The 112,874-nt window shown below is 70.0% G+C and carries 103 protein-coding genes, 2 tRNA genes, 2 pseudogenes and 1 riboswitch (1 of these 108 running past the window's edge); of the genes and pseudogenes, 65 read left to right on the top strand and 42 right to left on the bottom strand.

Translation table 11 applies throughout. The annotated features are described in order from the left end of the window. The first annotated feature begins 31 nt into the window (after positions 1–31). Positions 32–637 carry a TetR/AcrR family transcriptional regulator gene (locus OG322_RS23580; RefSeq protein ID WP_123471374.1) on the top strand — a complete coding sequence of 202 codons (606 nt, stop codon included), beginning with the start codon at positions 32–34 and terminating at the stop codon, positions 635–637. Between the two features lie 305 nt (positions 638–942). Here OG322_RS23580 and OG322_RS23585 read toward each other — a convergent pair whose 3' ends face one another. Further along, positions 943–1,740, bottom strand: a complete 798-nt coding sequence (locus OG322_RS23585; RefSeq protein WP_329306881.1) for an SDR family NAD(P)-dependent oxidoreductase — start codon at positions 1,738–1,740, stop codon at positions 943–945. A gap of 52 nt (positions 1,741–1,792) precedes the next feature. After that, positions 1,793–2,098, bottom strand: coding sequence for a hypothetical protein (locus tag OG322_RS23590; protein WP_329306882.1), 306 nt, complete (start codon positions 2,096–2,098; stop codon positions 1,793–1,795). 138 nt (positions 2,099–2,236) lie between these two features. Here OG322_RS23590 and OG322_RS23595 point away from each other — a divergent pair, with 138 nt between their 5' ends. Beyond that, on the top strand, positions 2,237–2,704 hold the full coding sequence (locus OG322_RS23595; protein WP_123471372.1) for a MarR family winged helix-turn-helix transcriptional regulator: 468 nt from the start codon (positions 2,237–2,239) through the stop codon (positions 2,702–2,704). 309 nt (positions 2,705–3,013) lie between these two features. Here the strand turns inward: OG322_RS23595 and OG322_RS23600 are convergent, their stop codons facing one another. Then, the gene (locus tag OG322_RS23600) at positions 3,014–4,720 is read right to left on the bottom strand and encodes a tetratricopeptide repeat protein (RefSeq protein WP_329306883.1); all 1,707 of its coding nucleotides are present in this window, start codon (positions 4,718–4,720) and stop codon (positions 3,014–3,016) included. 97 nt (positions 4,721–4,817) lie between these two features. On the opposite strand from OG322_RS23600, the gene OG322_RS23605 reads away from it, so the two are divergent. Beyond that, a complete protein-coding gene (locus tag OG322_RS23605) occupies positions 4,818–6,185 on the top strand; it encodes an FAD-binding oxidoreductase (protein WP_124284125.1) in 1,368 nt (455 codons plus the stop codon). A gap of 92 nt (positions 6,186–6,277) precedes the next feature. Here OG322_RS23605 and OG322_RS23610 read toward each other — a convergent pair whose 3' ends face one another. Further along, positions 6,278–6,754, bottom strand: a complete 477-nt coding sequence (locus OG322_RS23610; protein ID WP_123471370.1) for an SsgA family sporulation/cell division regulator — start codon at positions 6,752–6,754, stop codon at positions 6,278–6,280. Positions 6,755–7,162: 408 nt separating this feature from the next. Between OG322_RS23610 and OG322_RS23615 the strand changes: the two genes are divergently transcribed. Continuing rightward, a complete protein-coding gene (locus OG322_RS23615; RefSeq protein ID WP_329306884.1) occupies positions 7,163–8,875 on the top strand; it encodes an RDD family protein in 1,713 nt (570 codons plus the stop codon). Positions 8,876–9,046: 171 nt separating this feature from the next. Beyond that, positions 9,047–9,733: an RDD family protein gene (locus OG322_RS23620; RefSeq protein ID WP_266411896.1), complete on the top strand. Its 687-nt coding sequence runs from the start codon at positions 9,047–9,049 to the stop codon at positions 9,731–9,733. A 66-nt stretch (positions 9,734–9,799) separates the two neighbouring features. On the opposite strand, the gene OG322_RS23625 is transcribed toward OG322_RS23620, so the two are convergent. Beyond that, complete coding sequence (locus OG322_RS23625) at positions 9,800–10,126, bottom strand: hypothetical protein (RefSeq protein WP_123471367.1); 327 nt, start codon at positions 10,124–10,126, stop codon at positions 9,800–9,802. Between the two features lie 370 nt (positions 10,127–10,496). Here OG322_RS23625 and OG322_RS23630 point away from each other — a divergent pair, with 370 nt between their 5' ends. Then, the gene (locus OG322_RS23630; RefSeq protein WP_206432318.1) at positions 10,497–12,896 is read left to right on the top strand and encodes an immune inhibitor A domain-containing protein; all 2,400 of its coding nucleotides are present in this window, start codon (positions 10,497–10,499) and stop codon (positions 12,894–12,896) included. Positions 12,897–13,020: 124 nt separating this feature from the next. Further along, the gene (locus OG322_RS23635; RefSeq protein WP_206432317.1) at positions 13,021–13,353 is read left to right on the top strand and encodes a hypothetical protein; all 333 of its coding nucleotides are present in this window, start codon (positions 13,021–13,023) and stop codon (positions 13,351–13,353) included. A gap of 13 nt (positions 13,354–13,366) precedes the next feature. On the opposite strand, the gene OG322_RS23640 is transcribed toward OG322_RS23635, so the two are convergent. Both OG322_RS23640 and OG322_RS23645 read right to left on the bottom strand, forming a co-directional pair. Next, entirely contained in the window at positions 13,367–13,951 is a 585-nt protein-coding gene (locus OG322_RS23640) for an isochorismatase family protein (RefSeq protein WP_123471365.1), read from the bottom strand. 181 nt (positions 13,952–14,132) lie between these two features. Further along, the gene (locus OG322_RS23645) at positions 14,133–15,461 is read right to left on the bottom strand and encodes a nicotinate phosphoribosyltransferase (protein ID WP_123471364.1); all 1,329 of its coding nucleotides are present in this window, start codon (positions 15,459–15,461) and stop codon (positions 14,133–14,135) included. A gap of 111 nt (positions 15,462–15,572) precedes the next feature. On the opposite strand from OG322_RS23645, the gene clpS reads away from it, so the two are divergent. The 8 genes from clpS to OG322_RS23685 all read left to right on the top strand — a co-directional run bounded on the left by clpS (position 15,573) and on the right by OG322_RS23685 (position 21,481). Next, the gene (clpS, locus tag OG322_RS23650; RefSeq protein ID WP_123471363.1) at positions 15,573–15,878 is read left to right on the top strand and encodes an ATP-dependent Clp protease adapter ClpS; all 306 of its coding nucleotides are present in this window, start codon (positions 15,573–15,575) and stop codon (positions 15,876–15,878) included. Between the two features lie 40 nt (positions 15,879–15,918). Continuing rightward, positions 15,919–16,503, top strand: coding sequence for a DUF2017 domain-containing protein (locus tag OG322_RS23655; protein WP_123471362.1), 585 nt, complete (start codon positions 15,919–15,921; stop codon positions 16,501–16,503). A 317-nt stretch (positions 16,504–16,820) separates the two neighbouring features. Further along, positions 16,821–18,254, top strand: a complete 1,434-nt coding sequence (locus tag OG322_RS23660; RefSeq protein WP_124284121.1) for an amino acid permease — start codon at positions 16,821–16,823, stop codon at positions 18,252–18,254. Between the two features lie 124 nt (positions 18,255–18,378). Next, complete coding sequence (locus tag OG322_RS23665) at positions 18,379–18,810, top strand: Mov34/MPN/PAD-1 family protein (RefSeq protein ID WP_123471360.1); 432 nt, start codon at positions 18,379–18,381, stop codon at positions 18,808–18,810. 132 nt (positions 18,811–18,942) lie between these two features. Further along, complete coding sequence (locus OG322_RS23670; RefSeq protein WP_260147624.1) at positions 18,943–19,068, top strand: putative leader peptide; 126 nt, start codon at positions 18,943–18,945, stop codon at positions 19,066–19,068. Between the two features lie 123 nt (positions 19,069–19,191). Next, the gene (locus OG322_RS23675) at positions 19,192–19,470 is read left to right on the top strand and encodes a MoaD family protein (RefSeq protein WP_123471358.1); all 279 of its coding nucleotides are present in this window, start codon (positions 19,192–19,194) and stop codon (positions 19,468–19,470) included. Then, positions 19,470–20,420: a PLP-dependent cysteine synthase family protein gene (locus OG322_RS23680; RefSeq protein WP_123471357.1), complete on the top strand. Its 951-nt coding sequence runs from the start codon at positions 19,470–19,472 to the stop codon at positions 20,418–20,420. The genes OG322_RS23675 and OG322_RS23680 overlap by 1 nt, the downstream gene beginning before the upstream one ends. A gap of 308 nt (positions 20,421–20,728) precedes the next feature. Beyond that, entirely contained in the window at positions 20,729–21,481 is a 753-nt protein-coding gene (locus tag OG322_RS23685) for an MBL fold metallo-hydrolase (RefSeq protein WP_123471355.1), read from the top strand. A gap of 79 nt (positions 21,482–21,560) precedes the next feature. On the opposite strand, the gene OG322_RS23690 is transcribed toward OG322_RS23685, so the two are convergent. Together OG322_RS23690 and OG322_RS23695 are read right to left on the bottom strand one after the other, a co-directional pair. Next, a complete protein-coding gene (locus tag OG322_RS23690) occupies positions 21,561–22,826 on the bottom strand; it encodes a PTS transporter subunit EIIC (protein WP_123471354.1) in 1,266 nt (421 codons plus the stop codon). A 262-nt stretch (positions 22,827–23,088) separates the two neighbouring features. Next, a complete protein-coding gene (locus OG322_RS23695) occupies positions 23,089–24,399 on the bottom strand; it encodes a PTS transporter subunit EIIC (RefSeq protein WP_123471353.1) in 1,311 nt (436 codons plus the stop codon). Positions 24,400–24,621: 222 nt separating this feature from the next. Between OG322_RS23695 and OG322_RS23700 the strand changes: the two genes are divergently transcribed. From OG322_RS23700 to rdgB, 4 genes are all read left to right on the top strand, one after another. Next, complete coding sequence (locus tag OG322_RS23700) at positions 24,622–24,855, top strand: glucose PTS transporter subunit EIIB (protein ID WP_019886687.1); 234 nt, start codon at positions 24,622–24,624, stop codon at positions 24,853–24,855. A 143-nt stretch (positions 24,856–24,998) separates the two neighbouring features. Next, a complete protein-coding gene (gene rph, locus OG322_RS23705) occupies positions 24,999–25,736 on the top strand; it encodes a ribonuclease PH (RefSeq protein ID WP_123471352.1) in 738 nt (245 codons plus the stop codon). 112 nt (positions 25,737–25,848) lie between these two features. Then, positions 25,849–26,241: a hypothetical protein gene (locus tag OG322_RS23710; protein WP_123471351.1), complete on the top strand. Its 393-nt coding sequence runs from the start codon at positions 25,849–25,851 to the stop codon at positions 26,239–26,241. A gap of 32 nt (positions 26,242–26,273) precedes the next feature. Beyond that, entirely contained in the window at positions 26,274–26,876 is a 603-nt protein-coding gene (rdgB, locus tag OG322_RS23715) for an RdgB/HAM1 family non-canonical purine NTP pyrophosphatase (RefSeq protein WP_124284119.1), read from the top strand. A gap of 60 nt (positions 26,877–26,936) precedes the next feature. Here rdgB and OG322_RS23720 read toward each other — a convergent pair. The 4 genes and pseudogenes from OG322_RS23720 to bcp all read right to left on the bottom strand — a co-directional run bounded on the left by OG322_RS23720 (position 26,937) and on the right by bcp (position 29,627). Next, positions 26,937–27,020, bottom strand: a tRNA-Leu gene (locus tag OG322_RS23720). Between the two features lie 55 nt (positions 27,021–27,075). Continuing rightward, positions 27,076–27,400, bottom strand: a pseudogene (locus tag OG322_RS23725) (HNH endonuclease signature motif containing protein); the annotation flags it as partial. A 133-nt stretch (positions 27,401–27,533) separates the two neighbouring features. Beyond that, entirely contained in the window at positions 27,534–29,030 is a 1,497-nt protein-coding gene (gene proP / locus OG322_RS23730) for a glycine betaine/L-proline transporter ProP (protein WP_329306885.1), read from the bottom strand. 129 nt (positions 29,031–29,159) lie between these two features. After that, positions 29,160–29,627 (bottom strand): thioredoxin-dependent thiol peroxidase, encoded by a 468-nt coding sequence (bcp, locus tag OG322_RS23735; RefSeq protein WP_123471348.1) that lies wholly within the window; start codon positions 29,625–29,627, stop codon positions 29,160–29,162. A gap of 127 nt (positions 29,628–29,754) precedes the next feature. Between bcp and OG322_RS23740 the strand changes: the two genes are divergently transcribed. From OG322_RS23740 to OG322_RS23750, 3 genes are all read left to right on the top strand, one after another. Next, entirely contained in the window at positions 29,755–30,075 is a 321-nt protein-coding gene (locus OG322_RS23740; RefSeq protein ID WP_123471347.1) for a DUF3618 domain-containing protein, read from the top strand. 66 nt (positions 30,076–30,141) lie between these two features. Then, a complete protein-coding gene (locus tag OG322_RS23745; RefSeq protein WP_123471346.1) occupies positions 30,142–30,480 on the top strand; it encodes a GroES family chaperonin in 339 nt (112 codons plus the stop codon). Between the two features lie 62 nt (positions 30,481–30,542). Further along, positions 30,543–30,607, top strand: a riboswitch (guanidine-III (ykkC-III) riboswitch). 37 nt (positions 30,608–30,644) lie between these two features. After that, positions 30,645–30,965, top strand: a complete 321-nt coding sequence (locus OG322_RS23750) for a DMT family transporter (protein ID WP_123471345.1) — start codon at positions 30,645–30,647, stop codon at positions 30,963–30,965. A 46-nt stretch (positions 30,966–31,011) separates the two neighbouring features. Here OG322_RS23750 and OG322_RS23755 read toward each other — a convergent pair whose 3' ends face one another. Then, complete coding sequence (locus OG322_RS23755; RefSeq protein WP_329306886.1) at positions 31,012–33,501, bottom strand: transglycosylase domain-containing protein; 2,490 nt, start codon at positions 33,499–33,501, stop codon at positions 31,012–31,014. A 172-nt stretch (positions 33,502–33,673) separates the two neighbouring features. On the opposite strand from OG322_RS23755, the gene OG322_RS23760 reads away from it, so the two are divergent. From OG322_RS23760 to OG322_RS23775, 4 genes are read left to right on the top strand one after another with little or no spacing between them, the layout of a single operon-like run. Beyond that, complete coding sequence (locus tag OG322_RS23760) at positions 33,674–34,474, top strand: ABC transporter permease (RefSeq protein ID WP_123471343.1); 801 nt, start codon at positions 33,674–33,676, stop codon at positions 34,472–34,474. Next, positions 34,467–35,336 (top strand): ABC transporter permease, encoded by an 870-nt coding sequence (locus tag OG322_RS23765; RefSeq protein ID WP_329306887.1) that lies wholly within the window; start codon positions 34,467–34,469, stop codon positions 35,334–35,336. Before OG322_RS23760 ends, OG322_RS23765 begins: the two co-directional genes overlap by 8 nt. 29 nt (positions 35,337–35,365) lie before the next feature. Next, positions 35,366–36,400, top strand: a complete 1,035-nt coding sequence (locus tag OG322_RS23770; RefSeq protein WP_123471553.1) for an ABC transporter ATP-binding protein — start codon at positions 35,366–35,368, stop codon at positions 36,398–36,400. 31 nt (positions 36,401–36,431) lie between these two features. After that, the gene (locus OG322_RS23775) at positions 36,432–37,097 is read left to right on the top strand and encodes a DUF1707 SHOCT-like domain-containing protein (RefSeq protein ID WP_185095746.1); all 666 of its coding nucleotides are present in this window, start codon (positions 36,432–36,434) and stop codon (positions 37,095–37,097) included. A gap of 28 nt (positions 37,098–37,125) precedes the next feature. Here the strand turns inward: OG322_RS23775 and OG322_RS23780 are convergent, their stop codons facing one another. Then, on the bottom strand, positions 37,126–38,370 hold the full coding sequence (locus OG322_RS23780) for an SGNH/GDSL hydrolase family protein (RefSeq protein ID WP_329306888.1): 1,245 nt from the start codon (positions 38,368–38,370) through the stop codon (positions 37,126–37,128). Between the two features lie 144 nt (positions 38,371–38,514). On the opposite strand from OG322_RS23780, the gene OG322_RS23785 reads away from it, so the two are divergent. Further along, positions 38,515–39,897 (top strand): DUF445 domain-containing protein, encoded by a 1,383-nt coding sequence (locus tag OG322_RS23785; protein WP_329306889.1) that lies wholly within the window; start codon positions 38,515–38,517, stop codon positions 39,895–39,897. A gap of 58 nt (positions 39,898–39,955) precedes the next feature. On the opposite strand, the gene OG322_RS23790 is transcribed toward OG322_RS23785, so the two are convergent. Further along, positions 39,956–40,258 (bottom strand): hypothetical protein, encoded by a 303-nt coding sequence (locus OG322_RS23790; RefSeq protein WP_123471339.1) that lies wholly within the window; start codon positions 40,256–40,258, stop codon positions 39,956–39,958. Positions 40,259–40,433: 175 nt separating this feature from the next. Between OG322_RS23790 and OG322_RS23795 the strand changes: the two genes are divergently transcribed. The 3 genes from OG322_RS23795 to OG322_RS23805 are packed head-to-tail and all read left to right on the top strand — an operon-like array spanning position 40,434 to position 43,080. Further along, entirely contained in the window at positions 40,434–41,945 is a 1,512-nt protein-coding gene (locus OG322_RS23795; protein WP_123471338.1) for an MFS transporter, read from the top strand. Further along, a complete protein-coding gene (locus OG322_RS23800) occupies positions 41,942–42,520 on the top strand; it encodes a TetR/AcrR family transcriptional regulator (protein WP_124284115.1) in 579 nt (192 codons plus the stop codon). The genes OG322_RS23795 and OG322_RS23800 overlap by 4 nt, the downstream gene beginning before the upstream one ends. A gap of 44 nt (positions 42,521–42,564) precedes the next feature. Then, the gene (locus OG322_RS23805) at positions 42,565–43,080 is read left to right on the top strand and encodes a hypothetical protein (RefSeq protein WP_329306890.1); all 516 of its coding nucleotides are present in this window, start codon (positions 42,565–42,567) and stop codon (positions 43,078–43,080) included. Positions 43,081–43,114: 34 nt separating this feature from the next. Here OG322_RS23805 and def read toward each other — a convergent pair whose 3' ends face one another. Beyond that, positions 43,115–43,774, bottom strand: a complete 660-nt coding sequence (def, locus tag OG322_RS23810; RefSeq protein WP_123471336.1) for a peptide deformylase — start codon at positions 43,772–43,774, stop codon at positions 43,115–43,117. A 97-nt stretch (positions 43,775–43,871) separates the two neighbouring features. Here def and OG322_RS23815 point away from each other — a divergent pair, with 97 nt between their 5' ends. Next, positions 43,872–44,459 carry an ArsR/SmtB family transcription factor gene (locus OG322_RS23815; protein ID WP_329306891.1) on the top strand — a complete coding sequence of 196 codons (588 nt, stop codon included), beginning with the start codon at positions 43,872–43,874 and terminating at the stop codon, positions 44,457–44,459. Positions 44,460–44,513: 54 nt separating this feature from the next. Here OG322_RS23815 and OG322_RS23820 read toward each other — a convergent pair whose 3' ends face one another. Then, positions 44,514–45,002 (bottom strand): GNAT family N-acetyltransferase, encoded by a 489-nt coding sequence (locus OG322_RS23820; RefSeq protein ID WP_207314822.1) that lies wholly within the window; start codon positions 45,000–45,002, stop codon positions 44,514–44,516. Positions 45,003–45,188: 186 nt separating this feature from the next. Then, positions 45,189–45,536 (bottom strand): hypothetical protein, encoded by a 348-nt coding sequence (locus tag OG322_RS23825; RefSeq protein WP_123471333.1) that lies wholly within the window; start codon positions 45,534–45,536, stop codon positions 45,189–45,191. Between the two features lie 311 nt (positions 45,537–45,847). On the opposite strand from OG322_RS23825, the gene OG322_RS23830 reads away from it, so the two are divergent. Together OG322_RS23830 and OG322_RS23835 are read left to right on the top strand one after the other, a co-directional pair. After that, complete coding sequence (locus OG322_RS23830; RefSeq protein ID WP_123471549.1) at positions 45,848–46,783, top strand: acetamidase/formamidase family protein; 936 nt, start codon at positions 45,848–45,850, stop codon at positions 46,781–46,783. 55 nt (positions 46,784–46,838) lie between these two features. Then, the gene (locus OG322_RS23835) at positions 46,839–47,420 is read left to right on the top strand and encodes a GNAT family N-acetyltransferase (protein WP_123471332.1); all 582 of its coding nucleotides are present in this window, start codon (positions 46,839–46,841) and stop codon (positions 47,418–47,420) included. 79 nt (positions 47,421–47,499) lie between these two features. On the opposite strand, the gene OG322_RS23840 is transcribed toward OG322_RS23835, so the two are convergent. After that, on the bottom strand, positions 47,500–48,249 hold the full coding sequence (locus tag OG322_RS23840) for a DUF1838 family protein (protein WP_124284111.1): 750 nt from the start codon (positions 48,247–48,249) through the stop codon (positions 47,500–47,502). Between the two features lie 186 nt (positions 48,250–48,435). Here OG322_RS23840 and OG322_RS23845 point away from each other — a divergent pair, with 186 nt between their 5' ends. Beyond that, on the top strand, positions 48,436–49,053 hold the full coding sequence (locus OG322_RS23845; RefSeq protein ID WP_124284110.1) for a hypothetical protein: 618 nt from the start codon (positions 48,436–48,438) through the stop codon (positions 49,051–49,053). A 34-nt stretch (positions 49,054–49,087) separates the two neighbouring features. Here OG322_RS23845 and OG322_RS23850 read toward each other — a convergent pair whose 3' ends face one another. After that, on the bottom strand, positions 49,088–50,107 hold the full coding sequence (locus OG322_RS23850) for a MarR family transcriptional regulator (RefSeq protein ID WP_329306892.1): 1,020 nt from the start codon (positions 50,105–50,107) through the stop codon (positions 49,088–49,090). A 477-nt stretch (positions 50,108–50,584) separates the two neighbouring features. Here OG322_RS23850 and OG322_RS23855 point away from each other — a divergent pair, with 477 nt between their 5' ends. Further along, positions 50,585–51,205: a dihydrofolate reductase family protein gene (locus OG322_RS23855; protein ID WP_123471547.1), complete on the top strand. Its 621-nt coding sequence runs from the start codon at positions 50,585–50,587 to the stop codon at positions 51,203–51,205. A 55-nt stretch (positions 51,206–51,260) separates the two neighbouring features. Here OG322_RS23855 and OG322_RS23860 read toward each other — a convergent pair whose 3' ends face one another. From OG322_RS23860 to OG322_RS23870, 3 genes are all read right to left on the bottom strand, one after another. After that, positions 51,261–51,461, bottom strand: a complete 201-nt coding sequence (locus OG322_RS23860) for a hypothetical protein (protein ID WP_329306893.1) — start codon at positions 51,459–51,461, stop codon at positions 51,261–51,263. Positions 51,462–51,508: 47 nt separating this feature from the next. Then, complete coding sequence (locus OG322_RS23865; RefSeq protein ID WP_123471328.1) at positions 51,509–51,952, bottom strand: HIT family protein; 444 nt, start codon at positions 51,950–51,952, stop codon at positions 51,509–51,511. Positions 51,953–52,102: 150 nt separating this feature from the next. Next, the gene (locus OG322_RS23870; RefSeq protein WP_329306894.1) at positions 52,103–53,815 is read right to left on the bottom strand and encodes a cellulase family glycosylhydrolase; all 1,713 of its coding nucleotides are present in this window, start codon (positions 53,813–53,815) and stop codon (positions 52,103–52,105) included. 378 nt (positions 53,816–54,193) lie between these two features. Here OG322_RS23870 and OG322_RS23875 point away from each other — a divergent pair, with 378 nt between their 5' ends. From OG322_RS23875 to OG322_RS23890, 4 genes are all read left to right on the top strand, one after another. Further along, positions 54,194–54,763, top strand: a complete 570-nt coding sequence (locus tag OG322_RS23875; RefSeq protein WP_185095724.1) for an SMI1/KNR4 family protein — start codon at positions 54,194–54,196, stop codon at positions 54,761–54,763. 400 nt (positions 54,764–55,163) lie between these two features. Next, positions 55,164–56,705, top strand: a complete 1,542-nt coding sequence (locus tag OG322_RS23880) for a hypothetical protein (protein ID WP_329306895.1) — start codon at positions 55,164–55,166, stop codon at positions 56,703–56,705. A gap of 75 nt (positions 56,706–56,780) precedes the next feature. After that, on the top strand, positions 56,781–58,016 hold the full coding sequence (locus OG322_RS23885; protein WP_266411912.1) for an ATP-binding protein: 1,236 nt from the start codon (positions 56,781–56,783) through the stop codon (positions 58,014–58,016). Beyond that, on the top strand, positions 58,013–59,137 hold the full coding sequence (locus tag OG322_RS23890; RefSeq protein ID WP_329306896.1) for a tetratricopeptide repeat protein: 1,125 nt from the start codon (positions 58,013–58,015) through the stop codon (positions 59,135–59,137). Before OG322_RS23885 ends, OG322_RS23890 begins: the two co-directional genes overlap by 4 nt. A gap of 480 nt (positions 59,138–59,617) precedes the next feature. Here OG322_RS23890 and OG322_RS23895 read toward each other — a convergent pair whose 3' ends face one another. After that, entirely contained in the window at positions 59,618–59,809 is a 192-nt protein-coding gene (locus tag OG322_RS23895; RefSeq protein ID WP_266411915.1) for a DUF397 domain-containing protein, read from the bottom strand. Next, entirely contained in the window at positions 59,806–60,654 is an 849-nt protein-coding gene (locus OG322_RS23900; protein ID WP_329307761.1) for a helix-turn-helix domain-containing protein, read from the bottom strand. Before OG322_RS23900 ends, OG322_RS23895 begins: the two co-directional genes overlap by 4 nt. 203 nt (positions 60,655–60,857) lie before the next feature. Between OG322_RS23900 and OG322_RS23905 the strand changes: the two genes are divergently transcribed. Beyond that, entirely contained in the window at positions 60,858–61,496 is a 639-nt protein-coding gene (locus OG322_RS23905) for an ATP-binding protein (protein WP_329306897.1), read from the top strand. Between the two features lie 8 nt (positions 61,497–61,504). Here the strand turns inward: OG322_RS23905 and drmB are convergent, their stop codons facing one another. The 5 genes from drmB to OG322_RS23930 form a co-directional block, all read right to left on the bottom strand. Further along, positions 61,505–63,370 carry a DUF1998 domain-containing protein gene (gene drmB / locus OG322_RS23910; protein WP_266411919.1) on the bottom strand — a complete coding sequence of 622 codons (1,866 nt, stop codon included), beginning with the start codon at positions 63,368–63,370 and terminating at the stop codon, positions 61,505–61,507. 3 nt (positions 63,371–63,373) lie between these two features. After that, positions 63,374–66,625, bottom strand: a complete 3,252-nt coding sequence (locus OG322_RS23915; RefSeq protein ID WP_266411921.1) for a helicase-related protein — start codon at positions 66,623–66,625, stop codon at positions 63,374–63,376. Then, entirely contained in the window at positions 66,622–68,535 is a 1,914-nt protein-coding gene (locus OG322_RS23920) for a UvrD-helicase domain-containing protein (RefSeq protein ID WP_266411922.1), read from the bottom strand. The genes OG322_RS23915 and OG322_RS23920 overlap by 4 nt, the downstream gene beginning before the upstream one ends. Next, positions 68,532–73,331: a DEAD/DEAH box helicase gene (locus OG322_RS23925; protein ID WP_266411924.1), complete on the bottom strand. Its 4,800-nt coding sequence runs from the start codon at positions 73,329–73,331 to the stop codon at positions 68,532–68,534. Before OG322_RS23925 ends, OG322_RS23920 begins: the two co-directional genes overlap by 4 nt. A gap of 121 nt (positions 73,332–73,452) precedes the next feature. Beyond that, a complete protein-coding gene (locus OG322_RS23930) occupies positions 73,453–73,830 on the bottom strand; it encodes a hypothetical protein (RefSeq protein WP_266411926.1) in 378 nt (125 codons plus the stop codon). A gap of 322 nt (positions 73,831–74,152) precedes the next feature. Here OG322_RS23930 and OG322_RS23935 point away from each other — a divergent pair, with 322 nt between their 5' ends. Genes OG322_RS23935 through OG322_RS23945 form a run of 3 tightly spaced genes read left to right on the top strand, consistent with a single transcriptional unit; the run spans position 74,153 to position 78,110 of the window. Further along, positions 74,153–76,234 (top strand): helix-turn-helix domain-containing protein, encoded by a 2,082-nt coding sequence (locus tag OG322_RS23935; protein WP_329306898.1) that lies wholly within the window; start codon positions 74,153–74,155, stop codon positions 76,232–76,234. Beyond that, the gene (locus OG322_RS23940; protein ID WP_329306899.1) at positions 76,231–77,208 is read left to right on the top strand and encodes a hypothetical protein; all 978 of its coding nucleotides are present in this window, start codon (positions 76,231–76,233) and stop codon (positions 77,206–77,208) included. The genes OG322_RS23935 and OG322_RS23940 overlap by 4 nt, the downstream gene beginning before the upstream one ends. Next, on the top strand, positions 77,205–78,110 hold the full coding sequence (locus tag OG322_RS23945; protein WP_329306900.1) for a DUF6339 family protein: 906 nt from the start codon (positions 77,205–77,207) through the stop codon (positions 78,108–78,110). The genes OG322_RS23940 and OG322_RS23945 overlap by 4 nt, the downstream gene beginning before the upstream one ends. Before the next feature lie 38 nt (positions 78,111–78,148). On the opposite strand, the gene OG322_RS23950 is transcribed toward OG322_RS23945, so the two are convergent. The 5 genes from OG322_RS23950 to OG322_RS23970 form a co-directional block, all read right to left on the bottom strand. After that, positions 78,149–79,387 (bottom strand): DNA cytosine methyltransferase, encoded by a 1,239-nt coding sequence (locus OG322_RS23950; protein ID WP_329306901.1) that lies wholly within the window; start codon positions 79,385–79,387, stop codon positions 78,149–78,151. Positions 79,388–79,453: 66 nt separating this feature from the next. Continuing rightward, positions 79,454–80,401 carry a DNA cytosine methyltransferase gene (locus OG322_RS23955; protein WP_266413189.1) on the bottom strand — a complete coding sequence of 316 codons (948 nt, stop codon included), beginning with the start codon at positions 80,399–80,401 and terminating at the stop codon, positions 79,454–79,456. Between the two features lie 5 nt (positions 80,402–80,406). Beyond that, complete coding sequence (locus OG322_RS23960) at positions 80,407–80,859, bottom strand: very short patch repair endonuclease (protein WP_266411932.1); 453 nt, start codon at positions 80,857–80,859, stop codon at positions 80,407–80,409. A 144-nt stretch (positions 80,860–81,003) separates the two neighbouring features. Next, positions 81,004–81,516 (bottom strand): GNAT family N-acetyltransferase, encoded by a 513-nt coding sequence (locus OG322_RS23965; RefSeq protein ID WP_329306902.1) that lies wholly within the window; start codon positions 81,514–81,516, stop codon positions 81,004–81,006. A 75-nt stretch (positions 81,517–81,591) separates the two neighbouring features. Further along, positions 81,592–82,596: an SEC-C domain-containing protein gene (locus OG322_RS23970; protein ID WP_123471543.1), complete on the bottom strand. Its 1,005-nt coding sequence runs from the start codon at positions 82,594–82,596 to the stop codon at positions 81,592–81,594. A 78-nt stretch (positions 82,597–82,674) separates the two neighbouring features. Between OG322_RS23970 and OG322_RS23975 the strand changes: the two genes are divergently transcribed. From OG322_RS23975 to OG322_RS23985, 3 genes are all read left to right on the top strand, one after another. Then, positions 82,675–83,469 carry a class E sortase gene (locus OG322_RS23975; RefSeq protein ID WP_123471313.1) on the top strand — a complete coding sequence of 265 codons (795 nt, stop codon included), beginning with the start codon at positions 82,675–82,677 and terminating at the stop codon, positions 83,467–83,469. 95 nt (positions 83,470–83,564) lie between these two features. Further along, positions 83,565–83,723, top strand: a complete 159-nt coding sequence (locus OG322_RS23980) for a DUF3311 domain-containing protein (RefSeq protein ID WP_123471541.1) — start codon at positions 83,565–83,567, stop codon at positions 83,721–83,723. Beyond that, positions 83,720–85,240, top strand: a complete 1,521-nt coding sequence (locus OG322_RS23985; protein ID WP_124284102.1) for a sodium:solute symporter family protein — start codon at positions 83,720–83,722, stop codon at positions 85,238–85,240. The genes OG322_RS23980 and OG322_RS23985 overlap by 4 nt, the downstream gene beginning before the upstream one ends. An 82-nt stretch (positions 85,241–85,322) precedes the next feature. Here OG322_RS23985 and OG322_RS23990 read toward each other — a convergent pair. Next, a pseudogene (locus OG322_RS23990) lies at positions 85,323–85,712 on the bottom strand (MFS transporter); the annotation flags it as partial. A gap of 406 nt (positions 85,713–86,118) precedes the next feature. On the opposite strand from OG322_RS23990, the gene OG322_RS24000 reads away from it, so the two are divergent. The 3 genes from OG322_RS24000 (at position 86,119) to OG322_RS24010 (ending at position 88,349) form a co-directional block, all read left to right on the top strand. Continuing rightward, entirely contained in the window at positions 86,119–86,454 is a 336-nt protein-coding gene (locus tag OG322_RS24000) for a DUF6412 domain-containing protein (RefSeq protein WP_123471310.1), read from the top strand. Positions 86,455–86,581: 127 nt separating this feature from the next. Next, entirely contained in the window at positions 86,582–87,352 is a 771-nt protein-coding gene (locus OG322_RS24005; protein ID WP_123471309.1) for a YidC/Oxa1 family membrane protein insertase, read from the top strand. A gap of 136 nt (positions 87,353–87,488) precedes the next feature. Then, complete coding sequence (locus OG322_RS24010) at positions 87,489–88,349, top strand: fumarylacetoacetate hydrolase family protein (RefSeq protein ID WP_123471308.1); 861 nt, start codon at positions 87,489–87,491, stop codon at positions 88,347–88,349. Between the two features lie 294 nt (positions 88,350–88,643). Here OG322_RS24010 and OG322_RS24015 read toward each other — a convergent pair whose 3' ends face one another. Next, positions 88,644–89,123, bottom strand: a complete 480-nt coding sequence (locus OG322_RS24015) for a heme-degrading domain-containing protein (protein ID WP_123471307.1) — start codon at positions 89,121–89,123, stop codon at positions 88,644–88,646. Next, complete coding sequence (locus OG322_RS24020) at positions 89,120–90,283, bottom strand: Gfo/Idh/MocA family oxidoreductase (protein ID WP_266411935.1); 1,164 nt, start codon at positions 90,281–90,283, stop codon at positions 89,120–89,122. The genes OG322_RS24015 and OG322_RS24020 overlap by 4 nt, the downstream gene beginning before the upstream one ends. A gap of 56 nt (positions 90,284–90,339) precedes the next feature. Here OG322_RS24020 and OG322_RS24025 point away from each other — a divergent pair, with 56 nt between their 5' ends. From OG322_RS24025 to OG322_RS24090, 14 genes are all read left to right on the top strand, one after another. Beyond that, positions 90,340–91,485 carry an ROK family transcriptional regulator gene (locus tag OG322_RS24025; RefSeq protein WP_123471305.1) on the top strand — a complete coding sequence of 382 codons (1,146 nt, stop codon included), beginning with the start codon at positions 90,340–90,342 and terminating at the stop codon, positions 91,483–91,485. 241 nt (positions 91,486–91,726) lie between these two features. Next, positions 91,727–92,899, top strand: a complete 1,173-nt coding sequence (locus OG322_RS24030) for a hypothetical protein (protein ID WP_123471304.1) — start codon at positions 91,727–91,729, stop codon at positions 92,897–92,899. Positions 92,900–92,961: 62 nt separating this feature from the next. Further along, positions 92,962–93,726, top strand: a complete 765-nt coding sequence (locus OG322_RS24035) for a GntR family transcriptional regulator (protein WP_123471539.1) — start codon at positions 92,962–92,964, stop codon at positions 93,724–93,726. Between the two features lie 141 nt (positions 93,727–93,867). Further along, positions 93,868–94,992 carry a TIGR03364 family FAD-dependent oxidoreductase gene (locus OG322_RS24040; protein WP_124284100.1) on the top strand — a complete coding sequence of 375 codons (1,125 nt, stop codon included), beginning with the start codon at positions 93,868–93,870 and terminating at the stop codon, positions 94,990–94,992. Further along, positions 94,989–95,696 (top strand): phosphonatase-like hydrolase, encoded by a 708-nt coding sequence (locus tag OG322_RS24045; protein ID WP_266411939.1) that lies wholly within the window; start codon positions 94,989–94,991, stop codon positions 95,694–95,696. The genes OG322_RS24040 and OG322_RS24045 overlap by 4 nt, the downstream gene beginning before the upstream one ends. Then, positions 95,693–96,778: an ABC transporter ATP-binding protein gene (locus tag OG322_RS24050; RefSeq protein ID WP_123471302.1), complete on the top strand. Its 1,086-nt coding sequence runs from the start codon at positions 95,693–95,695 to the stop codon at positions 96,776–96,778. The genes OG322_RS24045 and OG322_RS24050 overlap by 4 nt, the downstream gene beginning before the upstream one ends. After that, positions 96,771–97,661: a 2-aminoethylphosphonate ABC transporter permease subunit gene (locus tag OG322_RS24055; protein ID WP_329306903.1), complete on the top strand. Its 891-nt coding sequence runs from the start codon at positions 96,771–96,773 to the stop codon at positions 97,659–97,661. The genes OG322_RS24050 and OG322_RS24055 overlap by 8 nt, the downstream gene beginning before the upstream one ends. Then, positions 97,648–98,445: an ABC transporter permease gene (locus OG322_RS24060; RefSeq protein ID WP_123471300.1), complete on the top strand. Its 798-nt coding sequence runs from the start codon at positions 97,648–97,650 to the stop codon at positions 98,443–98,445. The genes OG322_RS24055 and OG322_RS24060 overlap by 14 nt, the downstream gene beginning before the upstream one ends. Before the next feature lie 72 nt (positions 98,446–98,517). After that, the gene (locus tag OG322_RS24065; protein WP_123471299.1) at positions 98,518–99,579 is read left to right on the top strand and encodes a 2-aminoethylphosphonate ABC transporter substrate-binding protein; all 1,062 of its coding nucleotides are present in this window, start codon (positions 98,518–98,520) and stop codon (positions 99,577–99,579) included. A gap of 182 nt (positions 99,580–99,761) precedes the next feature. Beyond that, the gene (locus tag OG322_RS24070) at positions 99,762–101,228 is read left to right on the top strand and encodes an alkaline phosphatase family protein (RefSeq protein ID WP_329307762.1); all 1,467 of its coding nucleotides are present in this window, start codon (positions 99,762–99,764) and stop codon (positions 101,226–101,228) included. A gap of 302 nt (positions 101,229–101,530) precedes the next feature. Beyond that, positions 101,531–102,319, top strand: coding sequence for an HAD-IIA family hydrolase (locus OG322_RS24075; protein WP_123471298.1), 789 nt, complete (start codon positions 101,531–101,533; stop codon positions 102,317–102,319). 129 nt (positions 102,320–102,448) lie between these two features. Continuing rightward, positions 102,449–103,009, top strand: coding sequence for a hypothetical protein (locus OG322_RS24080; protein ID WP_266411940.1), 561 nt, complete (start codon positions 102,449–102,451; stop codon positions 103,007–103,009). A gap of 1 nt (position 103,010) precedes the next feature. Next, positions 103,011–103,685, top strand: a complete 675-nt coding sequence (locus OG322_RS24085) for a class F sortase (RefSeq protein WP_123471296.1) — start codon at positions 103,011–103,013, stop codon at positions 103,683–103,685. A gap of 354 nt (positions 103,686–104,039) precedes the next feature. After that, positions 104,040–105,077: a glycoside hydrolase family 6 protein gene (locus tag OG322_RS24090; RefSeq protein WP_123471533.1), complete on the top strand. Its 1,038-nt coding sequence runs from the start codon at positions 104,040–104,042 to the stop codon at positions 105,075–105,077. Positions 105,078–105,132: 55 nt separating this feature from the next. Here the strand turns inward: OG322_RS24090 and OG322_RS24095 are convergent, their stop codons facing one another. The 3 genes from OG322_RS24095 to OG322_RS24105 form a co-directional block, all read right to left on the bottom strand. Continuing rightward, the gene (locus OG322_RS24095; RefSeq protein WP_123471295.1) at positions 105,133–107,067 is read right to left on the bottom strand and encodes a kelch motif-containing protein; all 1,935 of its coding nucleotides are present in this window, start codon (positions 107,065–107,067) and stop codon (positions 105,133–105,135) included. Beyond that, positions 107,064–108,977, bottom strand: a complete 1,914-nt coding sequence (locus OG322_RS24100) for a glycosyltransferase family 2 protein (protein WP_123471294.1) — start codon at positions 108,975–108,977, stop codon at positions 107,064–107,066. Before OG322_RS24100 ends, OG322_RS24095 begins: the two co-directional genes overlap by 4 nt. A gap of 547 nt (positions 108,978–109,524) precedes the next feature. Beyond that, positions 109,525–109,598, bottom strand: a tRNA-Lys gene (locus OG322_RS24105). A gap of 183 nt (positions 109,599–109,781) precedes the next feature. Here OG322_RS24105 and OG322_RS24110 point away from each other — a divergent pair. After that, the gene (locus OG322_RS24110) at positions 109,782–111,158 is read left to right on the top strand and encodes a peptidoglycan-binding protein (RefSeq protein ID WP_329306904.1); all 1,377 of its coding nucleotides are present in this window, start codon (positions 109,782–109,784) and stop codon (positions 111,156–111,158) included. Between the two features lie 25 nt (positions 111,159–111,183). Then, on the top strand, positions 111,184–112,874 hold the 5' portion of the coding sequence (locus OG322_RS24115) for an SPFH domain-containing protein (RefSeq protein ID WP_329306905.1). The gene runs 58 nt beyond the window's last position; 1,691 of the gene's 1,749 nt are visible here — the first part of the coding sequence; the start codon lies at positions 111,184–111,186; its stop codon lies off the right edge, out of view.

Here is a 112,874-nt window from a genome sequence, read left to right on the forward strand (position 1 = left end):
GATACACGTTCGTATCTGATAGTGTCAAGGCGTGACCGTGCCACCCGGACGCCGTGAGCGCAAGAAGGCTGCGACCCGCCAGAAGATCGCCGACACGGCCCTCCGGCTCTTTTTGGAACGCGGGTACGAGGCGGTGGGAATCCGTGACGTAGCCGCTGAGGCCGACGTGGCCGTCACCACGCTCTTCTCCCACTTCGCCTCGAAAGAGTCCCTGGTGTTCGAGCAGGACGATGACTTCGAGCAACGCCTCACGCAGGCGGTCACCGGCCGGGCGCCGCACGAGCCGCTCATCCCCGCGCTGCGCCGCGAGATCCAGGCCCTGGTCCGACACTGCACGGCGGACAGCGCCGCCCCGATCTGGCGCATGATCGACGAATCTCCCGCCCTGCGGGAGTACGAGGAGTCGATGTGGCTGCGCCACGCGGAGTCGCTGGCAACGGCCATCGCCGCCGATCCCGGCCTGTCGCAGACCACAACGGCGAGCCGGGCGATCGCGAGGTTCGTGATCGACGCCTACTCACTGGCCCGAGAGGCGCCCAGTCCGGACGCCGCGTTGGACGAGATCTTCCGGATGATCGAGGCGGCCTGGGCTGTCACCTGCCCCTCCGGGAACTCCACCGGCACGGCCGGACCGTGATCAGGACTCGACCCCGCCCGGCGCTCACTCATCCGGGAAGCCGTCGCCAGGGCACGGCTTCATGTGTGCGTACGGGCAGTCGAAGTCCATTCCCCGGCCGTACTTGACCGGCTCCTGAACGACGTTCCACTCCGCAGCGGCACCCCGGACGCGGACGACGAAGTCGCCGTACTCCACACCGGCGTCCGGCGTCCGGCGACGGTCGTCCGCCGTCCGAAGTGCTCGTGAACCCGCGGGCCGACCTGACCCGGGCCGCGTCCCCGCCGGGCGGCCCGTCAGCTTCCCGGCCCTGCTCCGCGGAGGCGCTACGCGGGGAGCATGGCGCGGCGTCCGGGCGCGGCGGAGGACTGCGCGGTCATGCCTCCGTCCACCACGAGGAGCTGTCCGGTGAGGTAGCGGGACTCGTCGGAGGCGAGGAAGACCATGGTGTGGCCGATGTCCTCGGGGGAGCCGAGGTAGGGGAGGGCGTTGCCCCGCTTGAGGCTGTCGACCACTTCCTGGGGGAGGTTGTTCTCCAGGGCGGGGGTCATCACCGCGCCGGGGGCGATGGCGTTGCAGCGGATGTTCTGCGGCCCGTACTGGGTGGCGACGGACTTGGTGATGCTGACCACCGCGGCCTTGACGGCGCCGTAGGACGTTTGCAGGACATCGCCGACGAGTGCGGCCACGGAGGCGGTGTTGATGATCGAGCCGCCACCGGCGCGGATCATGTGGGGAATCGCGTGCCGGGAGCCGAGGAGGGTGCTGCGCACGTTGAGGGCGACGGCGCGGTCGAATTCGTCCATGTCCATCCGGAGCACGTCGAGGTCGGTGCGCGGGTTGGTGCCGCCGACGTGGTTGCACAGGACGTGCAGGGCCCCGTACTCGTTCACCGTGGCGCTGATCATTTCGGCGATGGAGTCCTCTTCGAGGACGTTCACGGTGAGGGGCAGTGCCTCGCCGCCCGCGGCGGTGATGAGGCCGGCCGTCTCGTTGGCGGCCTCGGTGTCGTAGTCGGCGACGACGACGCGGGCGCCCTCCTTGCTCATGAGTGCGGCGGCGGCGCGGCCGATGCCGCTTCCGGCTCCGGTGATGACGGCTACTTTCTCGTGCAGGCGGTTCATGTTCGTCTTCCTTTGAGTGTGCTTGCGGTGCGTACGGAGCGTCTCGGTGAGGTCAGTCCCCGACAGCTGCCGACGACTTGGTGGACGCGGACGCGGACGCGGACGCGGACTCGGGTGCGGTGTCTCCGGGGGCGACGGCGCGGATGCGCGGGATCGCGAGGGCGAGCAGGAGGCCGACGGCCGCGGCGAGTATCGCGACGACGTAGGTCATGCGGAATCCGTGCTCCGTCGGTATCCGGGAGGCGCCCGGACTCATGGTCATGTTCGCGAGGATCGCCGCCATGACCGCGCTGGCGGTGGAGGTGCCGACGGAGCGCATGAGCGCGTTGACCCCGTTGGCGGACGCGGTCTCGGTCACGGCGACGGTGTGCGCTATGCATCTCTAGTTCAAAGTACACATGATGTGCATTGTGCACAAATTGGTTCGAGTGGCCGGGGCGAGTGGCGGCGGGCATGCGCGATGATGAGGTGAGGCGTTGCTACGGAGGGCAGGACCATGGATGAGGACGAGCGTCGGCTGCGCGATCTCGAACGGGAGCTGACCCTCCTGTCCCGCCATTTCGTCGCCTCGCGCGGTCCTCGCATCGGCCAGAGCCTTGAGCGCTCCGCCTACGTGCTGCTCACCCGCCTGGAGGCCGGTGGGCCGCTCACCCTCAAGGAGCTGGCGCACACGTTCCACGTGGACGTCTCCACCATCAACCGCCAGGTCAGCCCCATGCTGCGGAACGGCCTGGTGGAACGCCTCCCGGATCCCGACGGTGGTATGGCGCGCAAGTACCGGCCCACCGCTCTGGGGCTGGAACGGCTGAAAGCCGACCGGGAGATCAGCCTCGAAGGTGCCACGCGTCTCATCGAGGCGACGGGGTGGGCCGACGGGACGACCGACCGGTTCCTGGCCCTGCTGGTCGAGCTCAACGCGGGCATCGAGCAGCTTGAAGGGCTGGGCGGGACACGCGCGCGGTAGGGCGGTGGTCCGCCCGCACTGACGGGGTGAACCAGCGGCTCGGCGCCGTGGGGCGTAAGGGCGTCGGCGCGACCGAACCTCCTCCGGACGCGTTCGGGGATGAACGCATGGAGGCGGAGCCCGCACACGAAACCCCGGTGGCGCGCCGCAGCGGCCGTGCGCGGGTTGGGATTCGGGTTCGGCCGAGGCGGCGCTGGTGCGGGCGCAGTTGAAGCTGGGGACCGTGACGCGGAAGTCGGTGCCCGACCGCAAGCCGGACACCGTCATCAATCGTCCGCGCCGCCCCGGCCGGGGCGGCTTCCCCGGCCGTCAGCGGTCCGACGACGGTCCCGCGGCGGACGGCGCGGCCGGGGACGCCGCCGGCGGGCCCGCCGCTCCCTGCTTCGGGGGTGTGGGGGAAGGGGTGGGTGTCTGTGGCGGGGCGGTCGGTGACGGTTCCGCTTCCCGCTGCGGCTCCGGCGCCTGCGGGGTCTGCGGCGGCGCCGGCTCCGGGGCCGGCCGGTTGTCCAGCGGTCTGTCCGCCGGGGCCGGGGGCAGCCCCATGGTGTCCAGGGCCTCCTGCGCCCGCGGGGCGTCCAGCGGCGAGAACTGCGGGTTGGTGCGCAGCGCCTCCTCCAGATGGCGGCGGGCCGGACCGAGGTCGTTCAACGCGTGCTGGACCATGCCCAGGTGGTACGCGTACGCCGCGTTCCGGCCGCCCGAGTCGACCGCCTTCTGCGCGTACTCCAGGGCCGAGTCCGAGTCGCCCGAGCGGTGCAGCGCCCAGCCCAGCGCATCGGCCACCGCCGCGCTGTGGTGCCCGCGGCCCCACTCCGCCCGGAGCTGCTCCACCGCCGCGTTCGCGTCGCCGTGGGCGGCCTCGAAGCGGCCGAGGAGCAGGGCGTCGTCCACGCCCTGGGCCCCGGCCCCGGTCAGCGCCCTGCGCAGCCGCGTGTACTGGTTGACGGAGTCGCCGTCCAGGCCGAGCGACTCGTACAACTCGCCCAGTTCCAGCATGTATTCGGGCCGAGGGGACTTGGCCAGCGCTGCCCGGTAGTCCCGCTGGGCCTCATCGGTGCGGCCGAGGGCCGCCAGCGCACGCGCCCGGCCCGCGAGGGAGGCGTGGTGGGCGCGGTCGGTGCGCAGCGCGGCACCGTACTGGGCCACGGCCTCCTGGGGCTCGCCCCGCTCCCAGGCGAGCTCGCCCAGCCGGAAGAGGCAGGCCGCCTTCTCCGCGGGCGTCCGCGCCCGGTTCGCTGCGTCCTGCGCGGTGGCGAGCGCGTCCTCGCGCCAGCCCCGGTCGCGGTACATCTGCGCCGTCAGGCCCAGCGACGGGACACCCGCCCGCAGCGCCGCGTACCGCTCCACCGCCGTGGTCGCCGACTTGAGGTCGCCCAGGCCGTTGTACGCGTCGATCAGCTCCGGGTACACCGTCCACTGCTTCGGCAGCCGGGCCCGTACCGTCTCGCCCCACTTCTTCGCCGTCACGAAGTCGTTCCGGGCGTTGGCGAGCGAGGCGAGCCCCACCCAGGCCGCCTCGTTCCCCCGGTCACCCGGCTGCACGTCCAGCGACCGCTTCAGTGCCTTCTCGGCCCGGGTGTAGTACGCCGGGTCCGCGGCCCGCCGCCCCCATTCCACGTACGCCGACCCCAGCACCGCCCACGACTGCGCGTCCGACGGATGGGTGCCCACCCACGCCTGCCGGTCCCCCATGAGCGCCGTCAGATCGGAGAGCGAGGCGGGGGAGCCGGCCGCCGTCGCCATCATCGCCCGCGACACCGGACCGGACACGGGCGGCGCCGCGTCCTTGTCCTCGTCGGGCACGGCGACCACCGCACCCGTCACCAGCACCGCACCCGCCACCATGCCGAACGCGGCCCTGCGCAGGGTCGTGCGCAGCGATGCGGGGGGCGGCTCGGCCAGGGACGCGTGGTACGGCGGCAGGGCCGGAGGGGATTCACGGGGCGGGGCGTAGGCGGTGTCGGTGGAGTGGTCCGGCCCGGGGGCCGCCGGGGGCTGCTGCGGAGTGACGTCCATGCCGATCACTCTGCGTCAGTATGAAGATCGCACCGCGTCTTGGGATGGCTGGCGCATACGGGTTCACACCAATGGGCCCGGGTGTCAGTCTTGGATCATGGACGATCTTCTCGAACTACTGCGTGCGGGGCTTCCGGCCGAGGCTCTGATCACGGACCCGGACATCACCGCCTCCTATGCCAACGACATGGCGAGCTTCTGCGACGCGGGCATCCCGGCCGTCGTCGCACTCCCACGCACCGTCGAGCAGGTCCAGCACATCATGCGCACCGCCACGGCGCTGCGCGTCCCGGTCGTCCCGCAGGGTGCCCGCACGGGCCTGTCGGGCGCGGCCAACGCCTCCGACGGCTGCATCGTGCTCTCCCTGATCAAGATGGACCGCATCCTGGAGATCAGCCCCGTCGACCGGATCGCCGTGGTGGAGCCGGGCGTCATCAACGCGGTGCTCTCCCGCGCGGTCAACGAGCACGGGCTGTACTACCCGCCGGACCCCTCCAGCTGGGAGATGTGCACCATCGGCGGCAACATCGGGACCGCCTCCGGCGGCCTGTGCTGCGTCAAGTACGGGGTCACCGCCGAATACGTCCTCGGCCTCGACGTCGTCCTCGCGGACGGACGCCTCCTCAGCACCGGCCGCCGCACCGCGAAGGGCGTCGCCGGATACGACCTCACCCGGCTCCTCGTCGGGTCCGAGGGCAGCCTCGGGATCGTCGTCAAGGCCGTGCTCGCGCTCAAGCCGCAGCCGCCCCGGCAGCTCGTCCTGGCCGCCGAGTTCCCCAGCGCGGCCAGTGCCTGCGACGCGATCTGCGCGATCATGGAGCGGGGGCACACTCCGTCACTCCTCGAACTGATGGACCGTACGACAGTCCGCGCCGTCAACAACATGGCGAACATGGGCCTCCCCGACTCCACCGAGGCGCTCCTGCTGGCCGCCTTCGACACGCCGGACCCCACAGCCGATCTGGCCGCCGTCGCCGAGCTGTGCACGGCCGCCGGCGCCACCGAGGTCGTGCCGGCGGAGGACGCGGCCGAGTCCGAAATGCTGCTCCAGGCCCGGCGGATGTCGCTCACCGCCCTGGAGACCGTGAAGCCCGCCACGATGATCGACGACGTGTGCGTACCGCGCTCCAAGCTCGGCGCCATGCTGGAGGGCACCGCGGCCGTCGCCGAGAAGTACGACCTCACCATCGGCGTCTGCGCCCACGCCGGCGACGGCAACACCCACCCCGTCGTCTGCTTCGACCACACCGACGCCGACGAGTCCCGGCGGGCCCGCGAGTCCTTCGACGAGATCATGGCGCTCGGCCTCGAACTCGGCGGCACGATCACCGGCGAGCACGGCGTGGGCGTGCTGAAGAAGGAGTGGCTCGCCCGGGAGCTCGGCGAGGTCAGCGTGGAACTGCACCGGGGCATCAAGCAGGCCTTCGACCCGCTGGGGCTGCTCAACCCGGGCAAGGTGTTCTGACCGTGGCGGGCCGCTTCGATCTCGCCGGCCACTTCGGCCTCGCAGGACGCTCAGGCCTCGCAGGACGTGCCTGACGCCGCCACCCCGCCCGCTCAACTCTCCCCGTCCTGCGACTCGTCCGACGGCCACGGATCGCTCATCCACAGGTCGTCGGCCGGCAGCGGCGCCAGCAGCTCGGCGAGGCCCTCGTCGATGCCGAGCCGTTCGGACTCCGTGCCCGGCGGAACCACCCGCAGCGTCCGTTCCACCCAGGCGGCCACCGCGGCGGACGGCACCTCCAGCAGGGCGTTGCCGTCGGGCGAGGTCAGCGCCACGCAGATGATGCCGCGCCCGTCGATCTTGGTGGGCCAGATCCGCACGTCCCCGTGCCCGCACGGCCGGAACACGCCCTCCACCAGCAGATCGCGGGCGAACGTCCAGTGCACGGGGGCGTCCGAGCCGATGTGGAAGGTGATGTGCACGGCGTACGGGTCCCGGGTGCGATACGTCAGCCGGGCGGGCACCGGGATGCTGCGCTCGGGCGACAGGACCAGCTTGAGCTCCAGCTCGCGTTCCACGACGGTGTGCATGAGGCGTCCTTTCGAGGCCTGTGAGCCGGTCCCGCGACCGGCCTTCACAGGGAGAGAGCGCCCTCCCCGTCATCCATTACGCGACTTCGGGGAAAAAAGTTTGGCGTGACCGGAAAGTGGCCCAAACTCCCGGACCGGCCCGGGGGCAGGCGGGTGTCTGATAGATGTGGACCCTTGTATGGGGACCGACCGGCAATTGGGTGGTGGGTGAAGGAGCGGGTCCGGGTGCAGCTGCGAGGCGAAGGACTGAGCCAGATGGGTCCCCCTGCTCGAGCGAAGTCGAGAGCGTGGGGGAGGAGCCCCGGTGAAGGACGCCAACGCCGCGGCCGCGCGTGCCCGGCCCCGTGACGCCGCCCCCCCCCAACTGCCGATCGGTCCAAGGCCTCGAAGAGATACGGGACCACGGTGATGAGCGCCCCAACCCCGGCACCCGGTGACGAAAGCCCCCGCGAGGGGTACTACCCCGACCCGTCCATTCCCGGATACGTCCGGTACTGGAACGGCGCTTCGTGGGTGCCCGGTACGAGCAGGCCCGCCCCGCAGAGCGGGGAGGCGACGCCCTCGGCACCCGCCCCGGAGGCGGCCGCACCGCGACAGCCCGGCCCCGCCCCGGTGGACGAGACCGGTCCAGTCTTCTTCGACGAGGAGCCGCAGGACGACGGACGGCCCGAACCGTCGCACGCCTGGCAGGCCGACGTCTCCCGGCAGAACGGCTTCGGCGGTGAGCGCGACCGCCGGGTCTCCTGGGGCGGCGGACAGCCCGCACAACAGGGCGGGCAGCCGGGGCCGAGCCCCGATCCGCGTACGCCCGCGGCCGGTCTCCCGGCAGGCGACCCGCCCGTGGACCGCTCCCCGGCGGTTCGTTCCTCCGGCGACCGTTTGCCGGCCGTCCGCCCCGGCGCCGACCTCGCTCCGGTGGACCCGCGCCGGCCCGTGCGGCAGGACCCCACCGGCGGCGCGCTGCCGGGCATGAGGGACGGCGCCGCTGACGGGGCCGAGAACACCGTCGCCATCCGGGTCGCCCGCCACGGGCGCGCCGGCGGCGGCGACCGCGACGCGGGGAGTCCGCCCGTCGACGGCACGGTCTCGATCCGCGCCGCGGGCCACGGCCGCAGGCCACCGGTCCCGCGCGACGCCGAACAGCAGCCCGCCGAACAGCCGCCCGCCGACGGCACGATGACGATGCGCGCGACCGGCCCCGCCGTCGCCCCGGCCGCCCCGCAGGCATCCGGGCCCGCCGCACCGGCCCCGTCCCGGGCCTCCGCGCCCGCTCCGGGCCCCGCGCGGCAGAACCCGGCCGCCCAGGACCCGGCCCGGCTCAACGGCCCGCTCACGCGCGGCCCCGGCGCCGCCGCCTCCTGGGCCCAGCAGACCCCGCAGCAGCCCCGGCCGGAGCAGGCCGCCCTGCCGCAGGTGCCCGCGCAGCAACAACGGCCCGCGTTTCCCCAGCAATCCCAGGCGCCCCAGCTGTCCCAGACACCGCATCAGCCCCAGCTGTCCCAGACACCGCATCAGCCCCAGCAGTCCCAAACTCCGCATCAGCCCCAGCAGCCCCATGCGCCTCAGCCCGACCAGCCGGTCGTGCCCTGGAAGCCCCCGGTCAACGACCACTTCCAGCAGCTCGCGGCGGCCCGGGCGGCCGCCCGTCCGGCCGCCCTCGGCAAGCGGTTCGCCGCCCGGCTCATCGACACCGCCGTGCTGGCCACGCTCGTCGGCGCCATCGCCGTCCCCCTCGCGACGCAGGCCGCGGACCACATCAACGAGAAGATCGACGCGGCCAGGCTGTCCGGCGAGACGGTCACCGTCTGGCTGCTGGACTCCACCACGGCCGGCCTGACCGCCGCGGTCCTCGTCGCGTTCCTGGTGCTGGGCGTCCTCCTGGAGGCGCTGCCGACCGCGAAGTGGGGCCGTACGCTCGGAAAGAAGCTCTGCGGACTCGACGTACGGGACATCGAGTCCGGCTCGGCGCCCGCCTTCGGCGCCGCGCTGCGCCGCTGGCTGGTCTACGGCGTGCTGGGCGTCCTGGTGATCGGGGTGGCCAACGTGCTGTGGTGCCTGATCGACCGGCCGTGGCGCCAGTGCTGGCACGACAAGGCGGCCCGCACCTTCGTGGCCGGCTGAGACCGGCCGGCACGGGGGCCGCCGGAGCGGCTCGGTGAGAAGGGCCCGATGCGCCCCGCAGCCGACCCGCACGGCTGACGGCTCTTCGGGTGAGGGCCGTCGGGCGGTTTCTGTTCCCCCGAAAGCACCTGAGCCGTTGCGGGCGCCCGTGCGGCGGGGTGCACTGCCCCCATGAGCAACGATCAGCCGACGTCCGGTCAGCCGCCCGAGGACGACCCGTTCCTCAAGAAGCCGCACGAGCCCCGGCCGCCGCCGTCGGGCTCGCCCTACGACAGCGCGCCGCCGCCTCCGCCGTACGACCCCGGCCCCTACGGCGGAGGCCAGTTCGGCGCTGCGGATCCGCTGGCGGGCATGCCGCCGCTCGCCGAGCCCGGCAAGCGCATCCTGGCCCGGCTGATCGACTTCCTGATCATCTCGATCCCGCTGTACCTGATCTCGCTGCCCTGGGGCGGCGTGTTGGACATGTCGAACAACAACAACAACACCAACAACGGCAACGACAACGTCGGCGACCTCTTCGCCCAGACGTACAGCGGTCACCAACTGGTCTGGTCGCTGATCGGCCTGGTGGTCTACGTCGGCTACGACACGTACTTCACGCACAAGGACGGCCGCACCCTCGGCAAGCGGCTGCTGAAGCTGCGGGTCGCGATGCTCAACGACGGCAGTGTGCCGGACACCGGCAGTTCGTTCCTGCGGGCCGTGGTGCTGTGGCTTCCGGCGCTGCTCTGCTGCCCGTGCCTGTGGTGGCTGATCAACATCGTGCTGATGTTCACGGACAAGCCGTACCGGCAGGGCCTGCAGGACAAGGCGGCCAAGACGGTGGTGGTGACCACCAACATTCAGAGCGCGGTCTGAGAGCGGCGCGGCTCGTTCGGACCGGGCCGGGAGGGCGTGTCGGCACTCTCCCGGCTCCGCCGGGCGTCAGCGCCGCAGTGAGTGCTCGCCCACCCGCGCGGACGTGCGTGCGGCCGGGATCGTGCCCTGTACGTGGCCCAGGGCGTGGCCCCCGGGCCCGGCGCCGGAGCGGGCCTCCTGGTGTGCGGACGCCGCGGCCTCCTCCGTCGCCGTCCTCCGGCGCGGCGGAGCGGGCACGGTGACGGCCACCAGCAGGCCGAGCGCGAGCCCGGCCGCAGCGATCACGGCGATGCCGAGGTCCGAACTCGTACGGGACAGCAGCAGCATGGCGAGGGTCGAGAAGACAACGGTGACCGAACCGTAGGAGAGCTGTGCAGCAGTAGGACGCGGCATGGCGTTATCCGTCCTCGGGACGTCGGATGGGCGGTCTCTCAACACGGGTCGCACTGTCAGGCGACTCTACGACGGTGGATGCCCTGGCGGAACGGGTAGTAAGCATGACCTAACCCACAGTGCCGGAGCATGGGGGGCGCACGGAGTCATTCTCCGCGCCGATCAAGGCCTTCGGCGCGCCGGTTGGGTGCGGAGCAGTCGTCCGGATAGCGGAAATGTGCTCCTGCATAGTGCACTTGGTCTGTTCAAGTCAAGGTCTGTCTTTTCTCACGTAACTCCGGTCGAATGTCGTCACTTGTGACGCGTTTCCGCGCGCGGCCCCTTCACACTTCCAGGCCGCGGCCGCGGGCGCCGGGGAGGACTGCATCACGTGATCATTAAGAGACGGGCGCTTCGCACCGGGGCGGTTGTCGTGGCCATGGCCGCGACCGCCGCCACCGCATCCGCCTTCGCCACCGCTCAGGCTGATGACAAGGCGTCAGGCACCGCTGCCTCCGCCGTCGACCGCCGGGACCCGGGGTCGGCCGAGGGCAACGCGCACAACCTGGAAGGCCCGTTCAGCAAGCAGCAGGACGCTCAGCGTCAGGCCGCTATGGAACAGGTCATATCCGGCGACAAGAAGGTGTCCAAGCGCGGCGGCTCCAATGTCGTCAAGCTCGACGACAAGAAGTACGTCGAGCTCGGCCGCGAGAAGACGGACAAGATCTTCACCATCCTGGTGGAGTTCGGCGACAAGGTCGACAGCACGACCACGTACGACCCGGACGGCGAAGGCCCCAAGCCTCCCGTCCCGAAGTACGGCGGCGTACCGGGACCGGCGCACAACAAGATAGCCAAGCCGGACCCCAAGAAGGACAACAGCACCGCCTGGCAGGCCGATTACAACCAGGCCCACTTCCAGGACCTGTACTTCGGCAAGGGCGCCGGCAAGGACTCGCTCAAGACGTACTACGAGAAGACGTCCTCCGGACGCTACTCGGTGGACGGCGAGGTCTCCGACTGGGTCAAGGTCCCGTACAACGAGGCCCGCTACGGCTCGAACTACTGCGGTGCGAGCAACTGCGCCAACGCCTGGGACATGGTCAAGGACGGCGTGAACGCCTGGGCCGCGGACCAGAAGGCCAAGGGCCGTACGCCGGAGCAGATCAAGGCCGATCTCGCCAAGTACGACCAGTGGGACCGCTACGACTACGACAACGACGGCAACTTCAACGAGCCGGACGGCTACATCGACCACTTCCAGGTCGTGCACGCCGGCGAGGACGAGTCGGCCGGCGGCGGCGTCGAGGGCACCAACGCCATCTGGGCGCACCGCTGGTACGCCTACGGCACGGACGCCGGCGCGACCGGCCCGGCCGGCAACAAGGCCGGCGGCACCCAGATCGGTGACTCCGGCATCTGGGTCGGCGACTACACCGCGCAGCCCGAGAACGGTGGCCTGGGCGTCTTCGCCCACGAGTACGGCCACGACCTCGGTCTGCCGGACCTCTACGACACCACCAACACCGCTGAGAACTCGGTCGGTTTCTGGTCCCTGATGTCGGCGGGCTCCTGGCTCGGCACCGGTAAGAACAGCATCGGTGACCTGCCCGGTGACATGACCGCCTGGGACAAGCTCCAGCTGGGCTGGCTCAACTACGCCGAGGCCAAGGCCGCGACGAAGTCCACCCACAAGCTGGGCGTGTCCGAGTACAACACCAAGGACAAGCAGGCGCTCGTCGTCACGCTGCCCGACAAGGAAGTCACCACCGCCGTCACGGCGCCCGCCGAGGGCGGCAAGCAGTGGTGGAGCGACATGGGTGACAACCTCAACAACACCCTGTCCCGCCCGGTCGACCTCACCGGTAAGTCCAAGGCCTCCCTCGACCTCGCCGGCTGGTGGGACATCGAGAAGGACTACGACTACCTCTACACCGAGGTCTCCGACAACGGCGGCACCAGCTGGACCGCGCTCGACGGCACCGCCGACGGCAAGGCGATCCCGCGCGACGCCAGTGACAAGCCGGCCCTGACCGACGTCTCCGGCAAGTACCAGAAGCTCTCGTACTCGCTCGACGCCTACGCGGGCAAGAAGATCGACATCCGCTTCCGCTACGCCACCGACGGCGGCGCGGGCGGTATCGGCTTCGCGGCCGACACCATCGCGGTCAACGCCGACGGTGCCGCGCTCTTCACGGACAACGCCGAGGGCGACGACAACGGCTGGACCGCCAAGGGCTTCTCGCGGGTCGGCAAGTCGTTCACCAAGGACTACCCGCAGTACTACCTCGCGGAGAACCGCCAGTACGTCAGCTACGACCAGACCCTCAAGGTCGGCCCGTACAACTTCGGCTTCTCCAACACCCGTCCGGACTGGGTCGAGCACTACCCGTACCAGAACGGTCTGCTCGTCTGGCTCTGGGACACCTCCCAGAAGGACAACAACGTCTCGGTCCACCCGGGCCAGGGCCTGATCCTGCCGGTCGACGCGCACGCCAAGCCGCTGAAGTGGGCGGACGGCACGGTCATCCGCAACAAGATCCAGCCCTTCGACGCTCCGTTCAGCTGGTACCCCACCGACGGCTTCACGCTCCACAACGGTGACGTGGCCACGAAGATCAAGCCGCAGCTCGGCGTGCCGGTCTTCGATGACCACAAGGGAACCTACTGGTACAAGGAGAACAAGACCGGAAGCGTGCAGGTCGCTGACACCAACACCAGGATCTCGATCATCAGCGAGCCGCTCAGCGGCTCCACGATGACCGTCCAGGTTGGCGCCTCGCACAAGTAAGCCGGTATCACCGCAGGTCAGAACATGATCGGCCGTCGCCCTCTAGCGGGCGGCGGCCGATCGTGTTTAGGTGCCTCTTGTTCCGTTTCTTATTGACACGACGTCTCACGGGGGAGCGCGGAGTATGGCAGGCGGAGGATTCAGCAAGTTGCCGAACGGCAGTGTGGTCGTCGCGATCACGCTGCCGAGTCCGGCGCAGGGCGTGGGACCGGACACCCCGGTCCGCGTCCTGGTGCACGCGGCCAACCGGGCCCGCGCACTGACCCGGCTGCGCAATCTGGGGCTGCGGGCCGTCTATCTCCGCGGCAACGCCGAGCCGCCCACCCCGGACGAGATCACCGCCGTCCTGCACCATCCGGACGGCGTGCTCTGGCGCGCGAGACCCGAGCGGGCCCAGGAGCTCTGGCACCCGATCCGGGCGCTCCTGAGGCCCGCCCTGCCGGCCCGGCGGAGCTGACCCGGCCCTCCGGCTACACCACGGGCTTGCCGGCGAGCACCACGCCCGCCTCCCGGAGCTCCGTCAGCGCCCGGTCCGTGGTCGCCTCGGAGACGCCCGCGGTCAGATCGAGCAGTACGTGCGTGGCGAAGCCCTCACGGACCGCGTCCAGCGCGGTGGCCCGGACGCAGTGGTCGGTGGCGATGCCGACCACGTCGACCGCGGTCACCCCGCGGTCGCGCAGCCACTCGGCCAGCCCCACACCGTTCTCGTCCAGGCCCTCGAAGCCGCTGTACGCCGCGGCGTACGCGCCCTTGTCGAAGACGGTGTCGATCGCCCCGGAGGCGACCGCGGGCGCGAAATTGGGGTGGAAGCCCACCCCTTCCGTACCGGCCACGCAGTGCGGCGGCCAGGAGTGCTCGAAGTCCGGCGCCGACGAGAAGTGGCTGCCTGGGTCGATGTGGTGATCACGGGTGGCCACCACGTGCCGGTAGCCGGGCTGGGCCTCGCCGATCAGGTCCGTGATGGCGGCGGCGACGTCGGCACCCCCCGCCACCGCGAGGCTCCCGCCCTCACAGAAGTCGTTCTGAACGTCCACGACGATCAAGGCGCGGTGCATGGCGGGTGTCCTTCGGTGGGGGAGGGAACAGCGGAACGGCGGTTACGGGGGTGACAACGAGCCTAGAGACTCGAACCGGCCTTAGGGAGAGGCCTGCGCATTCGGGACGGCCGGGAAATTTCGAGCCCGTCCGGAGATCGGGGGCAAAACGGCCGCGGACCGCCTCCGGCCCCCGCCACCCTCACACGTACTCCGTGGGAATCACCGGCTCGCCCCGCGACAGCTGCATCGCGGACATCGGCAGCCCCGCCCGCGAAGCGATGTGCCGCTCCCGGGCCGCGTCCAGCGGCTCCCGCGCGACCACCTCGCCGGCCCTGACCAGCTCCGCCAGCAGCTGCCGGCCGGCCAGCTCCGGCGGCACCGGACCGGTCCCGATCACCTCCGCCTCGGCCACCCCGTCCTCGTCCAGCCGGCGCGCCGCCCACTTGCGGCCGCCGATGGAGGTCTTCGCGCCCAGCGACTTCTTCGCCACCGGCCGCAGCGGGTCCGCCGGATCGGCGGAGACGGCCCGCGCCACCAGCTTGTAGACCATCGAGCACGTGGGCTGCCCGCTGCCGGTCACCAGCTGCGTGCCCACCCCGTACGCGTCCACCGGGGCCGCGGCCAGCGAGGCGATGGCGTACTCGTCCAGGTCCGAGGTCACCACGATCTTCGTGCCCGTCGCGCCCAGCTCGTCGAGCTGCTGGCGCACCCGGTGCGCGACCAGCAGCAGGTCACCGGAGTCGATCCGGACCGCCCCCAGCCCGGTCCCGGCGACCTCGACCGCCGTCCGGACCGCCGCCGTCACGTCGTACGTGTCGACCAGCAGCGTCGTGTCGCGCCCCAGCGAGTCGACCTGGGCCCGGAACGCGTCGCGCTCGGAGTCGTGCAGCAGGGTGAAGGCGTGGGCGCTCGTGCCGACCGTCGGGATGTTGTAGCGGAAGCCCGCGGCCAGGTCGGAGGTGGTGTCGAAACCGCCGATGTACGCGGCACGGGCCGAGGCCACCGCCGACAGCTCATGGGTGCGCCGTGCACCCATCTCGATCAGCCCGCGCCCGCCCGCCGCCGACGACATCCGCGAGGCCGCGGCGGCGATCGCCGAGTCGTGGTTGAGGATCGACAGGATCACCGTCTCCAGCAGCACGCACTCGGCGAAGGAGCCCTCGACCCGCAGGATCGGCGAGCCGGGGAAGTACACCTCGCCCTCCGGGTAGCCCCAGATGTCCCCGCTGAAGCGGTAATCGGCCAGATAGTCGAGCGTCGGCCCGTCGACGACGTTCTGGTCGCGCAGGAAGGCGAGCATCTCGTCGTCGAAGTGGAAGTTCTCGACCGCGTCCAGAACCCGCCCGATGCCCGCGACGACGCCGTAGCGCCGCCCCTCGGGCAGCCGACGGGTGAACGCCTCGAAAACCGAGCGCCGGCCGGCGGTGCCGGCCTTCAGCGCGGCCTGCACCATCGTGAGCTCGTACTGGTCGGTGAAGAGCGCTGTCGAGGGCACACCGACCCGTCGCCCAAGGTCCGCAGAGTTCATGCCGGGGATGCTACCCCTATTTCGTCAGAGTGACGAGATGGGGGTGTCGCGCCCGGCGCGGTGCCGGGGTCGTTTGTGCGATGCCCCCTCACGAGTGGCAGCATGGGGTAGGTGAGCGTCGCCCCCGTAGAGATCGAACGTCCCGAATCGGCCGAGGAGAACCTCGTTGTCCCCGAGCCCGACGTCCCCTGGGTGACGCTGGTCCACAACGACCCCGTCAACCTCATGAGCTATGTGACCTATGTCTTCCAGGCCTACTTCGGCTACTCCAAGGACAAGGCCCGCAAGCTCATGCTCGACGTCCATCAGAAGGGCCGCGCCGTCGTCTCCAGCGGAAGCCGCGAAGAGATGGAACGCGACGTCCAGGCGATGCACGGCTACGGGCTGTGGGCCACACTCACCCAGGACCGCAACTAGCACCCCACCCGCCCCGCCCGACCACCATCGGAGAGAACCCATGGCCGGCCACTTCGAGGCCACCCCCGGCGGCGGCGCGGCCGTCGCGCTCGACGAGGTGGAGATCGCGATCCTGCGCTCCCTCGCCGTCCAGCTGCTGGAGCTCATCGGCCCCGGCGACGAACCCGCCGAGGGCGAGGACCCGCTCGCCGCGCTCTTCGCCGAGGGCCCCAGCGAACCGCCCACCGACCCCGCCCTGGCCCGGCTCTTCCCCGAGGCCTACGGCGACACCGACGGCGAACTGCGCGCCGCTTCCGCCGAGTTCCGCCGCTTCACCGAGAACGACCTGCGCACCCGTAAACGCGACGACGCCCTCGTCGTCGTGCGCACCCTCGACGCGCTCGTTCCCGCCGGGGACGGCGGTGCCGTGCTCGGGCTCACCGCCGAGGAATGCCGCAGCTGGCTCGGGTCCCTCAACGACCTGCGGCTGACCATCGGCGCCCGGCTGGAGGTCTCCGACGAGGACGGCGGCGAGGAAGGCTCGCTCTACCGGCTCCCCGATACTGATCCGCGCAAACCCATGGTCATGGCCTATCTCTGGCTGGGCGCACTCCAGGAAACGCTCATCGAAACCCTGATGCCGTAACGCGACACAGATGCCGGGCCACTCCGTGTTCGCTCAAAGGACGCTCAAATCCAAATAACGATCACGTCACCTGATCGGCCTTCTTTGCAGTGAGCTGGACACCGTTGTCCGCTTTTTCCTGTGGCGTGCGCCACATAATGTCCGGTGGATCACCGATGTGCCCGTGGTAAATCTTCACGACCACTCGGGGACGCCACCCCTGTTCCCGAGGGCGCTATCGGCCGGTAACCACCGGCGGCACTCCATCCATATCCGGGGGGATCGGGACCTGATCCGCAGCCGCAAGGCGCGGATCGGCGTGGAGAAAGGCGCACCACATGACATCGCCGAAGGTCGACAAGGGACAGGAAGAACCGCAGGCCGCAGCCGCGGACGGCACCTCGGCCGAGGGCTACCAGCGCGCCCTCGGGGCACGGCAGATCCAGATGATCGCGATCGGCGGGGCCATCGGCACCGGCCTTTTCCTCGGCGCCGGCAAGGCCATCGCCAAGGCCGGCCCCAGCCTCATCCTGGCCTATGCCATCGCGGGCCTGGTGATCTTCTTCATCATGCGGGCCCTGGGTGAACTCCTCATGTACCGACCGGTGTCGGGCTCCTTCTCGGAGTACGCCCGCGAATTCATCGGGCCCTTCGCCGGCTTTGTCACCGGCTGGACGTACTGGCTGTTCTGGGTTGTCACCGGAATCACCGAAGTCACCGCAGCGGCCCAGTACATGACGTTCTGGTTCGACATTCCGCAATGGGTTTCCGCACTGATCTTCACAATCATTCTGTACGGCGTGAACCTGATCTCCGTGAAGCTCTTCGGTGAACTCGAATTCTGGTTCTCGATGGTCAAGGTCACCGCCATCGTCGGCATGATCCTCATCTGCGCCGGAATCCTCACCCTCGGCTTCTCCGACGCCGGCGACTCCGCGTCCGTCACCCACCTCTGGGCCGACGGCGGCTTCTTCCCGCACGGCATCACGGGCACCCTGATGACCCTGCAGATCGTGATGTTCGCCTTCCTCGCCGTCGAGCTCGTCGGCGTCACCGCGGGCGAGTCCAAGGACCCGAAGAGCGTCCTGCCCAAGGCGATCAACACCGTGCCGTGGCGCATCGCCGTCTTCTACGTCGGCGCCCTCGTCATGATCCTCTCGGTGGTCCCCTGGACCGAGTTCCAGCCGGGCATCTCGCCCTTCGTCGCCGCCTTCCAGAAGATGGGCCTCGGTCTCGGCGCGGGCATCGTCAACTTCGTCGTCCTGACCGCGGCGCTCTCCTCCTGCAACTCCGGCATGTACTCCACCGGCCGAATGCTGCGCGACCTCGCGCTCAACGGACAGGGCCCGAAGGTCTTCACCCGGCTGACCAGGAGCGGCACCCCGCTCGTCGGCACCACCGTCTCGGCCGCCCTCATGCTCGTCGGCGTCTGGATCAACTACCAATGGCCCGGCGACGCCTTCACCTACGTCGTCTCCTTCGCCACCATCTCCGGCATGTGGGCCTGGATCATGATCCTCGTCAGCCAGATCCGCTACCGTCGGCTGGCCGACCGCGGCGTCCTTGCGCAATCCGGCTTCCGAGCCCCCGGCGCCCCGTACACCAGCATCTTCTCCCTCGCCTTCATCGGCATGGTCATCGTGATGATGGGCATCGACAAGGACGCCAGGATCTCGCTGTACTGCGCGCCGCTGTGGGCCCTGATCCTCGGCGTCTCGTACCTGGTCCTCAAGGCCCGCAACCCCGGGAACAAGGCCTTCGCCGGCCGCTGAGACCACCGGAATTTCCCCGGACGGGCAGCCGCCCCGGCAGCCGCCCCAAGGGACGCGTCCACGATGCGGGCCCCCGCGTACCACTCCTCGGTACGCGGGGGCCCGTCGTCCTATCCTGGGCGCCATGCTGACCATCACCCAGGCGCTGTACGACCAGATCGTCGCGCACTCCCGCGCCGACCACCCCGACGAGGCGTGCGGCGTGGTCGCCGGGCCGGCCGGAACCGGCCGCGCCGAACGCTTCATCCCCATGCTCAACGCGGCCCGCTCTCCCACGTTCTACGAATTCGACTCGGCCGACCTCCTCAAGCTCTACCGCGACATGGACGACCGCGACGAGGAACCGGTGATCGTCTACCACTCGCACACGGCGACCGAGGCCTATCCCTCCCGCACCGACGTCACGTACGCCAACGAACCCGGCGCCCACTACGTCCTCGTATCGACCGCCGACGCCGACGGCGCTGGACCCTTCCAGTTCCGCTCGTACCGCATCGTGGACGGCGAGATCACCGAGGAGGAGATCGAGGTCGTCGACGCCTGCAGCGCCGTCTGACCCCGCCACCGGCATCCCGCTGCACGGCCGGACAGGGCCGCCGACCCGGCCCTGTCCGCCTGTCGAACGCCAACCATCCGCCAGGTGAGATCACATTCCAGATTCCGGACCGGGAATCGATACGATGAGCGCATGGTTCTCCATGACGTGAGCGACAAGACGCCGGGCATGCTGCTCGTGGCGCGCCTGCACGTCGATCTGTGCCGGCTCTCCAGCGCGATCTGTACGAACCACCGGACCGCCGGCCGCGAAGCCTGAGCCGGGCCGAGGCCCGGCGCCGCCCGGCCGGGCGCCACCCACACACGTACCACCCCCGCGCGGGGGCAGAGCCGCGCGTCCCACGCCCACCGCCACCACTCCGCTTCGACAGGAGCCCACGCCATGGCCATCGAGGTCCGCATCCCGACCATCCTCCGCACCTACACCGACGGCGCCAAGGCTGTCGAGGCCGAAGGAGAGACCCTCGCCGACCTCTTCGAGGACCTGGAGACCCGCCACACCGGCATCCGTGAGCGCATCGTCGACGGCACCGAGCTCCGCCGCTTCGTGAACGTGTACCTCAACGACGAGGACGTCCGCTTCCTCGACGGCATCTCCACCAAGCTCAGCGACGGCGACAGCATCACCATCCTCCCGGCCGTCGCCGGCGGCATGAACTGATGCGCTACGACAGCCCGCTCGCCGCAGTGGGCAACACCCCGCTCGTCCGCCTGCCGCGGCTGTCACCGTCGAACGACGTCCGCATCTGGGCCAAGCTGGAGGACCGCAACCCCACCGGCTCGATCAAGGACCGCCCCGCGCTCCACATGGTCGAGCAGGCGGAGAAGGACGGCAGGCTCACCCCCGGCTGCACCATCCTCGAACCCACCAGCGGCAACACCGGCATCTCGCTCGCCATGGCGGCCACGCTCAAGGGCTACCGCATCGTCTGCGTCATGCCCGAGAACACCTCGCAGGAGCGGCGCGACCTGCTCACCATGTGGGGCGCCGAGATCATCTCCTCCCCGGCGGCCGGCGGCTCCAACACCGCCGTCCGCGTCGCCAAGGAGCTGTCGGCGCAGCATCCCGACTGGGTGATGCTCTACCAGTACGGCAACCCGGACAACGCGGGTGCCCACTACGCCACCACCGGCCCGGAGATCCTCGCCGACCTCCCCTCGATCACCCACTTCGTGGCGGGCCTCGGCACCACGGGCACGCTCATGGGTGTCGGCCGCTATCTGCGCGAGCACGTCGAGGGCATCAAGATCGTCGCCGCCGAGCCGCGCTACGACGACCTGGTCTACGGCCTGCGCAACCTCGACGAGGGCTTCGTCCCCGAGCTCTACGACGCCTCGGTCCTCACCACCCGCTTCTCCGTCGGCTCAGCCGACGCCGTCACCCGCACCCGCGAACTCCTCCAGCAGGAGGGCATCTTCGCGGGCGTCTCCACCGGCGCCGCGCTGCACGCCGCGATCGGCGTGGGCAACAAGGCGGTCAAGGCCGGCGAGCCGGCCGACATCGTCTTCGTCGTCGCCGACGGCGGCTGGAAGTACCTGTCGACGGGCGTCTACACAGCCCCCACGACAGAAGCGGCCATCGAAACGCTCCAGGGCCAGCTCTGGGCCTAGCGGCTCGCGCCGCACCTCACCCGGACGCCGGGGACTCGGACCACGCAGGTCCGGGCCCCGGCGTCCGCCGTGTCCGGGGGTGCTGCCCCCGGACCCCCGCTCCTCAATCGCCGGAGGGGCTTGTTCCGGTACCCCACCCTCCCCCCGGCACGGCACCCCTTCCATCGAACCGGTGACAGCACAGGTGAGTTCCCCCACAACGGCACGCTCCGGAGGAGCGACCGGCTCTGTCGCGCCTTACGCTCGACAAACCGCTCCACGAACCGCACGAGCCCTCCCCGCTCCCACGTCTCGGAGGTTCACGCTCCATGAAGCTCACCGTCGTCGGATGCTCCGGCTCGTTCCCGTCCGCGGGATCGGCATGCTCGAGCTACCTCGTAGAGGCCGACGGCTTCAGGCTGCTCCTCGACATGGGCAACGGCGCCCTCGGCGAGCTGCAGCGCCACGTCGGTCTGTACGACCTCGACGCCATCTTCCTCAGCCACCTGCATGCCGATCACTGCATCGACATGTGCGCGTACTTCGTCGTCCGCTACTACCCGCACGACGGCGGACGCCCGGCCCCCATCCCGGTCTACGGCCCCGACGGCACGGAGCAGCGGCTCACCACCGCCCACGCCGACACCCCGTCCGAGCACGCGATGGGCGAGGTCTTCGACTTCCACACGCTGAAGGCCGGCTCGTTCGAGATCGGCCCCTTCTCGGTCCGTACGGAGAAGCTCCGCCACCCGGTCGAAACGTTCGGCATCCGCATCGAGCACGGTGGCCGCTCGCTCACGTACTCGGGCGACACCGGCGCCTGCGAGGCCCTGGACGAGCTGGCCGAGGGCGCCGACCTCTTCCTCTGCGAGGCGTCGTTCGTCCACGGCAAGGAGGACATCCCGGACCTCCACCTCAACGGCCGCGAGGCAGGCGAGCTCGCCGCCCGCGCCCAGGTGGGACGCCTGGTCCTCACCCACATCCCGCCGTGGACCGATGCCGGCCGCAACCTGTCCGACGCCCGCGAGGTCTTCGACGGCCCGACGGAGCTGGCGGTCCCGGGCGCGGTCTACGAGATCTGACGACGCCCGGTACGCACGACGGAGCCCTCACCTTCCGCCGGGAAGGTGAGGGCTCCGTCGTGCGTACGGAAGGACCGGACTACTTGGCCTCGGCCTTGGCGAGCTCAGCCAGCTCCTCGTCGGACTCACGGCCCGGCGTCGGCAGGTTGAACTTGGTGATCGCGAAGCGGAAGACCACGTAGTAGATCACCGCGAAGCAGAGTCCCACCAGAACCAGCAGCCACGGCTTCGTCGCGATGCCGAGGTTCAGGAAGAAGTCGACCGCACCGGCGGAGAAGCCGAAGCCGTCCTTCATCCCGAGCGCCCAGGTCAGGGCCATCGAGACACCCGTGAGCACCGCGTGGATCGCGTACAGCACCGGGGCGATGAACATGAAGGTGAACTCGATCGGCTCGGTCACACCGGTCACGAACGCGGTGGCGGCGAGCGAGAACATCATGCCGCCGACGACCTTGCGGCGCTCCGGACGGGCGCAGTGGACGATCGCCAGGCAGGCCGCCGGGAGGGCGAACATCATGATCGGGAAGAAGCCGGTCATGAACTGTCCGGCCTGCGGGTCGCCGGCCAGGAAGCGGGCGATGTCGCCGTGGGAGCCCTGGTAGTCACCGGCCTGGAACCACGGGAAAGAGTTCAGCAGGTGGTGCATGCCGATCGGGATCAGCGCACGGTTGGCGACACCGAAGATGCCCGCGCCGACCGCGCCGGAACCGACCAGCCACTCGCCGAAGTTGTGCAGCAGGGTGCCGAGCACCGGCCAGATCAGACCGAAGATGATGCCGATGACCAGACCCGCGAAGGCGGAGAGGATCGGGACCAGGCGGCGGCCGCTGAAGAAGCCCGCCCAGTCGGGCAGCTTCGTCCGGTAGAACTTCTGGTACAGCAGGGCCACGACTATGCCCATCACGACGCCGCCGAGCACACCGGCGTCGACCGGCGCGTCACTCATGACGACCTTGCCGTCCACGACCCCGGCCACCTGCGGCAGGTTGCTGTCGGTGAACGTGGCGAGCACCTTCTGGAAGACCAGGTAACCGGTGACCGCGGCGAGCGCGGTCGAGCCGTCCGACTTCTTGGCGAAGCCGATCGCGATGCCCACGGCGAACAGCAGCGCCATGTTGTCCAGAATGGCGCCGCCGCCCGCGGCCATGTAGCCCGCGAGCTTCGTGATGAAGGTCGGGAAGGACTCGCGGCCGAGCATGTCGGGGTTGCCGAGACGCACCAGCAGTGCGGCGGCGGGCAGCACCGCGACCGGCAGCATGAGGCTGCGGCCGATGCGCTGCATGACCGCCATCGCGCCGGCGCCCCTCTTTTTGGTGACCGCGGGTGCGGTGCCAACCGTGGACATCAACTTCCTCCATTGGGCAAGGCGCCGCCCTGGCCAATGCGGGGACGGGAGACGACGACTCGAGAAACGCGGCAGAAATGCCGCGTGGTCTGGACCACTCAGTGGTGTAGACCAGTTGTAGCACGGTGAGGGTTAGATAAGGAACCTGCAATTTCCGACTACTTTGCAGTAGCCATCACCCACGCACGGTGACATCCCGAAGGCCCCCGGACCGAGTGGTCCGAGGGCCTTGGCAGAACGGGGCCGCGGCCCTGCCCAGCGGCTACTTCGTGAGGTTTTTCTCGATCTCCTCCTCCACCTCGTCGGGCTCCCGCCCCGGCGTCTGGAGGTTGAACCTGGTGATAGCGAACCGGAAGATCACGTAGTACACCGCGGCGAATCCCAGGCCGATCGGGATGATCAGCCATGGTTTGGTGGCCAGACTCCAGTTGATGACGTAGTCGATCAGGCCTGCCGAGAAGCTGAAGCCGTCCTTCACCCCGAACGCCCACGTGAGCGCCATCGACACACCCGTGAGTACCGCGTGGATCGCGTAGAGCAAGGGCGCGACGAACAGGAACGAGTACTCGATCGGCTCCGTGATTCCCGTCACGAACGACGTCAGACCGACCGACAGCATCATGCCGCCGACCGCCTTGCGGCGATGCGGCTTCGCACAGTGATAGATCGCCAGCGCCGCCGCCGGCAGAGCGAACATCATGACCGGGAAGAAGCCCGTGGTGAACTGACCGGCCGTCGGGTCGCCCGCCAGGAACCGGTTGATGTCACCGTGCACGACCGTCCCGTCCGGCTTGGTGAAATCGCCGAACTGGAACCAGACGAACGTGTTCAGGAACTGATGCATACCGATCACCAGCAGGGCGCGGTTGGCCACACCGAAGATGCCCGACCCCAGCCAGTCCAGGTCCACCAGCCACTTCGAGAAGCTCGTCAGACCGTCACCGATCGGCTGCCACACCCACGCGCACAGCGCCGCGAACAGCAGGGCGACGAACGCCATGATGATCGGGACGAGCCGCCGGCCGTTGAAGAAGCCCAGCCAGTCCACCAGCTTGACCCGGTGGTACCGCTGCCAGAACCAGGCCGACATCAGACCCATCACGATGCCGCCGAACACCCCCGGGTTCTGGTACGCGGCCGCCGTCACCTGCGCGTCGTCCGTGACACACGTACCGAACCAGGTCCCGCCCGACACGAACGTCGAACCGCCCGCGCAGTCCACCGGAAAGGCGTGCAGCACCGCGTAATAGACGAGGAAACCCGTCACCGCCGCCAGCGCCGTCGAACCGTCCGACTTCTTCGCCATGCCGATCGCGACACCGACACAGAACAACAGCGGAAGACCGAGCCCCGAGTCGAGCAGCGCGCCACCGGCAGCCGCGAACACCTTGGCGAGATTGTTCCAGCCCAGACCTTCGTCACCGAAGACGTCCGGCTGGCCGAGCCGGTTGAGGATGCCCGCCGCCGGCAGCACGGCGATCGGGAGCTGAAGGCTGCGCCCCATCTTCTGGAGGCCCTGGAACAGGCCGTTCCACCATCGCTTCTGTGGGATCGCTGCGCTGCTGGAGCTCATCGGCATCCTCCCGGAACAAGCCATGGCTGGGGGTCGTTGCAAACTGGTGTAGACCAGTTGCGGTACGGTGCGGAGCCCGCCCGGAAGACAAGGCACCGGTGATCGTCATCATTGGCGATGGCTCGACTGCTCGCTCGCGAAGTTGGGCCAACCGTGCGTTACCGTGACGAAACGGACCCATGGTGGGCCGTCACATGTACGTGAAGAACCAGGGAGAAGGCCATGGCCAGCAAGGCTGAGAAGATCGTCGCCGGGCTCGGCGGAATCGACAACATCGAAGAGGTCGAAGGCTGCATCACCCGCCTCCGCACCGAGGTCATCGACCCGAGCAAGGTCGACGAAGCCGCGCTCAAGGCCGCCGGCGCCCACGGCGTCGTCAAGATGGGCACCGCGATCCAGGTCGTCATCGGCACCGACGCGGACCCCATCGCCGCCGACATCGAAGACATGATGTGACCCACCGCTGAACCCGTACGGGCCCACCGGCCCGACACCCCGCAGGCCCCGCCCCCACCAGGACGGGGCCTGCGGCGCACCCGGCGGCAAGCACACCCGCGCACCGCAACGACCCGCTCCCCGCACCCGATAAAGTCGACGCCATGTCTCGTATCGACGGCCGCACCCACGACCAGCTCCGCCCCGTCACCATCGAACGCGGATGGAGCAAGCACGCCGAAGGATCCGTACTCATCTCCTTCGGCGACACCAAAGTCTTCTGCACCGCCTCCGTCACCGAAGGCGTCCCGCGCTGGCGCAAGGGCAGCGGCGAAGGCTGGGTCACCGCCGAGTACTCCATGCTGCCCCGCTCCACCAACACCCGCGGCGACCGCGAATCCGTACGCGGCAGGATCGGCGGCCGCACCCACGAGATCAGCCGCCTCATCGGCCGCTCGCTGCGCGCCGTCATCGACTACAAGGCCCTCGGCGAGAACACCGTCGTCCTGGACTGCGACGTCCTCCAGGCCGACGGCGGCACCCGCACCGCCGCCATCACCGGCGCCTATGTCGCCCTCGCCGACGCCGTCACCTGGGCCCAGGGCAAGAAGATCATCAAGCCCGGCCGCAAGCCGCTGACCGGCACCGTCTCCGCCATCAGCGTCGGCATCGTCGACGGCACCCCCCTCCTCGACCTCTGCTACGAGGAGGACGTCCGCGCCGAGACCGACATGAACGTCGTCTGCACAGGCGACGGCCGCTTCGTCGAGGTCCAGGGAACCGCCGAGGCCGAGCCGTTCGACCGCAAGGAACTCAACGCCCTCCTGGACCTCGCCGCCGCAGGCTGCGTCGACCTCACCGCCTTCCAGAACGACGCCCTCAGCCGCGCACTCGGCGAGTAGGGCCGGGTAAAGAAGCAACCAAGTACCCACTCCACAGCGTCGATACGAGTACGGGCGCACGGGTCGAACCGTGCGCCCGTCCGTGTATCCGCACCCGGGGAGGGACCACACCATGGCCGCGCGACACCGACGCCACCGCACCGCACTGGCCATCACCACCGCACTGCTGACCGCCACCGCGGCGGCCGGCTGCGGCGCCATCGACAAGGCGATCGGCTGCGTGCAGACCGCCGACGCCATCGCCACCAGCGTGGACAACCTCCAGCAGGCCGTCACGGACGCCTCGAACGACCCCAGCCAGGCCTCCGAAGCCCTCGACGACATCGAGAAGGAACTCGGCGACCTCGGCGACAAGACCGACAACGCCGACCTCGGCAAGGCCGTCGACGACCTCCGGGACGGCGTCGGCAACGTCCGCGACTCCATCGACAAGGGCGACGACACCCCCGACATCACCCCGGTCACCGACGCGGCCAAGGAGATCGGCAAGGTCTGCACCCCGTAATCCCCGGTGGCGCCTGCGGCGATAATCGACCCATGACCCGCCTCATCCTCGCCACCCGCAACGCCGGGAAGATCACCGAACTCCACGCGATCCTCGCCGACGCAGGCCTCACCCACGAACTCGTCGGCGCGGACGCGTACCCCGAGATCCCCGACGTCAAGGAAACCGGCGTCACCTTCGCCGAGAACGCCCTGCTCAAGGCCCACGCCCTCGCCCGGGCGACCGGCCACCCCGCCATCGCCGACGACTCCGGCCTCTGCGTCGACGTACTCGGCGGCGCCCCCGGCATCTTCTCGGCCCGCTGGGCCGGCACCCACGGCGACGACCAGGCCAACCTGGACCTGCTCCTGGCCCAGCTCTCCGACATCGACGCCCCGCACCGCGCCGCCCACTTCGCCTGCGCCGCCGCCCTCGCGCTCCCCGACGGCACGGAACGCGTGGTCGAGGGCCGCCTCCTGGGCACCCTGCGCCACACCCCGTCCGGCACCCACGGCTTCGGCTACGACCCGATCCTCCAGCCGGAGGGCGAGACCCGGACCTGCGCGGAACTGACCCCGGCGGAGAAGAACGCGATCAGCCACCGCGGCTTGGCGTTCCGGGGGCTGGTGCCGGTGGTGCGGGAACTGGTGGGGTGAGCTCGCAGACACGGAAACGGCCTGCGCACCGATTCTCGGTGCCCAGGCCGTTTCGCTCAGTGCGGCGGAAGGGATTCGAACCCTCAAGCCGTTTCACGGGCCACAGATCCTAAGTCTGCTGTGTCACCTCTGCACCACCGCCGCCGACCGCCTGCCATATTACCGGGCAGGCCACCGGGGTGGTAGGCGAGTTCTGTGCCTACGCTGTTCGGCGTGCGCCCCCGCGGCACCACGTGTCGGTGATGGCATGGCAGTTCGGGCAGAGGAATCGAAGGTTCTCGGCGCGGTCATCGCCCCGGTCGCCGTTGATGTGGTCGACCTCCAAGGTGATGGGCTTGCCGTGCCAGACAGGCTTCGTTCCACATTCGGAGCAGCGCTCCGGTGTGCCGATCTCGACTAGGGCTCGCCGCAGGACCGCGGTTCGTACGTCGCTTGGCGTCGTGCTTCACCAGTACTTCATCGGGGCGTTTTGAGGGAGTCGGGCCCGGCCTGCCGCGCTGGTGTGCCTGCCCAAGGAAATGCGACGGCCGCGCGTTCGCGGCCCCGTACGGATCAACGAACCGTTTATCGGAGAGTCACGTCCGTTGTCCGACAAGATGCGGAACGGCCCGTACCGCTTCCGTTGAAGCGGTACGGGCCGTTGAAGGGGGACGGGGGTCAGAACTTCGGGTCCGGTGTCTGGGACGCGACCAGTTCCTCCGCCTCCTCGCTCGTCTCCACCGAGGGCGGCGATCCGTCCAGGGGCTTGTTGGCCGTTTCCTTCATGCAGGCCACGGCGATCACGCCGACCACGGCCGCGCCCATCGCGTAGTACGCCGGCATCAGGTTGCTGCCCGTCACGCTGATCAGGGCCGTGATGACGAGCGGGGTCGTACCGCCGAAGATCGACGCCGACAGGTTGTAGCCCACCGACAGGGAGCCGTACCGGACCTGGGTGGGGAACAGGGCCGGGAGGGCGGCGGACATGGTGCCGAGCATGCAGACCAGGGAGAGGCCCAGCATCAGCATGCCGATGGTGATGGCCGGGATGCTGCCCTGCCGGATGAGCAGGAAGGCGGGGAGGGAGAGGATCAGGAAGCCGAGCATGCCCGTCATCAGGAGCGGCTTGCGGCCGAAGTGGTCGGAGAGCTTGCCGACCTGGCTGATGATCAGCATCAGGAAGACCATGACGCCGAGCAGGATGAGCAGTCCGTGGGTCTCGCTGTAGCCGAGCTCGTCGGAGAGGTACGTCGGCATGTACGACAGCAGCATGTAGTCGGTGATGTTGTACGCGCCGACCAGGCAGATGCAGAGGATCAGCGTCGGCCAGTACTCGCGGAAGATCTTGGCGAGGTCGCCCTTGGCGCTCGTCTCGACGCCGTCCGCCGCCTCGGAGGCGTGTGCGGTGCCGCCCTCCAGTTTCTGGAAGGCCGGGGTCTCGTCGAGGCGCAGTCGCAGGTAGAGGCCGACGAGGCCGAGCGGGCCGGCGACGAGGAAGGGGATGCGCCAGCCCCAGGACTCCATCTGCTCGTTGTCCAGGAGTGCGTAGAGCAGGGTGACCAGTCCGGAGGCCCCGACGTAGCCGGCGAGTGTGCCGAATTCGAGGAAGCTGCCGAAGTAGCCGCGCCGCTTGTCGGGGGCGTACTCGGCGATGAAGGTGGAGGCGCCGCCGTACTCGCCGCCGGTCGAGAAGCCCTGGAGCATCCGGAAGAAGATGAGCAGGATGGGGGCCCAGACGCCGATGGCTTCGTGGGAGGGAATGATCCCGATCGCGAAGGTGCCGATCGCCATCATGATCATGGTGAGGGCGAGGATCTTCTTGCGGCCGACCTTGTCACCCATGGGGCCGAAGAACATGCCACCGAGGGGGCGCACGAGGAAGGCGACGGCGAAGGTGGCGAAGGAGGAGAGGAGCTGGGTGGTGTCGCTCCCCGACGGGAAGAAGACATGGCCCAGGGTGGCGGCCATGTAGGAGTAGATACCGAAGTCGAACCACTCCATGGCGTTGCCGAGAGAGGCCGCTTTCACCGCCCGCTTGACGGCCTGGTCGTCCGTGACGGTGATGTCCGTCCGGCGCAACCTGGGGTTCTTCCGCTTGCGGATGGCTCGGAAGAGGGCGGGATGGCGTTTGACCGCTTCAGGGTCGGCCGCCTGGTGGGGGTCGGAGGCCGCCATGGCCGGGTCCTTTCCTCGGTGGGTGTTCCAGGGAAGGCTTCTGCGCGGTCATGGCGGTCGCAAACCGAATCGACGGGAGATTGGGATGTCCATCACATTTTTTCGGCCATTCGGCTCAATCCCCGACTGTCAGATACCGAGGTCCTTGATGATCTTGGCGACGTGGCCGGTGGCCTTGACGTTGTAGAAGGCGTGTTCGACCTTGCCTTCCTCGTCGACGACGATCGTGGAGCGGATGACGCCCGTCACTGTTTTGCCGTAGAGCTTCTTCTCGCCGAAGGCGCCGTAGGCCTCCAGGGTCTCCTTGGCCGGGTCGCCGACGAGGGTGACCTTGAGGTTCTCCTTCTCGCGGAACTTGGCGAGCTTCTCGGGCTTGTCGGGGGAGACGCCGATGACGTCGTATCCGGCGCCGGCCAGGAGGTCGAGGTTGTCGGTGAAGTCGCAGGCCTGCTTGGTGCAGCCGGGGGTGAGGGCGGCGGGGTAGAAGTAGACGATGACTTTGCGGCCCTTGTGGTCGGCGAGCGCGATGTCGTTGCCGTCGGCGTCGGGGAGGGTGAAGGCGGGGGCGGTGTCGCCGGGCTGGAGTCGCTCGCTCATGGTTCTCCTCGTTGGTACGTGGGGTGTACGGGACCGAGAGTAATAGGGGTGCCGCCGGGTGCGGGGGCGACCGAGCTGACAGACTGTCGATGAAGGTTTACCGGACGAGGACCACGGAGGCGGCGCAGTGTCGGATGCCAGGAGCCCTGCGCAGATCGAGGCGGACATCATCACCAGGCGTGAGCAGCTCGCGGTGGTGCTCGATGAGATCGGGGTGCGGGTGCACCCGAAGACGATCATTGGTGATGCGAAGGCGAAGGCCGCCGAGGCCGTGGACCGGACGGCCGGGCGGGCGTTCGTCGCGGTGAACCGGACGGTTTCGGACGTGCGGGCCCAGTTTGTGACGGAGGACGGTGCGCCGCGGCTGGAGCGGGTGATTCCGGCGGCGTTGCTCGCGGTGGGTGTGGTGGGTCTGCTCACGGTGTCGGCGCGACGGCGCAGGAAGTAGTGGTCCTGCGTTGCGGGGTGCCCCCTCGGGCGTGCGGTGGCGGGTCGGCCAGGTAGGTTGCGGGGCGTGAGCGAGAACGCGGACGACAAGCTGCCCATCCGGATGCTGCACGACCGTGTGCTGGTCCGGTCCGATTCGCCCGAGGGTGAGCGGCGTTCCGGCGGGGGCATTCTGATTCCGGCGACGGCTGCGGTCGGTCGCCGGCTGGGGTGGGCCGTGGTGGTCGCGGTGGGGCAGAACGTGCGGACGGTGGAGCCGGGGGACCGGGTGCTGTACGACCCCGAGGACCGTGCCGAGGTCGAGGTGCGGGGGGTGGCGTATGTGCTGATGCGGGAGCGGGATCTGCATGCGGTGGCCGCGGACCGGTTCGAGGGTTCGGTGGATTCGACGGGCCTGTACTTGTAGTTCGTCGGCGTGACTGTGGTGAGTGTGGCCTGGTGACCGTTGTCACCAGGCCTTTTGCCTGTTCTTTGCTACGGTGGTGGGACCCCGACGAGACGCGCCGTACCGGGCTTCGCAAAGACGACGCACCCCGTGTTGTTCATGTGTGTGTCGTCGGAGGTTCTGTCATGGCGTGGGTTCTGCTGCTGGTCGCCGGTCTGCTGGAAGTGGCCTGGTCGATCGGGATGAAGTACACCGAGGGGTTCACCCGGTTGTGGCCGAGTGTGTTCACGGGTCTCGGGATCGTGGCGAGCATGGTGTTGCTGTCCCATGCGGCGCGGACGCTGCCCATCGGTACGGCGTACGGCGTGTGGGTGGGTATCGGTGCGGCGGGTGCCGCGGTGCTGGGCATGGTGGTGCTGAACGAGCCGGTGACGGCGGCCCGGATCTTCTTCGTGTGTCTGCTGCTGGTGGCTGTCGTGGGGCTGAAGGCGACTTCGGGTCACTGACGGGTCAGGCCGGCTGCGCCCGGCTCCGGGGTTTTCGGAGCACTTCTCACAGGCGGCCCGGGGCGCGGCTGCCGCGGGCGCCTTCGAGGAGGCCACCGGTGGTGCCTCCGCCTCCGCCGCCGCCGCCGCTGCCGGTGGTGCCGCCTCCGCCTCCGCCGCTGCCGGTGGTGCCGCCGCCGCCGCCTCCTCCGCCGGTGGTGCCTCCGCCGTTGCCCCCGCCTCCGGTGTTGGTTCCGCCGCCTGTTCCGCCGCCCGTACTGCCTCCGGTGTCGGTGCCGCCGGTGGGGGGTGTGGTGGCGGGTGAGCTTTCCGGGACGGAGGGGGTGAAGGCCGGCGGGCTGGGCAGGCTGGGCGGAGTGCTCGGGGTGATGCGGGAGGGGGCTCTGGACGGCTGCCTGGTGTTGCCGGGCGTGGTGTTCTCCTTGCTGGGCAGCTGGGTGTCGTCGGCGCCGCTCTCCAGGTCGAGGGTGAAGTTCTTGACGGGGGTGCCGCGCAGGGCGGCGCCGGTGTACTGGGCCCAGGTCTCGGCGGGGGCGCCGCCGCCGTTGATGCGGGGCAGCCCGAGTGCGCCGTAGAGCGGTTTCTGTACGCCGGTGGTGGGGTCCTGGCCCATGACGGCGATGACGGTGGCGAGGTCGGGGGTGTAGCCGGCGAACCAGGCGGCCTTGTCCTCCTCGGCGGTGCCGGTCTTGCCGGCGGCGGGGCGGCCCGCGCCCTGGGCGGCGGTGCCGGTGCCGCCGTCGACGACGCTCCGGAGGATCGAGGTGGTGGTGTCGGCTGCCTGGCGGCCGACGGCCTGCTTGGTGGTGCGGTCGGGGATCGTGACGGCCGCGCCGTCCTTGGTGACCTTGTCGACGAGGATGTGGGGGCCGTGCTTGCCGTGGCCGGCGAGGGTGGCGTAGGCGTCGGTCATGTCCAGGACGCTGGCGGTGGCGGGGCCCAGCGCGATCGACGGGGATGCCGTGAGGTCGGGCGTGTCCTTGGGGATGCCGAGGTCGACGGCGGTCTGCCGGACCTTGCCGGGGCCGACGTCCTGTGCCATCTGGGCGTAGACGGCGTTGACGGACCTGTCGGTGGCGGTGGTGACGGTGATGGGCCCGTAGCTGATGTCGTCCTCGTTGGACGGGGCGTATCCGGTGGGTCCGTCGGGGCCCTGGACCATGCGTTTGTTGGTGCCGTCGTAGACGGTGCGGGGGGTGATGCGTCGGCCGTCCCGGGTGGTGGAGTCGTTGGCGACGGCAGAGGTGAAGACGAACGGCTTGAAGGTGGAGCCGACCTGGTAGTCGGTGCGGGTCGCGTTGTTGACGTACTGCTTGGTGTAGTCGATGCCGCCGTACATGGCGACGACGCGGCCGGTCGCGGGGTCGATGGAGGCGCCGCCGACGCGGACGTTGCGGTCGGCCTCGCGGTTGGCCGAGGTCTTGGACATGACGTTGTCGTCGACGGCTTTGACGAGGGCTTCCTGCTTCTTCTTCTCCAGGGTGGTGGTGATCCGGTAGCCGCGGGTGGCGAGGGTCTTCTCGTCGAGGATGTCGTTCTGGACGAGGTAGTCCTCGACGGCCTGGACGATGTAGCCGCGTTGGCCGGAGAGGCTGTTGGCGGGCTTGACCCGGCCGGGTACGGGAAAGGTCATGGCGGCGCGTTGGCCGGCGCTGAGCCAGCCCTCCTTGACCATGCCGTTGAGGACGTAGTTCCAGCGGGCGACGGCCGCGCTCTTGTTCTCGGGGTGGGTGACGACGTCGTAGGCGCTGGGTGCGTTGAGCAGGGAGGCGAGGTAGGCGCCCTGGGCGGTGGTGATGTCGCCGATGTCCTTGTTGTAGTAGGCCTGGGCGGCGGCCTGGATGCCGTAGGCGTTGCGGCCGAAGTAGCTGGTGTTGAGGTAGCCCTCGAGGATCTGGTTCTTGGATGCCTCGCGGTTGAGCTTGATCGCGATGAAGAATTCCTTGATCTTGCGGCCGATGGTCTGTTCCTGGCCCAGGTAGTAGTTCTTGACGTACTGCTGGGTGATGGTCGAGCCGCCCTGTTTGCCCTTGCCGGCGAGGGTGTTCCAGCCGGCCCGGAACATCGCCTTGATGTCGACGGCGCGTTCGGAGTAGAAGTTGCGGTCCTCGGCGGCGAGGACGGCGTGCTGGACGGTGCGGGGGACCTGGGCGAGTTTGATGTTCTCCCGGTTGACCTCGCCGTCGCGGGCGATGACGCTGCCGTCCTTGTAGAGGTAGACGTTGGACTGGGCGGTGGCGCTGGCGTTGGCGGAGGGGATGTCGACGAGCTGGTACCCGGCGATGAAGCCGCCGATCAGGACCAGGACGATGAGGAGGATGCCGCCGAGCACCATCCGCCAGGTGGGGACGGCGCGGCGCCAGCCCGTGCGTTTGGGGCGCTTGGGGCGTTTGGGTTTCTTCTGCTTCTTCCCGGCGGTGGGGTCCGTGGCCGGGGCGCCCTGTTCCCCGGCGGCGGCGGCGTCGGCAGGCAGGCCCTGGGGGCTCCAGCCCCGGGGGGCGGGGTCCCCACCCTGCTGCTGTGGCTCGTCGCTCATATCGGTGCAGACTCCTTGGCCGCGGTCAGTTCCCCCATAGTGCACTTTTCTCCGTAATAACTACCGGATCGACCCCCGAAAAGCGGTCGCGGCGGCTGCCCCGACTGGGCTAAGCTCGTGCGCTTTGGTGCCCACGGGCGGTGTGGCGCCCAAGTGCCGGGGGTGGGGTGCTGTGCGGCTCTATGCGGTGGTGGCGGCGGGTGGGTTCCGGCGCTATGCCACGTACCGGATCGCGACGGTCGCGGGGGTGTTCACCAACACCGTCTTCGGTTTCATCATGGCGTACACCTATGTGGCGCTGTGGGACGAGCGTCCGCAGCTCGGTGGATACGACATGTCGCAGGCGCTCACCTATGTCTGGCTGGGGCAGGCGCTGCTGATGACGTGCGCGATGATGGGCGGCGGTTTCGAGGACGAGCTGATCGAGCGGATCCGTACCGGCGACATCGCGGTCGATCTCTACCGGCCGGTCGATCTGCAACTGTGGTGGCTGGCCGGTGACCTGGGGCGCGCGGCATTCCACCTGCTGGGGCGCGGCATCGTGCCGATGCTGCTGGGTTCGGCCGCCTTCGATCTGGCACTGCCCGCGTCGCCGGGGATCTGGCCGGCGTTCCTGGTCTCGGTGGCGCTCGGGGTCGTGGTGAGTTTCGCGATCCGCTATCTGGTCGCGCTGTCCGCGTTCTGGCTGATGGACGGGGCGGGCGCGGCGCAGATCGCGTTCCTTGCGGGGATGTTCTTCTCCGGGCTGCTGCTGCCGCTGAACCTGTTCCCGGGGCTGCTGGGCGAGGTGGCGCGGGCGTTGCCGTGGTCGGCGCTGCTGCAGGTGCCGGCCGATGTGTTCCTGGGCAAGCACACGGGATGGGGTCTGGTGCGGGCGTACGGGTTCCAGGCGGGGTGGGCGCTGGCGTTGCTGCTGGCGGGGCGGCTGTTGCAGTCGGCGGCGACGCGCAGGGTGGTGGTCCAGGGTGGCTGAGGCGGTGGCGGTGGATGTGGAGGGCGGGCCCGCGGTGGTGTTCGCGCCGCGGTCGCGGGTGGTCGAGGGGGTCCGGGCGTACGGGCTGATCGCGGCGATGTGGCTGCGTTCGACGATGGCGTACCGGGCGTCGTTCGTGATGACGGCGGTCGGCAATTTCGCGGCGACGGCGTTCGACTTCGTCGCGATCATGCTGATGTTCTCGCACGTGGACGTGCTGGGCGGTTACACGCTGCCGGAGATCGCCCTGCTGTACGGGGCCGCGGGTACGGCGTTCGGCCTGGCGGATCTGGTGATGGGGTCGATGGACCGGCTGGGCCGGCGGGTGCGGGACGGGACGCTGGACACGCTGCTGGTGCGGCCGGTTCCGGTGCTCGCGCAGGTGGCGGCGGACCGGTTCGCGTTGCGCAGGCTGGGGCGGATCACGCAGGGGCTGCTGGTGCTCGGTTATGCGCTGGTGACCCTGGACATCGGGTGGACCGTTCTGAAGGTGGTGATGGTGCCGCTGATGCTGCTGAGCGGGGCGGCGATCTTCGGGGCGGTGTTCGTGGCGGGGGCGGCGTTCCAGTTCTTCGCGCAGGACGCCTCGGAGGTGCAGAACTCCTTCACTTACGGGGGCAACACGCTGCTCCAGTACCCGCCGACGGTCTTCGCGAAGGATCTGGTGCGCGGGGTGACGTTCGTCGTGCCGCTGGCGTTCGTGAACTGGCTGCCGGCCCTGTACGTGCTGGGCCGGGAGTATCCGCTGGGCCTGCCGGACTGGGTGGCGTTCCTGCCGCCGGTGGTGGCGGCCGGGTGCTGGGTGGTCGCGGGTCTCGCCTGGCGCGCGGGGCTGCGGGCGTACCGGAGTACGGGAAGTTGACGGACATCGAGCGGGGCGGGGTACTGGACATGGGCGCGGACACCGGAGTCGGCAGCGGCATCGACAGCGGCTTCATCGAACTGAACGGGCTGGAGAAGGTCTTCGACGTCCGCCGCCGGACGGGCTTCATGCGCAGCGAACGCCGTGAGGTGCGGGCCGTGGACGGCATCAGCTTCCGGGTGGCGCGCGGTGAGATGGTCGGCTACATCGGCCCGAACGGGGCGGGGAAGTCGACGACGATCAAGATGCTGACGGGCATCCTCACCCCGAGCGGCGGTTCGCTGCGGGTGGCGGGCATCGATCCCTCCCGGGAGCGGACGAGGCTGGCGCACCGGATCGGTGTGGTCTTCGGGCAGCGCACCACGCTCTGGTGGGACCTGCCGCTGCGTGACTCGTACCGTCTGGTCCACCGGATGTACCGCGTCCCCGACGCCCGGTTCCGGGCCAACCTCGACCGGTGTGTCGAACTCCTCGATCTGGAGGAGCTGTTGGATGTCCCGGTGCGGCAGCTTTCGCTGGGGCAGCGGATGCGCGGCGACATCGCGGCGGCGCTGCTGCACGATCCGGAGGTGCTGTACCTCGACGAGCCGACGATCGGCCTCGATGTGGTGTCGAAGGCCAAGGTCCGTGGATTCCTGCGGGACTTGAACGCGGAGCGCGGTACGACGGTGCTGCTCACGACCCATGACCTGACGGACATCGAGCAGTTGTGCAAGCGGGTGATGGTGATCGATCACGGCCGTCTGATGTACGACGGGGCGCTGTCCGGGCTGCATGAGGCGGGGGAGAGCGAGCGGATGCTGGTGGTCGATCTGGACCGTGAACTCCCGCCGATCCGGCTGGAGTCGGAGCCTTCGGTGCGTACGGTGAAGGTGGAGGGGCCGCGGCAGTGGCTGGCCTTCCCGGCGTCCGCGTCGGCGGCGCCCCTGGTGGCGCGGATCGCCGCGGAGTACCCGATGGTGGATCTTTCGGTGCGGGAGCCGGACATCGAGGCCGTGATCGCGAAGATGTACGCGTCGGCCACGGGCACATGGATCGGTGACGGGAACGTACGCGTTCAATAGGCTGCGCGGTATGACTAGTGAACATCCGGACATGCGTGCCTCCGACGCCGAGCGTGAGCGCATTGCCGAGATTCTGCGTGAGGCGGTGGCCGAGGGCAGGCTGGAGATGGAGGAGTTCGACCAGCGCCTCGACGCCACCTACAAGGCCCGCACGCATGGGGAGCTGGAACCGATCGTCCGCGACCTTCCGGCCGTCGGTGCCGCGGTGGCGCCGGTGGTCGCGGGGCAGCCCCGGACCGGTTCGATGGCCCGCTGGCCGGACCGGGTGGGCGGGCCCGCGACGTCGGGCGGCGCCTTTGCGTTCTGGGGCGGTTTCCGCCGCCGGGGCAACTGGACGGTCGGCCGGAAGTTCACCGCGTTCGCGATGTGGGGCGGCGGTGAGATCGATCTGCGCGAGGCGAACTTCGAGGACAGCGAGGTGGTCATCCGCTGCTTCGCGATCATGGGTGGTATGCAGGTGACGGTCCCGCCGGACCTGAATGTCGAGGTCCGGGGCGTAGGCGTGATGGGCGGCTTCGGGGAGAACGGGAAGGACGAGGGCATCCCGGCACCGGGCTCCCCCCGGGTGCGGGTCACCGGCTTCGCGCTGATGGGCGGCGTCGGCGTGGAGCGCAAGCGGAGCAAGGCGCAGAAGCAGCAGTTGCGGGAGGCGGAGCGCTCGCGCGGCCGGCTGGAGAAGGGCGACGGCGGCAGGTGACGGGGCGTTCGCCCCGCCCCGTCGTCCCTCAGAGCGCGTCGGACGTCGGCCGGACGCGTACCAGGTCGGCCAGGTTTACCAGGGAGCCCAGACGCTGGTAGCCCGCGTCGTTCAGGTGGAGATGGTCACCGGAGTCGTAGGCGGGGTGCAGCCGGTCCGGGTGGGCCGGGTCGCGCATGTCGCGGTCGAAGTCGAGGACCTGGTCGAAGATTTCGCCGGCCCGGATCGTCTCGTTGACCCGGTTGCGTACGGCGTTCTGGGCGGGGGTCCAGCTTCGGTAGCCGTCGTACGGCATCAGGGTCGCGCCGACGACCCGCATCCCGCGCGCGTGGGCCCGCTGCGCCATGGTGCGCAGGGCGTCGGTGATCCGCTGCGGGTCCTTCTCCTGGGGGAAGCCCTGCACGTCGTTGATGCCGAGGGCGATGATGACGGTCTTCGCGCCGGTGACGCCCAGCACATCGCGCTCGAAGCGGTCCAGGGCGCGCTGCCCGATGCCGTCGCGCAGGATGCGGTTGCCGCCGATGCCCTGGTTCACCACCGCGTAGCGGCCGTTCAGCCGGTCGGAGAGGACGTCGGGCCAGCGGCTGTTCGCGTCGGTGGTGGAGCCGGTGCCGGCGGTGAGCGAGTCGCCGAGCGCGACGACGGTCCCGGCTGCGGTCGGGCTGTGCACGTCCACGGCGGTGAGGTAGCGCCAGGCGGTGCTGCGCCAGGTGCCCTGCCCGGTCTCCACGTAGGAGCTCTGGTGGCTGTTGGGGTGCACGGTGACGGGGCCGCGGGCGGTGGGGGTGCGCAGGGTGACGACGAGGTCGGCGTCGGCGGCGACCGGGACGACGACGGGGTCGCTGACCAGCTGCCGGCCCGCGCCGACGATCGTGGACGGGGCGCCGCGGAACGTCACCGGGCGGGTGTTCACGGTGACGTTGTCGATCAGCAGCGGCTGCTTGCCGAAGAGGTTGGAGAGGGTGACGCGGGCCGCGTTGCCTCCGACGCTGGTGTGCACGACGTTGCGGATGGTGCGGTGGACCAGGTCCTGGCCGTGGTTCGGGTCGGCCGCCCCGAGGACGGGTGCGGCGGCCCAGGTGGCGAGCCAGAGCCCGGAGGAGTGCGCCGGTGCCGCGGGCGTGCGGGCCGTGCTCTGCGGCCCGGTGGCGGCGGACGCCTTCGCCCGGGGCCCGGAGAACAGCAGCGACCCGGTGAACGCCACGACGGCGGCGAGCGCGGCGGTGCCGGCCACGAGGGCTATGAGCAGGGCGTACCCCTGGCGCCTGGGCATGGGCGGTGTGTCTCCTCTGTTGGTGGGTCGGTTCCATGATGCGGCAGGGCGCGGGGAACTCAACGTGCGGCCCGGGAGTAGGTCAGGCAAGGACAATGTGTACGGGGCGTCAGGGGACGACGCGTACGCGGACGGGTGGAGCGGATGGAACGGATCGAAGGCACCGGACCCGGCGAGCGGGGGGCCGGTACGGAGGCGGGCGAGGGCTCGGGCGAGGGCGCGGGGGGCGGGGGCGTGGGCACCCGCCGCTCCGCCTCCCTGGCCTCGTTCTCGTACACCGCCGCGGACGAGGAGAAGCGTCGCGGCGTGCGCCGTATGAAGACCATGGCCTCCGGCCTCCTTCTGCTGGTCGCGCTCGTGTACGTCCTCGCCACCTGGGCGAAGAACGAGGGGGTGGGCGGCTGGCCGGGCTTCGTCGCCGCGGCCGCCGAGGCGGGCATGGTGGGTGCGCTGGCCGACTGGTTCGCCGTCACGGCGCTCTTCAAGCGTCCGCTCGGCCTGCCGATTCCGCACACCGCCATCATTCCCACCAAGAAGGACCAGCTCGGGGCCTCACTCGGTTCCTTCGTGGGCGAGAACTTTCTGTCGGGCGGTGTCGTACGGGACCGGATCCACTCCCTCGGCATCGGCGGCCGGCTCGGTGCGTGGCTCGCCGAACCGGAGCACGCGGACCGGGTCACGGCCGAGCTGTCGACCGCGCTGCGCGGCGCGCTGACGGTGCTGCGCGACTCGGACGTGCAGGCCGTGGTGGGTGAGGCGATCACCCGGCGGGCGAACGCGGCGGAGATCGGCCCGAGCCTCGGCAAGATGCTGGAGAAGGTCGTCGCCGACGGCGGCCACCGCAAGGTGGTGGACCTGGTCTGTGTCCGGGCTCACGACTGGCTGGTGCAGCACGGCGACTCGGTGATGGACGCGGTGCAGGGCGGCGCGCCGGGCTGGACCCCGCGGTTCGTCGACAAGCGGGTGGGGGAGCGGGTCTACAAGGAACTGCTGCGCTTCGTCACGGAGATGCGCGACATGCCGGGTCACCCGGCGCGCGGTTCGATCGACACGTTCCTGACGGACTTCGCGGCCGACCTCCAGACGGACTCGGAGACCCGCGCCCGGGTGGAACGGCTGAAGTCGGAGGTCCTGGGACGCGGCGAGGTCCAGGACGTCATCGCGTCCGCCTGGTCGTCGGTCCGCACGATGGTCATCGCGGCGGCCGAGGACGAACAGAGCGAACTGCGCCTGCGCGCCCGCGCCTCCCTGATGTCGCTGGGCGCCCGCCTGGCGACGGACGGCCGTCTCCAGGCGAAACTGGAGGGCTGGCTGGAGGACGCGGCGGTGTACGTCGTGACGACGTACCGGACGGAGATCACGTCGCTGATCAGCGACACGGTGGCCGGCTGGGACGCGGACCAGACATCGAAGAAGATCGAGGCGCACATCGGCCGCGACCTGCAGTTCATCCGCATCAACGGCACGGTGGTGGGTGCGCTGGCCGGGCTGGCGATCTATACGGTGTCACGGGCGCTGGGCGGGTAATCGGCGAGTCCCGCCGCCGGCCTTGGACGACCTCGCCGAGCAGTTGGAGGCTCGGCGCTCAGGCCGCGCGGCGGGTGACCGCCCAGGACGCGGCGGCCACCGTGCCCGCCACGGTGAAGACCGCCGGCCACGCGCCGATCTTCTTGGCGAGCGGGTGCGATCCCGCGAAGGCGGCGACATAGGCGGTGGTCAGACCGGCGGCGGCGCGCGGCCCGGCCTGCCGGTTCCACTCGTACGCCGCGGCGGTGCCCGCGGCTGCGAGGGCGACCCCGCCCAGCGGGCGCTTCCTCGTCCACCGTGCGACGGCGTAGCCGCCGACCAGTCCGCCCGCCGCCACTGCCGCTGCCGGGATCCTCGCCATCGCAGCCACCTCCACCTGTTCGTCCGTCGCCGGATCCGCTTCTCGGATCTGCTTCTCGGATCCGAGGCTAACGCGGCCTCCGGGTGCCCCGTCGCCGAGGGGGTGTACATGCGTTTACCCTGAGGGTGAACGCATGTACACCCCTGCCTTGACGCCGAGCACCGTACGGAGAAACATGCCCGCGGACATACCGGTCCCAGTCGATCCCGAGACCCCCGCAGTCCAGGCCCCGCACCCCCGCTTCGCCGTCGGCGTGCTGGCGTTCTGCGGTGTGGTGGTCGCGGTCATGCAGACGATCGTCGTCCCGCTGCTGCCGCACATCCCCGAGCTGACCGGTGCCACCCCCGCCGCCGCGAGCTGGCTGGTCACCGTCACGCTCCTCACCGGCGCGGTCTTCACCCCGGTCCTGGGCCGGGTCGGCGACATGTACGGCAAGCGGCGGGTGCTCGTCGCCTCGCTCGCGGTGCTGGTGGTGGGCTCGGTGCTCTGTGCGGTCAGCTCGCACATCGGGGTGCTGATCACCGGCCGCGCCCTGCAGGGCGCGGCGATCGCCGTCGTACCGCTGGGCATCAGCATCCTGCGCGACGAGCTCCCGCCCGAGCGCGTCCTGTCCGCCGTCGCGCTGATGAGCTCCACGCTCGGGATCGGCGCGGCCATCGGCCTGCCGGTCGCCGCTCTGGTCATCGAGAACTTCGAGTGGCACACCATGTTCTGGGTCTCCGGCGTGATCGGCCTGATCGACATCGCGCTGGTCCTGCGCTGTGTGCCGGAGTCCCCGCTGCGCAGCCGCGGCCGCTTCGACGCCGTCGGCGCGCTGGGCCTGTCCGCCGCGCTGGTCTGCCTGCTGCTCGCGGTCACCCAGGGCGCCGACTGGGGCTGGGGATCGGTCCGGACGGTCGGCCTGCTCGCGACCGCCGTCGTGGTGGCGCTGCTCTGGGGCGTGTACGAGCTCCGCGTCGCGACGCCCATGGTCGACCTGCGGGTCTCGGCCCGTCCGGCCGTACTGCTCACCAATGTCGCCGCCCTGCTGATCGGCTTCGCGTTCTACGCGAACTCGCTGGTCACCGCCCAGATGGTGCAGGAGCCGAAGGCCACGGGCTACGGGCTCGGCGCCTCGCTCGTCGTCAGCGGACTGTGCCTGCTGCCGGGCGGTGTGTCGATGGTGGCGCTCTCGCCCGTCTCCGCGCGGATATCCGCCAGGCGCGGCCCGAAGGTCAGCCTGGCGCTGGCCGCCGGGATCATCGCCGTCGGCTACGGGGTGCGGTACTTCACCAGCCACAGCCTCTGGATGATCATCGCCGGCGCGACGGTCGTCGCATCGGGCACGGCGATCGCCTACTCGGCCCTGCCCGCGCTGGTGATGCGCGGAGTCCCGGTCAGCGAGACCGGGGCGGCCAACGGACTGAACACCCTCATGCGGTCGATCGGACAGGCCTTCTGCAGTGCGACGGTGGCCGCCGTCCTGGCCAACATCACGTTCCAGGCGGGGGGCCGGACGGCCCCGACCCTCCACGCGTACCAGCTGGTCTTCGTGATCGCGGCGGGTGCGGCGCTCGCGGCCCTGGCCGTCGCGCTGTTCCTGCCGGGCCGCAAGCCGGCCGGGGCGGGTACGGTCGGGGAGAGCCGCAAGGCGCCGGGCATCCGCGAGGGCGGTGTACGGACAGCACCGATCCAGGAGGGCGCATGACCGGCGGCCAGGCCATCGCACCGGCTACCGGGTCCGCGGACGCGGGTACCGGCCGGGGCGCGATCCTGCGCGCGGCGCGGCGGGCGTTCACCCAGCGGCCGTACGCCGAGGTGACGATCCGCCGGATCGCCGCGGATGCCGGGGTGAGCCCGGCCCTCGTGGTCAAGCACTTCGGCCGCAAGGAAGAGCTGTTCAACACGGTGGCCGACTTCGGTCCGGCCGCCGCGGAACTGTTCGACGCCCCGCTCGGCCTGCTGGGCCGCCACATGGTCGTCACGCTGGTGACCCGCCGCCGCGAGCTCAAGTCCGACCCGCTCCTGCGCGTGGTGTTCTCCCTCGGCAACCAGGACGAACGCTCGCTCCTGCGCGACCGGTTCCACGAACAGGTCACCGACGCGCTGACCGCCCGGCTCTCCGGCCGGGACCGCGCGTTGCGCGCCGAGCTCCTGGCCGGACACCTCCTCGGCCTCGGCGCGACCCTCAGCCTCCACCGCGAGGGGGCCGGCGCCCTGGCCACCCCGGAACACATCGCCGACCTCTACGCGCCCGCGCTCCAGAAGCTGATCACCGGCTGAGCGGCCGGGGTAGGGTCTGGGAAATTCGACGAGGGGGGCCTCTCATGTCTGTCCGTATCCGCGCCCGCAGACACGCCGCGGCACTGGCGGCCGCTGCTGCCCTGGTGACCTCCCTGGCGGGCTGCTCCGAGGCGGCCACGTCGCGGGGCCCCGGGGACGATGTCCCGCAGGTGGCCCGGTCGACGCACGAGTCGGCCGACCGGGCCGGGACGGCCGAGGCTGCCGACGCGCAGGAGGCCCCGGCCGGAGCCGAGAAGGTACGTGACGCCTTCGCCGGCCTCCAGGCCACCCTCGACGACACCTGCACCCCCGGTGCCGGGGACTGCGCCCACCTCCTGGGCCGGGTGAACGAGGAACTGACCGGGCTGGACGCGTCGATGAAGGCCGACCAGCAGGGGCCCGGCCACTTCAAGGAGCCCCTGGCGTGGACGGCCGCGCTGCGCACCACGCTGGCCGGTGACACCTCCACGGCCAACCTGGAGAAGCACCACAAGGACCTGATCGGCACGCGCGACCGCATCAACACCTGGATGCAGGATCACCCGGAGGACTACCGCTGACCCCGGGGCCCCGAACCGGACTCCGGCCGCGGAGTCACTTGCCCAGCTTCGCGGCCGACGCGGCACGCCGGGCGAACACCTCGTCCTTCGAAGCGGCCATCTCGCGCAGGGCCGTCTTCCGCTCCCGCCGGCCGAGCCGGTCCAGATAGAGGTGGCCGCGCAGGTGGTCCGTCTCGTGCTGGAGGCAGCGGGCGAAGTAGCCGCGGCCCTCGATCACCAGCGGACTGCCGTCCTTGTCCCGGCCGCGTACGACGGCACGGTCCGGGCGGGGTACCACGCGGTAGGGGCCGGGGACGGACAGGCATCCCTCGGACTCCTCGACCAGCCGGCGCTGCTCGGGCGCCACCTCGTCCAGAACGGGATTGGCGATGTGGCCGACATGGCGCACCCCCCAGTCGTCCGTGATGTCCCACATGAACAACCGCAGGTCCACGTCGACCTGGTTGGCGGCGAGTCCGGCGCCCTCCGCCGCCTGGTTGGTGGCGAACATGTCGTCGACCAGCCGCGAGAGTTGCGGGGTCCCGAACTCGGTGACCTCCCGGCACGGGCGACGCAGGATCTCCTCCCCGACGACGGTGATGCGGCGCACCGCACCCCGGTCGGCCTCCGGTGCGAACCGGGGAAAGGACTCGACGGGTACGCCCTGCACGCGGACCCGGCGGTCCTGCGAGCCGTCATCGAACCGAGCGGCCATGAAGCATCAACGCCTTCCGCGCATACGGGAGTCGGCCGGGTGCGGCCGACGGCGACCGGCTTGACCGAATGCTTTGCAAAGTAGCACTCTTTGCAAAATGAGCGATGAGAAGCGTCAAGCAGCATCCACGGACCGACCGCCCCACCGCGCCCGCAAGCCGCTCCCGGACCACCCCGTGCGCGTGGCCCTGCTGGACCTGCTCGCCGAGGTCGGCACGGTGACGTCCACGGAGGCCGCCGCCCGGCTCGGCCACAGCTCCGGTCTCTGCTCCTTCCATCTGCGCCAGCTCGCCGCGCACGGCCTCATCGAGGAGGCGCCGCACAAGGGCGGCCGGGTGCGGCCGTGGCGGCTGCGCTGGGAGCCGGCCCGTGAGCCGGGCCAGGAGGCGCCGGAGGGGTTCGACGTGCTCGCGCGCGGACTGGAGGACGAGAGCTACCAGCACTGGCTGAGCCATCGCGACCAGGCGCCGGCCGAGTGGCAGCACGACGAGTCCTTCAGCGCCGTGGTTCATCTCACCCCGGCGGAGACGGCCGAACTCGCTTCCTCCGTACGCGACTTGCTGGACGGCTACCGGGAGCGGGACGAGCACCCCGGGACGCGCCCCGCAGGCGCGGTGGCCGTGGCAGCGGTCACCAGGCTGTTCCCCCTGCTGCCCGACAACCCCGGTCGGCCGCCGCAGGTCTGACGCGCCGTCGGGCCTTCATTCCCGGCCCATGTCTGCCCATGCGGTCCGGCCTGTCTACGGGCGCGGGGCGGCCGGTCCAAGCTCCAGCTCGGCGACCACCTGGTCGCCGCTCAGCTCGCCGGTCGTCCGGAATCCGAGCTTGCGGTAGAACTCCTCGGGCCCGTGCGCGCCGGGGACGTACGAGACGGTCGTACGGGTCTGACCGCGCCGCCGCAGCTCGTCGTTGACGGCCTCCACCGCGAACCGTCCGTACCCGCGCGCCTGCTGTTCGGCGGCGATGTTCAGCCGCCAGAGCCCGGAGCGCAGCCGGTCGTCCGGCTGCTCGGGATGGAATTGGACGTCGAGGAAGGCCATGACGAAGCCCACGAGCTGCTCACCGTCGACGATCAGCCGGGGCCATGCGGTCGCGGGCGTGGCATAGGCCTGGGCGAGCGACCAGGCGACCGGTTTCACCAGTCCGTCCTGGTCCGGCCGGACCTTGAGCGCGCAGGCGTCCTCGACGTTGTCGGAGGTGACCGGTACGAGGCGGAGTGGGGAAGGCATCCGTGCAACCTACCTTCCGGTCCGGAACCGCGCCCGGCAATATCGGCGGTCCCGCCCGTTCCGCACGCACCGCCACCCCGTACGCACCGCCGCCGCCCCACGCGGAGGATGCGCGGAGCGGCGGAAGGGGGAACAGGGAGGCACCGTGAACGCGAACGGCACACCCCGGATCCGGGGCGATCCGGATCAGCTGAAGACGACCGACCGGAGCTTCAGCCGGCTGGAGGCGTGGCCGCCGTTGGGCCGCAGGGTGTAGTGGGCGCCGTCGCAGTCGGGGCCGGTGAAGACCGTCGCGGTCGAACCGGTGTTGTTCGAGGGCGTGTCGGCCGGGTCCGAGGTGTCCGGGTCGGCCAGTCCGGGCAGGGTGACGCACTCCCGGCTGGGCGGGTCGAGCAGGGCGACCGTCTGCCGGTAGCCGTGGGACGTGGTGTACGTGTACACGAAGTCGCCGTCGGCCGCGCTCGCGGAGCCGGGCAGGCTCACGATGAGCGCGAGCGCGCCGAGGGCAGCAGCCGCAGTGGTACGAAGTCGCATGGTGGGGGCACTCCTTGTGGAATTCATCGCGCGGTTCATCCGAGGTCGGGTCGGAACGGGACAAGATCGTTCCGACCCGAGTCTGTCCCGGCGCCCAGCGCGCCGAGCCACGGATTCACCCGCACGCTGTACGCGCTCACCCGAACGGGAACCGCCGCATCGGTTCGCTGTCGGCCATGTGGGTCACGCCCCGGACGGACCGCCCGGAAACCTGCCGTGTTGTGGAACCCGCACGACCGCGCCAGGATCGGCACCGCAGCGCACTGTCCTCATCGCACCGCATGGAACTCGACCTGGAGGCCCCACCGTTCATGAGTGACTTCAGCATCCACCGCGGACAGGTGCACCACGCCTGGGACCGGACGGTCAAGCCCGTCGCCACGCTCGCCCCCGGTGACGAGGCGGTCCTGGAGTTCCAGGACGCGAGCGGCGGTCAACTGGCCGCCGGATCGACCTCCGCAGACCTCGAAGAGCTCGACTTCGGCACCCTCAACCCCGTCACCGGCCCCCTGTACGTGACCGGGGCCGAGCCCGGTGACGCGCTGGTCGTCGACATCCTCGACGTACAGGTCGGGGAGTGGGGCTGGACGGCCTGCCTGCCCGGTTTCGGGCTGCTCGCCGATGACTTCCCCGACCCGCACCTGCGGATCTCGGCGATCGCCGGTGGCTACGCCGAACTGCTGCCCGGCCTGCGGGTCCCGGTGGTGCCGATGATCGGGACGATCGGCGTCGCCCCGCCCGAGCCCGGACCGCACTCGGTCATCCCGCCCCGCCGCTGGGGCGGCAACATGGACATCCGCCACATCGGCCCCGGTGCCCGGCTCATCCTGCCCGTCGGGGTGGCGGGCGCCCTGCTGTCGGCGGGCGACGCGCACGCCGCGATGGGTGACGGCGAGGTCTGCGGTACGGGTGTCGAGACGCAGGCGACGGTGCGGCTGCGGGTGGACGTCCGCAAGGGAGCGGCGCCCCGCACCCCGGTCATCGAGACGGACCCGGTCAGCGCCCGGACCGGCGCCGCCCTGGCCACGACGGGCATCGGACCGGACCTGATGGAGGCGGCGAAGGACGCCGTCCGCGCGTTGATCGACGAGATCTCGGCCCGTACGGGGCTCGTACCGCAGGACGCGTACCTGCTGGCGAGCGTGGCGGCGGACCTGAAGATCTCCGAGATCGTGGACGCGCCGAACTGGGTGGTCACGGCCCATGTGGAGCGGGCGCTGCTGAACGGGGCGCAGGCGCAGACGTAGGCCCTGGGGGAGGCGTCGGGCGGGGCGGCCGGACCCGGCTGTGACAATTGCGGTCATGCCGTACTTGGTTGCTCCCGCGATTCCTGCCGGTGCACTGGCCGCGACCGGCCAGCCCACCCTGCCCGTCGCCGCCGAGGCGCTGCTGCGCCCCTGGCTGCTCACCGACGCCGAAGCGGTACGGGAGGCGTTCCGGGACCCGGCGATCCAGCGGTGGCACCTGCGGCGGGCCGATTCGGTGGCCGAGGCGCGGGGCTGGATCGAGGCGTGGCAGAGCGAGTGGCGGTCGGAGACGGGCGCCCACTGGGCACTCGTCGACGCGGAGAGTGGCGGGCTGTTGGGCAGGGTCGCCCTGAAGTCCTTCGCGCTGACCGACGGCACGGCTGAAATCGCCTACTGGACCGTCCCTTCGGCACGCGGCCGGGGCCTGTGCCCCCGGGCGGTCACGGTGCTCGCCCAGTGGGCGCTGTACGAGCGTGGGTTCCACCGCATCGACCTGGAACACGCGATGGCCAACCACGCGTCCTGCCGGGTGGCGGCCAAGGCCGGATTCGAGGCGGAGGGCATCCGGCGCCGGGCGTGGCTGCACGCGGACGGCCGGCACGACGTACACCTCCACGCCCGGGTCCGCCAGGACTGAGGAGAGGTGCGGTGATGGACGACGGGCCCGGTGGCTGACGACGGACACGGTCTCCCGCTGTTCCCGGACGCCCGGGCGGCTACTGCTTCGGTGGGTTGAGCCTGCGGAAGTACGTCCAGCTGGTCTCGTTCGGCCCGCTCCACTTCTCCGGGGCCTGAGCGAACTCCGGGTGGTGGTCGGCGATGTAGGCACGAGTCCGCTCGGGGACCTCGGCGTACGAGCCGAGCTTGCGGCCCCGGCAGTGGAAGGTGAGGCCGCCGGGCCGCTGCCCGCGGGCCATCCACGGGAGCCACGGCGACATCCGGGTCCACGACATGGTGGCCGGGACACTGGGTGCCGGGCCGGCCAGGTCGGCGCGGTCGGCGAAGAACTGGAAGAGCTCCAGGGCCTTGTAGGTGTCACCGGCCGAGTGGACGGGGTACTGGGCCACCGGCAGCGGCGAGGGGTAGGCGAGCGGGATCTCCAGGCTGAAGCAGACCTGTCCGCCGAGCTCGGTCGTCGGGATCGGGAAGGGGCGCCACTTCTGGTTCGCCGGGTCGTTCCAGACGTGCACCACCGGCAGGTCCTGCCAGGTCTCCAGGATCTCGCGGCCGACGGGGTCCAGGTAGAAGGCGGCCTCGCGGGTGAGCAGTTGATAGGCGTCAGGCCCGGCCTCGGCGTCCTGGACCAGACGGGCGACGTTGAGCCCCTCGAAGCCGAAGACGCGCTGGTAGGGCTCGTCGGGGGACCAGGCGTACACGTCTCCGGACCACCAGTACGTAACCTCCTCGCCGTCGAGCGAGGCGCGGGTGCGGGCGAAGGAGCGGAGCAGCTCTGCGGGTGTCGTCATACCCACTACTCTGCGCGGCCGCTGCCGACGGCGGGCGGGAAACTCCCCGGCCGGGGCCGAAGCCGCCGGGAAGGAGCCGCTCCCGGACCGGGCCGCGGCAAGACCCGAAAGAGGCAGCGGAGTCGTTGTGGCACCGATTGCCTCTCCCCGACATCTGTATCAGGGACCGGGAGAGGACTGAGAACTGTGCATCCATCGCATCGCTTGTGGTGTCTCGCCCTGTCCTGCGTCGTGCTCGCGGCCGTGACCGTCTCGTCCTGCACGCGGTCGGCGCCGGTCAGGGACGAGAAGCAGACGGCACGGGACGCCTACGCGGACGGATACGCGAAGGGCCGGGCCCTGCGGGAGTCGCGCGGCAAGGGGGCGTCGATCGCCGAAGTCGTCTGGGGAGGCTGTACGCGACGGGCGCTCGACGCCGGGCGGGTGGCCGAGGCGGACCGGGGGGCCTGGGTCGGGGGATGCCTGGACGGTGTGAGCGAGTTCGCCAAGGACCCACCTGCCGGCCGGGTGACCGTGCGGACGCAGGAGAAGGGGCTCCTTCCCGAATTCCGGGAATGGCTCGGAGAGGACGATCGCGCGCTCGCGACGCACGTCAGCGCGATCACCGTCGTGGAGCTGGGGACGTCCGACTTCGACGTCGAGCTGACGACGGACTACCGGCCCAGCGCAGCCGACACGTTCGACGCCGAGGAGATGTCGGCCGAGTTCGTCGAGTGGTGGGACGGGGACGACGGGGACGGGAAGGCCCAGAACCTCGTCGTCCGTGGATCCCATGGGGAGAAGATCGCAGCGCGCAGACTGTAGGGCTGAGCTGGGCTGACCTCAGCTGGGCTCGGCGTCAGGGCGCCTTGAGCAGTTCCCGCAGACGGCCGACGTGCGCCTGGATATCGCGCTCGATGGGCGGACCGGCGGGGGCGGCTGCGGCTGCCTCCGCCGGGGCGGGTGCGCGGCAGAGGCGGCAGAGGCCGTCGGTGAGCGCTTCGGGGCGGCCGGGCGAGCGGCATTCGGTGCACTCCACCATGAGACGGCGGCCGATGGCGCCCGGTGAACCCGGTGCGCCGGGCGCGGGTGTTGCGGGCACGTGGGGCGGGATCTTGTCGCGCAGCCGCCGCCGGACGAGCCCGACGGGGGAGCCGATCTGCTCGGGGAGTCCCGAGGTGAGTGCGTGGGTGAGGTAGTCGGCGTTCACGCCACGGGCGAACCAGGCACCGGCCAGGTCTTCGAGCGTGGAGCAGTCGGCGGCGGAGAGGGCCAGCCGGGGTTCGCTGCGGCCGAGTCGGGCCAGGGCGAGATACGCGGGGGAGCGGCCGCCCGGGGTGGGGCCCTGGGCCGTCTCCGGGCGCAGCTGCTGCGGTACGACGGGAGCGGGAGCGGGGGCGGGCGCGGGAGCTGGAATCTGAACCGGGGGTGGGCTCGGGGCCGCAGGAGGGGCAGCGGCAACAGGCGTCACCGCCGCCTCCTGGGTACCGAGGAACGCGCCCCACCACTCGTTGTCGCGGGCGGTACGGGACCAGAAGGTGTACGTGACCCAGCGGGCCTGACCGTCTTCGCCGACCCGGCACCGTACGTGCCGCAGATGACCGGCCACCGCGAGGGCCCTGAGCGCGCTGCCGACGGCCATCTGCCCGTACAGCGGAAGGTTCTTGGCCAGCGACTTGATGTCCATCGCGGCGCCGTCGATGAGCCGGTCGACATAACCGGCGATGTGCTGTTCCCGCGCGGGGAGAAGGGCGAAGTCGCCGTCCGAGGGGCGGGGTTGATCCGGGGCGGATCGCTTGCCGTATCCGGGCTTGGCCGCAGGGCGCGGGCGCGGGGATGCGGGTGCGCAGGGGGCGGGGCTAGGGTGCTCGGTAGCCACGAGATCGTCGTCCTTTTCGATCTTGGGGTGAGACCCCGGCCTGGTGCTTCTTACACCGCGTCGGGGTCGCTTCGTTGTGGGCACCGTAAGCAACCGTCACGGCGCGCCGCAAGTCGATCACTATTAGTCATACTTGCTGGCCGTGACGGGTCGGGGAGGGGGGTGGGGTTTCCCCAACCCCCCTTGTCAGTGGGCCGGTTAAAAGAGACGGCTCGAATCCCGACCCTCGAATCCCGACCCTCGAACCTCGAAGCTCAAGCGTCGGGCCGGGCCCCGTTCACGTACCCACGAACGAGTGCCGGGACGGCTCCCGGGTCCCGGGTCTTGGGTCTCGGGTCCCGGATCTCAAGGGCCGAGGGCCGCAGGGGGGGAGGGTGCGGAAGCCGCGATTCCCGTTGCACGGCGGATGAGTCTGTTTGACCATGGCTGCCGAGGACCGCCCGCCCCGTGGCGGCCGCCGTGGACGAAAGGCCCTCCGTGCGCAAGCTCGTGTACTTCATCGCCTCCACCCTGGACGGCTTCATAGCCGGTCCGGACGGCGCCGACCCCACCGGGCCGGACGGATTCTGGCCGATCCCGGAGGACTACATCGGGCACCTGATCGCCGAGTACCCGGAGACCCTGCCCGGCCCCGCCCGTGCCGCGCTGTCCATCTCGGCGGCGGGCACGCACTTCGACACCGTCCTCGAAGGACGCAGGTCCTACGAGATCGGCCTCAAGGCCGGAGTGACCGACGCCTACCCGCATCTGCGGCACATCGTGTTCTCCCGGACGCTGGGCGAGAGCCCGGACCCCGCGGTGGAGGTCGTGGCCGACGACCCGGTGGCGCGGGTCAGGGAGCTGAAGCAGGAGGAGGGCAAGGACATCTGGCTGGTCGGCGGCGGGGAGCTGGCGAGCGCCCTGTACTCCGAGATCGACACAATGATCGTCAAGCTGAGCCCGGTGACCATCGGCGCCGGTATCCCGCTCTTCTCCGACAAGGCCACGTTCAACCCGCTGAGCTGGGCGCTCACTGATCACAAGGTCCTGGACAGCGGGGCGATGTTCCTGACGTACGACTGCGCCACCACGATCGTCACCCTCTCGGTCACCGACTGACCGAACGGCCCGCCCGGGTGGTCCCGCCTGCCGATCCCCTCGTCTGCCGGCCCCGTCAACCGGTCCCCTCGGCCGGTCCCGCCTGCCGACCCCGTCTGTCGATCCCGTCCAGGAACCCGGAGATCAGGGCGTGCAGAGCCCCGGCCCGCTCCAGGTGCAGGTCGTGGCCGGTTCCGGGGAGGCTGACGGCCGCGCCCCAGTCCCGGCAGACGAGTCGGACACCGTCCCGCACCACGGTGCGCTCGGACCAGGACATACGGGCCTCCAGGAAAAACAGGTCATCATCGGGCCCGGCGCTGAGCCTCAGGCCTGCGTGTCACCCAGGGCGGCGAGCCCGCTGCGGACGGCCGCGGCCGACACGTCGAGCTGCTCCCGCTCGTGCACGCGCCAGTCGGAGTGAATGCGAAACGGATCGCCTGCGAAGCGGGGGATGACATGCAGGTGCACATGGAAGACTTCTTGGAACGCCGCTTCGCCGTCCGCGAGAAGGAGGTTGACACCCTCGCACCGCAGGCCCGATCGGCGCATGGCCCGCCCGAGCCGGTGCGCGACCTTCCAGACCTGGACGCCGACGTCCGGCTGAAGGTCCTCCAGCCCTGACGCGTGGGCCTTGGGAACGACCAGCAGGTGACCCGGGTTCACGGGCCGGAGATCCATGAAGGCGAGCACTGACTCGTCCTCGTGGACAACGCTGGCATCCGTCCGGCCGCGCACGATCGAGCAGAAGACGCATCCGTCGTCCGTCACAAGGGTTCCTCCCACTCCATGCTCCGAGAAGTAGATCAGGAGCGTCACGCGAGGGCCAGCAGGTTTCGTACGCCGACCGGCAGGGGGCGGTGCCCCGGCCGGTCGGCGCTGTGGTGCTGCGGTGCTTTGGCGCTGCGGGAGCCGGCCGCGTCAGGCGGCGGCGCAGGTGGCGCCGCTGAGGGTGAACGCGGTCGGTGCGGCGTTCGTACCGCTCTGACCACCGGTGAAGCCGACGGTGACCGAGCCGTTGGCGGCGATCGTGGAGGTGTACGAGGCGGGGGCGACGCTCACCGATCCGCCGGTCTGGGCGGGGATTCCGCCCCACATGTTGGTAATGGTCTGGCCGTTGGCGAAGGAGAACCCGAGCGTCCAGCCGTCGATGGCCGTGGTGCCGGTGTTGCGGATGGTGATCTCGCCCTGGAAGCCGCCGGGCCACTCACCGACGACGCGGTATCCGACGGAGCAGCCGACACCGGGCGTCGTGCCGCCCGCTTCCGTGGTGACGCTCACCGTGGCCGAGCGCGCCGAACGGTTCCCGGCCGCGTCGCGGGCGTACACGGCGAAGGTGTACGCCGTGTGGGCGCTGAGGCCGGTCACGGCGACGGAGTTGGTGGTGGAGGAGGCGACACCGGTCTCCGTGCCACCGCTGACGCGTACGACGTCGTAGCCGGCCACGGCGACGTTGTCGGTGGCGGCGGTCCAGCTGAGGGTGGCGGAGGTGTCCGTCACGGCGGAGGCGGTCGGAGCGCCGGGGGCGGTGGGAGACTCGGTGTCGTGCGTGGCACCGCCGTAGACGGTGGCCTCGCGGGAGGTCTGGGCGATGCCGTCGGCGCCGTGGAAGATGCGCTCACCCCAGGAGCTGAGCCGCGTGGGGTCGAAGCCGATCGTCAGGTCGAGGATCGGGTCGGTGTTGCCGCTCCACGACCAGGCGATGTATCCGAGCTTGAGCTTCTCGGCGGTGGCCATCATGGTGTCCTCGTCCGGATCGCCGTACTGGTCGGCGGGACCGCCGAACTCGCCTATGACCAGCGGCAGTTTGGCTCCCACGAAGGCGTTCAGGTAGTCGGTGACCTTCGCGGCGGTGTTGTAGACGCTGTACATGTGGATCGAGAAGATCAGGTTGCCGGTGGAGTCGGCGCCGTACACGGCCTGCGCGTTGTCACGCATGACGCCCTGCCAGTCCTGCCCCCAGTTGGGCGCGTCCACCATGATCGTGTGCGTGAACCCGGCGGCGCGCAGCTTCTTGATCGCGGCGGTGGTGGGCGCGGTCCAGCCGGCCGGATCGGTGTTGCCCCAGGGCTCGTTGCCGATGTTGATGACGACGTAGCTCTCCTGGCCGGCGAGGACGTCCTTCAGGCTGATCCAGTAGTCGGCGGCGTGATCGAGCGTGCCGGCGGCGGAGTCCTCGCCGTAACCGGTGGTGTCGTGCACCTCCAGGACGCAGATGAGCCGGTTGGCCTTGCACTGGGCGATGACGGCGGCGACGTCCTGCGGGCTGTTCTTGCTCCAGCGGTAGCCGTCGGAGAGGACGACGCGAACGGTGTTGGCGCCGGTCGCCTTGATGTCGGCGAGCGACTGCGTCTCGCTCGGGTACCAGGTGTGGGCGTGGTTGACCCCGCGCATGACGAAGTCGTTCCCATTGCCTTCGAGCAGCCGGCCGCCGCTGATGTGGAGTCCGGTGGCGGCGGCGGGTGCGGCGGGTGCGGCGGGTGCGGCGGAGGTGGCGGAGGTGGCGGTTGCGGCCTGGGCCGGGGTGAGGGCGCCGAGGGCGATCAGCCCGAGGAGGGTGGCCAGGACGGTCAGGAGGGTGGTGACGGGACTCTTGCGCGCTGGGTTCTTCGCCGTGCTTCCTGCTGTTCTCACTGCGGCTCCAGGGGGTGGACGGATCAAGAACTGAGCATCGACAGACGTTCCATGGCTTCATGGGAGCGCTCCCATATTTGCGCGCTCCCATGAAGCCATCCAGTCAGGGGCACGTCAAGAGATCGGACGGGCTCGGGTGCGCGGAAGGGCTGGGGCGGCGTGGGCCCGCAGGCAACCCGGAGTGCTGGCGCGCCGCCGGCGAGCACGACCCCGAGCACATCGACCCCGAGCACATCGACCCCGACCGGGTCGAGGTCGACCTGTGCGCGGAAGTCGGTACCGAAGGCTGCGAGGTGCTGCTCGCCCGCGATCGTCCGCGTCACCGGGTCCGGCTACGATGCGACGCTCCGACCTTGCTGATCGTTGAGGAGACCTCCCTTGTCCGGACAGGTGCACGAAGCGGTGTCCTCGGTATGGGCGCGGATAGAGAAGTGGTACGCGGACCACGAGGTCCCGCACTTCCTGCTGCCCCCGGCAACCCCTGAGGACATCGCCGCGGTCGAGGCGGAGCTCGATGTCTCGTTGCCGGAGGCGGTCAGGCTCTCCCTTCTGAGGCACAACGGGTCCAAGGGCGGTGGCTGGCCGGCCGGCAGCCTCCTGTCGTGTACGGAGATGGTCGAGGAGACCAGCGTCTGGCGGGATCTCCTGGCCGACGGCTCGTTCGACGACGTGGCCGACTTCAACTCGGGCGACGACGGCGACCGGTCGCTCAAGCCCGGCTGGTGGAACACCGGCTGGATCTCGCTGGACGCGGACGGCGGAGGCAACGGCGCCGTACTGGACCTGTCCCCGGGCCCGGACGGGACCGTCGGCCAGATCATCGACATGGACCACGAGGCGGGCCCGAGCGGCCCCGCGGCCCCGGACTTCGTCGGCTACCTGGACGACCGGCTGGAGGAGCTGGAGGACTGCACGGTCATCGACGGGGAGTACGTGGAGGCGGAGTAGCACCTCACGGCTCCGAGCGCGGGCCGGCGCGGTGGGGCCGCCGTTGCGCATCACCGCCCGATCGCGGGCAGGTGGCCTCGGCGACCGCGGCCGGCCCGTCGGCCGACTTCGGGACGCGCCCCGAAGTCGGCAGGTCCGTAACCGTGTGGCAGCCGAGCAGTCCGAGGTCTGCGTGCTTGAGCCGGGAAGGGCCGGGCGGCACATCGCGATCCCCGCCACTGTCGGCGCTCTCGTGGTGTCGCACGGCGAGCTCACCTCCCGGGCGAATAATAGTTCCGGTTTGTCCTTTGGAGTCCGGTACCCGTAAATTCCCGCCATGCTGTCCGTGAACTGTTGCCTCTCAGCTCGCAGTTGAGCGACAGCGCGAACCGTCCTCATCGGCTGGAAGGGCCCCGCCCGCATGTCCGAAACCGTCGACCGGTGGAACGCCGCACTGCGCAGAGCCTGGAAGGCCGGCACGCTGTGGCCGTGGTGTCTGGCGGTCATCGCGGCGGTCTGCGGCTACGCCGTGGCCACCGTCTTTCACCCCGGGTACCTCAGCGCGGACAGCAACACCCAGCTGGGTCAGGCGCTGGGGGGCGAGCCGGTGAACGACTGGCATCCGCCGGTGATGGCGCTCGCATGGCGGATCATCATCCGCATCACGGGGGACTTCTCGGCCATGGCCGATCTGCAGGCCGCCGTGCTGTGGGGGACGCTGTGGGTCCTCGCCCGGCTGGGGTGGAAGAAGACCGGCAGTCGCGGGCTCTCCCTCGTGGTGCTGGCCGTGGGCTTCGCGCCGCACATCATGAACTTCACGGGAGTGGTGTGGAAGGACGTGCACCTGGCGTACGCGCTCCTCGCGGTCTTCGCGATCGCGCTCACCGTGCGGGAGCTGCCGCAGGACCGGGCCAGGACCCGCTGGGCCCTGCTGGTGCTGGGTCTGCTGTTCCTCGTGTACGCAGCCCTCGTGCGGAAGAACGGTATCCCCGCCGCCATCCCGGTCTTCGCCCTGCTGGTCCTCGCGGCGTGGCCCGCCCCGGGCCGACGCCGCTGGATGGCCGCGACCGGTGTGTTCGTCGCGGCCGTGATCGCGGGCGGCGCCGGTGTGTCCGCGGCCACTGCCCCGTTGGCCACGCGGGTGTACGCGGTGATCCCGGTGGACGATCTCGTCCACGTGCTCACCCCCGCCCAGGTGCGCGCCGCCGCTGAACAGGCCGGTGCGAGCCCGGACTTGCGTGACCGCCTGGTCACCACCGCCGTCACATGCCAGAAGCAGCACATCACCTCCGACGCGTACCTGCAGTGCTTCCCGCGCGGGCGGCCGTTCGACGTGACGTATCTGAATCAGCGCGCCGACGTGCTCGTCCGGATGTGGACGCAGCAGATGCCGAAGCACTGGAAGGGCTACGCCGAGTACCGGGGCCAGGTCTTCACGAAGCTGCTCTTCCAGAGCAACCAGACCTTTTGGAACGGCACCCATGTCAATGCCGGTGCCCAGCTGAACCCCGAGGTGCGGAAGCAGCCGCTGAACGACACGCTGAGGTTCGCTCTGCAGAACTATGTGACCGGTTTCGTCCGTGACCTGCCGATGCTCTTCCAGGGCTGGTTCTGGCTGGCCGTCTCGCTGGTGCTCGTGCTGCGCCGCCGGTGGACGGGCCCCTACTCCCGGGAACTCCGGCTCCTCGGGGCCAGTTCACTCCTGTACGTCCTCGCCTACCTGCCCACGGCGCCCGAGTCCAACTATCGTTACGTGTACTGGCCCGCGCTCTCCGGGACCGTCGCACTCGCACTCATCACGATCGCCGCCGTGGCGGATCGCCGCGCGGCAGCCGACGCCCACGCCGACGTCCCGGACGCCCGCCCCACGGTGCCACCGGCCGGCCGGGCCCCCGACGCCGCTCCGGGCCGGATCGTGTCCTCGGGCCGGCTCGCGTTCTCCCCCCACCGTTCGACGACTTGACGGCGCGGACCCGACTGGGCACCGGGACGCTGAGCGTCTGCTGAGGTGTCATACGGCGGCACTAGGCTGTGGATCATGCCGGACGAGCCCCCTCTCATACAGAGCCTGCGTGCCGCGGTCGCCGCCGCGCCCGCCGATGTCCCCCTGCGGCTCCACCTGGCCCAACTCCTGCTGGAGGCGGACCGGTCCGACGATGCCGTCGCCGAGGCGGCCGTGGCCCTTCAGCACGCGCCGGGCGACGCCCAGGCCCGAGGCCTGATGGCCCGGGCGATGGGTGCGCCGCCCCCGGCTCCGGCGCAACCCCCGGGCACGCGAGCCGGGTTCGACTGGAAGGCGGCCGCGGAACAGGTCGGGGACGTCGTGCCTCCGCGGTTCGCCGAGACGCCGGTCCGCGCGGACGGGCAGGACGACTCCGCGGACGCCGACGCGTGGGACGTGGAGGAGCCCGGCACCGTACGGCTGGCCGACGTCGGCGGCATGCAGGACGTGAAGGACCGCATGGACGCCGCCTTTCTCGCCCCGCTGCGCAACCCCGAGCTGCGCAAGCTGTACGGCAAGAGCCTTCGCGGCGGGCTGTTGCTGTACGGCCCGCCCGGCTGCGGCAAGACGTTCATCGCGCGGGCGGTGGCCGGTGAACTCGGTGCCGCGTTCCTGTCCGTGTCCGTGAACGACGTGCTCGACATGTGGATCGGCAACTCCGAGCGCAACATGCACGAGGTCTTCGAGACCGCTCGCCGTCAGGCGCCCTGCGTGGTCTTCCTGGACGAGCTGGACGCCCTTGGCGCCAAGCGCAGCCGCACCGGGCACAGCGGCATGCGTAACGTGGTCAACCAGCTGCTCAGCGAGTTGGACGGCATCGACTCGGCGGCGAACGAGGGCGTTTTCGTGCTGGCCGCCACCAACGTGCCCTGGGACGTGGACAATGCTCTGCGCCGTCCCGGCCGCCTGGACAGGACGATCCTCGTCCTCCCGCCCGACGGACCCGCCCGGGAGGCGATCCTCCGCTACCACCTGCGTGACCGTCCCATCGAGAAGGTCGAGCTGGGCAAGCTGGTCAAGGTCACCGATGGTCTGTCCGGCGCGGACCTGGCCCACGTCTGCGAGGCGGCGGCCGAGCGGGCCCTGCTGGACTCGGTGCGCACCGGAACCGTACGGATGATCGGCATGAAGGATCTGCTGGCCGCCGCGAACGAGGTCGTGCCGTCCGCCGAACCGTGGTTCGCCTCCGCGCGCAACGTGGCGATGTTCGCCAACGAGGGCGGCATGTACGACGACCTGGTGACGTACTTGAAGAAGAGGCGCAAGTTGTGACCACGACCCTGCACCCCGCGGTGGAGCGGGCTGACCTGCTCATCGATCTCAAGCGGTACGAGGAGGCCAGGGAACTGCTGGCCCGGCGGCTCGCGGAGGACCCCGAGGACATCCGGGCCTGGATCGAACTCGCCCGGAGCCATGTCGAGGACAAGGAGGACGGCGCGAAGGCGCTGGAGGCGACCGAGCGGGCGCTGGCCCTGAACGCTCAGGACATCGGGGCGCTCCTCATGCACGCGCGCGCCCTGCGCGTGGGCGGCCGCTTCCCGGAGACCGAGGCCGTGCTGCGCGAGGCGATCCGCCTGGCGCCCGACTACTGGTTCACCTACGCGCGGCTCGCCGACTGGCTGTGGCGCATCAGGATGATCAGCTCCGGAAAGGCCAACGGCGGCCAGATCCGGCGCGAGGACCACGAGGCCGCTCTGCGGGAGGCCGACCTGATAGCCCAGGAGGCCATCCGGCTGGCCCCCGAGCAGGTGTACACCTACGAAGTGGCGTGGCTCATCGCCGACATGTCCGCCAACCGGAGCGCCGCCGCCAGGATGGACGAGGCCATCCTCCGACTGGACCCGCAGCACGAACAGGCCCTGGCACGGCGGACGAAGGCGGCGGCGACAGCCCCCGGCGTCAAGGCGACGGAAGCGGCCACTCTGTACGCCGACGCACTGGCCTCCACCCCGGACTCCGCTCCGATGCGGCGCGGACTGGACGCGGCCTCCTTCCGCCTGCTGCGCGGCCTGCGCTGGCTGGCCCTGCTCTGCCTGGCCCTCGCCGCTGCGGGCATCGACCTGTTCGCGACGGACGGAGAGACCCAGCGGGAGCTGCCGCTGGTTCTTGGCCAGCGGTTGTGGGATCTCGTCCCGATGGCGGTCATCTGGGCCCTGGGCGCCCTGCTGCGGTACCGCCGCCTGCGCGCCGGCATCCGGGTCAACCTGCTCTCGCTCATCCGACGTTTCGCCTGGTCCCGTGTCGTCCTGGGCCAAGCGGCGTGGGCCATGCTCTGCGCGCTGCTCATCACCCAGATCCCCTGGACGGACCGCACGATCCCGCTCGTGCTCTTCTGGGCCGGCCTGGTGCCGGCGCTGGCGACGATGTGGTTCGACCGGCCGAAGAACGCCTGAGCGACGACGAAGGAGCCGGTGCGAGTGACTGTGCCCGCGACCTGCGGAGGAGAGGCGCCCTCGGATTCCGGGTGATGACCGGACCGAATCCATTCGGCCGAAGCGGCCGAGGGGCTGGTCGACCGTGCGTTCGCCGGGCCGGTGACAGGCAGCGCGACCGACGGCCGGGTCTGTCTGTGCCCGGAGCAGTAGAGGTGCTCGGCTGGCCAAGCAACCGCCGCTTGAACGCTTTGCAGTTCACCATCGCGGACCGCTCCGACGAAGGCTGTGCCCCGGCATCACGCAGGCGCCTCAGCACGTTCATCGACGGGGAGCACTTCGAGGCGGATCAACGGTTCTCCCCGGCGGGGGACTCGGGGACGGGGCGGACTCCCGCGGGCTCGGAGCGATCCCGAGCCCACCAGTGCGCGGTGCCGCCCTTACCAACACCCGACTCGGAGTCGCCTGAGCGGAACGAACATGCGCGCGTGAGGCGAGCCTTCACGCACGCCGCAGGGACGCCACGAACTCTGCCCACGCGGCGGGGCGTACAGCTATGAAGGTCCTATCGAGTCGCTTCGAGTCCCGTACGCCGACGGCGCTCTCCAGATCGGCCACCTCAACGCACTCGCCTCCCGTCCCGTTGCTGTAGCTGCTCTTGCGCCACCGGGGGAGGGCGGGGGGTCGGTTCATCGGGAGTGCTCCTTCAGGATCGCGTGCATGAACGAGGCCGACCGGTCAGGGCTGAGCGCCAAGGCCCTCAGGTGGTCGAACGCCTTTGTGTACAGGCTGACATCCGCAGCACTCTCCAGGTAGACCGAATCGGTCAGCCCTTCCCGGTAGACGACGTCCGGGTCCTCCTGCTCGGGGAATCCCAGGATCGTGAACGGGCCCGTCGCAGGGTAGGCGCCGGCGTCGAAGGGCAGGACCTGCACGGTCACGTTTCGCAACGCCGTCGTATCCAGAATGCGTTCGATCTGCGCGGCCATGATCGGCCGGCTGCCGACAACGTGCCTGAGGGCGCTCTCGTGGACCACGGTCCACAGGTCGGGTGAGGGTGCCGTGGTGAGCAGTTGCTGCCTGCGCATGCGTACCTCGATGAGGCTCCGGATCTCTTCGTCGGACCGGTCGGCGGACGCCCGGCTCAGACCGGTCGCGTACTCCGCTGTCTGGAGCAGGCCGGGGACGAACTCGCCCTGGTAACTGCGAAGGTCGGACGCTGCTTGCTCAAGGCCTACGTAGACCGAGAACCAACCAGGGATCGCGTCACCGTGGCCGTGCCACCAGCCTTTGGTCTTCGACTCCTTGGCGAAGGACTTGAGCAGGTCCCGCAGTTCGGCGGACGTTCCGTAGAAGCGGCAGAGCGCATCGATGTCGGACGGTTGCACGCGCCCGAGGCCCGTCTCCAGGCGGTTGACCTTGGACCCGCTCCAATCGAGCTCCTTACCGACTTGATTGCAGGTGAAGTCGCCTTCTTCACGCAGCTTCTTCAGCTCGATCGCCAGACGTCGTCGACGTGCGGTGGGGGAACTGGCCATTTCAACACCTTCTCCAAGAACGGGAGTTACATCCCATCGGAAACGGTGGCGTTCGCCAATCACTCTATGGAGGGAATCTCTTCGTGCACATTGCATATCGGGACGGGATGTCGGCATTCTCGGAAGTGAAGCGACTGTGAGTCACCTCCGTTCACGCCAGGTGAAGAGGCTGGGACTCGCTGCGGAGAGAGGCGGTGCCCGTGGTGAACGGCAACGACGGCTGCATGACGCGGAAATCCTGGGAGCTGCCATTCCTGGCAGAACCTGCTGAAGTCGCCGGTCTGAGGCGCGTCATGCGGCTGCATCTACGGTTGTGGGGACTATCGGACGTGGCGGAGGCCGCCGAGCTCTGTGTCAGTGAACTCGTGGCGAATGTGATCAGGCACGTCGGCGAGGGCACACCGAGCACCCTGGAGGTCGGAATGAACGGCACGCACCTCCGGGTCGCACTCCGTGATCCGGACACCCGTGCGCTTCCGACGCTCGTGCATGCGGGTTCTGATGACGAGTCGGGGCGCGGAATGGCGCTGCTGGACGCGGTATCGGACCGATGGGGCGTGATCCTCGGCGCGTCCTCGAAGCTCGTCTGGTGCGATCTCGCCACCTCGCTCGTCACGCCCGGTGGGCATATCGACGGCCCGCGGATCGCCAAGGGCGAGGCGTGCCTCACGCTCTACGCGGGCGCAGGCGGCGAGCCGGCGGGGGTGGCTGTCCTGGAGGAGGCGGCGATCGACTTGATCACCGACCTCCTCCACTGGCTGAGCGTCCACGGCCGCGACATGGACGAGGCGCTGGACCGGGCCCAGGTGCGTTTCGAGGCGGCGGCCGACGGAGCCCGATGAAGGCGAGGTCACCTCAGCGCATCGTGGAAGAACCCGATCGACTGATCCTCCGGGGTCCCGATCAGGGTTGCTCGGTCGAGCAGGATGTTGTTGTTCTCGCAGCTCGTCTCGGGGAGGAGCAGACAGGCATGGCAGGCGGCCATGTTCAGGCTGTCCGCACCGCTTGCCTGCGACTCCATGCACAGAGGGTCGTTCGAGCACCAACTCGCCCTGTGCAGGGCAGCCCGGAGGGAAACTGCCAGACGGTCCGGTTCGCCCTGCGCGACGACGCCGCCAAGACTTCCGGCGGAGTCGCTGGTGGCCGTGTAGATCAGCACGCCCGCCATGTCCTCGTCGCTGTAGAGCCGCTCGCGCAGGGATGCGGCCGGGTAGCCGCCGTCCAGGCTCCACTCGTTGATCAGCGTGTGGGCCAAGGCGTGCAGCAGCAGGAATCGAGGGGTGGCGGGTGAAGGCGGAACCTGCTTGTCAGAGTCGCCCGCACGTGCCGACAGCAGCCTTTCGTGGTTCTCGCGGATCCGGGTGGCGCGAGCGACCTGTTCGGGCTGCTCCTCCCAGCTCCGAAGCCGTTCGGGGTCGAGGCGAAGGAACACGCCTTCACCACTGACTTCGAAAGCGGGAAGCCAACTCGGCTTCTCCAGTGAGATGGCTGCCTGGCGCAGCTGGGAGTCCGCCGGACTCGGTTCCTCGACGCGGCGGAACGACTGCAGCACTCGTACTTCGCGCAGCCGCTTGACCAGCATGACCTGGGCGAGCCCGAGCGACGTGCGGAGGGCGTCAATCGAAGCGACCGGGGGCACACAGACGAATTCCTGGTCCTCCTCGGCGTCCTCGGGGTGAGGCTTGGACAGACTTCGATACTCGCCCTCGTACAGCTTCCGTCGGTAGTCGCCCGCACGCTTGGCGGCTTCCGTGTCATCGACCGGTTCCGTGGCGACGGTCTCGGCCGCACGCCTCCGCTCCACCTCCGCCACCACGTCCTCGTCCGTGTACTTCGGGCGGTGGAGCAGCAGTTTCCTTATGCGTACGTACACCTTGATCGAGGCGGCATCCTCGTCCTTCAAGTCGTTGTAGTGGGGAGCCACGAGCTTGGCAATGCCTTGGCTCCACGGAGGGATGGAGAGGGCCGAGTGCATGACCGGGAACCAGACCGAGGACGAACCACGCTGAAGGGTGCGCGGTGGCTCCTGGCAGACCTCGGCCGCAGCGTCCTTGATCCAAGGGCGGCGACCACTGCACCGGATGCCGAGCTCCCGGAGGGCCTGGCGTCGGAACGACCCTTCCAGGGAGACCTTCTCCACCCCGCAGCTGCAACCGATCTGCACGGCACGGAGGGATGCGGTCGAGCCGTCCGCCTGGAAGGTCAGTTGGCCCCCACAGCCACCCGATTCCGTCCGGTTACCTCGATGGACCCACTTCCAGTAGGGGAAGTCCTCCAGATGGCCATGCGTGCACGCCATCACGAAGCGGGACGGAACCAGGCTCTCCTGGCACGTCGAGCACTCAGCCCGTCCCGTCGGAGAGTTGAACTTGCGGAAGGGCTGCAACTGATGGCAGGTCGGGCATGAGTACATCTCCGGGAAGCGCACGGCGCGTACGCCGTCCCGGGCAGAGTCGGTATCGGGAGCGGGAGGCATCCGGAATCCGGCGACACCCAACTGCCAGGCCAGGCGAGGCTCAGAGATGAAGGGCGCCTCGGAGATGTCCCACGAGTCGATACCGCGGACGAGGAAGGACTCGTTCTCCACCGCGATCATGGCTCCGACGCCGTACGTCGTGATGAGCTGGGCGCGACGGATCTCTCCGAGCTTGCGGGCGGTACGTGCAGCGGTTGAGGGGAGGCCTCGGCGGCGGGTGCGGGGCGGGACGGGACCCATGGTTCAGCGCTCCTCGAAGAAGGTGGACGAGGCGTCTACGTCTCGCAGACTCCACAAGGTCTTCCACGGCGACGCGTCGGCCGACTCGTCGTCGTAGTTGGCCAACAGGGCGGCGCCGTGGGAGCCGCGTCGAGCCTCGTACACGAGGTTCGGGCGCTCGTAAGCCTCGCTCCGCCACCACTCGATGAACTGCTCGAAGGCTGCGGTGGTGGCTTCGAGCTCGGCCGGTTCGACGGCCGAAACCCGGTCGAGCAGAGCCTTCCCGACCTGCTCGCGGAGGTCAGGAAGGAAGTCCTCCACATGCGCTGCCGCTTCATTGGCCCGAGCTGCGGGCAACGTCAACCGGGCCAGTGCCACCACTACGGCGTGCAGGCCTCGGTCACGGGCCCGGGCGGAGAACGGGGTGACGCTCGTGGACTCCACCTCGCGATACAGGGCGGAGTGGAAGCTCTGGAAGTCCTCGTAGTGCGAACGGTCCCTCGACCTGGTGGAGTTGAGCATGACCGCGACGAGGCCGGGGTGTTGCCGGCCGACCCGGCTCGTCGCCTGGATGTATTCGGCGGTGGTCTGCGGTTGCCCCATCACGGCCATCAACCCGAGTCGCTCGACGTCGACCCCTACGGAGATCATGTTGGTGGCGAGCAGTACGTCCAGCACTTCGGGGCTCGGGAGTCGGCGCTCGATGTCCTTGAGCCGGCGGGAGATGTCACTGGCGTTGGCGCGGCTGCTCAATTCGGTGAGGGCGTCCGCGCGGCGCGCTTTGAGACCGTCACGCGCCGCAAGATGGCCCAACCGCTCCTGTACGTCGTCGAGGACCTGGAGCTCTGCCGCCGACAGCAGTCGCAAGCTGTTGAAGTATCCGACCAGGGTCCAGTAGGCGTCCTTCACCTCGGGCGGGGCATCATGGGCGTACGCCCGGTGCAGCAGTGCCGCGTACACCCGGATCAGCAAGGTGGCCTGGCTGGTGCTGGAGGTCAACAGGCCGATGTAGCAGCGAGCCGCCTTGCGCTCACGCGGCGTCTCGACGGCGAACCAGGAATCTCTGGCGTCGAGGCCGCCGGGCGGGAACTGCTGCACCCTACGGTCGAACAGTCGGGTGCCCTGCTCGTCGGCACGCCGGATGGTCGCGGTCGAGGCGATGACCTTGGGGCGTGCGGCCAAGGCGTCCACGGCCGTCTCGTACAGGCCGGTGAGCGTGCCGAGCGGGCCCGAGATGAGGTGGAGCTCGTCCTGGACGATGAGTTCGGGCGGCCGGACCCCGTCGAGGTCCCGGTTGAACAGAGCCGCAGAAGCGGGCCGCCAGGGCATCGAGGCGAACTTGTCGACCGTTGCGATGACCAAGGTCGGGCGGTAGGCGTAGACGGCCTCGTCGACGAGATGAACCGGGAGCCCGCGGTGGAAGTCGCAGGCACCGGACGGGCAGTTCACCGTCATACGTTCGGCGTCCTTGTCGACCGCGTAGTCCCGAGGACGCAACGGCTCACCGCACCACGGGCAGTTGCGCAGTTGCACCGGATTCTCCGTCTGCAACTGCAAGCTCTCGTTCCGCACGAGGTCAGCCAGTTTGCCCTCGGCGACCGCCAGTGTGTTGGGCGTTGCCGAGCGGCCCACCCACATGCCGATGGAGATCTCCTCGTGTCCCAGCCTTGCCGGGTCGGCAGCCCGGAGCAGGTCCATGGCGCAGATCAGTGCCGCGGCTCGCTCGAACTGCTGGAGCGTGAGCAGCCGGAGCGTGTACCGCATGAGCACAGTGACGCCCGCTCCGGCCACCCCGTCCCGCATCCGCCGGAAGAAGGTGGTGAAGGCGATCAGTCCGAGGTACGCCTCCGTCTTGCCACCACCTGTGGGGAACCACAGCAGGTCGGAGACGTCTCGGTCGTCGTGGTCCGGGTCGACGATTCCGGCCAGGCAGAGAAGGATGAAGGAAAGCTGGAAGGGCCGCCACCGCCCGGCATGCTCGTCCGGTCGGCCGGACCTGCCTCTCTTGATCCACACGGTACGTGCGCGCTGGTCTGCCATCGCGAGGTTCGCCAGACGGAACGCGTGCATGATGTCCGGTCGCTCGGCGTCCTCCAGTAGATCCACGCCGTCACGCATCCGGCGCAGAGCTTGCCGGCACAACAGGACCTGATCAGTCGCAGCCTGGCTGTCCTCGGTGCCGCGCAGCAGACGGACTTGGTCCTCCTGGGTTTCGATCCACTGCTCGTACCCTTCCAGTAGGGTGCGCAGCGCCGACACGACCTCATGGATGGGGGCGGTTCCCAACCGATACATGGTCAGTGGCTTGTCATCGATCCCAGGATTGGAGTCGGTCAGCAACACCTCGTGGGAGGGGACGAACTCAGTCCGCAGGGCGGTGACCCTAGGACGTTCGATCGGCACGGAGCCCACTGGGGGTGGCGTCCAGTCCCAATGCGCCGCGCAGCCGTGCCCAATGGCGAAACTCGGCACGTGGCGGTGCAGGAGCCTGCTCAGTGCCTGCTCCGAGTCGACCGCGCCCAGCGTGGCCGGCCGCACCACGAACACGGGGCTGATGCCGTCTCCTGCCGTGATGGTCAGCACGGGCTGGTAGAAGCAGTGCGCGTCGCGCAGGTCGAATCGGCCGACCTCAAGACTGTTGACGACCGTGGCCGTCACGGTCACGGTCCCGTCGGAGGTGGACCGAGGACGGACCAGCACACGCAGTTCCAGCCCCGGGTGGAGAACGAAGGGGGCAAGCAGCCCGGGCTGGGTGACGTCCACGTCGACGGGTTCGATCCGCAGGGCGGAGCGTCTCCAGTGTTCGCGCTGGGCCTTCGTGCTCCGCGCCTCTGTCCGCTTCGCGGCCACCGGCTTCCCCTCGGCGTCCTCGGGGAGGTAGACGGCAGTGGTGACGGTCAGTCGAATTCGGGTCGACACGGTCGGGTCCGCGGCAAAAGTCAGACCGATGGACGACGGCATCCGGACGTTCGCCAGCGAGACGCCCAGATCGGCCGGCCCTTCCTCGACGTCCCGACGGACGCCGAGCGGTACTGCGTCGAGCCCGTCGCGCTCCGATTCCAGCTCGGCCTGCTCGGTCGGGCCGGGCCGGGACGAGTCGTCGGGCCGGTCCGGGAGCGAGAGCGGGAAGAGTACACCCACCGGGTACATGGTGATCGGTGCGTCATCCGTGAGCACCTCCTCCGCGCCACCGGCGGGACCGAGCAGATCCTTCCGAAGGGCGTCGACGAGCGAGTCGCGCACCTCGTAATGAGCCTGATGAGTAGACCCGCTCATGCCGTTTCCTCGGTTTCGTCCGCGTACCAGTGGAAGCGTCCCAGGCCGCACAGGCGAGGTGTGACCCACGCACCGTGCGTACCGAGGCCCGCAGTTTCGGTAGCGGCGGGGCTGCCCGCCACACTCTCCACACAATCGATCCGGAGGCCGGTGATCAGCGGCGGCCACCGGTCGACCTCGGAGTGTGAGGATCGGCGCAGCATTCGACACAGGTCGGTTCTGAAGCGTTCCGACACCACTGCCACCTCTCGGCCACCGACCACCACCGCGTACGGAGGAGATTGGTCGGAGGCGACAGGGATGCCGTGCAACAGGACAAGTTCCGCCGCGGCGCCGGCGGCGACATCGGTCACCAGGTGATGCCAGAGTTCCTTGGCGTCGTGTTGGATTCCCTCAGTGCCCGGCGGCTGCTCGTGGGACACGTCCGTACCGAGCAGCTCGATTCCGTTACGGGCCCAGGCACTGCGGCCGCCCAGATACCAGCGGTCGATCCTCTTGTCCTTCCGGATGAGCCACGAGTTGGGCGCGTCCAGGACATAGAGGTCGTCCCGGGTCCGAGTCATGGCCACGTAGAGCAGCCGAGCCTCCGCCGCCGGGTCGTAGTCGTGCTTCTTCTTCCGGACCGGAGTCGGTTCTTTCAGCACGCGTGGTTCGACGATCAGGACCCGATCGAACTCCAAGCCCTTGGCCCGGTGCATGGTCGATATCACGAGAGAGGACGGCTGAGCCGCGGTGAGCTCGTCGGGCAGTCTGCCTTCGGCGAGTGCTCGATGCAGCGCGACGACATCGACGGTTCCTCTGCCGCGTCCCCGTGCCACTTTGCGCACCGACCGCCACAGCGCTTCCGGCATGGAGCCGATCGGGATCTGCAGGTCGACCAGCAGTTCCTCGAAGCGCTCCCGAGTGAGATTGGTCGAACCGGTCGAGGCAAGCAGTTCGGCGATCCATACAGGCGCGGAACGCTCGCGGGCAGAACGCTGCAGTGTATGAGGGACGTCGGCGGCGGCCAGAATGCCGGACAGGGTCAAAGCCTGGCCGTTGTCGCGACACAGTACGGAAGTGGTGTCCGGATAGTCGCGCAGAGCAGCCAGTACGAACTCGTCGTTCAGGCTTCCGAAATTCGGCGTCGACAGCAGCAACGTGCGCAGATCGCCATGAATGCGCTCCGCCTCGTCGGCGGCCGTGACCCGATCGCGAGGCAACCCCTGCAACTGGGCGCCGTAGGGCAGAGCCATCCGGGCCACCTCACTACGGGCCCGGAAGTTGTCGCCCAGGTGAAGCTCCACCAGATCCTCACCGAACGTGGCACGCACCCACTCCAGGAAGCGGTCGGTCTCCCCGGCCCGCTGTTCCGGATCGGACACCTGGAACCCGTACACGGCCTGAGCCGAATCGCCCACCACGGTGAATCCGCTGTTCTCCTGGAAGCGGTCGAGTAGCGCCTCGACCATCTCCCGACGGACGCCCACGAGGTCCTGAACCTCATCGATCACCACATGGGCCGGCACGTACTCGCCGCCTTCGACCGCTCCCTTGTCGATCGCCTCGGTGGCGGCTTCGATGCGTCCGTCGAAGGTGTACGTCCCCCAGTCCACGTCCGGGTAGGCGCGATGGAGCAGGGCCGAGGCCCAACCGTCGAAGGTCTGGACACGGATGCGCTGCGCGGCGGCGGCGTGCCGCTCGATCCGCTCGGTGAGTTCGCGTACGGCGGCACGGGAGAAGCTGAGGACCAGGATCTCCCCGGCCTCCAGTTCTTCGCGTTCCACCAGCACGTCGAGCCGTCGCACCAGGGTGTACGTCTTGCCGGCGCCCGCACCGGCCGTGACCAGGACTCGAGCATCCCAGGGCTGGTCCACCACGGCCTGCTGCGGTGCTGTGAGCCGGTGCTCGGCGGGGAGGACGGAAGTCATTGGGCCTCGTCCCACAGGTACTCGAACTCGGTGAACGCGAGCTCTTCACCGTAGTTGGTGATGTTGTCCCGTACGTTCAGGATCAGGCAGCTCTCCTTGCCGCCGTTCTTGGGGCCGCGCAGGCCGCGTCCGATCATCTGTTGGTAGACGTTGGGGCTGTAGGTCGGACGGGCGACGACCACGGCACGAGTGGCCGGCGCGTCGAAACCCTGGGTCAGCACGCCGTAGTTCGTGAGTACCTGGGTCCTGCCCTTGCGGAAGTCGCTGATCCGCTTGCGGCGTTCGTTGGTGGGTGTGCTCGAGTCAATGGCCGCGGCCTTGATGTCTCTGTCACCCAGCTTGGCCGCGAGCAGCTTGGCGTGGGCGACGGAGGTGGCGAACACCAGAACCGGCCAGTCGGACGGCATGGCGGCGATCTCGTCGACGATGCGCTGACTACGGTCGTGGTCCTCGGCAAGCCGTTGTTCCGCACCCTTGGGCAAGGTGGCGAACGTCTCGGACTGGGCGCGCTCATCGGCTGTCAGGGAGATCGCGGCGCCCTGCAGCTCTCGGTGCTTCACCTGGGCCAGGACGCCGATGTGCTGCAAGGACTTGATGGCGACGGACAGATCGCCGTCGAAGACCCCGGTGTCCAGGCGGTTGCCGAACCTCTGGACCAGGAGCCGGGTCAGCTCCGCGTTGTTCTTGTACGGGGTCGCGGTCAGGCCGACCAGATGACGGCCGGTCCGGTGATGCGTGAGGCCGAGTTGTTCGAGAAGACGTGTGTAGCGGCCGGACATCGCGGTGTGTGCTTCGTCGACGATGACGAGCGAGGCGGACTCCCGCAACCAGGTGTATTTCTCGTCCGTCAGGCAGCGGTCCAGCTTGGCGTCGGTCGCGACGACCAGATGCGGTCGTCCGTCGACCGGGGTAGCCTCGTTCGACGCCCACAGACGGCTGATGACGAGGGGGTGTTCGGGACCCACCTTCGACCAGACGAAACTCCAGCTCTGCACGGCCTGCTCGCACAGCTCTTCTGTCTGAGCGATCCACAGGACCGGGCCCGGAAGATCCTTGCGGTCGCGGATCCAGCGGATCACGCCTTCCGCCGTGACACGCGTCTTACCGGCCCCCGTCGGCAGGCTGAGCATGCCGCGCTGGGGCATCGGGTTCTCCAGCAGACCCAGCAACGCCTGGGTGAGGTCCTCCTGATACGGGTGGAGAGCGGGGAACTCGGTCGGTCCCTCCACCTCCAGGCGGGCATCCAGGGAGGGCACCTGGGCGCCGGCGAAGGAGTCCGGGAAGCCGAGGTCGGTGACGAAGAGCAGAGCCTTCTGGCCACCGCTGAAGGACGTGGGTGCCCGGGTGGGGAAGTTCAGAGTGAGATCGTGGGAGTGGACCCGCAGGATCGCCTCGCCGTGGGCGTTGAACGCCATCTCCGCGACGCGCCTGGGGCTGGGTTCACTCCCGTGCTCGTGGATCTCGCTCTCCATCAGCCCGGGAGGAAGCCCACCACGCAAGGCTTCCTCACCGATGAGCAGAGCGATCTTGTCGATGACGCTTTCTGCCTCCCTGACCGCGCGCAGCCGTTCCAGGAGAGCGTGATTGTGTTCCTGCTTCTCCTGGAGGGCGAGGGCCTGGCTGCAGCCCGCGATGCCGAAGCCCCACTTGAACTCCTCGTCGGCGGCCCGGAGCACCTGGAGGCGGTCGAGGGAGTCCAGCACATAGAGGGTCTGCCCCTTCTTGGCGAACGTGAGGGCCTTCCTCTTGCTTCCCATGGGTGTACGCATGACATGCGCCAGCTCGGAGCAGCGCTGGATCCTGTAGTTGCTCACTGCCTGGCCGAGTCGGGTCTTGACCGTGGGGAATTCCTCGAGGAGGGAGGAGGCCCGCCCGATCTTCAGCGCGTCGATCTCCCGGCTGATGACGTCGGAGACCTTGAGCATGCCCCAGTCCTCGATCATCGCCTTGGCGGAGGCGGCGTCTGCCTTGTCGGAGACCAGGAGCGCGGGGAGTCCCTCGCGGACGAGTTCGTTGAACTCGGGGGTGCTCGTCGCCACGGCGATCTCGTTGTCCGGCCGTCCTTCCCAGGAGTTCCCCACGCGGCACCGGGTGAGTACATCTTCGGGAAACTCGAACTCGACGCGGTGGAGGAGGGCATAGGCATGTCCGATGAACGCGTCGTCCTCGCTCTGCAGGAGCAGGTCCAGCAGCTTGCCCCAGCGACGGGCGGGTACCTCATCGGTGGTCGTGGGCATGCCCAGCCGGCGCGCCGCCTCGTCGGAGACCTCGGCGACGGGCAGTACGGAGTGGAAAGTCTTGAGCTGGGGACCGACGGCCTCGGACACGCGGGTCAGACCCATGGAGGTGCGTACGAGGCCGTGCTTGGAGATCATCCAGCGCAGCGGAGACATCACGGACTTGCGCGTGTTCCCGTTGGTTCCGTACCGCATCTGCCAGTGCTGCGAGATGTCGGACGGAGGCAGGGCCGCCACGAAGGCGGCGCGGCCCTCGTCGGACAGAGCCGGTAGCAGGTGCAGCGGGCCCAGGGTCGCGGCACCCTCCACCGCGAGGCGGGAGATGTTGGGGCGCGGTGACGTGCTCGGCAGACCACGGAGGTGCTGCTCGTGTACAACCTGCCGATACTCCTCGAACCAGGCCTCGCCCTGTGGCCGGTGGCCGCCGGTGGGCCGGTCGAACAGACCCAGGTCGCGGAACACCGGACGGTCGCTGTCGTGGAAGCCCATGTCGACGGTGACGCTCTTGTCCCGACTGCCGTCGGCGGGTACCACCGGGCCCGGCAGGAGACAGTCGCGCATCGGTCGGTAACGGCCGTCCAGGGTACGGACGCGTAGCGTCTCCAGGGTCTTCGGCACCTTCGCGCGGATGCGTTCGGTCTGCGCGCTTCCCCCGGCGCTCCGGAGCAGGACCCAGAAGTTGGACCAGGAGTCGGTGTCGTAGTTGGCGAAGCCCTGGTCGAGGACGCCCTCGAACCGTCCCTGCGCGTCGGCGACCCTGATGCCGATGTTGTGCAGGTGCCTGGACATCTCGGGACGCTCGGAGATCGACGGGTGCACGTAGACCATGTCGTCCCGAAGGGCGTCGGCGGAAGTGCGGTGGAAGATCTCACCGGCGACGGGCGCGACCATCCCATGGTTCTCGGTCAGGACGATCCTCGCCCGGCGGGCCGCGGCAGTGATCTCCGAATCGTCGCGCCGCCGTTCGGCCTGATCCTTCAGCACCATGAGGGACAAGATCTCGATGGCATGGGTCGAGGCCTCCGCGGAGCCGTCGGAGACGAGAGCCTCGAGCCAGTCCTTGACGCTCTCGGGAGTCTTCCCGGCCTGATCCAGGATGTGGTTCATCTTGCCGCGTCGGAGAGCGGTGTCGGACGCGTCGACGGACGCGTGCAGCCAGCCTGCGGGGCGGCCGCTGTACTCGGCCCAGATCCGGACCCATTCCTTGTCGAGGTTGGGCGGCGTGATGAAAAGCTCGCGAGGCCGCTGGAGCACGCCGTTCTGGTCGGGCAGGGAGGGGCTTTCGGCGGCGTACTCCCAGACGCGGCGCAGGAAATAGTCGTCGGCCCAGTTGAGCCTCTCCTTGGTGCGTCCCGGGAGCAGAGGGAGGTAGGCGGCGGGGTCCTCGTCGGGCACGAGCGAGGGCAGGGTGTCGACCACCAACCGCGCGGCGACCTCAAGGAGTTCACGGTTGAAGGGGCTGCCGTCGAGAAGGTGCTGACGGTCCTCGTTCGTCTTCCATGGCGCGTTGAGGATGCCGGTCAACGACAACTCGTACTTGGTGGGGAAGAACGCCCAGAAGGAGCCCTTGCCGCCAGGCGCGGTGTACAAGCCGTTGCGAACGGTGTACTCGGGCATCGCCCAGGAGACCTCCAGCACGGGCCGGCCGTGAAGTTCGCCCGCGCTCTTCTCGGCCTCGCCGGTGGGGGAGTAGGAGGCCGAGAACACCTTCCACTGTTCCGTCGACTGCTTGGCGCCGCTTGCCACCTCCTTGAGCGTCCGGTAGTTGCCCTTGTGCTCGATCGAGATCTCCCGGCGGACCTGCGGCATCGAGCGAAGGTCGTGCAGGAACAGTTCGCCGACATGAGGGGAGAACAACTGGAAGTGGGCGGGGAAGGCGTCGGTCTCGCGTCCGTTGCGGCTCTTGTAGCCGACGATGTCGCGGGCGAGGCGTCCAGCGGCGCCGTCCATCAGAGGCAGGCGGACGACGGTGGTGGCCCACTTCAGCAACTTGTCCAGGTTGTCGTCATCGGCGCGTTCCTGCTCGACGTCGAGGGGGCGAGCCATGCGGAGCACCGGGGTGGGCATGTCGGGATCAACCTGCTGGCCGAGAGCCTGCGCGATCTCGGCAGCGGACCACTCCTTGTCGAAGCCGAAACCGAAAGCGCCGTTCCCGCTGAAGAACTGAGGCGAGTCGCTCACAGAGAGCACGGACTTGACGCCGACACCGAACCGGCCGATCTGCCCGCCGCGCTTACGGGACACACCCATCCGTAGGATCGTCTCGGCACCCTCCGGCGTGACAGGGCTGCCCACGTTCGCGCAGTAGAGGTGCTCGTCGGTGAGGACCACGTGCAGCTTGCCGCCGGGTGCGGCCGCGATCTCGTCCGCCGCGTTCTGCACGAGCTCGTACAACTGGCGCTCGCCGTACCCGCCTTGAGTGATGCGACGCTCGCCGTTGGCGTGCTCCTGTATCAGTCCCGGATCGACCTGATAGGTCTTCAGGACGGTGGCGGACTGCCGGATCACGGTCTCGATCACGGGCGGGAGCGAGGAGTCGGCGAGCTGCCGGACGGTCATGAGGCACCTGTCTCGAAGGAGAGAACGAACCGAGGATGCGCGGGGGGAGCGGGGTGCCGGCGTGCACAGGCCGGCACCCCGTGGAACAACGCTGCGCTGCTGAGTGGAGGGCGGCGGGGGCTCAGCTGTCGGTGGTCGTGACCGTGGTGACGGTGGTGACGGTCACGGTCGTCGTCACGATCGTCACCGTCCGCCCGTTCGTGCGGACCCGACGGGTGCTGCGGGTGACCTGGTAGGTGCGAGGGCGACCGGCGCGCCGAGGGGTGGTGGGGCGCCGGGTGACCCGAGAGGCGCGGCGCACGGGAGGGTCGGAGGGGGTGGCGACCGATTCCGTGCGCGCGGTGGTGTGCGAGAGGCGGGCGAGGCGCCGCCGCTCCGTAGCCAGGACCTGGGGGTGGATGCCGTGACACGTCAGGAGCTCGGCCTGAAGCTCCGGGTCGTCCAATTCGTCGTACTTCCGGATGAACCAGGACATCCAGGCATCGTCGTCATCGATCATGTGGGGTTCCCCTCCCTATGGGTGCGCCAACGAGTGCTCTCGATCGGTTGGTGCACGTAAAGACCGCTTTGTGATCGAACATGAGGGCAGAGCTCTCCCGCCTTCAGGAGGCGCATCCCTCAACGGCCTTGGCCGGGTGGGGAGTTGCCAGAATGAACATAGCACGCGCTGATCGGCCAGCCGATCAGAAGAAGGAAGAATAAAAACAACCCCTGCTGGCGCTCGAGCGAACGGTGTTCGTCAAATGACATTTGACGAAGCGCTGACGTCAACTGCGGTGCTACCGTGTGTCCCCGCTCGGCATGAAGAGGGAGTGGGGTCAATGGAGGACAGCGAGGACTTCGGCGTGTGGCTCGGGCGGCAGCTCCGTCGCAAGGGTCTGTCGCAGCAGGGACTCGGCCAGCAGTTGGGTCTGACGCGTGCGGCCGTATCGGCGTGGGTGACTGGCAGAGCCCGGCCGCGGGCCGAGGTGATGGCCAGGATCGCCGAGATCCTGGAGACGGATGTCGCCACTCTGATCACCAGGGACGCCGATGCCGGGTCGGACCGGCCGACCACTTGGTACCACCGGATCGCTCACCACGACGGCGGTCGGGAGTACGGGAACGCCGCGGCCTTCGCCTTCGACGCCAACCTGTCCGTGCTGGCTCGGGAAGTCACGCAGAACGCGCTGGACGAACGGCTCGACCCGCGTCGCCCGGTGCGCGTGCGTTTCACCCTGCACGAGCTGACCGGTGAGCACCTGCACTCCTTCCTCTCCGCTCTGAAGTGGGACGAGCTGGAACCCCACTACGCGGCGGCGGCGCAGTCCGGGCAGAAGGCGGGCCGGGTTCTGGCCGAGGGCCTTCGGGCGCTGCGTGAGGACGCGTCTCTACTGCTTCTCCGGATCGACGACTACAACGCCTCGGGCCTGACCGGGCCCGAGTACGGGGACGGCCGGTACGCCGCCGTGGTCCGCCGCCAGCTGGACAGTCACAAGAGCAACGAGCGTGCGGGCGGCTCGTACGGGTTGGGAAAGGCCACGCTGTGGGCGGCCAGCCGGCTCGGCCTGGTACTGATCAACAGCACTTTGTCCGAGGCGCATGAAGGGCGCACGGCACGTCGAGTGGTCGGGCGGCTCGACCTTCCCTGGCGTGAGGTCGAGGGTGTCGCCTACGCCGGGCCCGCGTGGCTCGGCGAGCCGGACACCGAGAAGGCGCACGAGGGGGTCTCCCGCTCGTGGTGGGCCGACGAACGTGTGGTCGCAGACCTGCGACTCGACCGGGAAAGCGACGATCCGGGGACCTCCTTCCTCGTTGTCGGCGCTCACGACGCGGCCGGTGGCAGTGACACGTTGGAGGACCTGCACACGGCCCTTGGGCGGGCACTCTCCGACAACTTCTGGGCCGCCATGACCTCAGGTCGGTCGACACCGCCCCTGCTCGAAGCGTCGGTACGTGCCTTTCGCAACGGCGAAGCGGCCGTCGCGGAACGACGGGTCGATCCGCTCGACCGGCACCCAGCACTCGTACACGCGCTGCGCGCGTACATCGACGGCGAGACGGTTGACGAACTCACGGCCGCCGGGCAGGTCGCTGCCACGGAGGTCGCACTCGCCGTCCCTCCGTTGCGAACGGCGGGACGAAGGGGCGTGGGAGGCAGCCACCGTGCCGTACTTCTGGTTACTCAGGCTGCCGACCGGGACGAACAGCACAGCCGCATCGTATGTATGCGAGGCAACCGGATGACCGTCACGGCGCGCCCTCCTCGCAACCTGGGGGTCGGGGTGGATCCGTTCCAAGCCGTTCTGCTCGCCGGATACGCCACGGGTGACGACGGTTCGGCGACGCATGCCGCGGAAGAATTCCTGCGGGCCGCCGAGCCGCCGGAGCACGACAGGTGGGGAGTGACCGAGGAACTCACGGCGGCCTATGCCAACGCTCCACGCCGTCTGTCCGAGTTCAACACGGCCATGGACACGGCGCTGAGGGGCGTGATCGGTCGGCGAATCGTCGGCCAGGGTTCGGTCGGCCACGAGGTGCTCCGGAAGTTGCTACGTCTCGACCTGCCGGCGACGACAAACGGTCGTCGGCGGCATCCGCTCGTGGACCGGGTGGTCGGAAGGGTGGACGCTGCCGGGGCCTGGACCGTGGACGTGACACTGGACGTTCCACAACGAGATGTCGGCTGGCAACTGTTGCCCGTGGTCAAGTTCGACGTGCGATCGGGTGGGCGACCCTCGCTCGAGTGGGCGGAGTTGTCCCCGAAGGAGAATTGTCAGGTCGTCGAGGGCAGGCTGCTTATCGATCCGGATGTGCGCTCCGCACGCTTCGGTGGGGTCACCGCCGTGGGCAGCCATCCGGTGGCCGCGGCCATGGCCGGCGTGATCGTGGACATCCAGCAGGTGGGGGAGGCCTCGGCGTGAGCACTGTGTACGCGTACCCGACCTTGGTGGGGAAGATCGAGGCCACTGTCCGAGGCGCGAGCATAGACGGGAAGCCCCTGCAGCTTTCGCTGATCTCACAACGCGATCAGGTCGTCGCCCTCCATCAGGTAGAGCGGGACGACTGGATCGAAGGTGTACTCGACCTCGAAGTGTCCCTACCTGTCGACGAGTTGGCCGATGGCCCGTGGTCCGGGGTCAGCTGCGTCGCGGTACTGACCGAGGGAGCCACGAACACCCGTGTGGTGACTCGTCTGGAACGGCGCCGGGACGACACGCGATGGCGGGGCGAGGTCCGGGTACGTCGTTCCACCCACGCCACGCGCGCACTGCTCGACGTGAGTGTCGTCGGTAGCCACGGTGGCGTCGACGGGCGCATCCTCGGAAAGACGGACGCCCCGTGGGTGGTGGACCTGCTGGCCCGTACACCGGCTAGGCAACGAGACCTGGAGATTGTGGAGGAGGACTTCCGGGATGGTCCGCAGCAGTGGTTGCGCCCGTTCGCGGACGCGCCCTGGATAGTCGACACATCGGGGGATCTGCCGACCATCCTGCTCAATGCCTCCTTCGAGGGGCTCTCCACGCTGCTGTCCGGTGCGCGCAGCCCGTTGGAGAAGGCGACGGCGGGACTCGTGGCCGCCCAGGTCGCGGGAGAGGCGTGGGCGACCATGTTCCAGTCCGCTCTGGGCAATCTCGAATTCGACGAGGACGGCACCCCTCATCTTCCGGCCGGTTGGCGGGGCGCGGTGCTGCGCTCCATGCTGCCGGAGGTGTTTCCTCGACTGCCGCTTCCCGACGCGTTGCGAGAGGCCCTCGACCGTCGGGTGGACGGTCGAGGATGGGCGGAGGTCCAGTCGCGGATCGAGTTCGCAGCCGGAAGGCGCAGTCAGTTGCCGAGGAACCTCCTGGCCACCATCCGTGCCGTTTCCCGTTCCCAGGAAGGTACGCGCCGATGAACCGCACGCACACGGAGATCCCCGCCCGTCTTGCTCTCCTTTCCGGGGATCGTGCCACAGGCTTCCTCACCCACGGGGTGCGTGCCGGCCAGGAAACGCTTCCTCACGTGGCGGTCCTCCGTGCGAGCAAGCCGATCCAGGACGATTCCGTCCGATGGAACGTCGACCCGGTACGTGAGATCGTTGAAGAGGCGATACACAGGTTCGACGGGGCCAGGACCGACGCCGACGCCTGGCTGGCGCCGCGGCTGCACGCGACCCTGCGCCTGACACGCGCGGAGGCGGCAGATGCCGGGCTCTGGAATTTCCTCGCCCTGGCTGTGGCACCCGACTTCGTCCTGTGGCGACACCTGCCGCTCGTCATGGCGGACGAGGGTGCTCCCAGGAAGATCAATGGCGCCAGGTTCGTCGGCCCGCACCATAGTCAGGCCTTCGCCCGACTATGGTGGTCGGCCGAGATGTTCCGTGACGGGCCCGACTACGCGCCCGCGGAGATCGCTTGCACCAACCAGGACATGATCAATACGGCCCTCCGGCTCGCGGCCATCGATCACAAGCCCACCGCTCTGGCCCTGGTATCGGTTCTCAAGGGACTCGCCGCCGACGGAGCCGCGCGCCTCGGGGATCGGGTCAACGCCCTGTGCACGGCGGTCAACGTGGCCGGGAGCACACTCATGTACGAGGTGATTGCACCCGACGATCCACCTCGCCACGACGCGCTCACCGAGTGGGTCGCGGATGCGGGGTCGGCGCCCGCCGTGCCATGGGAGAGGCTCCCCGAAGGCCCGGACGACGGCACCGCCCGGCGCTCCTCCCTCGAGCTCCTTTCGCGCATGTTCGAACAGTTCGCCGCAGAGGCACCGTTGCGTGACAGGACTCGCTCCGGGGCTGCACAGGACTGAAGTCCAGGTGAGTCCGGTCGGGGCAGGCCCCGACCGGTTCACGCGTTCCCGGGGCGGACCTCATCCGCTTGAGTATCGGGGCTCTTCGGTTCCCATGACACCAGTTTTTCGATCAACTCCTCTTCCGGCGGGCCGAGTTGCAGCGCACTGCTGAGGATGTGCAGAGAGAGAAGCGGTGGAATGGCGTTCCCGATCTGTTGGGCCACATCGGTGGACCGCCAGGGGTACTGCCTCGGGAACGACTGGAGCAGACCGCCCTCCTCGAACGTGAGCCGCTCCAGCTCCTCACCGACGTCCTTGTTGCCGGACTCGGTCTCCTTGAGAAGGAAGACCTTGTTACGCCGAAACTTGCCGGTGACTGTTGCTGCGGGCTGGTCGGAAGTGCGGCGGCCCCGGTTCTTGGGGTCACCACCGGATCCGTAATTGGAAACCACTTCGAAGTCGCGGGGACGACCAGTAAGTACGTCCTGCATGGCCACCCAGGGCGCGATGTCCGTTTTTGGTGTGGGGAACAGGGACCCGTCTTGCTCGGGCCCGGTGTCCTGGCGCGTCTGTTTCGGTAGGCGCTTGATTCCCTTGCGGTATCGCTGATGCGTCGCGCGAGGGAACTGCACCTCGCGTTTCACGTTGTTCGGATCCGACTGGGCGATCAGTACGGCACGCCGACGCGTCTGCGGGACGCCGAAGTCCTCCGAGTACAGAACGTGGGCGTCGGCGGCGTATCCGGTTTGCCTGAGGAGCTCGGCGTAGTGCTTCCACACCGGCAGCACGGTGGGTACCTGCTCCAGGACAACCACGTCATAGGGCTTTCCGCGGCTGAGCTTGGCCTCCATGATCCAGCGCAGTGGTTGGAGGACGAGCCCCGTGCGCTCGTCGGACATGGTGTCGGTCTCGGCCTTGGCCTCTTTCCAAGCCGCCTCGAAGGACGGGAAGTCCTCATGGCCGACCAAGCTCGTGGCCAGGCGTTTCACGTCATCCAGGGCTTTGTGGCCCTTTCGGCTGCCGGCTACGGAGAAGGACTGGCAGGGTGGACCGCCGGTGAGGACGTTTGCGTCCCGCACCTGCGGATCGCACGCACTCAGTACGGCAACGTCCTTCTCCACCGTGGTCAGAAGGCCGGCCGCTTCGCGCGTCGCGCGGGTTGCGTCGTCCCATTCGACCCCAATGCTCTCCACTCCCATGACAGTGGCTGCGATATCGAGGCCACCGGGACCTGCGAACAAGTCCACGATGCGGAAATGCGCAGGTTGAAGGGGTGAATGAGGTGCGTGGGTCATGGGATTGAAGTGTAGCCGGCGTTCAGCACCTGCATTCCCGCATGTTGGAGAGCACTCCGCGCGTGATCAGACACGCAGCGCATCCGCGATGGCGTCGCCCAGGACCCTGCCGACCGGTGGTGGCGAGGCGTGCCCGATCTGGCGGTACCGGGCCGTCTTCCTTCCCGCGAACCGCCATTCGCTGGGAAACCCCTGCAGCAGCGCGGCCTGCTCGTCCGTGAGCTTGATCATGTCCGGGGAGCCGTCGAGCTCGGGGCCCGGGACCTCGTCGGCCAGCGCACCCCCATTGACCCCCATGCGGGCCCAAGCCTTCTTCGTCCCCGTGGGGCCCAGGTCGGCACCCCCGCGGTTATCCGAGCCGCCCACCAGCGTAGGCGCCACACTGATCGCCTGAGCCGCCCAGGCATCGGCGTCCCGCCACCCGCGGGCCGCCATCGAACGACGCAGCGCCTTGCCCACCGAGACGTACTCCGTGACCGTCGCCCCCGGCGGCCTGAACGAGTCGAAGTACCGCTCCTTGAGCGCCACGAGCACGCCCTGCTTCCGATCCTGCGGTACGCCGAAGTCAGCCGCGTTCAGTACGAACCAGCGCAACCGGTACCCGAGATGTTCCAGCTCTTTGCGGACGAAGTCGCGCAAGGGCTCGAACTCCGGGGAATCCACCAGTCCGGGCACGTTCTCGATGAGCAGGCCGCGCGGTTGGACGGAGTGAGCAAGGAGGACCGCCGCCTCCAGGAGGCGTTGTTCCTTCTCGGTCTCGGACCGGGCGGCGGTCGCACTCGACCTCACCCGGGGCAGGCCCGCCGACAGCAGGTCGACGTCGTAGGTCTCCGGGTACTCGTCGGGGACGAAGTCCAGCAGATCCATCTCCAGAACGTTCCACTCCGGACGGTTCATGCGCAGCGTCTCGCAGGCCACCGGTTTGTCGTCCAGCAGCAGTACAGGGCTGAAACCCGACTGCTCCAGGCCCAACGCCAGCCCGCCCGCTCCAGCGCACACGTCCACGAATCGCATTTCGTTCACAGGTCCCCACCCTCTTGTCGCGTCCGTCTCGCGGAACGCTCCCGGTCGACAGCCTTCGCCACCCGTTCGGCCACCCCGCCAGGGGCTTCGTGCTCCCAGAACCGCAGGACCGTCCATCCCTCAGCAACCAGATGCGCGGTCGTTTCCGCATCCCTCGCCATGTTGCGATCGAGCTTCTGCCGCCACCACTCAGCATTCGATCTGGGTCGCGTCGCGTGTTCGGGGCAGCCGTGCCAGAAACAGCCGTCGAGGAAAACCGCCACCTTGGCCCGGGTGAAGGCGATGTCGATCGTCCGCCGGGACATGTCCGGGACCCGCTCATTGACCCGATAGCGATAGCCGGAAGCGTGCAACAGCCTTCTGACCGCCACTTCGGGCGCCGTGTCGCGGCTCGCTTGGCGGCTCATCCGGGCGGAGACCCCGGGGGACGAAGGCTTGGCAGTGCTCATCACTGCACAGTTTCCTACGCTCCGGTCGGTTCCGGATCAATGATCGCGAAATCGCCCCCACCGAATCGATGGCGCGGAGCCACGGCAGGGCGCTCGGCAAGGCAGGAGCTGGCCGTCATCCGGCCACTCAACGCGGTGCGCAGGCTAGACACCGCCGCTGACACTGCCCCCGGCGCCCAACTCCCGTACGTACCCCACCCCCCGCATCCCGTTCAGCACCACCTCCTCGCCCGTCGCGACGAACCCCGTCCGCGTCAGGACCGCCCGGGACGCGGTGTTGGTGACAGTGGCCGCCGCGCGGAGCGTGGTCAGGGCGTACGTGGTCGTGCACAGGGTGAAGAGGCGGCGGACCGCCGCCGTGGCCAGGCCGCGGCCCGTCGCCTTCTCGGCCAGGCGGAAGCCCAGGTCCGCGGTGCCGTTCGCCGCGTCGACCAGGTTGAAGCGGCCCAGCACCTCGCCGTCCTCCGCCACCAGGAGGTGGAAGTGGCAGGTGCCGGCCGCCTGCTCGGTGAGCAGGGCCTCGTGGCGGGCGGCGAAGTGGGTGAAGTAGTCGTCGCCGCGGTCCGGTATCGAGGCCGCGAAGAACGCGCGGTTCTCCTGCTCGAACGCGAGGAGGGCCGGGGCGTGGTCGGCGCGCAGGCGCTGGAGTTCGGGCATGGCGGAACCGTACCCAGTCGGTTCGCGCCCCGGCATCCGATATCGGGGACGTGGTACGGGCGCAGGACCCGCCTCCTACAACGCGCCCCCGTGGCAGTCCCGGTACGGGCGTCCCGTGCCGCACCAGCAGGCCGCGCTCCTCGCCGGCGGCCACGGGACCGCGCGGCCGCGGGCCGCGAGGGTGGTGGCGTACTGGGGGAGCAGGTCCGGGTCGGCCGGGGAGGCGGCCTCGGAGGCGGCGAACGCCTCGTACGACGGGACCGTGCCCGTCACGATGCCGAGGTTCGGGGTGCCCGTCGCATGGAGGTCGCGCAGGGCCGTCTCCAGGCGGGCCAGGTGGTCCGGGTGGGAGGCGTACTCGCTGCCGAGGCCCGGGTACGCGGTGAGGAGCTCGTTCAGTTCGGCTTCCGGCCAGTGCAGCACCGCCACCGGGAAGGGGCGGGAGAGTGCGGTGCGGTAGGTGCCGAGTTCGGCGCGCAGGCGGGTGATCTCGGCGCGCAGCTCGCCCGGGTCCGAGGAGCCCAGGGCCCACAGGCGCTTCGGGTCGTGGAGTTCGTCCAGCGGGACGGCCGCCGTGTGGAGCGTGTCGGCCAGCTCGTCCCAGGCATCGTGCCGGACGCCCATCAGGCGGCGCACCCGGTGGCGGCCGGTCAGCAACGACTGGGTGGCGTACGGGACTTCCTCACCCGGTGCGATGAGCAGGGTGAGGGCCGTGGAGAAGTAGTCGTGGGCCGCCTCCAGCTCGTCGTGGGCCTCCAGGGTCTCCGCCGCGATCTCCCAGGGAGCCGCCTCCAGCGGGCCCGCCGCGCGGATGCCGTCGATGATCGCGCGGGCCTCGGCCTCGTGGCCGTACTCCCACAGGTTGGCGGCGTTGAGCGCCTTCACCAGGTGCGGGTGTTCGGTGCCGGGGTCGTTGAGCAGTTCGTCGTAGAGCGTCGTGGCGCGGGCGCGGTCGCCGGCGAGCTCCAGGTGGGCCGCGGCCTGGAGGAGCAGCGGCTCGTGGTCCTCGGGGTACTGCGCCGCGGTGCGCAGCAGGCGCTCGGCTTCGGTGGTGTGGTCGGCAGGCGTGTCGGGGCGCATGAACCACACCGTACTGCTGTACGGCCGCGGGACGGAGAGTTGTTCCAGCTCTGGAGAGTTACGGGGCTTGGCCCTATCGTGCGGGCCGTGCGGGAGCGGATACCTGTGGTGGTGCAGCGGAGCTCGCGAGGGCGGCTGGCCGCTGTGCGGGGGCTGTGGACGAGCGCCGAGGTGGTGGTGACCCTCGGCGTCGTTCTGCTGCTGCTCGTCGCCCATCAGCTGTGGTGGACCAACCGGCAGGCCCGCGCCGGCGCCGCGCACACCGTGCAGGCCCTCCAGCGGGACTGGGGAGCGCCGGCGCCCGAGCCGTCGGGAGGGGCCGCGGAGACGGAGCAGCCGGCGGACGACAGCCCCGCCGTGTCCACGGGGGACGGGAAGGGCAGCGGCAGGGGTGCGGCCCCGGCCGCCACCGCGCCCCGCCGGTCCCAGGCGTACGCCGTCATCCGGATCCCGCGCATCGGGCTCACCGCACCCGTCGCCCAGGGCATCAGCAGGAGCGGCGTCCTCGACAAGGGGTACGTCGGCCACTACCCCGGCACCGCGCAGCCCGGCGGTTTCGGGAACTTCGCGCTGGCCGCCCACCGCAACACCCACGGCGAACCGTTCCGCTACATCAACCGGCTGCGCCGCGGCGACCGGGTCACCGTCGAGACCCGGGACTCCGTCTACACGTACACCGTCGACAAGACCCTCGCCCAGACCGGTGCGGGCGACGGCGGGGTCGTGGCCGCCGTGCCGCGCAGCAATGTGAGGCCGTACGCCGGGTACCGGGCGGCCGGGTCCTATGTGACGTTGACGACGTGTACGCCCGAGTTCACTTCCCGTTACCGGCTGGTGGTGTGGGGAAAACTGACGGATGTGCGGGGGAGGTAGCGGGATGTGTGGGGGAGACGGAGGGATACCGGGAGGGGTACGGGACAGCCCTTAGGGTCGTCGACGTGCTCAGACGACGTCCGCAGTTGTTGTGGTTGCTGGTTCCCTACGTGCTGTACCTGGGGGCGCTGCCGCTGGTGAACCGGGTCCGTCCCCTGGTTCTCGGGCTGCCGTTCCTCTTCTTCTGGCTGCTCGGGGCGACGGTGCTGACCCCCGTCGCCGTCTGGCTGGCCCGGCGGGGGGACCGCCGGTGAACGCCGCCGTCGCGACCTCCGTCTTCGGGGTCTTCATGGTCGCCACCGTGGCCCTCGGACTGTTCGCCGTGCGCGGGCGGCGTGGGCGGGGCGGGGAAGAGGGCGGTGGGCTCGCCGAATGGTCGGTGGGCGGGCGCAGTCTGGGGACCGTCTTCATCTGGGTGCTGATGGCCGGGGAGGGCTACACCAGCTTCAGCTACCTCGGAGCCGCGGGCTGGGGCTACAACTACGGTGCGCCGGTGCTCTATGTGGTGGCGTACATGTCCTGCGGCTACGCCGTCGGCTACGTCGTCGGGCCCATGCTCTGGGCGTACGCGCGCAAGCACGACCTCGTCGGGATCACCGACATGGTGGCGCACCGCTTCGCACGGCCCTGGCTCGGGGCGCTCGTCGCCGTCCTCGCGACCGTCTTCCTGCTCCCGTACATCCAGCTCCAGATCACCGGCATGGGTGTGGTCGTCTCGACCATCTCCTACGGCGCCATCAGCCTGAACCGGGCCTACTTCATCGCCTTCGCCGTCACCACCGGCTTCGTCGTCGTCAGCGGGCTGCGCGGCAGCGCGTGGGTGTCCGTGCTGAAGGACGTGATGGTGATCGCCACGCTCGGCTTCCTCGCCGTCTACGTGCCGATGCACTACTTCGACGGCTACGGGCCCTTCCTCGACCGCCTCGTCACCGAGAAGAGCGAGTGGCTGACCTTCCCCGGGCACGGGAACAGCGGCCTCGGACAGGCCTGGTTCATCACCACCTCGTTCCTCAACTCCCTCACCGTCGTGATCTTCCCGACGACCGTCGCCGGCTATCTCGGCGCCAGGAACGCCGACGTGCTGCGGCGCAACGCGATGTGGCTGCCCGCCTACAACGTCCTGCTGTTCGTGCCGATGCTGCTCGGCATGGCGGCGCTGTTCGTCGTGCCGGGGCTGGTCGGCGCCGAGTCCAACCTGGCGCTCTTCAAGCTGGTCGTGGACTCGCTGCCGGCCTGGTCGGTCGGGGTCATCGGCGTCGCGGCCGCACTCTCGTCGATCGTGCCGATGGCCGTCTTCATGCTGGTCATCGGCACGATGTGGGGACGCAGCGTGCTCTCGCTCGTGCCGCGCTGGGAGCAGCGGCAAAAGGGCGCGGCCCAGGTGGTCGTCGTGATCGCGGGCAGCCTGGCCCTGCTGCTCACGTACACCGCGCCGAACACCCTCGTACGGCTCTCGCTGATCTCGTACGAGGGGATGGCGCAGCTGCTCCCCATGGTGCTGCTCGGGCTGATGTGGCGGCGGTTGACGCTGCTCGGGGCGATGAGCGGGCTGGTCGTCGGGGTGGGGGTGGTGTGCGGGTTCGTCTTCACGGAGAACGATCCGGTGTGGGGCGTGAACGCGGGCATCGTCGCGCTCGGCGCGAATCTGGCCGTCGCGCTGGCGGTGACGTACGCGGGGCCGCGCGAGCGCGACGAGCGGCCGGACGAGGACGTGCTGGCGCGGGACGAGATCGATGACGACGAGGAGGCGGGCGCCGCGGTGGCGGGGTGAGACCCGCTGGGACCGCGTACGTAACCGCGTACACAGGTGAGGCGGGTGCGGTCGTGCGTCGCGTGTGGTGGGCGCGTGGGGCTCAGCGGCGCTCCCGAAGCAGCAGGACCGTGACCGTCGCCAGCAGCGCCAGTCCCACCGACAGCAGCAGCGCGCCGTTCGCGCCGGTGCCGGTCGTGGCGATCGCGATCGTCACCGCCACACCCGCCGACGAGCCGATATGGCGGGCCGTGTTGTTCGCGCCGGAGCCCATCGCCGCCCGTTCCGGCTCCACCGACTCGACCGCCAGCCGGGGCAGCGCGGCGTTCAGCAGCCCGCTGCCGATGCCCGACACGACCAGGGCCGCGACCAGCCGCAGCCACACCCCCGGGCCCGGGTGCGCGGTGACCCTCGGGGTGCCGAGCAGGGACAGCACGTCCACCGCGTGCAGGGCGAAGCCCGCGGCCAGCTGGTGGCGGGGCGTGACCCGGCCCGTCGCCTGCGGCACGGAACTGGGGGCGTACGGCGAGTGCCCGGCCTGCGCCGTGCCCGTACCGCCCGAGGACATCGAGATGCGGCCCGGTGACGGGCTGGATCCGGACCCGGACAATCCGGTCTGCCGCGAACTGCTGCTGCCCCGTAGGCTCCTGCTGCCGATCGGAACCGATCGCGGAACCGATCGCGGAACCGATCGCGGAACCGATCGCGGAACCGATCGCACCTGAGGCCCTCCGGGGCCCGCCGATGCCTGCCCGGGCCCGTCGGGATGCGGCGAGGCGTGCCTGGGGTCACCGACGCCGATCGCGTACGAGGCCGGCTGACGCCGATCGTGTATAACGGTTAAAGGTTGAAGTGCCGCTTCACTGTGCGGCCGCAGGAGTGTGAAAGGGGGAGGACCCATGGGCGCAGGTGCCAAGAACCGCTTGCGCGGTGGCCTCGCCCGGCTGCTCCGTCCCGCCGGCCTGCTGCTCTTCTTCCTCACCGAGGTCCTGCTCGCCGAGGGCGGCAGCCTCTCCGCCGCGGTCGCGCTCGCCGCCACCGCTGCCGCCGGTACCGCACTCGTCGCCTGCTCGGTCATGAGCGCCCGCTGCGCCGTCCCGGTGCCCCGCACCCGGGTCCGTACCGCCATGCGCGACCGGGAGAAACGCACCGCGTTCCTGCCGCAACGCGACCCCGACGCCAAGGGGCGCAGGCGCCCCCGAGCCCCCGGCCGGGTCCTCCTGACGGCCGCGTAGGGCTCCCCTTTTCCCCTCCTTCGTCCAGGTGCGCACGCCGTGTGCGTGCGCGTGGGCGCCCCGCGCGGATCGTCATGCCGAAGTTGATCCACTTCCCGGCACGACGAGACCCCCGGAGGGCTCATCCATGTCCGCCTTCATGTCCGCTTTCGCCAGCCTGGTCGGCGCCTTCGCCGATCTGCTGCACCCGTTCTTCCAGTCGGCGTCCACCGCCGCCGCGATCGTGCTGTTCACCGCGCTCGTACGACTCGCCGTGCACCCCCTGTCGCGGGCCGCGGCGCGCGGGCAGAAGGCCCGCACCAAGCTCCAGCCGCAGATCGCCGAACTGCGCAAGAAGCACGGCAAGAACCCCGAGCGGATGCAGAAGGCGCTCATGGAGCTGCACAAGGAGGAGAAGGTCTCGCCGCTCTCCGGCTGCCTGCCCAGCCTGCTCCAGATGCCGGCCTTCTTCCTGCTCTACCACCTCTTCTCCAGCCAGAAGATCGGCAACGACCCCAACGAACTGCTCGGCCACCAGCTCTTCGGGGCGCCGCTCGGCGAACGCTGGCGTGATGCGCTCACGGACGGCGGGATGTTCGGGGCGCAGGGTGCCGTGTACCTGGGGCTGTTCGCCCTGGTCGCCGCGGTGGCCACCTTCAACTACCGGCGTACCAAGCGACAGATGGCCGCCAACCCCGTCACCCCGACCGCCGGTCCCGACGGACAGCCGGTCCCGGGCATGGGGGCGATGACGAAGCTGATGCCGCTGATGTCCTTCTTCACCCTGTTCACCGTGGCCTTCGTGCCGCTGGCCGCCGCGCTCTACGTCGTCACGAGCACCACCTGGACCGCTGTCGAACGGGCCTACCTGTACCGCGACATGCCGGCCGCGGGCGCCGCCATGGCCACGGCGGCGTAATCGCGGACGCGAGTGCGCCGGTCCAGTGTGTGAACAGGGTCTTGCGGAGTGATCGGATGTCTTGGAGGATCGGACAAGCCTGCGATGGCCGCAACCCATCCGACGGGCCCGATCTCGACCAAGGGGAGACAGACCGTTGAAGCTGCTTCGTGTGGGTACGGCAGGCGCGGAACGACCGGCGCTGCTGGATGAGGACGGAATCCTGCGTGACCTGGCGGGAGTCGTCACCGACATCGACAGTGCGCTGCTCGCCGACGAGGACGCGCTGGCCCGGGTCCGGGCCGCCGCGGCCGCGCCCGGTGAGCTGCCGGTGCTCGATGCCGAGGGGCTGCGGGTGGGTCCGCCGCTCGCCCGGATCGGCAAGATCGTGTGCATCGGGCTGAACTACCACGACCACGCCACGGAGACCGGCGCGCAGATCCCGGGCGAGCCGATCCTGTTCTTCAAGGCGCCGGACACCGTCGTCGGGCCCGAGGACACGGTGCTCGTGCCGCGCGGCAGCGAGAAGACCGACTGGGAGGTCGAGCTCGCGGTCGTCATCGGGCGCACCGCCCGGTACCTGGACTCCGCCGAGGAGGGGCTCGCGCACGTAGCCGGTTACGCGGTCGCGCACGATGTCTCCGAGCGCGAGTTCCAGATCGAGCGCGGCGGCACGTGGGACAAGGGCAAGAACTGCGAGACGTTCAACCCGCTCGGGCCGTGGCTGGTGACGGCCGACGAGGTGGCCGACCCGCAGGCGCTGCCGCTGAAGCTCTGGGTCAACGGTGAGCTGAAGCAGGACGGCACGACGGCCGAGCAGATCTTCCCGGTCGGTGAGGTGGTGCGCTACCTGAGCCACTTCATGACGCTGTACCCGGGCGACGTGATCAACACCGGGACGCCGGCGGGGGTGGCGATGGGGCAGCCCGAGCCGAAGCCGTACCTTCGGGCGGGCGATGTCGTGGAGCTGGAGATCGCGGGGCTGGGGCGGCAGCGGCAGGAGTTGAAGGGGGCGTAGGCGGGGTGGGCGGTCGGCCCGGGTGCGCCCGGGGGGCCGCTTCGCGGGTGCGCCCGGGGGGCCGCTTCGCCCTCAGTCGCCGGGCGGGCTGAAGCGATGCCCTCAATCGCCGGGCGGGCTGGAAGGCGTCCTCAATCGCCGGACGGGCTTGATTTTGCCTGGCTGGGCTTGATTCGCAGGGCCGGGGCTGATGCGGCCGGGCGGCCTGATGGGTCAGGGCTGGGCCTGATGGGCGGGGTTAGAGGTCGGAGGGGTGGGTGCTGTCGGTGGCAGGTGGCCCGCCCCTCCGGTGTGTCAGTCGCTGATCGCCGTCGCGAACTTCTCCAGAGCCTCGACCACCAGTGCGTGGTCCTCCGCCTGGGGCAGGCCCGAGACCGTGACCGAGCCGATGACGCCCGCGCCCTCGACCGAGATCGGGAACGAGCCGCCGTGCGCGGCGTACGTGCCGGGGTTCAGGCGCGAGGCGTCGTCGAACGTCGTCCCCTTGGCCCGGAACCGGGTTCCGACCAGGTACGAGCTCTCGCCGTAGCGCTCGACGACCTTGCGCTTGCGGTCGATCCAGGCGTCGTTGTCCGCGCTCGAACCCGGCAGCGCGGCGTGGAACAGCTGCTGCGCCCCGCGCCGGATGTCGATCGCGACCGGGGCGTGCCGCTCCCGGGCCAGGGAGACCAGCAGGCCGCCGAGCGCGTACGCGTCGTCGTAGCCGAAATGCGGCAGCGTCAGCCGGCGCTCCTGTGCGATCAGCTCGGAGATGGTCGGAGCGGTGGGGTTCATGCGGACTGCTCCTCATGGGCGTGAGCGGCGGCGTGAGCGGGCTCGGCCGCCGTGGTCAGGGTGACGGTGACGCCCTCGCGGGCCGAGCGGCGGGCGGCCTCCAGGACGTCCAGGGTCGCGGCGGCCTGGAGGGCGGTCACCGGATTCTCGCCCTTTCCGCGCAGCGCGTCGGTGACCGCCGCGTAGTACGCGGGGTAGTCGCCCGGTAGCGAACGGACCGGGGTGCCGCCGCCCGTGAGCGGGGACTCACCCGAGCCGAGCCGGCCCCACAGCTCCTCGGGCTCCTCGCCCCACGGCCCGTCCGCCGACGGGCGTACGCCCTCGCGCAGGGCGGCCTCCTGGGGGTCGAGGCCGTACTTCACATAGCCGGCGGTGGAGCCGAGCACCCGGAAACGCGGGCCGAGCTGGGCCGTCGTCGCGCTGACGTACAGATGCGAGCGGACCCCGCCCGCATGGGTGATCGCCAGGAAGGTGTCGTCGTCGGCCGCCGCACCCGGCCGGCGTACGTCCGACTCCGCGTACACCCGCACCGCCGGGCCGAACAGGACCAGCGCCTGGTCGACGACATGGCTGCCCAGGTCGAACAGCAGCCCGCCGATCTCCCGCGGGTCGCCCGACTCGCGCCAGCCGCCCTTCGGCTGCGGGCGCCACCGCTCGAAGCGGGACTCGAAGCGCTGCACCTCGCCCAGCTCGCCGTCCGCGATCAGCGAGCGCAGCGTGAGGAAGTCGTTGTCCCAGCGGCGGTTCTGGAAGACCGAGAGCAGCACCCCGTGCTCCTCGGCCAGGGCCGCCAGCTCCCGCGCCTCGGTGGCCGTACCGGCGATCGGCTTGTCCACGACCACCGGCAGACCGGCCTTGATCGCGGCGGCGGCGATCGGGACATGGGTCTTGTTCGGCGACGCGATCACGATCAGGTCGAGTTCGTCCGCCCGCTGCCACAGCTCCTGCGGCGAGGCGGCGAACCGGACGCCGGGGAACTCGGTGCGGGCCTGCTCCCGCCGGTCCTCGTTCGACGTGACGACCGTGTCCAGGACGAGGCCGTCGGTCGCGGCGATCAGCGGGGCATGGAAGACGGAGCCCGCCAGGCCGTAGCCGACGAGTCCGACGCGCAGGGGGGTCCCGGACGTTCCGGAGGTCTCGTGAGTCGCGTGGGCAGTCATGCGTTCCACTTTGGCAACGCTGTTGCCAAAGTGCAAGCGTCAGCGACAATGGGTCCGTGAACAGGAGTAACAGCGGCGCCAACCTGCCGACGCTGCGCAGCCACAACGGGGCGCTCGTGCTGGATCTGCTGCGGGTCGCGGGTGAGCGCGGGATCAGCCGGATCGAACTCGCCGAGCGGACGGGGCTCACCCCGCAGGCCGTCAGCAAGATCACCGCCCGGCTGCGGGCCGAGGGGCTGGCGGCCGAGGCGGGCCACCGCGCCTCCACGGGCGGCAAGCCCCGGACCGTGCTGCGGCTGGTGCCGGACGCCGGCCATGCGGTGGGGCTGCATCTGGACCGCGACGGGCTGACCGTGGTCCTCGTCGACCTCGCGGGCACGGTGGTCACGAGCCGGACGGCTCCGCTGGACTTCGGCGCCCCGGCCGACGAGGTGGTCGCGGCGGCGGCCGACGCGGTCGCCGCCGTGCGCGGCGACGGCTCGCGGCCGGTGCTCGGCGTGGGGGCCGCGGTACCGGGGCCGCTCGACCACCGGGGCGGAGTGCTGCACCGCGTCACCGGATTCCCGCAGTGGGACGGCTACCGGCTCGGGGACGCCCTCGCCGCGCGGACCGGGCTGCCCGTCGTCATCGACAAGGACACCGATGCCGCGGCCCTCGGGCTCGCCCTCCAGTCGGCGGGTCCGGGCGACTTCGCCTACCTCCACCTCGGGACCGGGCTCGGCGCGGGGCTGGTGCTCGGCGGGGTGCTGCACCGCGGGGCGCGTACCGGAGCCGGTGAATTCGGCCACCAGACCGTTCAGCTGGACGGGGTGCGGTGCGGCTGCGGCGGACGCGGCTGCATCGAGGCGCTCTGCCTGGCGGCCGTCGCCCGCGGCGATGTCGCCGAGGCCGCGCGGGTGCTCGGCACCGGCGCCGCCAACCTCGTCGGGCTGCTCGGCATCGACCGGGTGGTGCTGGGCGGACGTACCGTGGCCGCCGACCCCGACGCGTACGTCCGAGGAGTGCGCGCGGTGCTCGACGAGCGGGCCCGGCGCGAGGGCGCCGGCGGGGTGCCGGTGCCGGACGTCACCGCCGGGGGAGGCGACCGGCCGGTCGCCGAAGGGGCGGCGCAACTGGTCCTCGCCCCGCTGTTCGGCCGCGTCGGGGGCGGCGACCCGGAGCGGGACGGGGCGGAGCGGGACGGGGCGGAACGGGGCAGGTGACCAGGAGGCCGCCCGGCCGGGAGCCACCGGGGGCTGACCCCGGTCCTCGTCCGGCCGGCCTCGCCGCCCCGCCCCGCCCCGGCTCGGCTGATCGAGGGGTTCCCCGCCGCCGGCCGGGCGGCCTCGCGGCAAGTCTGCGCGGGGGCGCCCTGGTGTGCGTGGCAGCGTCGCGGGTTCATACCGGTGAACTCCGGGTCCGGGGCGAGCCGACCGTTTTCCGCGAGCAGCGAAGGCCGCAGCCATGCCCCCCACACCGCCCCCGCCCGCCACACCGCCGGAGCACCCCGCCCCACCGCCCCTGTCCGCGTCGGCCGGCCGGCCGGTGCACGGGCTCGTGCTCGGGCTGGCCGCCGCCAGTGTGGTTCCCGCCGTCGTGCTCGGCGGGGCTGCGAACGCGTCCCCCGCCCCGCAGCGCAATCCGGCCTCCACCCCGGCCGCCCCGCCGAACTCGGCACTGGCGGCGTCGCAGGCGTCCGCGCCGGTCGCCGTCACCGCCGACCAGCAGCCCGCCTGCGGTGATCCGGAGGCGGCCGAATTCCCGATCGACACCCGGATCCACGGCGGCCCCGACACCTACGCCTCCGGCGGCGGCTACGGCACCTGGTTCCTGGACCTGACCAACACCACCTCGCGGCCCTGCCGGTCCATCCACCCGGTCCTGGTCCTCACCGACGACGACCGCAAGCTGACCTCGGACCAGATCCAGCTGAAGTTCTCCGAGCGCGCGCACCCGGACGTGGAGCACCGCGTCACCTGGGAGACGACCGACCGGGACGAACACATCGGCGTCTTCGGCGGCGTCGGCGACGACGCCTTCGAGGGCTTCACCGTGCCCGCCGGCCGCACCGTCACCGTCCAGGTCCGGCTCGCGTTCACCTCCGACACCAGCCCCGGTCGGATCACCGCCAACGCCGCGATCGTCCAGCGCAAGCACCCGGGGGGCGGCGGGAGCGACAGCGCCGCGGCGCCGAAGGGCAGCGACGGGGAGTGGGTCGGCGAGTCCGAGGACTATCCGTTCACCGTCGTCGAGGACGGAGCGGGAGAGGGCATGGACAGCACCGGGACCAGCAAGGAGGAGGGCATGGCCGGCAACGGGACCGGCAAGGAGGAGGACGGCACCGGCGAGGTCGTCACGGGCCGCGAGACCGGTGGCACCGGCAGGGACGGCGACGCCACGGGCGAGAAGCCCGGCCGCCTCCCCGACGGGGCCCGGCCCAGCCCCCGCCCCAGCGGCACCACCACCCGCGCCCCGCGCCCCGTCGCTCCGGGCCGGGACCCCGCCGGGGTCCCGGAGCTGGCCAGGACCGGCATCCCCGTGCCGTTGCCGCGGCCCGGTCTCACCGTGGCCGGCTTCCTGATCGGCGGCGGAGCCATGGTGGTCTGGTCCCGCCGGACGGGCCGCGCCCGCCGCTGACTTCGAGCCGTTCGGGGCCGGGGCGTCCACCGGTGTTCATGTCCGTCTGCCACCATCGGGCCGTGGACTACCCGCACGACCAGGCACCTGGCGCACCGATCCGCTCCGGCATCCCGGAGCACGGCCGTATTCCCAAGTACTACGCCGTGAAGGCCCATGTCTCCGTCCTCGTCGAGGAGCTGGGCGAGGGCGGGATGCTGCCGCCGGAACGCGACCTCGCCCTGCGCTACGGGGTGTCGCGCGAGACCGTGCGCCAAGCGCTGCGCGAACTGCTCCTGGAGGGGCGGCTCGCCCGGCAGGGCCGGGGCACGGTGGTCGCGGGCCCCAAGCTGGAACAGCCGCTCTCCCTCGCGAGCTACACGGAGGGCGTACGCCGCCAGGGGCGCACCCCGGGCCGCCGGCTCATCGGACTGGAACGGTTCCCCTGCCCCGAGGCGCTCGCCGCCGAGATCGGGGCGGAGCGCGGGGAACCGGTCTGGCACCTGGAGCGGGTACTGCTCGCCGACGACGACCGGGTCGGCCTGGAGAGCACGTACGTCAGTGTCGCCCGGGTGCCGGACCTGGCGGAGAAGTTCGACCCCGACTCGTCGTTCTACGCCTATCTGCACGACCGGCTCGGCATCTCCTTCGGCGACGCGGACGAGCGGATCGAGACCGTGCTCGCCACCCCGCGTGAGGCGCTGCTCATCGGTACGCCGCCCGCGCTGCCCATGCTGCTGATCCACCGGGTCTCACGGGACGCGGGCGGGCAGCCGCTGGAGCGGGTACGGACCCTGTTCCGCGGCGACCGGTTCTCCTTCACCGCCCACCTGAGCGGACGCGGCTGACCCGGTAGGACGACCGGACGCCGGATCGACGCACGTTGATAACGGGAATGTAACGGGTCTAGGCCAAGTTTGGGGCCCAGTTCACCCTCCCGTTGCCGTACCGATCCGTACGGGTCACCCGTCCCGAGGAGCGTTGCCGTCGTGAGAGTCATCGTCGTAGGAGCCGGCGTGGTGGGAACCATGCACGCCTGGCACGCAGTGAACCGCGGCCACGAGGTCGTACAGATCGAGCGCGAGAGCGAGGCACGCGGGGCATCGCTCCGCAATTTCGGACAGATATGGGTCAGCGGCCGGGCCGGCGGCGAGGAGCTGGAGACCGCGCTCCGCGCCCGTGAGCTGTGGGAGTCCATCGGCGAGCGGGTACCGGACCTGGGCTTCAGGGCCTGCGGCTCGCTCACCCCGCTGCGCACCGAACGGGAGACCGCCGTCGCCGAGGCGGCAGTCGCCCGCCCCGACGCGGCGGCCCGCGGCTACCGGCTGCTCACCGCCGACGAGGCCCGCGCGGTCAACCCGGCGCTGCGCGGCGACTTCGGCGGGGCCCTGTGGTGCGAGCGGGACGCGGCCGTGGAGCCGCGCATCGCCCAGCTCGCCCTGAAGCGGGAGCTGCTGGCCTCCGGCCGGTACACCTACCTCGGGGGCCGCGAGGTGCGCGAAGTGGTCGGCGCCGCGTCCGTCCGCGACGACCACGGCGACGTGCACACCGGCGACGCCGTCGTCCTGGCCACCGGTGCCTGGCTCGGCGGCCTCGTCCGCGAACTGGCCGGACCGGACCTGCCGGTGCGGCGGGTCCGCCTCCAGATGATGCAGACCGACGCGCTCGGCGAGAAGCTCACCACCTCCGTCGCCGACGCCGACAGCTTCCGCTACTACCCCGCCTACCGCGGCGAGGCGCTCGACGCCCTCAACGCCGGACAGCCCCAGGCCCCCACCGCCGCGGAACACCGGATGCAGCTCCTGATGGTGCAGCGCCGCGACGGCGGACTGACCATCGGCGACACCCACGAGTACGAGCACCCCTTCTCCTTCGACACCGTCGAAGAGCCGTACGAGCACCTCACCGGCGTCGTCGAGTCCTTCCTCGGCCGCCCGCTGCCACGCATCCGCCACCGCTGGGCCGGCGTCTACGCCCAGTGCACCGACACCGGCCGCGTCGTCCACCGCCAGCAGGTACGGGACGGCGTCTGGCTGGTCACCGGACCGGGCGGACGCGGCATGACCTGCTCGCCCGCCATCGCCGAAACGACCGCCAACGAACTGGGCTGGTGAAGAAGTTGACCACGAACGACCCCCGCAACCTGATCGTCCTCGACATGGCCGGCACCACCGTCGCCGACGGCGGCCTCGTCGAGCAGGCCTTCGCCGCCGCGGCGGCACGCCTCGGTGTACGCCCCGGCTCCGCCGATCACGCCGAGAAGCTCGACTACGTGCGCGCCACCATGGGCGAGTCCAAGATCACCGTCTTCCGCCACCTCTTCGGCGAGGAATCCCTGGCCCAGCAGGCCAACGCCGCCTTCGAGGAGGCGTACGGGGAACTCGTCGACGCCGGCCGCATCGCGCCGGTCCCCGGCGCCCGTGAGGCCGTCGAGCGGCTCAGGGCCGAGGGCCGCACCGTGGTCCTGTCCACCGGGTTCGCCCGCACCACCCAGGACGCGATCCTCACCGCACTCGGCTGGCAGGACCTGGTCGAGCTGACCCTCTGCCCCGCCGACGCGGGCGGCCGCGGCCGCCCCTACCCGGACATGGTCCTCGCCGCGCTCCTGCGCACCGGCGCGGTGGACGACGTCCGCCGGATCGTCGTCGCGGGGGACACCTCGTACGACATGCTCAGCGGCGTACGCTCCGGGGCCGGGATCGTCGCGGGCGTCCTCACCGGCGCCCACGACAAGGACCGGCTCGTCCGCAGCGGCGCCACCCATGTGCTCGGCTCCGTCGCCGAACTGCCCGACCTGATCGCGCGGGCCGAGGCATGACGGGCGGGGCCGCGGCCGTCCGCAGCGGCATCAGGTTCGACCGGGTCAGCGTCGCGTACGGCGGGAACGTCGTCCTGGACGGGCTCGATCTCACCGTCGAACCCGGCGAGGTCATGGCCCTGCTCGGGCCCTCCGGATCGGGCAAGACGACCGCCCTGCGCGCCGTCGCCGGATTCGTCCGGCCCGCCTCCGGGCGGGTGTACATCGGCGACCGCGACGTCACCGCCCTGCCGCCGCACAAGCGCGGCATCGGCATGGTCGTCCAGAGCTACGCCCTCTTCCCGCACCTGCGGGTCCAGGACAACGTCGCCTTCGGCCTGAAGGCCCAGAAGGCCGACAGGGCCGAGATCCCGGGGCGGGTCGCCGAGGCACTCGAACTCGTCGGCATGGCCGCCTACGCCCGCCGCTACCCGCGCGAACTCTCCGGCGGCCAGCAGCAGCGCGTCGCCATCGCCCGCGCCCTCGCCATCCGCCCCGGCGTCCTGCTGCTCGACGAACCGCTCTCCGCGCTCGACGCCCAGCTGCGCTCCGGGATGCTCGCCGAACTGGCCCGGCTGCACCGGGAACTGCCCGACGTCTCCCTCCTGTACGTCACCCACGACCAGGTCGAGGCGCTGACCCTCGCCGACCGGATCGCCGTCATGGACCGGGCCCGGCTGCAGGACTGCGGCACCCCGCAGGAGCTGTACCGGCGCCCGCGCACGGAGTTCACCGCCTCGTTCGTCGGCAACGCCAACCTCCTCCCGGTCACCGTCGCCGAAGCCCCCGGCACGGTGGACTTCGCCGGGCACGCACTCGCCGTACCGACCGGCGAGGTGGCCGCAGGCGTCACCGCCACGCTCTGCGTCCGGCCGCATCTGGTCGGGCTCGGCGACGGTCCCAACGCACTGACCGGCACCATCGCCGAGGTCCAGTGGCGCGGCTCCACCCACCGGCTGTACGTCGAAGTCGACGGGCACCGGATCAAGGCCGACCTGCGCGAACTGCGGGAGACGCCCGCGCTGGGGGACAGGGCCACGCTGCACTTCGCGGCGCAGGACGCGGTGCTGCTGCCCGCGGGAGCGGGGGCGTCCCGTGGCTAGCGCCGTGACCGGGGATGTCCGGCCGGCCGCGTCCGGCAGCGGCACCGTCCTCGAACGCCGGGCGCGCCGGAAGGGTCCGGCCTGGGCGCTGCCCCCGGTGGCCGTGCTCGCGGTCGTCTTCCTCTACCCGCTGCTCCTCGTCGTCCAGCAGTCCTTCAGCCCCGACGAGGGCGGTACCTCCTTCACTCCGTACACCGAGGTCTTCGCCTCCGCCTCCTTCCGCTCGGCGCTCACCACCACCGTGTGGCTCGCGGCCGGTGCGACGGCCGGATGCCTCGTCCTCGGCTTCGTCCTCGCCATGGCCATCGCCTTCGTACCGTTCCCCGGCGGCAAGGCCGTCGCCCGGTTCGTCGACGTCTTCCTCTCCTTCCCGTCCTTCCTGATCACGCTCGCCCTGCTGTTCGTCTACGGCAACGCCGGTATGGCCAACGGGCTCTGGACCGGGGTCACCGGCGCGGCCGACGGGCCCTTCCACTTCCTCACCACGCCCTGGGGCGTACTCCTCGCCGAGATCACCTACTTCACCCCGTTCGTGATGCGCCCGCTGCTCGCCGCCTTCTCCCAGCTCGACACCGCCCAGCTGGAAGTGGCGTCCTCACTGGGCGCCGGGCCGGTCCGGATCGTGCGGCAGGTGATCCTCCCCGAGGCGCTCCCGGCGCTCGCGGCGGGCGGCAGCCTCGTCCTGGTGATGTGCCTCAACGAGTTCGGCATCGTGCTGTTCACCGGCGCGAAAGGGGTCACCACCCTGCCGATGCTCGTCTACAGCAAGGCGATCCTGGAGTCCGACTATCCGGCCGCCTGTGCCGTGGCCGTCGTCAACATCGTGATCTCCGTCGGCCTCTACAGCCTGTACCGGATGGTGAGCCGCCGTGCTGGTGCATAGCCGTACCGGGAAGTGGGCCACCTGGGCCGTCTTCCTCCTGCTCTTCGTCCCGCTGTTCGCGGTGCCGCTGCTGGTCATCCTCGCCGCCTCGTTCTCCACGAACTGGTCCGGTGCGCTCCCCTCCGGGCCGACCCTGAAGCACTACGACGCGGCCACCGCCGGCGACTCCCTCCAGGCGCTCACCACCAGCCTGGTCACCGCCGTCACCGCCGGCCTGCTGGCGCTGGTCATCGGCTCCTGGGCAGCGCTCGCCGCCGCCTCGCTGGGGCGACGCGGCAAACGCTTCCTCGACGCGCTGTTCATGCTGCCGGTCGCCGTGCCGTCCGTCGTCGTCGGGCTCGCCGTGCTCGTCGCCTTCAGCCAACCGCCGGTACTGCTCAACGGAACGCGCTGGATCGTGATCCTCGCGCACACCGTTCTTGTCACGGCGTTTGCCTATACGTCGGTTTCGGCCGCGACAGTACGTCTTGACCCGATGTACGAACAGGCTGCCGCCAGCCTCGGCGCCCGGCCCGCGTACATCCTGTGGCGCATCAGACTGCCGCTCCTGCTTCCGTCGCTCACCGCGGCCGCGGGGCTCTGCTTCGCCCTCTCCATGGGCGAGCTGAGCGCCACGATGATGCTCTACCCGCCGGACTGGACACCCCTTCCGGTGCAGATCTTCGCGGCCACCGACCGCGGCTCGCTCTTCACCGGAGCCGCCGTCGCCGTGGTCCTGATGGCGGCGACGCTGCTCGTGCTGTTCGGGGTCTCCCGCATCCGCACCAGGGCTTCCTACCGCTGACCACCTCGCCCGCCCCGCCTCCCGTTTCGACTCAGGCCGGCATCCGGCCGACTTCCAGGAGATACGAACCCCATGCACAAGAACCACCTCAGGCCCATGGCCGCCGGTGCCGTCGCGCTCGCCCTCGCCGCCTCCCTCTCCGCCTGCGGCGGCTCCTCGGCCGCCTCCGACGAGAAGGTCGTCACCGTCTACAGCGCCGACGGCCTCAAGGGCGAGAACGGCGACGGCTGGTACGACAAGGTCTTCAAGGACTTCGAGAAGAAGACCGGCATCAAGGTCGAGTACGTGGAGGGCGGCTCCGGCGAGATGGTGCAGCGCGCCGTCCGCGAGAAGACCAACACCCAGGCCGACGTACTGGTCACCCTCCCGCCGTTCATCCAGCAGGCCGACTCCAAGGGCCTCCTCCAGGCGTACGAACCGGCCGGCTCCGACCAGGTGGGGAGCGCCGACAAGGCGTCCGACGCCAAGTGGACCTCGGTCGTCAACAACTACTTCGGCTTCATCCACAACACGAAGGAGCTGAAGACCCCGCCCGCCACCTGGGAGGAACTGCTCGACGGGAAGTACAAGGAGAAGATCCAGTACTCCACCCCCGGGGTCGCCGGTGACGGCACGGCCGTGCTGATCAAGGCCATGCACGACTTCGGCGGCGAGGAGCCGGCGATGGCGTACCTGAAGAAGCTCCAGGCCAACAACGTCGGCCCGTCCGCCTCCACCGGCAAGCTCGCGCCCAAGGTCGACAAGGGTGAACTCCTCGCCGCCAACGGGGACGTCCAGATGAACTACGCGCAGTCCAAGGACATGCCGAACCTCGGCATCTGGTTCCCCGCGAAGGCCGGCTCCAAGCCCACCACCTTCGCGCTGCCGTACGCGGCCGGCCTGGTCACCAAGGCCCCGCACAGCGCCAACGGCAAGAAGCTGCTCGACTTCATGCTCGCCGAGCAGGCCCAGAAGGACGTCAGCGCGGTCGGCGGCGGCTTCCCGGCCCGCAAGGACATCGAGGCGACCGACGCCAACGCCCTCGCGCTGACGAAGCTGATGGACGGGGTCGAGGTCTTCGAGCCGGACTGGTCGGACATCGCGGCCCACCTCGACTCGTACGTGGACGCCTGGAAGTCGGCAACCGGCAGCTGACCGTTGCCGGACGATTCACCTCGGAGGTCTGGACCTCCGGCGGATTGTCGCGAAAAGATAACGGGTCTAGTCCCACGTTCAACTCTCCGCCCTCCGGCGGGGAGTTGAACGCGTTCCCCGTGTGCCCCACCACTCCTACGGAGGATCCCGTGACCTCAGGCCTGACCCGCCGCACTCTCCTCATGAGCGCGGCCGCCCTCGCCGCCGCAGGACCGCTCGCCGCCGCCGGCACCGCCCGTGCCGCTGCCGCCCGTACCCCCAAGGTCCTGGTCATCGGCCTGGACGGCGCCCTGCTGAACAGAATCAAGGACGCGGACGCACCCCACCTCGACGCGTTGATGGCGGCCGGACTCACCTCTGTCAGCCCGCTCTACGCCGACCCGATGGCCCCCACCCTGTCCGGCCCCGGCTGGTCCACGATCATCACCGGCGTCTGGCCCGACAAGCACCAGGTCAAGGACAACGCCTTCACCGGCAACGCCTTCGCGCGGTACCCCGACTTCCTCACCCGGATCGAGACGGCGAAGCCCTCGCTCTCGACGTACGCCGTGGCCTCCTGGAATCCGGTCACCGACACGATCTTCTCCGCGAAGGTCGACACCCGGGTCTCCACCCCGGACGCCGAGTACGACACCGGCACCACGACCAGGGCCGCCGCCGAACTGGCCGGCGGCAGCCGGGACGCGGTCTTCGTCCACCTCGACAACGTCGACCACGCGGGCCACAGCCATGGCGCCGCGAGCTCCCAGTACCTGGACGCGATCCACGGCGTCGACACCCAGGTCGGCCAACTGGTCGCGGCGGTGAAGGGCCGGGCCACGTACGGCTCCGAGGACTGGCTCATCATGATCACCGCCGACCACGGGCACACCGACGCCGGCGGCCACGGCGGCTCCAGCGCGGCCGAGCGGCAGACCTTCCTCATCGCGAGCGGTGGCGCGATCACCGCGGGCTCGACCCGGTACGACATCAAGATGCCGGACGTCGCGGTCTCCGCCCTCGCCCACCTCGGCATAGCCGTCGACCCGGCCTGGGGCCTGGACGGGCGCCCGCTCCAGCAGCCCGTCCCGGACGCCTTCGACGCGCTGCGCCCGCAGTTGCTCACCCGGGCCGACGAGACCGGGATCGGCGGCGCGGTCGTCGGCTTCACCCACACCCCGCCCGCCGGGTGGCGTGTCGACAACAGCGCGATGGGCACCGGCGGCGTCACCGAATGGCGCGGCTGGACCTTCACCACCGACGAGTTCTGGACCTCCGCCGAGCGCGGCCAGTGGCGCGAGACCAACGTCCGGGCCCGGAACGTCTTCGCGGTCGCCGACGGCGACGAATGGATGGACAAGAGCTACGCCGGCACCTTCGACTCCACTCTGATCAGCCCCGCCTGGCCGGTCACCGGCGGCCGTACCGCCACCCTCGCCTACACCACCCACTACCGCCAGGAGGCCCCGCAGAAGGGCGAGGTCCTCGTCTCCTACGACGGCGGCGTGCCCGTACCCGTGAAGACGTACACCTCGGACACCGTCTCGAAGACCGAATCGCTCACCCTCCAGGTCCCGGCCGGAGCCACCACCGCCCAGGTCCGGTTCCGGTACACAGGGGGCAACAACTGGTTCTGGGTGGTCGACGGCGTGAGGATCACTTCCGGCTGATCCGACACCATGGTCAGGTGCCGGTGATCGGGCAGTACTCGCCGGTCGAACGGGCAGCCTCGGAGGGTCCGGCAGTTGGGGGGCGGCGTCGCGGGGCTCGGCACGTACACCTGCGGCGTTGTCGTCAATCACCATGGCTCCGCCATGGCTCAGTCCTCCGCCTTGCAGTTGCCCGCACCGAGCCCCGCTCCCTCTTCCACCTCCCCAACTGCCGGACCCTCTAAAATCGGGTACGCCGGCGCTGCACAACGCGGTGCCGCCGGCGTTCCCGCACCCGGCGTACGGCACATCAGGAGTCCCGCATGGCAGAGCGCAAGCCGATCTCGTCCTGGCTCACCGACATGGACGGAGTCCTCATCCACGAGGGGACCCCGATCCCCGGTGCCGATGCCTTCATCAAGCGGCTGCGGGAGTCGGGGCTGCCCTTCCTGGTCCTCACGAACAACTCGATCTACACCGCGCGCGACCTGCACGCCCGGCTCAAGCGGATGGGCCTCGACGTGCCCGTCGAGAACATCTGGACCTCCGCGCTCGCCACCGCCCAGTTCCTGGACGACCAGCGGCCCGGCGGCACGGCGTACGTCATCGGCGAGGCCGGGCTGACCACCGCACTGCACGACATCGGCTACGTCCTCACCGACCACGAGCCCGACTACGTCGTACTCGGGGAGACCCGCACCTACTCCTTCGAGGCGCTCACCAAGGCGATCCGGCTGATCAACGGCGGTGCCCGCTTCATCTGCACCAACCCGGACGAGACCGGCCCGTCCGCCGAGGGCCCGCTGCCCGCGACCGGGTCCGTCGCCGCCCTCATCACCAAGGCCACCGGCAGGGCCCCGTACTTCGCGGGCAAGCCCAACCCGCTGATGATGCGCACCGGGCTCAACGCGATCGGCGCCCACTCCGAGTCCAGCGCCATGATCGGCGACCGGATGGACACCGACGTGCTGGCCGGTCTGGAGGCGGGCATGCAGACGTTCCTGGTGCTCACCGGGCTCACCACGGTGGCGGACATCGACAAGTACCCGTTCCGGCCGTCCACGGTCGTCGACTCCATCGCGGACCTCGTGAGCCTCGTCGACCTGGGCTGATGGCCGTCGGGGGCGGGGGAGCGTGCGCGCCGCGTACGCTCCCCCCCCCGCACTCCACCGGCCCAGTGCCGGGACCCTGCGGATGCGGAAAGCCGCCGCACGCGTGAACCTTCCATAAGGAGGTTCACGATGCGTTCAATACCCCTCACGTTCTGTGCCGTCGCGGTGGCTGCGGCGACCCTGATGCCCGCTTCTGTCGCTCTGGCCGATTCCGTTCGGGACGGCCAGGACTCGCGGTCCCGGGCCACCCTCTCGGTCTCCCCGTCCTCCATCGCCCCGGGCGGTGAAGTCGACCTGGAGATCGACGGCTGCAAGGGCAAGGAAGCCAAGGGGAGCTCCGACGCCTTCGTCTCCGAGGCGCGCTTCTCGCCCGGTGACGACAAGGCGCTCTTCGCCAAGGCCCGGATCCGCTCCGATGCCGAGGCCGGCGACTACGACGTCCAGGTGATGTGCAAGGACGACAAGAACACCAAGGCGTCCGCCGTCGTGACCGTCGTCCACCGCGACCGGCCCATGCCGGTCGCCCCGGTCCGTGCGGGCGGCGGCGGCACCGCCGTACTCGCCGACCAGGCCGCCCATCAGGAGGGCCCCGGCACCGTCCACGCGCTGATCGGCCTCGCCCTGGCCGCCGTCGCCGCCGTCGCGGTCGCCCTCCGCAGCGTGCGCCGCCGCCGTCCGGTCATCGACTGACATGTCCTCCTCGAACCGCTCGACGGGGCACGGCAGGCTGCTCGCCGGAGTGGCCTGGGCCGTCATCCTGCTGGGCCTGTGGCTCTGGGGCCGCGGCATCACCGACGGCTCCGGCATCGGCTCCGCGCCGACCACCGGGGACGTCGCCGCGGTCGGACGCCCCCTCGGCGTACCGCTGCCCCCGGCACACGATCCGATCAAGGGCGTGATGCCGCGGAGCGTCGGGATTCCGTCGATCGGCGTCGAGGCCCCCGTCGTGCCCCGGGGCCTGGACAAGGACGGGGCGATCACACCGCCGTCCTTCGACACGCCCCAGACGGTCGGCTGGTACGGCGACGGCACCGAGCCCGGCGCCAGGGGACCGGCGCTGTTCGTCGGCCATGTCGACACCGAGACCAAACCGGCCGTCTTCTACGGGCTCAGTGCCGCCCGGCCCGGCGCCAAGGTCGAGGTGACCCGGACCGACGGCACGATCGCCGAGTTCACCATCGACGACGTCCAGGTCTTCACCCGGGCTCGCTTCAACGCCCGGAAGGCGTACGGCCCCCGCAAGGACGGCCGGGCGGAACTTCGGCTGATCACCTGCGGCGGTACGTACGACCGCGCCTCGCACTCGTACACCGCGAACGTGGTCGTCTCGGCGTACCTGACCGGCGAGAAGCCGGCCGGCGCCTGATCCCGGTGGTACGCGGCCCGGCCGGCCGCCCGGTTCTCCGGGCGCCGGCCGGGCCGGTCCTCGACCGCGGGGCGCGGGCCGCGGGAGTGGCCCGGCCCGGACACGGGAGGTCGTTGGCGTCCGGGTCCGCCGCACGCCCACTGTAGGACGCCGAACTGCCCCCGCCCACCTGATTTCTGACGGTACGTCGATAACCAGTCACTCTCCGCGCGCGGTACAAGTCGGGCAGAGTGTGGTGAACCTGCGGTAACGGGTCTCCGGTGAAGTCGTGAGGGGCCCGGGCCGCTCCCGGGCCCTGTGCCAGGATGGGCGGCGATGCGACAGTGCACCGCCGTCGCACCCGAGGGGGAGTGGATGTACGGCAGCCACAACGGCCGGTTCGGTACGCGGGGAGCGGGCGCGGTCGTGATCGGCGCCGCGCTGCTGCTCGCGGGATGTTCCTCTTCCGGCGACGGCGACACGGGTTCCGGCGGTGGGGGGAAGAACCCCGCGGCCATCGGCCAGCAGCCCAAGGGCACCGATCCGTACTGGGTCAACCCCGACGGGAACGCCGCCCGGCAGGTCGCCCGGTACACCGAGGACGGCAACGGCAAGAACGCCGCCCTGGTCCGGAAGATCGCGCGGCAGCCGGTCGGCGAGTGGATCGGCCCGGACAACCCGGAGGCCGAGGCGAAGGGCTTCACGGAGGCCGCCGCGAAGGCGGACCGGGAGGCGCTGCTGGTCCTCTACAACATCCCGCACCGCGACTGCGGGCAGTTCTCCAAGGGCGGCGCCGCCGACGGCAACGCGTACCGCAGTTGGCTGGACGGCGTCGCCAAGGGCATCGGCGACCGCGGCGCCACGGTGATCCTGGAGCCGGACGCGGTGCTGCACCTGGTCGACGGATGCACCCCGCAGAAGTTCCACGAGGAGCGCTACGACCTGCTCAAGGGCGCGGTCGAGCGGCTCAAGCAGTTGCCGGGCACCCGGGTCTACCTGGACGCGGGCAACGCGGGCTGGCACACGCCGGACGCGCTCTTCCAGCCCCTCCAGCAGGCGGGCATCGACGCGGCCGACGGGTTCGCGGTGAACGTCTCCAACTTCCAGACCACCGAGGTCAGCAAGGACTTCGGCAAGCGGCTGTCGGCGAAGGTGGGCGACAAGCCGTTCGTCATCGACACCAGCCGCAACGGCAAGGGCCCGTACACCGGCGGCGCCCCGGAGAAGAGCTGGTGCAATCCGCCGGGACGGGCCCTCGGCGAGACGCCGACGACGTCCACGGGCGACGAACTGGTCGACGCGTACCTCTGGATCAAGCGCCCGGGGGAGTCCGACGGCGACTGCCGGGGCGGGCCGAAGGCCGGCGCCTGGTGGCCCGAGTACGCCCTGGGCCTGGCCCGCAGCACCGCATAGGCAGGGCCCCCGCGCCGGGAGGTGCCTCAGGGCACCTCCCGGCGCGGGGCCCCGCCTACGGCACCTCCACCCACGTGCCCTCGGACGGTGTGCCCTTGTCGTCGGTGACGAAGAGCATGTACCAGCCCGACGGCACCAGCGCCCGGTTCTCCGGCACCGTCACCGAGATCCCGCCGTCCGTCTTCTTCAGGTCCAGCGCCACCGACCGCTGGTCCGTGTCCGTGACATGGGTGACCGCGCTCGGCCGCATCAGCTTCGCCGACCTGATCGTCGAGGCCTGGTTGGTGGTGAACATCGCGGTGGCGCCGCGCTTCACGCGCTTCGGCCCGGCGGTCAGCTCGGGCCGCGCATCGCGGTACAGGTACGGCGGGGTGTAGATCTCGATGCGCTGCTCGAAGACGCCCGGCCGGGTGTTCGCCTTGTCCGAGTAGAGCGAGTCCGAGCCGAAGATCATGACCCGCCCGTCGGGGAGGAGCACCGACCCCGAGTGGTAGTTGCGGCCCACCGCCGGGTCGGCGACCCGCTTGTACGAGTCCGACGCGGCGTCGTACAGCCGGGCCTGCAGGACGTTGGAGCCGCCACGGCCCCGGTAGTCGTCGGAGCCGCCGGTGACCAGCAGGGAGTCGTCGGGGAGCAGGGACGCGCTGGGGTAGCGGGTGCCCTCGTCCAGGGACGCGCCGTCCTTGAACCTCGGGTCGGCGTCCGACAGGTCGACCAGCCGGGACTTCTCGCTGGACTTGTCGGACTCGCCGACGCCGCCGCCGCCGATCACCATGAACTTCTCGTCCTGGGCCGGGGGCAGCCGTACCGTCGCCGAGGTCTCCATCTGGTCCGGGTCGCTCAGGCCGGGGATCTTGGTGAACTTGTTCGTCGCCAGGTCCCAGACGCCGGGAGCGCGGCCGACGGTGGCGGGGCCGTAGCCCGCGTTCGAGCCGGAGTAGAAGAGCTTGCCGTCGTTGAGGAGGAAGACCGCCGGGTAGGTGGGGAACTTCCGGATGATGCCGGTGTACTCCCACTTCTTGGTCTTCGGGTCGTAGATCTCGTCCTTGCCGGGCACGATCTGCCCGATCTCGTCCAGACCGGAGAGGGCGAGGACCTTGCCGTCCTTGAGCGTGGTCAGCGTCGGGTACCAGCGAGCCTCGTTCATCGGGTCGACGGTGATGTACTTCTCCGCCACCGGATCGAACTCGAAGGCCTCCCGGATGCCCTGGAAGTCCTTCTTGTCGAGGGCGAGCTTCTGGGCGATCCCGTACACGTTGCGGGTGTCGGAGCCGGACAGGCCCGCTATTCGGTAGTTGTCCTCGGCGCCCGTCTCGTACTTCGTGCCGGACTTCTGCGCCTCGACGTAGATCCGGCCGAGTCCGGGGTCGTTGCGCAGGAACGCACCGGTGTTCTTGTCGAAGACCTTCTTGGCCTTCTCCACCAGTACGGGGTCCTTGGTCACGAAGGTCTTGCCGTTGCCCTTACCGGTGAACCTGGTGCCCGCCGGAAGCGTGATCGGCTTGTCCGGGTCCTCGTTGTGGACGATCATCAGGCCGCCCGCCTTGGTGACGTCGCCCTTGAGCTTCTCGTACTGCTTCGTACCGCCGGCTATGAGCAGTTTGCCGTCGGGCAGTTGGGTGTGACCGGCGCAGAACATGTCCTTGGGCGTGGGGATGTTCTTGAACTGGTTGGTCTTCGGATCCCACAGCACCGACCGGAAGCTCTTCGCGTCGAAGTTCTTCTGGTTGTTGCCCGAGCCCGCGACGAGCAGCACCTTGCCGGTGTGCAGCAGCGCCGCGTGGATCGTGTTGATCTTGTACTCGGACGGGATGTCCAGGAAGTCCCAGTGACCGTTGGCGGCCTTGTAGCCGGGCTTGTTGATCTTGTAGTCGTGGTAGCGCTCGGTGCTGAAGCGGTACAGCCACGGCCCGTTCGCTCCCGCGAGCGCGAGAACCACCGCCGTACTGATCGCCATGCGGCGGGTACGGCGGCTCGGACGGTACTTCATGGTTTACGTCCCCCAAGGGCGATCTGCATGGTCTGTTCGTTGCCCGTCCAGCCGGGGTCCTCCTGCTGGGCGTGGGCGGGCGGGCCGCTCGGCGGCGGTGGACCCGCGCGTCGCTTCTTCTTCTCCGCCCGCATGGTGTACCGCCAGCCGAAGATCGGGGCCGCGGTGATCAGCAGCGCCAGTGCCGCCCAGGTGAGCATCGCCGGGTGGCTGTGGCCGAGGAGGAACGAGGCCACGATCGAACCACCGAAGACCAGGATGAAGAAGAGGTGGATGCGGAAGGTCCCCAAGAGGGTGTCCGGGCTGGAGGAGTCGCCCTTGGGCGTGACCACGAACGAGCTCTTGCGGCGCAGCACGGCGTCCATCAGCGAGCGTGCGTAGATCGGCGCGGAGAGCGCGGACATCACCATGCCGGCCAGCCCGCCGGAGCCCTCGGGCTCGTGCGGCGAGACGTTGTGCCGGCGGTTCCAGATGTACAGGCCGATCTGGAGCGCGGACGCGTTGCCGTACAGCATCATCCAGACGACCGGGTCGATCTGCACACCCGAGGCGCCCATGCCCAGGAACAGCGCGCAACTGAGGGCCGCGAGGATCCAGTTCATGGCGGACATCGGGTAGAAGATGATCATCATGGTGTAGTTGAAGAGCTTGCCCACGGGCAGGGAGTAGACGCCCTTCCAGTACTGCTTGAGGATCGTCTCGTACGTCCCGCGCGACCAGCGCAGCTGCTGGGTGAAGAAGTCGGTCCACGCGGTCGGGCCCTCGCCCACGGCCAGCACGTCCGGGGTGTACACCGAGCGCCACTTGCGGCCGGTGCGCGGGTTGCGGGCGCGGTGTATCTCGAAGCCGGTCGCCATGTCCTCGGTGATCGAGTCGTACAGACCGCCGATCTGCTTGAGGGCCGAGATCCGCACCGCGTTGCTGGTGCCGACGAACATCGGGGCGCCGTAGCGGTTGCCCGCGCGCTGGATCAGCGCGTGGAAGAGGAACTGCTGCGACTCTGCGGCCTTGGTGACGAAGGTGTCGTAGTTGCCGTACACCTGCGGGCCGATGACGAAGCCGACGTCCGGGTCGCGGAAGTAGCCGAGCATCCGCTCCAGATAGTTGGGCATCGGGATGTGGTCGGTGTCGACCGAGGCGAAGAAGTCGTACGTGTCGCCGTGCGCGTCGAGCCAGGCGTTGTAGTTGCCGTGCTTGGTCTTCGCGCGGTGCGGGCCCTTGGCCTGGTTCCAGTGCGCCACGCCCTTGCGGGAGAAGTGGTGCACGCCCAGCCGTTGGCAGACCTCCTTGACGGCGGGGTCGTCGCCCTCGTCGAGCAGCCAGACGTGCATCAGCCCGCGGTGACGGATGCGGACGGCGGCCTCCAGGGTCTTCGTCACCATCTCCAGGGGCTCCTTGCCCGGGACGAAGGAGGTGAGGAAGGCGACCCTGGTGCCGTGCTCCGGCACGACCGGCACCGGATCACGCGCGACCAGTGTGGCGTGCGCGTTGGACAGGACGTTCAGGGTGCGGAAGAGCTCGATCAGACCGATCGACACCAGCATCACGATGTCGAGGATCAGCAGCGTGTCGTTCTTGAGGTTCGGGTCGCGCTGCGTCCAGTGCTCGGGCTGCATCAGCCAGGCGAACAGGCCGAGCGAGACCAGCGGCGCGGCGCCCAGCAGGAGTGCCGCGCGTATCCGGTGCGGCTCCTGGGAGAGGAGCGAGCGGTACTGCACGGTGTACGGCTTGGCCGGATCGGGCTGGGTCAGAGGCCCGGCGAGCCGGCTGTAGTGCTCGTAGTCGTAGCGCGGCAGCGCCTTCTTCGGGCGCCGTCGGTGGCCCCCGGTCCGAAGCTGCGGGGGTATCCGAAGCTGCGTGGTCCGGGAAGGGTCGTTGTTCTGCCGGGCGCCTGGCGGCGTCGACGTCATGGGTCATCCCCCTGCACGCAGGCAGACTGCGTGGTCGGTCGGTCCTTTCGCCTGCCGCGTGTTCCCCCTGGAACGCGACCGACGGCTCAGTGGCGGGCCACCCTTCCTGAGACACGGAACGGCACCCTTCCGGTTGCATGATGCCTGTTCGGCATTTGCTCATGTGCGAGGCCCCCACCTCGCATCGCGCACAACCGGAACATCCCCCTCTATTGCCCCCAACTGCTCGCGTCGCCGACCTGGTTGGCACCGATGGCCCCCAGACAGGTTGGCCGACCCCGGCCGTGATCGCAAGGGTGAAACGGACGGTTAACCGCTCATACGCGCGATTTGGGGAGCCCTTGCGGCAAGGGGGTGCGGGGGCGTAGGGGGAGGTAATTGGGGTGTCCGCGAAGCACCCTCGCGCTCCCGCGTGACCGACTGGTGACTTTCTGTCGGGTGCGAGTGAGCTGTGCGTGAGCAAAGTATTTACTATGTGGCACCTGTGCGAGATGCCGGAGAACAGTCAAGGCCCCCTCACGCGTGGTGAGAGGGCCTTGACTTTGCGTGCGCCGCCAGGGACTCGAACCCCGGACCCGCTGATTAAGAGTCAGCTGCTCTAACCAACTGAGCTAGCGGCGCCTGCTGACCTGGAGAACTCTACCCGATCCGGGGTGGTGCTCCCGACCATTTCCCCTCCACCACGGCCTGTCGGATGGTCGTTTTTTCTCTTCTATCCGTCAAAATGCGATATGTCAGGAGAGTTGAGACACTGACGCCCGTACAGATGCGTCCAAAGATCTTGACGACTGCGGAGGGAATCGCATGACTGTGCCGGCCTTCGAGGAGTACGTACCCGCCATCGACTGCGGCTGTGCGGGGTGCGCCGTGCAACGGCGAACCGCAGCCGCGGCACTGCCGACGCGGCAGGGAGGACATCCGGCCGCGCACGGCGCGCGGCGCGCGCTGGTGCTGGTCACCGCTGCCGGGGTGGTGCTGAGCGCCGGCCTGGCGGAGGCGGCGACCGCGGCGGCCGGCCCCGCCCCGGTGACCGATCCGGCTCCGGTGGCCGATACCGCGCCGGCCGCCGGAGCCGGAGCGGCGGACCTGGCCGCGCCGGCCGAACCGGGGGACGCGGCGGATCCGGCCGATCCGGGACCGGAGAGTCCGCAGGGCGGACCCGGCCCGTTGCAGGGTGCGGGGGCCTCCGGCCCGCCGGCGGATACGCCCACGCTGCGCGGGACCAGCCGGGCCGACATCATCAACCGGGCGAAGAAGTGGGTCAGTGCGCAGGTCCCGTACAGCATGGGCGCGTACTGGTCGGACGGGTACCGCCAGGACTGCTCCGGCTATGTGTCGATGGCCTGGAACCTGGCCGGCAACGAGTGGACCGGCAGCCTCGCCTCGTACGGCACGCGGATCGCCCGGGAGGAGCTCCAGCCCGGCGACATCCTGCTCTTCCACAACCCGGCCAACCCCGCGAAGGGCTCGCACGTCACGATCTTCGGCGGCTGGACGGACTACACGCACACCCATTACACGGCGTACGAGCAGACCACGCCGCACACCCGCAAGCAGACGACGCCCATGGCGTACTGGACCAACTCGGGCAGCTATGTCGCGTACCGCTACAAGGGGCTGAGCACCGGAACCGGCGGCAGCGGCTCGTCGACGACGTTCCCGGGGGCCGGGAAGTTCGGCCCGGGTGCGGACAACGCCTACGTCACCCAGCTCGGCACGCTGCTGGTCCAGCGGGGCGGCAAGCGCTTCTACAAGGTCGGCCCCGGCCCCGCCTGGGGCAGCGCCGACCGGCAGGCGACCGAGGCGTTCCAGAAGGCCCAGGGCTGGAAGGGCAAGGAGGCCGACGGCATCCCCGGCCCCGACACCTGGCGTCTGCTGACCGCCAGAACCGGCCGCGACATCCCCGCCGCGGGCGGAACCGGCCAGGGCGGTTCGACCGGGGTGCCCGCCTTCCCCGGCCGGGGTCAATTCCGGTCGGGTCAGTCCAACAGCCATGTCGACAGGCTCGGGAAACAGTTGGTGAAGAAGGGGTACGGCACGTACTACCTGTCGGGCCCCGGACCCCGGTGGACCGAGGCGGACCGGCGCAATGTCGAGGCCTTCCAGAAGGCCCAGGGCTGGCGGGGTGCCCAGGCCGACGGCTATCCGGGTCCGGAGACCTGGCGGCGACTCTTCGCGTGACACGACGCACATGACGGAGGCGGGAATGCGATCCACGGTGTCGGACAGTTCCGGGAACCCGGAGAACGGGGAGAACCCGGAGAACTCGGAGTACGGCGAGGAGACGTACGGGGCGCTCCCGGTGCGGGAGTGGGCCGTACCGGACCGGCCGGGGCGCGCGGCGGACGCTTCGGCCCGCGCGGACGGGGTGAGGGGGCCGGACCCGGTGACCGGGCCTGACGGCTGGTCGGCGCCGGGACCGGGAGAGGGTTCGGGTTCGGGTTCCGGCTCGGGACGCGACCCGGCTTACGGGACCGGCTCGGTGGCGCGTTCCGGGCCGGACTCCGTGGTCGACCTGGTGCTCGACCTGATGCCGGGCGAGAGCGGACGCGGGGGCTCCGCCTTCGGCGCGACCTCGGCGTCGGTATCGGTACCGGGCGCGGCCCCGGAACCGGTCCCGGCCGCTGATCCGGCCGCCGATCCGGACGTGCGTGAGGATGCGCGTGAGGACGGACTTGAGGCCGTTCGCGATCCGGGGCAACCGGCCCTGGCCAACGGTCCGTTCCTCGCCGGACCGGGGCTCGCCCCGGTCCGCCGGGACATCGGGCCCTCCCTCTCGCTGTCCCTCGGCGGCGCCGACACCGGCGAGTCCCACGCCGCGGTGCGGGTGGACACCGGCCGGCATCACTCGGTCATCGCCAGTGAGCGCGCCGCCTCCATCCCCGTGCACCTGCTCTTCCGCGACGATCCCGAGGCCGTCGCGGACACCGTCGTGCTGCCCGCCACCGTCGTGCGACGGGCGGCCGGGAGCGAGCAGACGGCCGGTGTCCGGCGGCCGCCGGTGCCGCGGTCGCCGCAGGTGTGGCCCTCCACCCGGCCCGCGCCGGTCGCCGACCCGCGGCTGCGCGAACGGCCCGGCCCCGCGCTGCCCGGCTGGGCGGCACTGCTCACCGGTCTCGGCGGACTCGCCGCCGCGGGCGGGGTCCTGTGGTGGACGGGTGCGCTGCCGGGCGGGGTGCTGTCCCGGCTCGGGCTCGGCCCGCGCCCCTACGACGGCATCGGCCTGAGCGCCTGGGTGGCGCTCGCACTGCTGCTGACCACGGTGCTCTTCGCGCTCGGCGGGCTGACCCGCGGCCGGGTCGGGTACGCCTGGGTGCTCACGATCTTCGGCCAGTACCGCGGCAGCGTGCGGCGCACCGGGCTGATGTGGGTCAGCCCGCTGCTGCTGCGCCGCCGGGTCGACGTGCGGCTGCGGCACTGGCGCAGCGAACCGCTGCCCGCAGTGGACGCGAACGGCACGGCGCTGCGGGTCGTCGTCCTCGTCGTGTGGCGGGTCGAGGACACCGTGCGGGCGACGCTGGGGATCGCCGACCACGAGGAGTACCTGCGGGAGCAGGTCGAGGCGGCGATGGCGCGGGTCCTCTCCCAGCTGCCCGCCGACGCCTTCCACGAGGACGCCCACACCCTGCGCAACGCCGAAGCCGTCGGCGACGCGCTGACCCGGATGCTCAAGGCGGACTGCGAGCCGGTCGGCATCGAGGTGTACTCCGCGCAGCCGACCGGGATCGAGTACGCGCCGGAGGTGGCCGCGGCCATGCAGCGGCGCCGGATCGCGGCCATCGACGCCAAACACCGCGACAGCGTGCTGACGTCGGTGGTGGACGCCGTGGACGACACGGTCAACCGGCTGACCGCACGAGGGCTCGTGGAGCTCGACGACTACGAACGGAAGTCACT

This window comes from Streptomyces sp. NBC_01260 (assembly GCF_036226405.1).
Taxonomy (GTDB): Bacteria; Actinomycetota; Actinomycetes; order Streptomycetales; family Streptomycetaceae; genus Streptomyces; species Streptomyces laculatispora.

Excerpts from the sequence above, each read along its gene's own strand:
- OG322_RS23585 (WP_329306881.1), bottom strand. The coding sequence starts at position 1,740 with ATGAACCGCCTGCACGAGAAAGTAGCCGTCATCACCGGAGCCGGAAGC.
- OG322_RS23595 (WP_123471372.1), top strand. The coding sequence starts at position 2,237 with ATGGATGAGGACGAGCGTCGGCTGCGCGATCTCGAACGGGAGCTGACC.
- OG322_RS23600 (WP_329306883.1), bottom strand. The coding sequence starts at position 4,720 with ATGGACGTCACTCCGCAGCAGCCCCCGGCGGCCCCCGGGCCGGACCAC.
- OG322_RS23605 (WP_124284125.1), top strand. The coding sequence starts at position 4,818 with ATGGACGATCTTCTCGAACTACTGCGTGCGGGGCTTCCGGCCGAGGCT.
- OG322_RS23610 (WP_123471370.1), bottom strand. The coding sequence starts at position 6,754 with ATGCACACCGTCGTGGAACGCGAGCTGGAGCTCAAGCTGGTCCTGTCG.
- OG322_RS23615 (WP_329306884.1), top strand. The coding sequence starts at position 7,163 with ATGAGCGCCCCAACCCCGGCACCCGGTGACGAAAGCCCCCGCGAGGGG.
- OG322_RS23620 (WP_266411896.1), top strand. The coding sequence starts at position 9,047 with ATGAGCAACGATCAGCCGACGTCCGGTCAGCCGCCCGAGGACGACCCG.
- OG322_RS23625 (WP_123471367.1), bottom strand. The coding sequence starts at position 10,126 with ATGCCGCGTCCTACTGCTGCACAGCTCTCCTACGGTTCGGTCACCGTT.
- OG322_RS23635 (WP_206432317.1), top strand. The coding sequence starts at position 13,021 with ATGGCAGGCGGAGGATTCAGCAAGTTGCCGAACGGCAGTGTGGTCGTC.
- OG322_RS23640 (WP_123471365.1), bottom strand. The coding sequence starts at position 13,951 with ATGCACCGCGCCTTGATCGTCGTGGACGTTCAGAACGACTTCTGTGAG.
- OG322_RS23645 (WP_123471364.1), bottom strand. The coding sequence starts at position 15,461 with ATGAACTCTGCGGACCTTGGGCGACGGGTCGGTGTGCCCTCGACAGCG.
- OG322_RS23655 (WP_123471362.1), top strand. The coding sequence starts at position 15,919 with ATGGCCGGCCACTTCGAGGCCACCCCCGGCGGCGGCGCGGCCGTCGCG.
- OG322_RS23660 (WP_124284121.1), top strand. The coding sequence starts at position 16,821 with ATGACATCGCCGAAGGTCGACAAGGGACAGGAAGAACCGCAGGCCGCA.
- OG322_RS23665 (WP_123471360.1), top strand. The coding sequence starts at position 18,379 with ATGCTGACCATCACCCAGGCGCTGTACGACCAGATCGTCGCGCACTCC.
- OG322_RS23670 (WP_260147624.1), top strand. The coding sequence starts at position 18,943 with ATGGTTCTCCATGACGTGAGCGACAAGACGCCGGGCATGCTGCTCGTG.
- OG322_RS23675 (WP_123471358.1), top strand. The coding sequence starts at position 19,192 with ATGGCCATCGAGGTCCGCATCCCGACCATCCTCCGCACCTACACCGAC.
- OG322_RS23680 (WP_123471357.1), top strand. The coding sequence starts at position 19,470 with ATGCGCTACGACAGCCCGCTCGCCGCAGTGGGCAACACCCCGCTCGTC.
- OG322_RS23685 (WP_123471355.1), top strand. The coding sequence starts at position 20,729 with ATGAAGCTCACCGTCGTCGGATGCTCCGGCTCGTTCCCGTCCGCGGGA.
- OG322_RS23690 (WP_123471354.1), bottom strand. The coding sequence starts at position 22,826 with ATGTCCACGGTTGGCACCGCACCCGCGGTCACCAAAAAGAGGGGCGCC.
- OG322_RS23695 (WP_123471353.1), bottom strand. The coding sequence starts at position 24,399 with ATGAGCTCCAGCAGCGCAGCGATCCCACAGAAGCGATGGTGGAACGGC.
- OG322_RS23700 (WP_019886687.1), top strand. The coding sequence starts at position 24,622 with ATGGCCAGCAAGGCTGAGAAGATCGTCGCCGGGCTCGGCGGAATCGAC.
- rph (WP_123471352.1), top strand. The coding sequence starts at position 24,999 with ATGTCTCGTATCGACGGCCGCACCCACGACCAGCTCCGCCCCGTCACC.
- OG322_RS23710 (WP_123471351.1), top strand. The coding sequence starts at position 25,849 with ATGGCCGCGCGACACCGACGCCACCGCACCGCACTGGCCATCACCACC.
- rdgB (WP_124284119.1), top strand. The coding sequence starts at position 26,274 with ATGACCCGCCTCATCCTCGCCACCCGCAACGCCGGGAAGATCACCGAA.
- proP (WP_329306885.1), bottom strand. The coding sequence starts at position 29,030 with ATGGCGGCCTCCGACCCCCACCAGGCGGCCGACCCTGAAGCGGTCAAA.
- bcp (WP_123471348.1), bottom strand. The coding sequence starts at position 29,627 with ATGAGCGAGCGACTCCAGCCCGGCGACACCGCCCCCGCCTTCACCCTC.
- OG322_RS23750 (WP_123471345.1), top strand. The coding sequence starts at position 30,645 with ATGGCGTGGGTTCTGCTGCTGGTCGCCGGTCTGCTGGAAGTGGCCTGG.
- OG322_RS23755 (WP_329306886.1), bottom strand. The coding sequence starts at position 33,501 with ATGAGCGACGAGCCACAGCAGCAGGGTGGGGACCCCGCCCCCCGGGGC.
- OG322_RS23770 (WP_123471553.1), top strand. The coding sequence starts at position 35,366 with ATGGGCGCGGACACCGGAGTCGGCAGCGGCATCGACAGCGGCTTCATC.
- OG322_RS23775 (WP_185095746.1), top strand. The coding sequence starts at position 36,432 with ATGCGTGCCTCCGACGCCGAGCGTGAGCGCATTGCCGAGATTCTGCGT.
- OG322_RS23780 (WP_329306888.1), bottom strand. The coding sequence starts at position 38,370 with ATGCCCAGGCGCCAGGGGTACGCCCTGCTCATAGCCCTCGTGGCCGGC.
- OG322_RS23785 (WP_329306889.1), top strand. The coding sequence starts at position 38,515 with ATGGAACGGATCGAAGGCACCGGACCCGGCGAGCGGGGGGCCGGTACG.
- OG322_RS23790 (WP_123471339.1), bottom strand. The coding sequence starts at position 40,258 with ATGGCGAGGATCCCGGCAGCGGCAGTGGCGGCGGGCGGACTGGTCGGC.
- OG322_RS23795 (WP_123471338.1), top strand. The coding sequence starts at position 40,434 with ATGCCCGCGGACATACCGGTCCCAGTCGATCCCGAGACCCCCGCAGTC.
- OG322_RS23800 (WP_124284115.1), top strand. The coding sequence starts at position 41,942 with ATGACCGGCGGCCAGGCCATCGCACCGGCTACCGGGTCCGCGGACGCG.
- OG322_RS23805 (WP_329306890.1), top strand. The coding sequence starts at position 42,565 with ATGTCTGTCCGTATCCGCGCCCGCAGACACGCCGCGGCACTGGCGGCC.
- def (WP_123471336.1), bottom strand. The coding sequence starts at position 43,774 with ATGGCCGCTCGGTTCGATGACGGCTCGCAGGACCGCCGGGTCCGCGTG.
- OG322_RS23815 (WP_329306891.1), top strand. The coding sequence starts at position 43,872 with ATGAGCGATGAGAAGCGTCAAGCAGCATCCACGGACCGACCGCCCCAC.
- OG322_RS23820 (WP_207314822.1), bottom strand. The coding sequence starts at position 45,002 with ATGCCTTCCCCACTCCGCCTCGTACCGGTCACCTCCGACAACGTCGAG.
- OG322_RS23825 (WP_123471333.1), bottom strand. The coding sequence starts at position 45,536 with ATGCGACTTCGTACCACTGCGGCTGCTGCCCTCGGCGCGCTCGCGCTC.
- OG322_RS23830 (WP_123471549.1), top strand. The coding sequence starts at position 45,848 with ATGAGTGACTTCAGCATCCACCGCGGACAGGTGCACCACGCCTGGGAC.
- OG322_RS23835 (WP_123471332.1), top strand. The coding sequence starts at position 46,839 with ATGCCGTACTTGGTTGCTCCCGCGATTCCTGCCGGTGCACTGGCCGCG.
- OG322_RS23840 (WP_124284111.1), bottom strand. The coding sequence starts at position 48,249 with ATGACGACACCCGCAGAGCTGCTCCGCTCCTTCGCCCGCACCCGCGCC.
- OG322_RS23860 (WP_329306893.1), bottom strand. The coding sequence starts at position 51,461 with ATGTCCTGGTCCGAGCGCACCGTGGTGCGGGACGGTGTCCGACTCGTC.
- OG322_RS23880 (WP_329306895.1), top strand. The coding sequence starts at position 55,164 with ATGTCCGAAACCGTCGACCGGTGGAACGCCGCACTGCGCAGAGCCTGG.
- OG322_RS23885 (WP_266411912.1), top strand. The coding sequence starts at position 56,781 with ATGCCGGACGAGCCCCCTCTCATACAGAGCCTGCGTGCCGCGGTCGCC.
- OG322_RS23895 (WP_266411915.1), bottom strand. The coding sequence starts at position 59,809 with ATGAACCGACCCCCCGCCCTCCCCCGGTGGCGCAAGAGCAGCTACAGC.
- OG322_RS23900 (WP_329307761.1), bottom strand. The coding sequence starts at position 60,654 with ATGGCCAGTTCCCCCACCGCACGTCGACGACGTCTGGCGATCGAGCTG.
- drmB (WP_266411919.1), bottom strand. The coding sequence starts at position 63,370 with ATGGGTCCCGTCCCGCCCCGCACCCGCCGCCGAGGCCTCCCCTCAACC.
- OG322_RS23915 (WP_266411921.1), bottom strand. The coding sequence starts at position 66,625 with ATGAGCGGGTCTACTCATCAGGCTCATTACGAGGTGCGCGACTCGCTC.
- OG322_RS23920 (WP_266411922.1), bottom strand. The coding sequence starts at position 68,535 with ATGACTTCCGTCCTCCCCGCCGAGCACCGGCTCACAGCACCGCAGCAG.
- OG322_RS23925 (WP_266411924.1), bottom strand. The coding sequence starts at position 73,331 with ATGACCGTCCGGCAGCTCGCCGACTCCTCGCTCCCGCCCGTGATCGAG.
- OG322_RS23930 (WP_266411926.1), bottom strand. The coding sequence starts at position 73,830 with ATGATCGATGACGACGATGCCTGGATGTCCTGGTTCATCCGGAAGTAC.
- OG322_RS23935 (WP_329306898.1), top strand. The coding sequence starts at position 74,153 with ATGGAGGACAGCGAGGACTTCGGCGTGTGGCTCGGGCGGCAGCTCCGT.
- OG322_RS23945 (WP_329306900.1), top strand. The coding sequence starts at position 77,205 with ATGAACCGCACGCACACGGAGATCCCCGCCCGTCTTGCTCTCCTTTCC.
- OG322_RS23950 (WP_329306901.1), bottom strand. The coding sequence starts at position 79,387 with ATGACCCACGCACCTCATTCACCCCTTCAACCTGCGCATTTCCGCATC.
- OG322_RS23955 (WP_266413189.1), bottom strand. The coding sequence starts at position 80,401 with ATGCGATTCGTGGACGTGTGCGCTGGAGCGGGCGGGCTGGCGTTGGGC.
- OG322_RS23960 (WP_266411932.1), bottom strand. The coding sequence starts at position 80,859 with ATGAGCACTGCCAAGCCTTCGTCCCCCGGGGTCTCCGCCCGGATGAGC.
- OG322_RS23965 (WP_329306902.1), bottom strand. The coding sequence starts at position 81,516 with ATGCCCGAACTCCAGCGCCTGCGCGCCGACCACGCCCCGGCCCTCCTC.
- OG322_RS23970 (WP_123471543.1), bottom strand. The coding sequence starts at position 82,596 with ATGCGCCCCGACACGCCTGCCGACCACACCACCGAAGCCGAGCGCCTG.
- OG322_RS24000 (WP_123471310.1), top strand. The coding sequence starts at position 86,119 with ATGGGCGCAGGTGCCAAGAACCGCTTGCGCGGTGGCCTCGCCCGGCTG.
- OG322_RS24005 (WP_123471309.1), top strand. The coding sequence starts at position 86,582 with ATGTCCGCCTTCATGTCCGCTTTCGCCAGCCTGGTCGGCGCCTTCGCC.
- OG322_RS24015 (WP_123471307.1), bottom strand. The coding sequence starts at position 89,123 with ATGAACCCCACCGCTCCGACCATCTCCGAGCTGATCGCACAGGAGCGC.
- OG322_RS24020 (WP_266411935.1), bottom strand. The coding sequence starts at position 90,283 with ATGACTGCCCACGCGACTCACGAGACCTCCGGAACGTCCGGGACCCCC.
- OG322_RS24030 (WP_123471304.1), top strand. The coding sequence starts at position 91,727 with ATGCCCCCCACACCGCCCCCGCCCGCCACACCGCCGGAGCACCCCGCC.
- OG322_RS24050 (WP_123471302.1), top strand. The coding sequence starts at position 95,693 with ATGACGGGCGGGGCCGCGGCCGTCCGCAGCGGCATCAGGTTCGACCGG.
- OG322_RS24065 (WP_123471299.1), top strand. The coding sequence starts at position 98,518 with ATGCACAAGAACCACCTCAGGCCCATGGCCGCCGGTGCCGTCGCGCTC.
- OG322_RS24070 (WP_329307762.1), top strand. The coding sequence starts at position 99,762 with ATGAGCGCGGCCGCCCTCGCCGCCGCAGGACCGCTCGCCGCCGCCGGC.
- OG322_RS24075 (WP_123471298.1), top strand. The coding sequence starts at position 101,531 with ATGGCAGAGCGCAAGCCGATCTCGTCCTGGCTCACCGACATGGACGGA.
- OG322_RS24080 (WP_266411940.1), top strand. The coding sequence starts at position 102,449 with ATGCGTTCAATACCCCTCACGTTCTGTGCCGTCGCGGTGGCTGCGGCG.
- OG322_RS24085 (WP_123471296.1), top strand. The coding sequence starts at position 103,011 with ATGTCCTCCTCGAACCGCTCGACGGGGCACGGCAGGCTGCTCGCCGGA.
- OG322_RS24090 (WP_123471533.1), top strand. The coding sequence starts at position 104,040 with ATGTACGGCAGCCACAACGGCCGGTTCGGTACGCGGGGAGCGGGCGCG.
- OG322_RS24095 (WP_123471295.1), bottom strand. The coding sequence starts at position 107,067 with ATGAAGTACCGTCCGAGCCGCCGTACCCGCCGCATGGCGATCAGTACG.
- OG322_RS24100 (WP_123471294.1), bottom strand. The coding sequence starts at position 108,977 with ATGACGTCGACGCCGCCAGGCGCCCGGCAGAACAACGACCCTTCCCGG.
- OG322_RS24110 (WP_329306904.1), top strand. The coding sequence starts at position 109,782 with ATGACTGTGCCGGCCTTCGAGGAGTACGTACCCGCCATCGACTGCGGC.